This window comes from Larkinella harenae (genome assembly GCF_054780515.1).
On record NZ_BAAGWE010000005.1, the window covers coordinates 1 to 96,488 of the forward strand.

At 51.3% G+C, this 96,488-nt stretch carries 72 protein-coding genes and 2 pseudogenes; 56 read left to right on the top strand and 18 right to left on the bottom strand.

The window, feature by feature from the left end; translation table 11 throughout:
• A partial coding sequence (locus ACYVH9_RS21850) for an ISAon1 family transposase N-terminal region protein (protein WP_460638535.1) occupies positions 1-248 on the top strand: 248 nt, incomplete at its 5' end.
• Positions 249-554: 306 nt separating this feature from the next.
• On the opposite strand, the gene ACYVH9_RS21855 is transcribed toward ACYVH9_RS21850, so the two are convergent.
• The 3 genes from ACYVH9_RS21855 to ACYVH9_RS21865 are packed head-to-tail and all read right to left on the bottom strand — an operon-like array spanning position 555 to position 5,291.
• Positions 555-2,207 carry a M1 family metallopeptidase gene (locus ACYVH9_RS21855; RefSeq protein WP_460638536.1) on the bottom strand — a complete coding sequence of 551 codons (1,653 nt, stop codon included), beginning with the start codon at positions 2,205-2,207 and terminating at the stop codon, positions 555-557.
• Positions 2,208-2,244: 37 nt separating this feature from the next.
• Positions 2,245-4,422, bottom strand: a complete 2,178-nt coding sequence (locus ACYVH9_RS21860) for a S9 family peptidase (RefSeq protein WP_460638537.1) — start codon at positions 4,420-4,422, stop codon at positions 2,245-2,247.
• Positions 4,423-4,427: 5 nt separating this feature from the next.
• Positions 4,428-5,291, bottom strand: coding sequence for an AraC family transcriptional regulator (locus ACYVH9_RS21865; protein WP_460638538.1), 864 nt, complete (start codon positions 5,289-5,291; stop codon positions 4,428-4,430).
• A gap of 280 nt (positions 5,292-5,571) precedes the next feature.
• Between ACYVH9_RS21865 and ACYVH9_RS21870 the strand changes: the two genes are divergently transcribed.
• From ACYVH9_RS21870 to ACYVH9_RS21955, 18 genes are all read left to right on the top strand, one after another.
• On the top strand, positions 5,572-6,483 hold the full coding sequence (locus ACYVH9_RS21870) for a dihydrodipicolinate synthase family protein (RefSeq protein ID WP_460638539.1): 912 nt from the start codon (positions 5,572-5,574) through the stop codon (positions 6,481-6,483).
• Positions 6,484-6,525: 42 nt separating this feature from the next.
• Entirely contained in the window at positions 6,526-7,527 is a 1,002-nt protein-coding gene (locus ACYVH9_RS21875; protein WP_460638540.1) for a 4-hydroxyproline epimerase, read from the top strand.
• Positions 7,524-8,768: an NAD(P)/FAD-dependent oxidoreductase gene (locus ACYVH9_RS21880; RefSeq protein ID WP_460638541.1), complete on the top strand. Its 1,245-nt coding sequence runs from the start codon at positions 7,524-7,526 to the stop codon at positions 8,766-8,768. Before ACYVH9_RS21875 ends, ACYVH9_RS21880 begins: the two co-directional genes overlap by 4 nt.
• 200 nt (positions 8,769-8,968) lie before the next feature.
• Positions 8,969-9,286, top strand: coding sequence for a hypothetical protein (locus ACYVH9_RS21885; protein WP_460638542.1), 318 nt, complete (start codon positions 8,969-8,971; stop codon positions 9,284-9,286).
• A 389-nt stretch (positions 9,287-9,675) separates the two neighbouring features.
• Complete coding sequence (locus tag ACYVH9_RS21890) at positions 9,676-10,815, top strand: FIST signal transduction protein (protein WP_460638543.1); 1,140 nt, start codon at positions 9,676-9,678, stop codon at positions 10,813-10,815.
• 3 nt (positions 10,816-10,818) lie between these two features.
• Positions 10,819-12,342, top strand: a complete 1,524-nt coding sequence (locus ACYVH9_RS21895; protein ID WP_460638544.1) for an ATP-binding protein — start codon at positions 10,819-10,821, stop codon at positions 12,340-12,342.
• Between the two features lie 68 nt (positions 12,343-12,410).
• The gene (locus tag ACYVH9_RS21900; protein ID WP_460638545.1) at positions 12,411-12,791 is read left to right on the top strand and encodes an Hpt domain-containing protein; all 381 of its coding nucleotides are present in this window, start codon (positions 12,411-12,413) and stop codon (positions 12,789-12,791) included.
• 303 nt (positions 12,792-13,094) lie between these two features.
• Entirely contained in the window at positions 13,095-13,523 is a 429-nt protein-coding gene (locus ACYVH9_RS21905) for a response regulator transcription factor (RefSeq protein WP_460638546.1), read from the top strand.
• A 21-nt stretch (positions 13,524-13,544) separates the two neighbouring features.
• Complete coding sequence (locus tag ACYVH9_RS21910) at positions 13,545-14,714, top strand: sugar transferase (protein WP_460638547.1); 1,170 nt, start codon at positions 13,545-13,547, stop codon at positions 14,712-14,714.
• Entirely contained in the window at positions 14,693-15,649 is a 957-nt protein-coding gene (locus ACYVH9_RS21915) for a glycosyltransferase family 2 protein (RefSeq protein WP_460638548.1), read from the top strand. The genes ACYVH9_RS21910 and ACYVH9_RS21915 overlap by 22 nt, the downstream gene beginning before the upstream one ends.
• Before the next feature lie 10 nt (positions 15,650-15,659).
• Positions 15,660-16,868, top strand: coding sequence for a glycosyltransferase family 2 protein (locus ACYVH9_RS21920; RefSeq protein ID WP_460638549.1), 1,209 nt, complete (start codon positions 15,660-15,662; stop codon positions 16,866-16,868).
• A gap of 273 nt (positions 16,869-17,141) precedes the next feature.
• Positions 17,142-20,135, top strand: a complete 2,994-nt coding sequence (locus ACYVH9_RS21925) for a SusC/RagA family TonB-linked outer membrane protein (protein ID WP_460638550.1) — start codon at positions 17,142-17,144, stop codon at positions 20,133-20,135.
• 66 nt (positions 20,136-20,201) lie between these two features.
• Entirely contained in the window at positions 20,202-21,575 is a 1,374-nt protein-coding gene (locus ACYVH9_RS21930) for a RagB/SusD family nutrient uptake outer membrane protein (protein ID WP_460638551.1), read from the top strand.
• 276 nt (positions 21,576-21,851) lie between these two features.
• On the top strand, positions 21,852-24,896 hold the full coding sequence (locus tag ACYVH9_RS21935; protein ID WP_460638552.1) for a SusC/RagA family TonB-linked outer membrane protein: 3,045 nt from the start codon (positions 21,852-21,854) through the stop codon (positions 24,894-24,896).
• Positions 24,893-26,272 carry a RagB/SusD family nutrient uptake outer membrane protein gene (locus ACYVH9_RS21940; protein WP_460638553.1) on the top strand — a complete coding sequence of 460 codons (1,380 nt, stop codon included), beginning with the start codon at positions 24,893-24,895 and terminating at the stop codon, positions 26,270-26,272. The genes ACYVH9_RS21935 and ACYVH9_RS21940 overlap by 4 nt, the downstream gene beginning before the upstream one ends.
• Before the next feature lie 60 nt (positions 26,273-26,332).
• Complete coding sequence (locus ACYVH9_RS21945; protein WP_460638554.1) at positions 26,333-27,202, top strand: hypothetical protein; 870 nt, start codon at positions 26,333-26,335, stop codon at positions 27,200-27,202.
• Positions 27,202-27,720, top strand: coding sequence for a hypothetical protein (locus ACYVH9_RS21950; RefSeq protein ID WP_460638555.1), 519 nt, complete (start codon positions 27,202-27,204; stop codon positions 27,718-27,720). The genes ACYVH9_RS21945 and ACYVH9_RS21950 overlap by 1 nt, the downstream gene beginning before the upstream one ends.
• A 69-nt stretch (positions 27,721-27,789) precedes the next feature.
• Positions 27,790-30,201, top strand: coding sequence for a M43 family zinc metalloprotease (locus ACYVH9_RS21955; RefSeq protein WP_460638556.1), 2,412 nt, complete (start codon positions 27,790-27,792; stop codon positions 30,199-30,201).
• 346 nt (positions 30,202-30,547) lie between these two features.
• On the opposite strand, the gene ACYVH9_RS21960 is transcribed toward ACYVH9_RS21955, so the two are convergent.
• From ACYVH9_RS21960 to ACYVH9_RS21970, 3 genes are all read right to left on the bottom strand, one after another.
• Positions 30,548-32,707, bottom strand: coding sequence for a peptidase domain-containing ABC transporter (locus ACYVH9_RS21960; RefSeq protein ID WP_460638557.1), 2,160 nt, complete (start codon positions 32,705-32,707; stop codon positions 30,548-30,550).
• Between the two features lie 68 nt (positions 32,708-32,775).
• Positions 32,776-33,948, bottom strand: a complete 1,173-nt coding sequence (locus ACYVH9_RS21965) for an HlyD family efflux transporter periplasmic adaptor subunit (protein ID WP_460638558.1) — start codon at positions 33,946-33,948, stop codon at positions 32,776-32,778.
• 203 nt (positions 33,949-34,151) lie between these two features.
• The gene (locus ACYVH9_RS21970) at positions 34,152-34,391 is read right to left on the bottom strand and encodes a hypothetical protein (RefSeq protein WP_460638559.1); all 240 of its coding nucleotides are present in this window, start codon (positions 34,389-34,391) and stop codon (positions 34,152-34,154) included.
• Positions 34,392-35,025: 634 nt separating this feature from the next.
• Between ACYVH9_RS21970 and ACYVH9_RS21975 the strand changes: the two genes are divergently transcribed.
• On the top strand, positions 35,026-35,301 hold the full coding sequence (locus ACYVH9_RS21975; RefSeq protein WP_460638560.1) for a helix-turn-helix domain-containing protein: 276 nt from the start codon (positions 35,026-35,028) through the stop codon (positions 35,299-35,301).
• 148 nt (positions 35,302-35,449) lie between these two features.
• Here ACYVH9_RS21975 and ACYVH9_RS21980 read toward each other — a convergent pair whose 3' ends face one another.
• Together ACYVH9_RS21980 and ACYVH9_RS21985 are read right to left on the bottom strand one after the other, a co-directional pair.
• Positions 35,450-36,076: a LytR/AlgR family response regulator transcription factor gene (locus tag ACYVH9_RS21980; RefSeq protein ID WP_460638561.1), complete on the bottom strand. Its 627-nt coding sequence runs from the start codon at positions 36,074-36,076 to the stop codon at positions 35,450-35,452.
• Positions 36,073-37,104 carry a sensor histidine kinase gene (locus tag ACYVH9_RS21985; protein WP_460638562.1) on the bottom strand — a complete coding sequence of 344 codons (1,032 nt, stop codon included), beginning with the start codon at positions 37,102-37,104 and terminating at the stop codon, positions 36,073-36,075. Before ACYVH9_RS21985 ends, ACYVH9_RS21980 begins: the two co-directional genes overlap by 4 nt.
• A gap of 29 nt (positions 37,105-37,133) precedes the next feature.
• Between ACYVH9_RS21985 and ACYVH9_RS21990 the strand changes: the two genes are divergently transcribed.
• Positions 37,134-37,403 (top strand): hypothetical protein, encoded by a 270-nt coding sequence (locus ACYVH9_RS21990; RefSeq protein WP_460638563.1) that lies wholly within the window; start codon positions 37,134-37,136, stop codon positions 37,401-37,403.
• Positions 37,404-38,032: 629 nt separating this feature from the next.
• Here ACYVH9_RS21990 and ACYVH9_RS21995 read toward each other — a convergent pair.
• From ACYVH9_RS21995 to ACYVH9_RS22010, 4 genes are all read right to left on the bottom strand, one after another.
• A complete protein-coding gene (locus ACYVH9_RS21995) occupies positions 38,033-38,896 on the bottom strand; it encodes a sugar phosphate isomerase/epimerase family protein (RefSeq protein WP_460638564.1) in 864 nt (287 codons plus the stop codon).
• An 85-nt stretch (positions 38,897-38,981) separates the two neighbouring features.
• A complete protein-coding gene (locus ACYVH9_RS22000; protein ID WP_460638565.1) occupies positions 38,982-40,352 on the bottom strand; it encodes a D-arabinono-1,4-lactone oxidase in 1,371 nt (456 codons plus the stop codon).
• Positions 40,353-40,542: 190 nt separating this feature from the next.
• Entirely contained in the window at positions 40,543-41,235 is a 693-nt protein-coding gene (locus ACYVH9_RS22005) for a porin family protein (protein WP_460638566.1), read from the bottom strand.
• A 205-nt stretch (positions 41,236-41,440) separates the two neighbouring features.
• Entirely contained in the window at positions 41,441-42,370 is a 930-nt protein-coding gene (locus ACYVH9_RS22010) for a nucleoside hydrolase (protein WP_460638567.1), read from the bottom strand.
• A 195-nt stretch (positions 42,371-42,565) separates the two neighbouring features.
• Here ACYVH9_RS22010 and ACYVH9_RS22015 point away from each other — a divergent pair, with 195 nt between their 5' ends.
• The 7 genes from ACYVH9_RS22015 (at position 42,566) to ACYVH9_RS22045 (ending at position 53,232) form a co-directional block, all read left to right on the top strand.
• Positions 42,566-42,751: a hypothetical protein gene (locus tag ACYVH9_RS22015; RefSeq protein WP_460638568.1), complete on the top strand. Its 186-nt coding sequence runs from the start codon at positions 42,566-42,568 to the stop codon at positions 42,749-42,751.
• A 92-nt stretch (positions 42,752-42,843) separates the two neighbouring features.
• A complete protein-coding gene (locus ACYVH9_RS22020) occupies positions 42,844-43,848 on the top strand; it encodes an FHA domain-containing protein (protein WP_460638569.1) in 1,005 nt (334 codons plus the stop codon).
• 154 nt (positions 43,849-44,002) lie between these two features.
• A complete protein-coding gene (locus ACYVH9_RS22025; RefSeq protein ID WP_460638570.1) occupies positions 44,003-45,439 on the top strand; it encodes a PP2C family protein-serine/threonine phosphatase in 1,437 nt (478 codons plus the stop codon).
• Positions 45,439-47,031: a serine/threonine protein kinase gene (locus ACYVH9_RS22030; protein WP_460638571.1), complete on the top strand. Its 1,593-nt coding sequence runs from the start codon at positions 45,439-45,441 to the stop codon at positions 47,029-47,031. The genes ACYVH9_RS22025 and ACYVH9_RS22030 overlap by 1 nt, the downstream gene beginning before the upstream one ends.
• Positions 47,032-47,037: 6 nt before the next feature.
• On the top strand, positions 47,038-48,324 hold the full coding sequence (locus tag ACYVH9_RS22035; protein WP_460638572.1) for a serine/threonine protein kinase: 1,287 nt from the start codon (positions 47,038-47,040) through the stop codon (positions 48,322-48,324).
• A gap of 27 nt (positions 48,325-48,351) precedes the next feature.
• Positions 48,352-52,329 carry an FtsW/RodA/SpoVE family cell cycle protein gene (locus ACYVH9_RS22040; RefSeq protein WP_460638573.1) on the top strand — a complete coding sequence of 1,326 codons (3,978 nt, stop codon included), beginning with the start codon at positions 48,352-48,354 and terminating at the stop codon, positions 52,327-52,329.
• A gap of 18 nt (positions 52,330-52,347) precedes the next feature.
• Complete coding sequence (locus tag ACYVH9_RS22045) at positions 52,348-53,232, top strand: FHA domain-containing protein (protein ID WP_460638574.1); 885 nt, start codon at positions 52,348-52,350, stop codon at positions 53,230-53,232.
• A gap of 21 nt (positions 53,233-53,253) precedes the next feature.
• Here the strand turns inward: ACYVH9_RS22045 and ACYVH9_RS22050 are convergent, their stop codons facing one another.
• A complete protein-coding gene (locus ACYVH9_RS22050; RefSeq protein WP_460638575.1) occupies positions 53,254-53,571 on the bottom strand; it encodes a hypothetical protein in 318 nt (105 codons plus the stop codon).
• A gap of 6 nt (positions 53,572-53,577) precedes the next feature.
• On the bottom strand, positions 53,578-54,051 hold the full coding sequence (locus ACYVH9_RS22055; RefSeq protein WP_460638576.1) for a GNAT family N-acetyltransferase: 474 nt from the start codon (positions 54,049-54,051) through the stop codon (positions 53,578-53,580).
• A 119-nt stretch (positions 54,052-54,170) separates the two neighbouring features.
• Here ACYVH9_RS22055 and ACYVH9_RS22060 point away from each other — a divergent pair, with 119 nt between their 5' ends.
• Complete coding sequence (locus ACYVH9_RS22060; protein ID WP_460638577.1) at positions 54,171-54,941, top strand: MerR family transcriptional regulator; 771 nt, start codon at positions 54,171-54,173, stop codon at positions 54,939-54,941.
• A 75-nt stretch (positions 54,942-55,016) separates the two neighbouring features.
• Here ACYVH9_RS22060 and ACYVH9_RS22065 read toward each other — a convergent pair whose 3' ends face one another.
• Positions 55,017-55,835, bottom strand: coding sequence for an alpha/beta hydrolase (locus ACYVH9_RS22065; RefSeq protein WP_460638578.1), 819 nt, complete (start codon positions 55,833-55,835; stop codon positions 55,017-55,019).
• Between the two features lie 94 nt (positions 55,836-55,929).
• On the opposite strand from ACYVH9_RS22065, the gene ACYVH9_RS22070 reads away from it, so the two are divergent.
• Both ACYVH9_RS22070 and ACYVH9_RS22075 read left to right on the top strand, forming a co-directional pair.
• Positions 55,930-57,930 (top strand): S9 family peptidase, encoded by a 2,001-nt coding sequence (locus ACYVH9_RS22070; RefSeq protein ID WP_460638579.1) that lies wholly within the window; start codon positions 55,930-55,932, stop codon positions 57,928-57,930.
• 199 nt (positions 57,931-58,129) lie between these two features.
• Positions 58,130-58,525 (top strand): hypothetical protein, encoded by a 396-nt coding sequence (locus ACYVH9_RS22075; protein WP_460638580.1) that lies wholly within the window; start codon positions 58,130-58,132, stop codon positions 58,523-58,525.
• Here the strand turns inward: ACYVH9_RS22075 and ACYVH9_RS22080 are convergent.
• The 3 genes from ACYVH9_RS22080 to ade form a co-directional block, all read right to left on the bottom strand.
• Positions 58,522-59,793, bottom strand: a complete 1,272-nt coding sequence (locus ACYVH9_RS22080; protein WP_460638581.1) for a replication-associated recombination protein A — start codon at positions 59,791-59,793, stop codon at positions 58,522-58,524. The two genes, ACYVH9_RS22075 and ACYVH9_RS22080, sit on opposite strands and share 4 nt — an antisense overlap.
• Before the next feature lie 99 nt (positions 59,794-59,892).
• On the bottom strand, positions 59,893-60,483 hold the full coding sequence (locus ACYVH9_RS22085) for an RNA polymerase sigma factor (RefSeq protein WP_460638582.1): 591 nt from the start codon (positions 60,481-60,483) through the stop codon (positions 59,893-59,895).
• Positions 60,484-60,641: 158 nt separating this feature from the next.
• The gene (ade, locus tag ACYVH9_RS22090) at positions 60,642-62,363 is read right to left on the bottom strand and encodes an adenine deaminase (RefSeq protein WP_460638583.1); all 1,722 of its coding nucleotides are present in this window, start codon (positions 62,361-62,363) and stop codon (positions 60,642-60,644) included.
• Between the two features lie 124 nt (positions 62,364-62,487).
• Here ade and ACYVH9_RS22095 point away from each other — a divergent pair, with 124 nt between their 5' ends.
• The 25 genes and pseudogenes from ACYVH9_RS22095 to ACYVH9_RS22215 all read left to right on the top strand — a co-directional run.
• The gene (locus ACYVH9_RS22095; RefSeq protein ID WP_460638584.1) at positions 62,488-64,155 is read left to right on the top strand and encodes a UxaA family hydrolase; all 1,668 of its coding nucleotides are present in this window, start codon (positions 62,488-62,490) and stop codon (positions 64,153-64,155) included.
• A gap of 79 nt (positions 64,156-64,234) precedes the next feature.
• Positions 64,235-65,008 carry an SDR family NAD(P)-dependent oxidoreductase gene (locus ACYVH9_RS22100; RefSeq protein ID WP_460638585.1) on the top strand — a complete coding sequence of 258 codons (774 nt, stop codon included), beginning with the start codon at positions 64,235-64,237 and terminating at the stop codon, positions 65,006-65,008.
• Between the two features lie 454 nt (positions 65,009-65,462).
• Positions 65,463-68,552: a SusC/RagA family TonB-linked outer membrane protein gene (locus tag ACYVH9_RS22105; RefSeq protein ID WP_460638586.1), complete on the top strand. Its 3,090-nt coding sequence runs from the start codon at positions 65,463-65,465 to the stop codon at positions 68,550-68,552.
• Positions 68,553-68,579: 27 nt separating this feature from the next.
• Positions 68,580-70,163, top strand: a complete 1,584-nt coding sequence (locus tag ACYVH9_RS22110) for a SusD/RagB family nutrient-binding outer membrane lipoprotein (protein WP_460638587.1) — start codon at positions 68,580-68,582, stop codon at positions 70,161-70,163.
• A 78-nt stretch (positions 70,164-70,241) separates the two neighbouring features.
• Positions 70,242-73,577: a VCBS repeat-containing protein gene (locus tag ACYVH9_RS22115; protein WP_460638588.1), complete on the top strand. Its 3,336-nt coding sequence runs from the start codon at positions 70,242-70,244 to the stop codon at positions 73,575-73,577.
• 2 nt (positions 73,578-73,579) lie between these two features.
• Positions 73,580-74,896 carry a vanadium-dependent haloperoxidase gene (locus ACYVH9_RS22120; protein WP_460638589.1) on the top strand — a complete coding sequence of 439 codons (1,317 nt, stop codon included), beginning with the start codon at positions 73,580-73,582 and terminating at the stop codon, positions 74,894-74,896.
• 123 nt (positions 74,897-75,019) lie between these two features.
• Positions 75,020-76,459, top strand: coding sequence for an alpha-L-fucosidase (locus ACYVH9_RS22125; RefSeq protein ID WP_460638590.1), 1,440 nt, complete (start codon positions 75,020-75,022; stop codon positions 76,457-76,459).
• Between the two features lie 20 nt (positions 76,460-76,479).
• Positions 76,480-78,930, top strand: coding sequence for a carboxylesterase family protein (locus ACYVH9_RS22130; protein ID WP_460638591.1), 2,451 nt, complete (start codon positions 76,480-76,482; stop codon positions 78,928-78,930).
• A 115-nt stretch (positions 78,931-79,045) separates the two neighbouring features.
• Positions 79,046-79,900, top strand: a complete 855-nt coding sequence (locus ACYVH9_RS22135) for a fumarylacetoacetate hydrolase family protein (protein ID WP_460638592.1) — start codon at positions 79,046-79,048, stop codon at positions 79,898-79,900.
• 274 nt (positions 79,901-80,174) lie between these two features.
• Positions 80,175-80,999 (top strand): amidohydrolase family protein, encoded by an 825-nt coding sequence (locus ACYVH9_RS22140; protein WP_460638593.1) that lies wholly within the window; start codon positions 80,175-80,177, stop codon positions 80,997-80,999.
• Positions 81,000-81,090: 91 nt separating this feature from the next.
• A complete protein-coding gene (locus ACYVH9_RS22145; RefSeq protein WP_460638594.1) occupies positions 81,091-81,873 on the top strand; it encodes an L-fucose dehydrogenase in 783 nt (260 codons plus the stop codon).
• 49 nt (positions 81,874-81,922) lie between these two features.
• Positions 81,923-83,209, top strand: a complete 1,287-nt coding sequence (gene fucP, locus ACYVH9_RS22150; RefSeq protein ID WP_460638595.1) for an L-fucose:H+ symporter permease — start codon at positions 81,923-81,925, stop codon at positions 83,207-83,209.
• 50 nt (positions 83,210-83,259) lie between these two features.
• Positions 83,260-83,586, top strand: coding sequence for an L-rhamnose mutarotase (locus tag ACYVH9_RS22155; protein WP_460638596.1), 327 nt, complete (start codon positions 83,260-83,262; stop codon positions 83,584-83,586).
• 75 nt (positions 83,587-83,661) lie between these two features.
• The gene (locus tag ACYVH9_RS22160) at positions 83,662-84,444 is read left to right on the top strand and encodes an endonuclease/exonuclease/phosphatase family protein (RefSeq protein ID WP_460638597.1); all 783 of its coding nucleotides are present in this window, start codon (positions 83,662-83,664) and stop codon (positions 84,442-84,444) included.
• Between the two features lie 71 nt (positions 84,445-84,515).
• On the top strand, positions 84,516-85,253 hold the full coding sequence (locus tag ACYVH9_RS22165; RefSeq protein WP_460638598.1) for a (Fe-S)-binding protein: 738 nt from the start codon (positions 84,516-84,518) through the stop codon (positions 85,251-85,253).
• 80 nt (positions 85,254-85,333) lie between these two features.
• Positions 85,334-85,846 carry a hypothetical protein gene (locus tag ACYVH9_RS22170; RefSeq protein WP_460638599.1) on the top strand — a complete coding sequence of 171 codons (513 nt, stop codon included), beginning with the start codon at positions 85,334-85,336 and terminating at the stop codon, positions 85,844-85,846.
• Positions 85,843-86,043, top strand: coding sequence for a helix-turn-helix transcriptional regulator (locus tag ACYVH9_RS22175; protein WP_460638600.1), 201 nt, complete (start codon positions 85,843-85,845; stop codon positions 86,041-86,043). The genes ACYVH9_RS22170 and ACYVH9_RS22175 overlap by 4 nt, the downstream gene beginning before the upstream one ends.
• 126 nt (positions 86,044-86,169) lie before the next feature.
• Positions 86,170-87,531, top strand: a complete 1,362-nt coding sequence (locus tag ACYVH9_RS22180) for a lactate utilization protein B (protein ID WP_460638601.1) — start codon at positions 86,170-86,172, stop codon at positions 87,529-87,531.
• A gap of 3 nt (positions 87,532-87,534) precedes the next feature.
• The gene (locus tag ACYVH9_RS22185; RefSeq protein WP_460638602.1) at positions 87,535-88,125 is read left to right on the top strand and encodes a LutC/YkgG family protein; all 591 of its coding nucleotides are present in this window, start codon (positions 87,535-87,537) and stop codon (positions 88,123-88,125) included.
• Positions 88,126-88,132: 7 nt separating this feature from the next.
• A complete protein-coding gene (locus ACYVH9_RS22190; RefSeq protein ID WP_460638603.1) occupies positions 88,133-88,747 on the top strand; it encodes a GNAT family N-acetyltransferase in 615 nt (204 codons plus the stop codon).
• A 30-nt stretch (positions 88,748-88,777) separates the two neighbouring features.
• Positions 88,778-89,494 (top strand): (d)CMP kinase, encoded by a 717-nt coding sequence (gene cmk / locus ACYVH9_RS22195; RefSeq protein ID WP_460638604.1) that lies wholly within the window; start codon positions 88,778-88,780, stop codon positions 89,492-89,494.
• A complete protein-coding gene (locus ACYVH9_RS22200; RefSeq protein ID WP_460638605.1) occupies positions 89,491-90,567 on the top strand; it encodes an NAD(P)/FAD-dependent oxidoreductase in 1,077 nt (358 codons plus the stop codon). The genes cmk and ACYVH9_RS22200 overlap by 4 nt, the downstream gene beginning before the upstream one ends.
• An 80-nt stretch (positions 90,568-90,647) precedes the next feature.
• Entirely contained in the window at positions 90,648-93,863 is a 3,216-nt protein-coding gene (locus ACYVH9_RS22205) for a hypothetical protein (RefSeq protein ID WP_460638606.1), read from the top strand.
• Between the two features lie 649 nt (positions 93,864-94,512).
• A pseudogene (locus ACYVH9_RS22210) lies at positions 94,513-94,878 on the top strand (DUF11 domain-containing protein); the annotation flags it as partial.
• Between the two features lie 1,191 nt (positions 94,879-96,069).
• Positions 96,070-96,488 (top strand): annotated as a pseudogene (locus tag ACYVH9_RS22215) (hypothetical protein); the annotation flags it as partial.

The window sequence follows — 96,488 nt, forward strand, 5'->3', positions numbered from 1 at the left end:
AGGTCGCTCGAACCCGTACCGGTCTGCACATTTATCGGGTTGAAAAGAACGAGCCTCCCATTGACTGTAAAGATCAAAAAATGGAGTCTAAAGGCTTTTTGCCAGAGATCGCCATTCAGGACTTTCCGATTCGCAACCAGCATGTTACCCTCTTTATCAAGCGTCGTCGGTGGGAAGTTAAAGAGACCGGCAGGGGAGTCAGAGATATTCCCTTCTTCCTATTCCGATTGACCAAACTGTATGCCTAACTGCCCACAACTTTTCAGCTTGATCCGGTCTTATTCGAACTGCATTGGTTTGGAGTGGACCAGGACTCGTTTCAGATATTTTTCAAACTCTGTAGCATATGCGGGGTGCAATCGTAATCGCTCTTTGCGGAAATTTCTGACAAGCATCGAAGAAGGTCACCGAAATTATACTGGATATGGTAAGCAATATGCCCTAATCGTGAAAAAACTTCCCGCATGACGAATATTCGCCGTGAATTCTATTCAAGCTTCAATCAAAAACCCATAATGCCTTCGTATTATGGGTTTTTGATTGAAGCTGTGCGATCACTTAACTTGCTTACTGGATCGAACAAAAACGTAATAGTTGGGATCACTGGTTAAGGTGGTAACGCCTGATGTGGTTAGTGTTTGCCAGTGCGTTGTGGGTTTTAGAAGTTGATTTGGCCCGGATTGATTGAGACAAACTTGCAGTGGCATATCAAAACCGTAGATGCAGTTTGTCCAGCGGTACTGTAGCTTATTATTGAGCATTCGGTATTCCAGCGTTGGAATCCGGGTATCACGCAGGTATTGATCAAAAACCTTTTGAAAGTTGATGCCTGATTGCTGGCTGATGTATTCCTCAATTTGTTTGCCTTCAACGGTCTGGTGGTAGAACGTTTTGTTCATTCCCCGCAGGATAGCGCGCCATTTTTCATCATCGCCAATAAGCTGGCGAATCATATGCAACATATTACCGCCCTTGTAATACATATCACCAGAACCGGCATGATTGACGTTATAAACTCCCACAATCGGTCGGTCATTACGAATTTGAGCCCGGCAGCCTATCACATAAGCTGCTCCGGCGTCTTTTCCGTAGTAGAACTCTGTATACAGGTTTTCGGAGTAGTTGGTAAAGCTTTCGTGGACCCACATGTCGGCAACATCCTTATAGGTAATGTTGTTGGCAAACCATTCGTGGCCGGATTCGTGAATAATGATGAAATCCCAGAGCAACCCAAAGCCAGTGCCGGACAAGTCGCGTCCTAAATAACCGTTCCGAAATTGATTACCGTAGGTCACCGAACTTTGGTGTTCCATACCTAGATAGGGCGTCTCGACCAGCTTGTAACTGTCTTCGTAAAAAGGGTAAGGACCAAACCAGTGTTCGAAAGCTCTGAGCATCGGTTTTACCTGCTGAAACTGACGACGTGCCGAGTCCTCGTGCTCGCGTAAGGCATAAAAAGTTAAATCCAGCTTGCCTTTCTCCCCCTGTAGCGTATCCGACCAGTGAATGTAATCCCCTACGTTGAGATTGACGCCGTAATTATTAATTGGATTACTGACAAACCAGTCGAATGTATGCGTACCATCGTTGTGCTCTGTAACGCTCCGTAGTCGTCCGTTTGATACATCCGTAAGGTCTTTCGGAACGGTTACGCTGATTAGCATGCTGTCGGGCTCGTCGTACATATGATCTTTACAGGGCCACCATGAGCTGGCTCCCAAACCCTGACAGGCTGTGGCAATAAACCATTTCCCGGCTTTGTCACGCTTCCAGACAAAACCGCCATCCCAGGGAGCCTTTTTAGCTTTTCTGGGTTGTCCGGCATAATGAACTTCAACCGACTCCGTTTTTCCAACAATTTGTTGCTTCTGAAGCGTCACGAAATAGGCGTTCCCATCTTGTCGGAAGGGGAGTTCTTTGCCGTCCTGAATCACTTTCCTGATTTTTAGCGGACGTTGCAAATCAACCTGCATGATTTGATTGGGCTGCAAAACTCGGTATTGGATGGTGGTGCTACCACTGATCGAACTGTCAGCAGTATTCAGTTTTACCTGTAAATGATAGTAAGATAGATCCCACCAAATTCGTTCCGGCGTGATGGATCCACGCAGCGTGTCGTCGTGCGTGAAAACGTACTTTTGGGCCGAAACCGTTACGGATATAAACAGACTCGCCAGCAGGCCGACGGTTTTACAGAATGTATTCATCGTGAGAGTTTTAAGACGAAGCCAGATTTGGATGCGATCACCGTGGACCGGGTGGGCAGTGTTCCAGTAAAAATTTCGTATAAAGTGTACGAAGGTGACGGTTTGTACCTTCGCCTTCGGAAATACTGTGCGTACGGTTTGGATACGGCATCACCTGGAATTGTTTGTTGTGCTTCACCAGTTCATCGATCAGTACCTCGGCGTTGGAATAGTGAACGTTATCATCGCCCGTTCCGTGGATGTAGAGCAGATTGCCCCGCAAATTTTTGGCGTACGTAATCGGGGAACCGGCAACAAAGTCTTCTCGGTTTTCCTGCGGTAAGCCCATATACCGCTCCTGGTAAATATTGTCGTAAAAGAGCTGATTACCAACAGCCGCGATGGAAATCCCGGTTTTGTAGATTTCCGGATATTGAAACAGCAGGTGAAGTGTGGTAGAGCCGCCCCCGCTCCAACCCCAGACGGCTACCCGGCTCGTATCCAGATAAGCGTGTTGTTCGAATAGCTTTTTAGCCCCCATCGCTTGATCGCGCACGTTGATCCGGCCAATTTGCCGATAAATGGCTTTGCGCCAGGCCGTCCCCTTGAGCGTGGGCGTTCCGCGATTGTCCAGGGCAACGTAGCAGTATCCGGCTTTGGCTATATCGCCATCGAAGAGGTTGTTGTTCCCCGCTGAAAACACATCATTGGTGGTGGTACTGGCAGGTTCGCCGTACACATGGAAAACCACCGGGTATTTCTTAGTGCTGTCAAAATTGGCGGGTTTCCGCATCCAGCCGTCCAGCGTAACACCGTCGGCGGTGGTAACCGTGAAAAATTCCACCTTCCGTGGCGTTTGGGCATTCGGGGCCGGGCGGGAAGTAGAAGCCCGCAGAACCTGATGATCCGACAACCGAATCCAATTACTTGCCATAGGCGTTTGATGGCTGTTAAACGAGTGCATGGCAAACTGTCCGCCGGGTGCAATATCGTAGGAGTGCGTGCCCACCTGATTGGCTGGCGAAATACGTTCCAACTTGCCTTTGCCATCCATTTTGGTGCGAAACAAATACCGTTGAGTTGGATTAGTGGGCGAAGCGATGAAGTAAATATACCGGTTGCGTTCGTCGATGGAACTGATGCTGGCAATGTCGTAAGCACCGGGTGTAAGCAACACGTCTTTTTTTCCGTCGCGACTCAATTGATAAAGATGCCGCCAGCCGTCTTTTTCGGATACCCAGATAAACGACTTTCCGCTTTCCAGCCACGGCCAGGTGCCCGGCGAAACAGCTTTGGAGTCAATCCAGGTATCACTGGTTTCGCGGTGGATGGTATTGATGACACCGGTAGACGGTTGGGCTACAAACAAAATACTTTGATTCTGCTTCCGGTTCAACTGCTCAATAATCAGGTCATTGCCCGTAGGAAACCATTCCATCCGGACCAGGTAATGTTGCTGCGGATCGCCGGGCACAACCAGCCAGCGGGTTGCTCCGCCGGTAGCCTGCACCACGCCGACGCGGGCCGGTGACGGCGATTCGCCCACTTTCGGGTATTCAACAGGAATAACGCGGGAGTAAACCGAATCAGTGGTGTTGAGCATGAGGTAATCGCGGATGGCGCTGGCGTCGATCTGCCAATAGGCAATCTGTTTGCTGTCCGGGCTCCAGCGAAAACCGTCGCGGCAACCGAATTCTTCTTCGTAGGCCCAGTCGAAAGTGCCGTTGATGCGTTTACGGGTACCGTCGGTGGTCAGTGGTGTAGTCTGGCCGCTCATCACATCCTCCACAAACAGGTTGTTCTTACTCACATAAGCCACTTTCTTACCATCGGGCGACAGTTTGGCGTAGAGGAGCGATTGGCTCGGCAGATTTTTGCCGATCTGCCGTAATTGGTTCGTGTTCCGGTTGAGCAGGTAATAGTCTCCCCGACTGTTGTACCGCCAGACGCGGGCGGTGTTGGTGAAGATCAAAACCGTTGATGAATCCGGACTGAAGGCAAAACTGGCGATGTTCAACGGTTTTCCGGACCCGGGCGGGGTCAGTTGTTCTTTGGTAACTAGCGGAGTTTCGCGTCCGGATACCACATCAGTCCGCAGAATGGATTCGCGGTTGGACGACAGGTACGCCTTTCCATCGGGTGTCCAGCGAACGCTCTGGAACTGGGCCGTCGAGGTTTGGCTAAAAGCGGTGAAAAGAATGCCGATGAAGAGTAGGGTTCTTAAGTTTAGCATCATAATTTTTAGAAGAGGGCTTTGATATACTGCCCCGGCGTCAGGTTGGTAATGAGTTTAAATTGTCGATTAAAGTTGGATAAATTGGTGTAACCGCACGAAAAAGCAATCTGGCTGATGGGTAATTTGGATTCCTGCAACAACCGGCAGGCGTGTTCAATCCGTACTTCATTGAGCAGTTGCGAAAACGTTTTCCGGGTATGAAGCCGAAAAAAACGACAAAAGGCACTGGGCGTCAGGTGAGCCTGCGCGGCCACTTCATCCAGGGTAATGGATGAAGCGTAATGATTTAATATATAGGTGAATACGTTGTCTATCCGCTGGTGATCGTCGGGGCGCCGGGCCTGCTCGTAAGCCGTAATCGACAGGGTTTCGCGCCGGGGGTCGGAGGCCATGCTGTCCAGAACCGTCAGCAGCGTCATCAATTGCTCGAAGGGACGGAGCTGATGCAATTGTTCCATCCGGGTCGTCAGGACAGAGGTTTCGGCAAGCCGAATGCGGACACCGTGCCGGGCTTCGTGAAAAAGCTGGTCGAGGTGTTCCAGCTCAGGCATACCGAAAACCGTTTGTTTCAGGTGATCGGGGTGTAGATAAACCGAGTACGATAAAGCCCGGTGGGGAGCATCCGGCGTGAAATAGTCGGGATCGTTCCGAAAAACGTGCGGCAGATTAGCCCCCAGCAGCAAAAGATCGTAAGGTCGAAACCGGTCGATGCGGTCGCCAACCACCTGCGTGCCCACACTTTCGCGAATTAGAGTCAGTTGCAGCTCCGGGTGAAAATGAAGCCGGTCGTAAAAATGCGGGCCGTCGTCGACCTGCACCCGAAACGAGCGATCATCTACCGTAGGAACCCGAAACAGCAGCGGTTTCATCCGATCAGCCGAAAGCAGGAAACAGTACAGAAAACTGGCGTGGAGCGTAGCATCATAAGGGGATCGGTCGTTGGGGTGATGAAGTTAAACAAAGTAACAAAAGAATCGGGAATTGATACTGGATTAGTCGATTTTTTGTGGCGGATTATCTATACTGGCAAAAAAAATACTAGAACTGATCAATCTTTGTGAAGTCGGGCCCTCATTAATTCCCCAACTTTGTTCTGACCTAAATAGCTAACTTCTTCTATTTCGTTAAACGGACTTATCCTCAAATCTTATGGCAACTTCTGTACAGTGGCAAGGGGTTTACCCTGCGCTCCTCACGCCGTTTACGGCTTCCGATGAACTCGATCTGCCGCTGTTTGTCAAAAATCTTCACGCTCAACTGGATGCAGGTGTTCACGGATTGATCATCGCCGGGTCGCTGGGAGAAGTCAGCACGTTGACAGGTTCGGAAAAACTGTCGCTGCTGGAGTCGGCGCGGGAAACTGTCAATGGCCGGGTGCCGGTGATCATGAACATTGCCGAAACCACCACCCGCGAAGCCGTGCGGGGGGCGCGGGAAGCCGAGGAAAAGGGCGCCGATGGTCTGATGCTGTTGCCGCCCATGCGGTATTTTGCCGACGCTCGCGAAACCGTTGAATTTTTCAAGGCCATTGCGCAGGAAACTTCGCTGCCGATCATGATCTACAACAATCCGATTGATTACAAGATTATGACCACGGTAGCCATGTTTGAAGAACTGGCTAAACTGCCCAACATTCAGGCCGTTAAGGAATCAACCCGCGACCTGACCAACATCGCCCGGATGCGCAATGCGTTTGGCGATCGTTACCGGCTCCTCGGTGGGGTCGATACGCTCGCGCTGGAGTCGCTGTCGGCCGGTGCCGATGGCTGGGTGGCTGGTCTGGTCGATGCGTTTCCGCTGGAAACCGTTACCCTGTACGACCTGGTGAAAGCGGGGCGTATGGACGAAGCCCGGAATCTGTACTTCTGGTTCATGCCATTGCTGGAGCTGGACATTCAGCCCAAGCTTGTGCAATACATCAAACTGGCCGCAGCCGCAGTAGGTATCGGTTCGGAATACGTCCGGGCACCACGTCTGACACTGGTGGGCGAAGAACGCGAACGGGTTCTAGGAATTATTAACGCTGCCCTGGCCGTTCGTCCGAGCCTGCAAACGGCGTAAGTTTTTTTGGCTCATTCCGAAAAACGGTTTTCAACCAGTTTTATGAATTATAATTTTTTCTGCATTGACGCGCACACCTGTGGCAATCCGGTGCGGGTTGTAACCGGGGGCAGCATTCCGCACCTGACGGGAGCAACCATGAGCGAAAAGCGGCAACATTTCCTCCGCGAGTACGACTGGATTCGGAAGAGTCTGATGTTTGAACCGCGCGGGCACGATATGATGTCGGGCAGCATTTTGTATCCGCCAACCGACCCAGCCAACGATGTGGGCGTGCTGTTCATCGAAACCTCGGGTTGCCTGCCCATGTGTGGCCACGGTACCATTGGTACGGTTACGGTAGCAATCGAGCAGGGGTTGGTTGTGCCTAAAACGCCGGGAGTGCTGAACCTGGAAGTACCCGCCGGGCTGGTTCGCGCCGAATACCTTCAGGAAGGCCGGAAAGTAAAGTCCGTGAAGATTACGAACGTCAAGTCGTATCTGGCGGCTGAGAGCCTGACGGTGGAGTGTCCGGATTTGGGAACGCTGACGGTGGATGTCGCCTATGGAGGCAACTTCTATGCCATCGTTGATCCGCAGGCCAATTTTCCCGGTTTACAGCACTTCAAGGCCGAACAGCTCATCGGTTGGGCACGCGTGATGCGGCAACGGCTCAACGAACAGCATACGTTTGTGCATCCCGAAAATCCGACGATCAACGGCCTGAGCCACATTTTGTGGACGGGCGAACCGCTGGCGGCTACTTCGACGGCCCGCAACGCGGTTTTCTACGGTGACAAGGCCATTGACCGTTCGCCCTGCGGAACCGGAACCTCGGCCAGGCTGGCGCAGTGGTACGCCAAAGGGTGGCTAAAACCTGGGCAGGATTTTGTGCACGAAAGCATCATTGGGTCCATCTTCACGGGTCGGATCGAACAGGAAACCGAACTGGCGGGCCAATCGGCCATTGTGCCGAGCATCGAAGGCTGGGCAATCATTCACGGTTATAACCACCTTATTCTGGACGAGGACGATCCGTACGTACACGGTTTTCAGGTCATATGAAGCACATCGGTATCATTGGGGGCGGAGTTATCGGTTTATGTTCAGCCTATTACCTGAACAAAGCCGGTTATCGGGTTACGGTTTTTGATAAAAATTCCATCACCGACGGTTGTTCGTTTGGGAACGCCGGAATGATTGTGCCGAGTCACATCATTCCGCTGGCCCAGCCGGGCATGATTGCCAAAGGAATGCGGATGCTGATGCGGTCGACCAGCCCCTTTTATATCAAACCGCGTCTGAACGCCGATCTGCTCCGCTGGGGCTGGCTGTTTTACAAACATTCAACTCCGGCACACGTCGAGCGGTCGATTCCGGCTCTGCGTGACATCAGCCTGCTGAGCAAACAGCTCTACCAGGAACTGGCTCAAACCGAGGGCCTGTCGTTTGGCTGGGAAGAAGTTGGCCTGCTGATGCTGTACAAAACCGCGTCGGCCGAACACGAAATGGCGGAAGAAGCCGAGGTGGCCAATCGGGCGGGTATCGAAGCCCGGCAATTGTCCGGCGCGCAGGTGCAGGAACTCGAACCAAACGTTCGCGTGAACGTGCGGGGCGCTGTTTACTTCCCCGGCGATGCGCACCTGAACCCGAGCCAGTTGATCCGGTCGCTGGTGACGTACCTCAAAAAGCAGGGCGTTACCGTACTGGAAGGCCAGGCAGTCACTGGTTTTGGCCGTTCTGGTTCGCGCATTACGTCGGTACGAACAACCACCGAGCATTCCGTTGATGAACTGGTGATTGCTGCCGGAGCCTGGTCGCCTGAGCTGACGCGGTTATTGGGCGTGTCGCTGCCGTTACAGGGTGGTAAGGGGTACAGTTTCATGCTGCAAAACCAGCAGCCGAACATTCGGGTTCCGGCCATCATGCTCGAAGCGCGGGCCACGGCTACACCCATGGGACCGGATTTGCGGTTTGCCGGAACGCTCGAAGTGGCCGGAACGGATCTGTCGGTAAACATGAACCGGGTGCGGGGTATTGTCAATGCCATCCAGAATTATTACCCCGATCTGCCTGCGGATTTGCCAGAGATTTCAAAGGTCTGGAGCGGTTTGCGGCCTTGCTCGCCTGACGGATTGCCGTACATCGGCCGGATGCCGGGTTTTGAGAACCTGACGCTGGCGACCGGTCATGGAATGATGGGCGTTAGCCTGGGCCCTGGAACGGGAAAGCTGGTGGCCGACGTGCTGACCAACCAGACAACCGCTATGGATATAAGCGTTTTCAGCCCGGTGCGATTTAGTTAATGAACCATTAGAGTAGGTTACTAAAAGCGAGAAAAAGTGCCCTCAGGATAAAAAAAAGGCCCTATTGGGGTCTTTTTCATTTTGAAAACTGTAAACTAACCTGTAATTAGCAGCCGAATTATTTAGCGCTTTTCCCGGTAGTACTTATTCCAGATTCGCTCTACTTTTTGTGTAGGTATCGATCTAAGCTTTTCCATGCCATGAAAGTCAGCCCTCCACAAGTCGGCCGATATTATTACGTCGGAAATGAGCCGACTCTTTTTACTGAAAAGTTGCTGCAGGAGATTCTGCCGCATCACCGCCCTCAGCCCATTCGCTTGACCAAGCAGTGGTTAATTTCATTTGGCTTTCAGCAAGACCCTGCGCGTTTATTCTGGTTTTTTCAGGATTTAAAACTGGTGCCTGGCCTGAGCTGTTGGTTGTGTGTCAGCAGTCGGAGATACCTATATTACGTCCACGAACTTCAGGAATGTTTCGCCGATATTTACCAGCAAGAGTTGCCGCTGGAGGTTCAATAACGGGGATTTTTTCGTATAAAAAACTTCTGGCTGTTCCGAAATGATCTAGCACGATATTTGCGTATCGGCTTGTCCGACAATTTGCTTCATTTTTTATTCCTTTTTGCTTATTTTGTGTCCGTTAATCCGGACTTTGCAGGCGGTTTTCAGATTATTGACAAGAGCAGGAAAGTGGTTTACAGACTCCAATTCTGAAGACAGGCCTCTGATCGTGTGGCTAATCTATTTTAAATCGGGGCCGAAACAGGAAACTACCAAAGAAATTTTCGCACATTTTGCAAATATGTTACCATTTGGTGTCCTTTAGTATGCTTTTTGCAGGAGAAATACTCAGCGTTTTTCTGCACTAAGTTCCTGGTACCCACCTAACTTTTCTGGTCACACAACGAATGAAACTGAATCAATCTGTCTACAACGGCCAAGCATGGACGTTCCTTTCTGAAACGGTGGGTTTTTCGGCCGACAAATCCCAATTGGTGTTAGCCTTTGGAGAGCGGTTTTTGTTGGAGAAATTGAATCTCTACGATGATCTAAAGGCCCGGTTTCCAGCGGCAGACATCGTGATTAATTCCACATCGGGAGAAATATACCTAGATAGCGTTCATGACAATTCGGTGATTGTTACGGCTATTGAGTTTGAAAAGACCCGCATTCAGGCCGTTCAGATTGACATCACAAAGCACTCGGAAAGTTACTGGGCCGGAGAGCAGATTGCGCAGGCACTGGACCAACCGGATCTGGCGGCCCTTTTCTTAATCTCCGACGGCAGTTGGGTCAATGGCAGTGACCTGACCAAAGCGCTCAACCTGCACCTGAAACGCCACATCCCGATTTCCGGTGGTTTGGCGGGTGATGCCGCCCGGTTTGAACGCACACTGGTGGGGCTGAATCAGAACCCGGCTGCGGGAAAGATTGTGGGCATCGGTTTTTACGGAAATCAGCTTAAAATTGGGCATGGTTCGGTGGGAGGTTGGGATGTGTTTGGGCCAGAGCGCGAAGTGACAAAAGCAACGTACAACGTTTTGTACCAGATCGATGGCAAGCAGGCGCTGGATTTGTACAAGGAATATTTAGGGAAATACGCGGAAAACCTACCGGGTGCGGCCCTGCTTTTCCCCTTGTCGATGCGGGCCACTGCCGACGCTGAACCGTTGGTTCGGACAATTCTGGCCATTGATGAAGAGGCTAAAAGCATGACTTTCGCGGGCGACATGCCCGAAAAATCGTTGATTCGGTTTATGACGGCTAACTTTGACCGACTCGTCGATGCGTCGGCCAGTGCGGCTCATACGTCCCTGCAACAACTGAATTTTGCGCCGGAACTGGCGATACTGATTAGTTGCGTGGGCCGGAAGCTGGTGTTGGGGCAGCGAACGGAAGAAGAGGTAGAGGCCGCGCGGGAAGTGTTTGGAGCCGATGCGGTAATGACGGGTTTTTATTCGTACGGCGAAATTTCGCCATTCCAGTCCAACGCCCGCTGCGAACTGCACAACCAAACGATGACGGTAACGGTTTTTTCTGAAAATTAACGCATGGAAACAACGAGTCTTCATAAACTGCTGCTTCGGCAAATCAACAAGTATTTGACCGAAGATTGCTTGAAGCACGAGCGGTTTCAACAGTTTGTCAAAGCCGTCAACGACTCCTACTATAATTTTGATCGGGATAAAGAGCTGTTTGAGCATTCTTCCTTCCTGAACGAGCGAGAGTACGCTACCATCAATCAGAAACTCAAAGAGGAAATCAGTCAACGGCGGCAGTCGGAGGAAAAATTGATTGAAGCCATAAAATCGATGGAAACGCCGGGTGGTGATAAGATGCCGGAGTTGGCACCCGAAAACCTGGTGTTACTGGTCGAATTCTTGCAAACGCAGATTGAGCAGCGCAAACAGATCGAGCAGGAGCTTCGGACCGCCAAAGAAACCGCCGAAAAGGCTACTCTGGCGAAATCGGATTTTTTGTCGATGATGAGCCACGAGATCCGTACACCGCTGAACGGTATTGTTGGAATGACCTACCTGATGAGCCAGGAGGACGTGCCTCCGTCGTTGGCCGAGCACCTTAAAACCCTGCAATTTTCGATTGAGCATTTACATGCTCTGATCAACGATATTCTGGATTTTAGCAAGATCGAAGCCGGAAAAGTAGAGCTGGAAGAGAACAATTTTGACTTTAAACACCTGGTTTCCAATATAAAACGAGCGCATCAGTTCAAGGCGGAGGAGAGCGGAACGCGGATCAAGTTGATGGTGGACGACGACATTCCTGATGTTTTGATGGGAGATTCGCTCCGAATTGGTCAGGTACTGTCCAACCTGGTTTCCAACGCCATCAAGTTTACGAAACAGGGAACGGTGACCATCGAATTGTCGCTGTTGAAGAAAGACGATGAAATCGCTTCAATTTATGTGTCGGTGCAGGATACGGGAATTGGCATTGCTGCGGAAAAGCAGCAGGCCATTTTCGAGATGTTTACCCAGGCCAATTCGGCTACAACCCGGCAATTTGGCGGAACCGGGCTGGGCCTGGTAATCTCCAAACGATTGCTGGAACTCTACGGCAGCAAAATAGAGGTGGAAAGTCAGGAGGGAAAGGGAGCCCGGTTCTACTTTACACTTGATTTGCGGCTTGGGTCCATTATCAAGCAGACCTACACTATGACCGATACGATCAATGATCAGACGCTGAAAGGAGTGAAAATATTACTGGTGGAAGACTATCCGGTCAATGTGAAGGTGGCCCTGAAGATTCTACATCGCTGGGGTGTTCTGGTGGATGTGGCTGAAAATGGGCAAATCGGTCTGGATAAATTCCGATCGGGGAGTTACGACTTGGTGCTGATGGATCTGCAAATGCCCGTCATGGATGGGTACACATCCACGCAGCAGATCCGGGAAACCGATACCAAAACGCCGGTCATTGCGCTAACCGCTTCGGCAACTTACAGCAACCGCGATCGGGCTATTGACGCCGGAATTAATGATTATGTTACCAAACCGTTCAATCCCAGTGATTTATTCCAGAAAATTGCTAAGTACTGCCAACGGCCTAATTAGTGCTTGACCAGTTTACTTTTTAAGTAAGTTGATTGAGTGCTGGTTATTAGACATTAAACCCGATAAATGTGGAAGAAATTACCCCCTCTGACCGTCACCTAACCGATGGACTGGATCGTGAACGGCTGCAGGAGTTGTACGGTGATGACACCGAAATGCTGGTATCAGCCATGAGCATGTTTCTGGATGAGGTAATGCCGAATTTTCTGGAACTGGAAAAACGGATTGGCGAAGAAAACTGGACGGAAGTGGCTCAATTGACTCACCAGCTGAGGCCCTGGCTGGGAATGGTCGGTTTGACCAATCTGGAAAAGCAGTTGTACGAAATTGAAGAGTTGGCCAGACAGAATCCGGAGCGTGCCGTAGTTATGTTTATCTTCAATGACTTTAGGAGCCATCTTGCGCTTATTCCCGCCCTATTAAAAATTGAACTGCACAGAATTAGCTAAATTCTAAATCGGCTTAGAATTGTTCACTAAGTACAGCCCGGCTTTGCCAATAACCGGATAAGGTTATTGTTAAAATTAAATTAATTATGCCTTTAATGGTTAACTGGATGACGGTTGTGCGTTATTTTGAGTATATTTATCAGACAATAATTAATAGATCTTGAATTATAGTACGGTTTTTGTTGTTGAGGAGGGTATAGTGCGGTAATTGCATCCGATGCTCAATGAATGTCTTCTCTGTTTTATAGTACTTTAATAATATAGAAAGATAAAAGCCTGTTTTGAGTGTCATTATATACATCTATGGAAAACCAATACCACGTTCTTGTCGTAGAGGATGATACCTATATTCGAAAAGTATTACGGCATACGTTAAAGTCTGATTTTGAAATAACAACGCTCAACAACGGGATCGAAGCCATGGACTGGCTGGAGGCTGGTAATCCGGTTGATATCATTATTACCGACCTGCAGATGCCCTACCTAAGTGGCCAGGATTTGATTCGGACCATTCGGGCTAGTTCGTTGCTGAAACAAGTGCCTATCATTGTCCTGTCGACTTTTACGGATAGCGCGACCAAAATCGCTTGTCTGGAGCAGGGGGCTGACGATTATATGATTAAACCGTTCAACCCGTTGGAAGTGAGGGCGAAAATAAACGCCATTCTGCGTCGGTCAGGGGATAAAAACAGCCCGACATTTCCGGCCAGTGGCAATCGGACCGCTTTTTGATTCAACTAGCTTTCGATCCTTATGCAGACGGTCTTAGCGAATGGTACCACGTACCGGGTTCTGTACGTCGAGGACGATCCTCAGATGGCGGCCGCTTTTAATCGCGCCTTTGGTGAAACCGCTTCCATCACGACGGTCAGCAGTCTGAATGAAGCGCTTTTTTGCCTGGAGGCCGATCCCAACATTGATCTGATTGTGTTCAACGATCGGTTAAATAGTAAATCGTTTCTCAACGCACTCCGTTCTCTGCCGCATTCCGACAAACTGTCAACCATACTCCTGACTGGCGAACCCGCCATTGACCTGAGCACCGAACCGTTCCGGGGGCGGGTTGTTGATGTGTTTCACTACGGTTATTCCGAAGAGGCTTTTCAGACGCGGCTGTCGTATCTAATTCGAAAAAAGCAGTACGCCGAGTCGAGGCATCACGAACAAAAAGCCATTTCGGTCAGGATGCCTATTGGAAAGCGAATCTTCGATATTGTCGTTTCCTTCCTGCTGCTGCTGCTGATTTCGCCCATTTTGCTGATCGTTGCCATTCTGGTGAAGCTAGATTCGAAAGGGCCGATTTTCTACGGTTCCAAACGCGTCGGCATGGGGTACAAGGTATTCAATATGTACAAGTTCCGGACCATGCGAACCGATGCCGACCAGATGCTGGCGAGCATGGCTTCCAAGAACATGTACAATACGAAAAAGGTGGAAGAGTCGGTTGACCAGCTCTGTGAGGCTTGTCAGCTGGCCGGAACCGAGTGTCAGCGTCCACTTTTTCTGGATGACAAACAGGTTTGTGAAAAAACGCACTTCCGCAATGAGAAAGCCAAAGCGATGTTCTCGAAATTCAAGGAAGATCCCCGCGTAACACGCCTGGGAAAAATCCTGCGTAACACCAGCATTGACGAGCTACCCCAGTTTTACAATATCTTGCGGGGAGACATGTCGTTTGTCGGAAACCGTCCGCTGCCGCCTTACGAGGCCGAAAAACTGACCGCTGCGGGGTATGCCCGCCGATTTGCCGCTCCAGCGGGTTTGACCGGGCTCTGGCAGGTAACCAAGCGGGGTGGATCAGCCGTTTCGGATCAGGAGCGCATCCAGCTTGATGTTCTGTATGCCAAGAAGTTTTCGTTCAAAACGGATTTGATGATTATCATTCGAACGCTCAAAGCGGTATGGCAGAAGGAGAACGTGTAGATCAAACGGTACCGTTGATTTCCCTCATCACCATCAACTACAATCAGGCTGCCGTTACCTGTCAGTTGCTGGAGTCGACCCGCCATTTGGCGTACCCCCGCTTTGAAACCATTGTGGTGGATAATGCGTCCGTGGAAGATCCTACCGACCGGATTCGTCAGGGAAATTATCCGAACGTGAAAGTGGTCGTGAGCGCCGAAAATCTTGGCTTTTCGGGTGGCAATAACCTCGGTATGAAACACGCCAGGGGGGATTACTTCTTTTTTCTGAACAATGATACGGAGGTGACCCCGGATTTGCTGGATCAGTTGCTGGCTCCGTTTCAAGCCAATCCGGGCATTGGTATAACCTGCCCTAAAATCCGTTTTTTTGACCAGCCCACGGTTATTCAGTACGCAGGCTATCATCCATTAAACCGCTATACGGGCCGAACCTGGTCGATTGGACTGGGTGAAACGGATCACGGACAGTATGATCAGTCGGGCCCGACTGCTTTTGCCCACGGAGCCGCCATGATGGTCAGTCGCCGGGCGGTGGAGCAGGGTGGGGCGATGGATGAATCGTTCTTTCTGTACTACGAAGAACTGGACTGGTCGATGCAGATCCAGCGGGCGGGGTTTCAGATCTATTATCAGGCGTCGGCCCTGATTTATCACAAGGAGTCCATGAGTGTCGGAAAGATGAACGCGATGAAAGTGTATTACCATACGCGCAACCGACTTTTGTTCATGCGGAGAAACGTCAGCGGTTTTCCGTTGGTTTTCTTTATCCTGTATTATTTCTGCTTCGCGCTTACCAAAGCGGCCCTCCTTTACGTGATCCGGTGGCAGACGGATTACCTTCGCGCCCTGAAAAATGCCGTAGTATGGCATTTCAAGCATAAAATTCGTCGACCGGAAAAAGCGGGTCGTTCGTCCGTGGTTGCGGTCACTTAATGGTATGGTTATGGAAATTCTGCTGATTGTCTGCGTTGGACTCGTATTGTATACGTATATAGGGTACGGTATACTAGTGTGGCTGCTGGTCAGGATTCGCGGTCGCCGACCCGCGCTGGAAACCACCGATGCATTTGCACCGGATGTGACGCTGATTGTGCCCGCTTATAATGAGCGTATGTGCCTGGCCGACAAAGTAGCGAACTCGCTGGCGCAGCACTATCCTGCGGATCGGATTCACTTTCTGTTTGTTACCGAAGGTTCGACGGACGGTTCGTCGGAGTTTCTGCGTGCGACGTATGGCACTAAAATTGACCTCATAGAAGGGACTGAGCGCCGGGGTAAGGTAGCCGCCATGAACCGTGCCATGCAGCAGGTAACCACACCTCTGGCCATTTTTACCGATGCCAATACCATCTTGAACCCCCAGGCCGTCCGGCGTCTGGTCGATCATTTTCGCGATCCAAAGGTTGGGGCCGTTGCGGGTGAAAAGCGGATTCTGACCAACGATAGCGAGTCGGCGGCTGGTTCGGGCGAAGGACTTTACTGGAAATACGAGTCTTTTTTGAAGCAACTAGATTCCGATCTGCATACCATCGTAGGGGCCGCTGGAGAGCTGTTTGCGGTACGGACCGAGTTGTATGAACCGGTTGAGACGGACACCATTCTGGATGATTTCATCATTTCCTTACGCATTGCGGGGCGCGGATACCGGGTAGCGTATGAACCCGAAGCGTACGCGATGGAACGGCCCTCGTTCTCGATCATTGATGAACAGAAACGTAAAATCCGGATTTCGGCGGGTGGTTTCCAATCCATTGCGCGGCTAAAATACCTGCTGAACATTTTCCGGTACGGCTGGCTCACCTTCGAGTATGTTTCACACCGGGTGATGCGGTGGGCTGTAGCTCCGTTTTGTTTGCCGTTGATTTTTCTGTCCAATGCGTGGCTGGCTGTTCGGGAATGGGCAACTGCTTCGTCGGGCGTTTACGGCTGGACGGTTTTATTTGCCTTACAATGTCTATTTTACGCGGCAGCCTGGGTAGGCTATCGGCTGGAAAAAAAGAATCTGCGCTGGAAAATACTGTTCGTGCCGTTCTACTTTACTTTTATGAATGTTTGCGCACTGGCCGGTTTTATCCGTTACCTGAAAGGAAATCAGTCGGGTACCTGGGAGAAAGTCCGCCGGGCGGGTGAAGTCGAGTTAAAGACCCGCTGACAACCTGTCAACCTTCTGAACCTCGGTATTCGGGGCTTTATTTTAGATAATAATAGGCCGAAACGCACTCGGATAAAGCATGTTGTGCCACCGTTGCATTCGTTTTTTCATCCTACTTATACCGTTCCGTAAAAGAGTATGCTAGCATACTCTTTTTATTGATTATAGGGGCTTTCATATCAGAATGTTTGCATTAAATTGCAAATAAGGAGCTGGTCCGCCGTTGACCGGAAACGAGTTGGGTATACGTATTTCATTAACAAACCTATTTGTATGAGAAAATCATTACTACTTGGCTGGTTGCTTGCCAGCCTGGTGTGGGCGTCGGCTATGGCGCAAGATCGGCAAGTGGCGGGAAAAGTTACCGCTGCCGAGGATGGATCAATATTACCGGGGGTTTCTATTCAGCTAAAAGGAACGTCGCGCGGTACACAAACGGATGCCAGTGGCAACTATACCTTAAGCGTGCCATCAGATGGAGGAACCCTGGTTTTTAGTTTTGTTGGTACCACAACGCAAGAAATTGCCATTGGAAACCGCAGCACTGTCGATGTACAACTGACCAGCGACACCCGTGCGTTGAGTGAAGTGGTGGTGGTGGGCTATGGAACCCAGCAACGCCGGGACCTGACGGGATCGCAGGTAACAGTCAAAGGAGATGACATTGCCCGGCTGCCCGTACAAACCTTCGAAACGGCACTACAGGGGCGCACCCCGGGGGTTCAGATTACGCAGGGCAGTGGCCGGTTAGGGTCGGCATTACAGATTCGGGTACGGGGAGCCGCTTCCATTTCGGCGGGCAATGAACCCCTGTATGTATTAGACGGTATTCCGATTACATCCCAGGACGTTAATACCACCGATAACGAGTTGTTTAGCCCACTGGCCGACATTGATCCCAACGATATTGAATCCATCGAAATCCTGAAGGACGCTTCCGCTTCCGCGATTTACGGCTCGCGGGCCAGTAATGGGGTGGTGCTCATCACTACCAAACGCGGGAAAGTGGGTCGGACAAATGTGACGATAGGCTATTACACCGGCGTGAGCAAACCGACGCGTCTGCGGAAATTTTTGAATGCGGCTCAGTACAAAGAACTGTTTTCGGAAGCGGCTACCAACGTGGGGTATGATCCCGCCGAAGAATTTGAAGGCAACGGATTGGATTTCAACTCGACTGTTGACGAGAATTGGTCCGAAAAATCGTTTCAGACGGGTTCTGTCAATCAGGTCAATTTTGGGATAAACGGTGGGAACGAGAAAACCCGCTTCAGCCTGTCGGGGGCGCTAAACAACCAGGTCGGAATTGTGGTTGCGAACGAATTCAAGCGAAACAATATTCGGCTAAATCTCGATCACTCGATCAGTAAAAAGTTTACGGTTGGAACCAGTCTGGCCCTTTCGCGAACCATTAACAAGAAAACACCGGGTGATAATGCCTTCGCAAATCCGGTGCAGCTGAACGCCCTGCCTCCCATCCAGCCAGCTTATGATCCGGCCAATCCAACGCAGTATAACCGGCGAACACTTTACTACAATAACCTGATTGAAATCGATTTTGCCTCGAACTACGCCAATACGTACCGGATGTTTGGAAACCTGTTCGGATCGTACCAGATTGTGCCGGGGCTAACGTTCCGGAGTGAATACGGGTTTGATTTCCTGAATTTGCAGGAAGAAATCTACCGGGGCCGGCAGACGGAAGACGGTTCGCCCACGGGCTACGGTTACCAGGCGCAGTCGCGTTCCATCAACTGGACAACCAACAATACGCTGTCTTATTTACGGACGTTTGGGAATCACAACATCGACCTGCTGGGCGGAATCACCTATCAGGAGCAGAATCTGCAATCCTTGTCGTCTGAAGGGCGGGGATTTCCGAACGATCAATTTAAGAAAATTGCTAGTGCTGCCCGAATCCTGAGTGGGAGTTCAACCGAAACGGGGTACAGCATTCTGTCGTACGTAGCCCGGGCCAACTACAAATTCAAGGACCGTTACCTGATTGGCGTGTCGGGCCGGGTCGATGGATCGTCGCGGTTTGGTGCCAATAACCGCTACGGTTTCTTCCCGTCGGTATCGGCGGGCTGGATTTTGAACGAGGAACCCTTCATCAAGGATGCTATTCCGGCCCTGAGTTTGCTGAAACTTCGCGTGAGCTACGGCGTAACGGGGAACTCGGAGATCGGTAACTTTGATTCGCGCGGGCTCTATACGGCGATTCCGTATGCCGATCAGGCTGGGATTCGGCCTTCTCAAATTGCCAATCCGGATTTGCGGTGGGAAAAGTCAACGCAGTTTGATGTCGGGCTGGAATTCGGAATTCTCAACAACCGCCTGAATGGGCAGATTGACCTTTACGATAAAACAACGAATGATCTGTTGTTGAATGTGCCCCAGCCGGGGGTCAACGGTTTTTCGACAATTGCCCGGAATGTGGGTAGCCTCCGAAACCGGGGGATTGAATTCAGCCTTACTTCGCAAAACTTCGTGGGCGCGTTTCGCTGGTCGACAAATTTCAACATTGCTTTCAACCGCAACAAGGTACTTCGGCTCGATGTCTCACCCATCCGGCCCAACTCGCGGTTCCTGAGTTACGTCACCGAAGGCCAGCCCCTGGGAATCTTCTACGGGAAAAAGTTTTTGGGTGCTGATCCCGCCAATGGCGATGCAATCTATGAAGGGCCAGACGGCCAGCCGACCAACGATTTTTCGGCTGCTCCCGACCTGTACGTGGGCGATCCAAACCCGGATTTTACGGGTGGTCTGACCAACAATCTGTCGTACAAGGGCTTCGACTTGAACTTTTTGTTGCAGTTTGTGTACGGTAATGATCTCTACAACGTAGCCGGTTTGTTCCAGTCGGTCAATGGAGATTATTTCGACAATCAGACGGTTGATCAGATGAAACGCTGGCAGAAACCGGGCGATGTGACCGATGTGCCGCAGGCGCGTTTGTACGAAGGGAACGGAACCGGGATTTCGTCGCGCTGGATGCAGGACGGCTCTTTTCTGCGGGTAAAAACCGTATCGCTGGGCTACAATATCCCCGGCCGTTTGCTGCGCAAGGTATTTGCCCAGTCGGCGCGGGTGTATGTGTCTGCCCTGAACCTGTTTACGTTTACGAAGTATACCGGGTATGATCCGGAGGTAAGTACGCAGTACGCCAACTCAACGACGCAAACGGCCAACGTAGCCTTGGGGCATGATTTTTATACACCTCCTCAAAGTCGCACACTTACATTAGGTATCAATCTGGGATTCTAATTTTAGCCGGATCGTCGTTGAATGATCCATACGGACCGAAGACGATCGAAAGAAACGATAATCACTATGAAGAACATAATCATCAAGGCGGTTTTTTCGCTGGCGCTAGGGTTGACAGCCTGCGACAATCGCCTGGACCTGCAGCCCACGCAATCCATTGACGCGGCTACGGCCTTGTCGACCGAAGAGGATGTTGAAAGTGCCATTATTGGCGCTTATGGCCATCTTGGCAACGGTGCCTTGTACGGTACCAACCTGAATCTGTTGGCGGAATTACAGGGCGGAGAAAACTACATTACCTGGCGGGGCACCTTTGTCAGTTTCCGGGAAGTTTACTTTAAAACGACGCAGGCCATCAATACCGATGTGGAGCGGACCTGGCTGCGGGCGTATGCTGCCATTAATACCGTCAACAACGTGCTCGAAGCACTGGATAAAGTGCAGACGGCGGAAACGAAAGCCCGACTGGAAGGCGAAGCGCGTTTTATTCGCGGTATTATGTATTTCGAGCTGGTTCGTTTTTACGCGCTGCCCTGGGGTGCAACAGCCGACAATAGCCAACCGGGTGTGCCGTTGATTTTGAAGGCCACGCTGACGCAGGAGCAGGCGGCTCAGACCGCCCCCCGCAATACTGTCGCACAGGTATACGCACAGGCCATCGATGATCTGACCAAAGCAATCTCATTGCTACCGGAGGACAACGGTACACGGGCTGATAAACACGCTGCACAGGCGTTTCTGGCGCGTGTATACCTTCAGCAGAGTGATTATGCCAAGGCACTGACAGCGGCAAACACCGTTATCGAGTCAGGAATGTACCGGCTGAATCCGTCTGTGACGGCGGCTTTTCGCAACCGAAACACATCGGAAAGTATTTTCGAAATTCAGCAGAACGATCAGAACAATGCCGGAACCTCAAACGACGGCCTGACAACCTTGTATGCCAGTTTGCCGGTAAATGGGGTAAACATTGGCCGGGGCGACGTACAGGTAAATACGCCTTTTGTCAATTCCTATGATTCGACGGATGCGCGCCGGACCGAGTTGTTTTATATCGGATACAAAGGAGTCAATCGGTATTATACAGGAAAGTTCACTGATTTTGGGGCTAATATTCCGGTGATCCGGTTGGCAGAGATGCTGTTGGTAAGGGCTGAATGTAACCTGCGGCTAAACTCGGCTGTGGGCGCAACGCCGGCTGCGGACCTGAACGCCGTTCGTCAGCGGGCTGGGGTGGCTCCCATTGCGGCTCCAACCATTCAAAATGTGTTGCAGGAACGGGTATACGAGTTGGCATTTGAAGGACTACGGATTCACGATATTAAGCGAACCCGTAGCAAAACCGGTGATTTCAATTGGAATGATCCCAAACTTGTTTTGCCTATTCCAAAGAGGGAAGTGGATGCGAACAGCCAACTGGTACAAAATCCGGGATATTGATTTCTTAACCGGAAAACACGGACAGAACAACGAATCGAAACCATGCATTTGAAAAATGCCGAACCATCAGCAGTTCGGCATTTTTTTTATGTAAATACCACAACGATCAGGAGAAAAATAGCGTCTTAGTAGATGTTACATAAATTTTTATTCTGTACACATCGAATACACGTACTTAAACGTTTATTATTTTGGAAATTAAGTATATTGAACGTCGCAAAAACGTTTAATGATGCTTTTTTTGCAGCCAGCCAGTTAAACTTCCAGTAACCGTAGATGAGAAAACGTTATACTTTTTTAAGTTGTTGGTTCCTACTCATTGTCCTGACGGGAAGTCTGGCATTTGGGCAGACTCGCCGGGTAACGGGGCGGGTAACCGCAGCACAGGACGGCACTACGCTTCCCGGTGTGAACGTTGTCGTGAAGGGAACCACTGTAGGCGTCAGCACCGATACCGACGGAAACTACAGCATTAATGTTCCTGACGACAAAACCGTTCTGACTTTTTCGTCCATTGCCCTGGTCGCTCAGGATGTTTCCATTAATAACCGTTCAATCATCAACGTCCAGATGGTTGAGGCCGTTAACGAACTGGCACAGGTGGTGGTAACGGGCTACAATTCCGTACAGAAAAAAGACATTACCGGCTCGCAGGTGTCGGTTACCAGCGAAAAATTCAAGGAAATTCCGGTTACTAGTTTCGATCAGGCCTTGCAGGGGCAGGCTGCGGGGGTGCTGGTAACGCAGTCGTCGGGTACGCCGGGGGGCGGGGTGACGGTTCGGGTACGGGGGAGCACATCCATTACAGCCAGCAACCGTCCGTTGTTTATCGTCGACGGTGTGCCGGTGGAAGATGGGTTGCTGTCGTCGCGGGATTTTGGGGGGCAAACTGATAACGCCTTCTCGCTGCTTAACCCCAACGACATTGAGTCGATCCAGGTACTGAAAGATGCCTCCGCCAAAGCTATTTACGGCTCGCGGGCGGCTAATGGCGTGGTGCTGGTCACTACCAAAAAAGGAAAAACCAATCAGAAAACGACCTTCGTGGCGGAAGTACAGCGGGGCATCACCGAGATTGTTCGGCGCCCTGACTTGCTGAATTCATCGGAGTTGCTCGACTTGCAGCGCGAAGCAGTCATCAACGCCGGGCAAAACCCCGACAAGCTGGGGCTGATCAAAGGCGTCACCGATGGGGTCAATACCGACTGGGTGGATGCCGTACTGCGGAAAGGATTGTACCAGCAATACCAGCTTTCGGCCAGTGGAGGAAGCGAAAGAACGCACTTTTACCTGAGTGGCAGCTACCGCGACGAAGAAGGAATTCAGTTAAACAACCGCTTTACCCGGATGTCGGGCAAGCTGAGCTTCGACCATAAAGCCAATTCGGCCTTATCGTTTGGTACGGATATTACGCTGTCGCGGGTTTTGAACAAACGCGTTAAGGGCGATAACTTTCTGGATGGAGTCTATTCGGGCGCGGTCAAATCGCTTCCGTTCTACGCACCGTACAACGAACAAGGGAAGCTATACGGGCCAAATGATCCCAATTATGCCGGTTTTCCAAACTTCAACCCGGTAGCCCAGGCGCTTTTACCCCGCTTTGATAGCTACACCGTGAAAATTCTGGGGGGAATATGGGCGGAATACGAACTGCTTCAAAACCTGCGGTTTCGATCGAAAGTCAGTATTGACTACAACCAGGTTACGGAAGACCAGTTTGAATCCTCGGCCACTGCCATCGGTGGGTATCTGGAGGGCGTTGGGGGCCGGGGATACGGGGTGTTTAGCTCAGGAACTCTTTCAACTTTTATTAATACCAATACTCTGAATTACAGTTTGTTGGTAAGTGAGAAGCACCGGATTAATGCGCTGTTGGGTCTGGAGGTTCTGCAACGCCAGGAACGGTCTTCCAGCGTAACGGGGCGGTTGTTTCCCAGCGATGATTTTACGTACATCACCTCGGCGGGGATTGTCGACAACGGAAGCTCTAATCTTCTACAGAGCGGTTTGCTTTCCACTTTCGGCGAATTTCGGTACGACTACGACGACCGTTACCTGGCTACCGTAACGGCGCGGTACGACGGTTCTTCCCGGTTTGGCCAGCAGCGCCAGTTTGGCTTATTTCCCTCCATTTCGTTGGGGTGGCGGATTTCTCAGGAGAAATTTATGGAACCCTTCCGGTTTCTGAACGACCTGAAACTCCGGGCCAGCTACGGTTTTACGGGTAATGAGCGAATTGGCGATTACCAGTTCCTGGGAACCTGGTCATCGGTTACCTACAGCGGTGCCACGGGCTTAGGGCCAGAAGCGCTGGCGAATCCGACGTTGCAGTGGGAGCGAACCCGCGAAGCGAACATTGGGCTGGATGCGAACCTGTTCAATGGCCGCCTGAATTTTTCGCTGGATGTATACGACAACCTGACCGACCGGCTGCTGTTTGCTCAGCCCATTCCGTCGACAACCGGTTTTGAAACCTTGCAGGGGAACATCGGAAAAATCTCCAACCGGGGCATTGAGCTGATGATTTCGACCGTGAATTTCGACCGGGGCGGTTTCCGCTGGAATACCGATCTGAATTTATCCCGGAACATCAATAAGGTGGTAGAACTGGCCAACGATGGTCCGGTATTTCGTGGTTATACGGCCGACGGGGTCGGTAATACCAACGTGGTGTTGCAGGGTGAGCCACTGGGGTCGTTCTGGGGGCTGAAATTCCTGGGTGTTGATCCGGCCACGGGCGATGCTATTTACGACGACAAAAACGGTGACGGTCGGATTTCCACCGAAGATGGTCAGGTAATCGGTAATGCTCAGCCGAAGCTGTTTGGCGGTTTGACCAACCGGTTTTCTTACAAAGGCTTTGACCTGAATGTTTTCTTTCAGACTTCCTACGGCAACAAAATTCTGAACCTGACAAGCGTAACCTCCATCAATACGGGTGCCGATTTGCAAAGTAATCAATCGCGAAAGGCCTTGCAGCGCTGGCAAAAACCGGGCGATATCACCAGCGTACCACGGTATGTCTACCAGAACAGCTACAACAACTACCACAGTAGCCGCTTTCTGGAGGATGGCTCCTACCTGCGTCTGAAAAACATTGTCCTGGGGTACAATATTCCCAAAAAGTACATGGAGCGATTCCGGATCGTTTCGGGAGCTCGCATTTATGCCTCGGCAACAAACCTCTGGACCTGGACGCGCTATAGCGGCCCGGATCCGGAAGTGAGCACGCTCGACGGCTCGACAACAGCCCAGGGCATCGACTTTTTTACCATTCCGCAGTACAAAACCATGATGGTCGGAATCTCCTTAAATCTATGAAACGATTCGTTTACTATATCGCCATAGTGGCAACGGTCTGGCTGGCTTCCTGTACCACCGTACTGGAGCCCAAACCGGTTGATTTGCTGGTTGACAACCTGGTCCTGAATGAACCATCCGATGTGGAGCCGGTCCGGATCGGTGCCTATTCCGCCCTGCGTGGCATGGCGGCAACCAACATGATAGCTGGCGATTTTACGGCCGACTACATCCGTAACAACGGGACCTTTACGGATTATCGGGAGCTGGGAACCAAGCAGATTACGGCTTCCAATGGTGCGGTAGCTTCGCTGTGGAGCAACATGTACCGGACAATTTATGTGGCCAATTTTGTACTAGAACGCCTGCCGACGATCAGCGGGGTTTCGGAGGCTGTCCGCCGGCAGGTGACCGCCGAAATGCGGTTTTTGCGCGGTTACGCCAATTTCATCGGGGCCAATACTTTCGGGGATATTCCGAAAGTAACCACGACCGATCAGGGAACGAACCGGAACATTCCGAAAACGGCCAAAGCCGAAATTCTGGCGTCGGTGCTGGAAGACTGGCAGGCGGCAGAGGCCGATCTGGCAACGATTGAAGCGGGGTCTACGGCCCAAGTTATCAACGGTACCTACGCCAACAAAATCAGCGCGCGGGCCATGCTGGCGCGGTATCATCTTTATCAGAAAAATTGGGCGCAGGCCGAGCAGTTTGCTACGCAGGTCATCAACGCAAACGTCTATACGCTGGAACCCAATTTTACGGATGTAGTCAATAAAGACTTTACGAAGGAGTCGATTCTGGAAGTGGGTTATGGTTTATCCGATGACCCCGGAACCAGCAGCTTTGGCCTGACCAACCTTTACCTGGGCCGACGGGAAGTCATTCCGTCCGATCAGGTCATTTTGTTGCTGGTGTCGCCGGAATCTGGCACCCGTCAAACCACGGTTGCCTTCAATCCGCAGAACCAGTCCGGCAATGACAACGGCTGGACCGTGCAGAAATACGGAACGGCCGACAATGACAATAACAACATTGTGTTGATGCGGCTGGCCGAAATGTACCTGATTCGGGCCGAAGCTCGGGCGCAGCAGAACAAATTGAGTGGTGCCAACGGTGCTACTGCCGATTTGAACGTTCTGCGGGCTCGTGCCAAAGCGCCGAATGTAACGGTAACGAGCCAGGCGGATATTCTGACGGCTATTGAACGGGAGCGGGTGTACGAACTGGCTTTCGAAGGACATCGCTGGTACGACCTCGTCCGCACGGGGCGGGCGCAGGCCGTGATGTCGGCGTTTAGCCCCAACTGGAACAGCCGATACGAACGCTGGCCCATTCCACAGGGTGAAATCCAGCGGAATCCGGCGTTGAGAGATGCGCAGAATCCGGGCTATTAATTGCAGTACAGCGTACATGAAATTCGACAACTCGTCGGCACGGTTTGAAATTGGATGAAAATGAAAAATTATCGATACTTACTGACCGGTTTAATCGCGCTGCTCATCGGTTGGATAGCGGTTTCCTGTGAGGAGCAGGATATGGATCGTACTTTGCAGGATCCTTATTTTGTGCGGTTTACGGATTCTTCACTGACGTACAAGGAGAGTTACAACCAGCTTGTTTCGGTGCGCGTTCACAACGCTGGGCCACAATTGAAGGAGCCTATCACGGTGCGTTACACCATTTCGGGAACCGCGCGCGAAGGTAAGGATTTTGCCGTGGAAGGAACCCGGGGAACCGTGACGATTCCGGCCAATGAGAGTTTTGGCGAGATCAAAGTCCGGCTGATCAACAACGCCAACAACATCCTCGAATCCCAGTCAATCGTCTTTACGCTGACCGATGTAGAACCCGCGTCGTTGCGGGTTGGTTTTGGCCCGCAGGGATTGCTCGGAAAAAGCATCACGTTTACCATTCAGGATGATTGTCTGTTCAGCGGGACTTACCGGGGTGCCCGGCAACGTGGCGACTATGCGAATCTGTTGAATTTGACCAATGCCACTGCCAGCGTACCGAACATCGACATCAGCAGTACGGATTGCATCACATACACCGTTGCCAACTGGAACATCGGATTGGCCGAGGTCTTTGAGTTCAATGCGGTGAAACTGCCGTTTACGTTTGTTGATAATGGCGATAATACCCTGACGATTCCGGTTCAATCCAGGTCCGAGCTGGGCGGTGATACGTTGAGCGGCACGGGCTCCTGGAATCCGCAAAACCGTCAGATCACGCTCAACCTGCGCTGGAAGGCAACCTTTACCACCCAGGCAAACAAAGACACAATCATTCTTCTTTCCTTCCCATTAACCTACACTCCGCAATGATGAGTACGCTAAAACGACTCAGCCGATCGCTGGTTCTGTTGCTGGTTGCCACGGCGCTGTTTTCGGGCTGTTCCGAAAAACTGGAACCCAAGCCGTTAACCTATAGTCAATTGCTGACCGGAACGGAGAAGAAAGTCTGGCGTCTGGTGTCATTTGAAGTAATTGATGAGGATCAGAAATCCGGTGTGATTCCGATTCAGAATGCGGGCTTAAGTGCGTGTCGGCTCGACGACGAATACGTATTTTACGCCGGATCGGAACATAAATTTGAATACAACAACGGCTCTTCAAAATGCAGTGCGAATGAGGCTGCCGTGCTTTTTGAAGACACTTGGTCATTCGTCAATGGAAATGCCACCCTGGAATTTGTGATTCCGATTTTTGCGGGATCGGTTTTACCGTACACCGTTCGTAACCTGACGGAAACTTCCATGACGGTTGAAATATATTTTGACAAAATATATGTTGATCCACTTAACGCCAGTTACCGGTTTACTTTCAATTCCAACACGAAGTAAAGCTGCAACAACGGTTTTTTTGCCGAACTGCCAACCCATCGGTCACAGGTTGTAAACTGTACTGCTTCTATGTTCAAACGTATACTTTTTTCTCTCGGTCTTTTCACCTGCACGTTCGGTTCGTTACGGGCTCAGCAAATACCGGCCTGGCAACACCTGGCGGCTCAACCCGCGCGGGAGCAGTGCGCAACCATGCAGATGGATAGTGCCCTGCGGGCCAAATTCCCCGAAATGGGCAGTCGGGCGGCTTTTGAAAAAACTCTTCAGGAGCGCATTGAGCAAATTCAGAAACTCGAACGGACGGGCCGACTGGCCGACGCCATTCTGACCATTCCGGTGGTGGTTCACGTCGTTCACGCCGGCGAAGGCGTCGGAACGGGCCGAAACATCAGCGAAGCGCAGGTGAAGGCGCAATTGGAAACCCTCAACGAAGATTTTCGCCGGAAAGTCGGTACCCGTGGGTTCAACGAAGACGCCCGGGGCGCCGATATTGAAATTGAATTTTGCCTGGCGGCCATCAACCCAACCGGTGGTACCATCGCCGAGCGGGGGATCGACCGGGTGAACGGCGCTGCGAATTTTGGCAAAAGCACCTGGAGCAAAGCCGATATCGACGGTGTTTTGAAACCCAATACGTACTGGGACCCCGAGAAATACTTTAACATCTGGGTGGTGGATTTTGCGCCGAGCGACGACCGATTGCTGGGATACGCCCAGTTTCCGAGCCAGTCGACACTGCCGGGCCTGTCGTCCAACATGGGAGCGGGGAGCACCGACGGGGTGGTCATTCGGTACCAATCGTTCGGAAATGCCGAAAAGGGAAATTTCCCCGTCATGCAGGCCCCCTACAACCTGGGCCGTACGCTGACGCACGAAGTAGGCCACTGGTTGGGGCTGTTTCACATTTGGGGCGACGCCAATTGCGGGAATGATTTTGTGGACGACACGCCGACGCAGGCATCCGAAAGCCGGGGCTGTCAGAAAGGGCGCGTTAGCTGCGGAGGAACCAACATGGTCGAAAACTACATGGACTATTCCGATGATGGCTGTTTTAACATCTTTACACGCGGACAGAAAACCCGGATGCGGGCAGTGATGCAGTTTGCGGTTCGGCGGGCCAACCTGACCAACTCCAACGTTTGCGGTTCTTCGGTCGTGACGCGTCCAACCTCAAACTTCCGGGCCGAAAACCTGAAAATTCTGCTGGGCGGCCAAGTGCGTTTCACCGACCTTTCCACCAATTTCCCGACGAGCTGGCAATGGACGTTTGAAGGGGGAAATCCTGCAACGTCAACGGAACAGAATCCGGTGGTGACGTATTCGCAGCCCGGCAAGTTCAGAGTGACGCTGGTAACGGCGAACGCGGCTGGAACTTCAACACCGCTTGTTCGGGAACAATACATCGAGGTACTGAACGTGGGGCTTTGTGCCGATCAAACCAATTTCAGCGGAACCCGTACGGTTTTGCGGCAACCCGGCGGAACGGGCTACGTGGCCGGGCAGAACAGCCGCAGAACCAGAGCGGTGTCGGAGTTCTTTGACAATTCACTGAGTTATAATAATATGCATAGCGCGTCGCTCCGCTTTGGGGTGGCCAAAGCGGCCAAAGGTGCTGAAACCGAATCGGTTGTTACCGTCACGGTCTGGAACGCCCGGGGCTTCCAGAATGGTCCGGGGGCGGTATTGGAAACAAAAGAAGTACCCCTGCGCACCATTCTGGACGATGTTGCCAACAACCGGGCCACCAGGGTGGTTTTTGAGCGTAACGTGCCCCTGAGCGGTTTACCCTTCCACATCGGTATTGAATTGACTTACGCAGCCGGTGATACGGTGGCATTGTACACGACGCGGGATGGCGAGTCGCTGAATAACACATCGTGGGAGCAAAATGCGAATGGCGAATGGGAACGCTACCGGATTCGGCAGGGGCTTAATGTGGCCCACGATATTACGGCCACCGTTGGAATGAAGCCGTCTGTACAGTTAACGGTTTCGGAGCAGTTTGTACTGCCCGGCGAAGCAGTAACCCTCAATGCCCGGGGAGCCAGCATCTTTAACTGGACAGGGCAGAACCTCAGCACTACCTTGGGCGCTCAGGTTATTGCCCGACCGACGCAAACCACCTCGTACACGGTGACGGGCTCTGGTCTGGATTTGTGCAACACGACGGCCACCGCCCGGATTTTTGTTCGACCCGGCACCATTACAGAAGTACCGACGAACCTGCCGGACGAATCCCTGACCATTACCCCCAATCCCAGTGACGGCTTGGCTAAACTTACGTTCCGAAATCGTGCACGGGGTCTCCTGACGGTGTCGATCCGCAACGTAGCCGGCGTGGAAATCCAGAAACAGCAATTTCAAAAATCCGACGACGGTTTTGAACGAACCCTCGACCTGCGGACCGCGCCGAGTGGCATGTATCTGATCGAGGTCCGAATCGGCGATCAGGTGGTTCGGAAGAAGATTGTGAAGCAATAAAAAGGAAATCGCCCTGCCGCTTTCAAGTGACAGGGCGATTTCCTTTTCGATAAAGTTTCGTTCAGGAAATGTGGCGACCGAAATCAAAATCGGCCGAAGGTTCGCTGACGGAACGGCAATTTCTCCTCTAATTTTAGCAACAATGATGCTGGCATCACGGCCTGCTGATAAAAGGCTAAATCGATGTTGATCCGGTCATTGGCGCGCTTTTCAAATCGATTTACGAAGCCAAAGAAGCGCACCAGGATAGGAGGTTGGATTGTGAATAATTGTGCAGCCTCGTCGGGGTTTATCACCTGAAGGCACGGTCTGAACGGGCAGACAGACTCATTGATCGACAATGCCTCTACACCACTTCGGTTTGTTGCTGCCAGAATTGCGAGTACGCCTTGCCATTCTGAAGCAGATCTTTGTGACTGCCTTCCTCAATGAGCTTTCCTTGTTCCAGTACTACTATTTTGTCGGCTTTTTTGACCGTGCTCAATCGGTGGGCAATGATGATAATGGTCTTGCCTGCTTTTCGAAGATGCTGCACGGTTTGCTGCACAAATTGCTCCGACGTTGAATCAAGAGCCGAGGTGGCCTCATCCAGAATAAGAATTTCGGGATCGCGGTACAGGGCGCGGGCAATGGCGACACGTTGCCGTTGACCACCTGACAATGAAGCGCCGTTTTCGCCAAGATGGGTTTTAAATCCGTTCGGCATCCGTTCAATAAAATCGGTAATACCCAGTCGGTTGCAAATGGACAGGACGCGCTGCATATCGGGCTGTTCTTCGCCTACGGCAATATTTTCGATCACATTACCGGAAAACAGATCGATTTTCTGGGGCACTACGCTGACAACTTCCCGCAAGCTATGGGGGAGCAGGTGTTTGGTGTCGTATTCGCCGATGTGGATGGTACCGCTTTGCAGCGGGTAAAGGCCCTGAAGGAGCGAGAGCAGCGTTGACTTTCCAGAACCGCTTTCGCCCACTACCGCCGTAATTTTCCCTTTGGGCATGGTGAGGGTTAAACCGTCAAAAACCGGGGCTCGGGTACCGTAGCGGAAGGTAACATTTTCAAACCGGATATTGCCCACCATATCCGGCTTGAGCGGTACTTTGTTCTCGTCGGATTCGCGTTCCAGATCCATGATTTCGAACAGGCGGTCAGCGGCAATCAGGGCTTCCTGAATGCTTTTGTTCGCCCCGATCAGGCTGGCGGCCGGGCCGGTAAAATACCCGATAATGGCGTAGAAGGAGAGAAGCTCCCCGGGTGTCAGTTCGTTGTCGAGTACGTAACCAGCCCCAACCCACAGCAAAACAATGGTGAATAACCGGGTGATAAATTCCGATGCATTGCCAGCGTAGATACCGGCGGTTCCTGTCTGAAAGATTGTTTTCAGCATCTTCACAAACCGGGCTTCAGTTTTCTGGCTGGCGTGCTGCTCCAGACCAAACCGTTTAATGGTGGGCATGGCGTTCAGGGATTCCACCAGCTGCGCCTGGAGATCCGCCGAGTTTTCCATTAATTTCCGCTGATACCGCTGGTTGAACTGATTAAAGACCCAATACACGGCAGCGTATAACGGAACCACCAGCAAAATGATCAGTGCCAGTTTCCAGTAATACGTAAACATTAAACCGAACGAGAATAGTACGATCAGCACATTGACCAGCAGGGCCAGCGCCGTATCGTTAATGAACGCCCGTATCTTAACGGCATCGCTGATGCGGGAGGTGATTTCTCCCACGCGCATGGTGTCGAAAAACGACTGCGGCAGGCGCATCAGGTGTTTGTAGTAGCCCAAAATCAGGGCCGCATCCATTCGCTGACCGGTTTTGAGATTGAAAAAACTTTTGGTGATGTTGATGAAAATCTGAATAAACAACAGCACAATCATAACCACGCTTAGCAGATTAAGCAGGTTGCGATTGCCATTAACCAGCACATTGTCCACGATTTTTTGCACGTAAATTGCGGACGAAAGCCCCAGAATCGTATAAATCAAGGCACCGAACAGCGTCTGGATCAGGATACCGCGGTAAGGCTGCATCAATTGACCAAACCGTTGCAGGACTGACGTTTTTTCGTTTCCGATTTTAAAGGTTTCGTCGGGAATGAGCAGAACCAGCAAACCCGTCCAGTCCTTTTTGAAGTCGTCGACGGTTTTGCGGTAAATCTGCCCGTCGGCAGGGTCCATTACCGTGATTTCCTGCGCGGTAACTTTGTAAACGACCACATAATGGTGAAGGGCGCCGTCGTTCAATTGCACGTGGGCAATGGCCGGTAGAGGCACTTTTGATAGACTTTCGAAGCTGGCTTTAACGCCTTTTGCCTGAAAACCCAGCTTTTCGGCGGCTTCGACCATCCCCAGAACGTTGGTTCCTTTTTGATCGGTAGCGGCCAGTTGCCGGATTCGGGCGACGGGCATCAACAGCCGGTAATGAGCGGCCACGGAAGCCAGGCAAGCCGCTCCGCAATCCGTAATATCGCGTTGTTTAACTTTGGTGCGGGAAGTCATAGTGGTTGGAAGACGGAGATGTGGATAAAACCGTTGGGCGACTGATACGAAACGGGCAACCGAAACGATTAGTGAGGATTGCTGGATGCTAACTGTTCATTACCAGCGGCATTGGTTGGGTTAAGCCAGTCGTCGGTTTTGTCGTACAGAAGCTGGTACAAAGACCGGCGTGTCACTTTAAACCGGGTCAAAACCGTCATGCCCTTTTTCAGTTGGCCTTTGTAGCCGTTAGGAAGGGTAAGGTGGTTCTGATCCAATTGACACCGCACTTTGAAAACCGGCTGGTTGTTTGCCATTGTGAAGTCATTGGCAATGTCGATGACTTTACCCGTCAGCAAGCCCCATTGGTTATAATCGAAGGCGTCAACCTGCAAGCGGATGGGTTGTCCGGGCCTGACCAGACCAATGTCTTTGGAGGAAACGTACGATTCGACGATTAGCGTCGAATCGGGTGAAACGACGGCCAGCACGTCACCCGGCTGCACGTAACTGCCCGCGTAACGTCCGGCTAGCTGGCTGGCGGTTCCGGCTACCGGGGCTTTCAAAACATAAAGCGCCTGTTGTTCGCGAAGTTGTTCGGCTTCGGCTTCCAGCCCGGTCAGGTCGCGAAGGTGCTGGGTCAGGTCGGTTTGCCAGTCGCTGCGCTGCTGTTCAACAAGCGAATTATAGCGAGCCATCGATGCTTTGTGGGCGTACAACGCATCCTCGTATTCCAGTCGGGCAATCACTTTCTGGTTGAATAACGACTGACTGGTGAGGTATTCGCGTTTCAGTTTTTCCTGCGCATGCCAGCTTTCTTCCACAATGGCGCGAAACTGAGCAAATTGTTGGCGGTACAAAGGGGCTGATAGCCCACTAACTACCTTCCAGGATTTGTTGGTGAGTTGTTGTAAATCCCGGATAAACGCATTTTTTTCCCGACGCTGCTGATCCAGAAGCCGCTGTTTGGTATTGAGTGCTTCAGATTGAAGCTGAAAAAGCGGCTGGCCCTGCCGAACGGATTCCCATTCTTTCACCAATACTTTTTCTACAATGGCACCGGTGGTGGCTTTTACTTCACTGCGCTCCGAAATGGGACGCACCAGACCCGTGGCCTGCACTGAAACGTCGACGTAAACAAAGGGCAAAGCCAGCAACGTAATCAGGATAACCCCTAAAACCGTCATGTAAATGAGCTGACTACGGACACTGACTCGGGGCAAATACGTGATAAGGCTCGAGGAAAAGTCGTTATCGTTCATAACGTAAAAAGGACAGATGAAATACCGGACTTAATGCCGAATTCATACAGAACCGCTCGGTTGAGCATTTGTTTCTGGAATCTAGAAATCGGAATGAAAGCGATCAAAAGGCAATCAGCAGAAAAGCAGCCCGTTGAGTGAATGTATTCCTTCCTCAAGTTGACTTCTTTTCTGCTGATTAGGCTATGCTTATCGTCCGCTTGTTAGCACGACCACGAACTGCGGTTCCGGCTCGACTCGAAGCTGAGATCCAGGTCGAGGTTGATACTTAATCCCAACCCTAAAAAAGAACTTCGTTCGCTGCTGCTGGAACTGGATGGGCCACACCAGGAATGACAGGAATCGGGCGCAGGGGCGGGGGTGTTGGTTCCTCCCAGCGTTTGAACTAATTCCTGCTCAGTCATTTCGGTAACATCGAATTCTACAAGATTGAACGTTTTCATGATCGTACGTGTGTGAATAGTGCCTACTCTATCAGCTTTTCGGCTTTCGCTCATCGTGCGGCTTTTCTTCTGCCGTTTGACTGATACAAAGTTTGTTGAATATCTGTTTCTGTCTGATAACTCGCTTTTATAGCTTTATAACGATCGGTTATATTTTAATAACTAACCTGGCTGTGGGCCGCTATGCCGGTATGAAAGATAGGGAGCCATTGGGCTCCCTGAGACAACTCTTCTACTCTAAATTGGGCAAGAATCATCGTTTTCGTACCATTACCATTCACTGAGTGCCTACTTGGCTACAGCTTTTTGGCTTCCGCTGAGCTCTAGGCACAATCGCTATTTGCCTGGTACAAAGGTGGGGTATTCGCGAACACCAACCGATAACTAACATTTATAGCTTCATAGCGAGCGGTTAAAAATCGATAATCGGGCTTAAATTTCGGTTTTTTGGCAGGAACGGCGGGCCGTTTGATAAGTGAAGAGGGGGCGGGCAATCTAAAACATACGGTTATTTCGTAGGTTTTGTTGAAAAGCATCATGAATTGCGGAGTTATAACGAAGGGAATACTATGCAGAGAAGTATTTACTTAATACCAGTGTAGTACGTTTAAGTAAACTTTAACCCCAATTAGATATGCCTGTCCTATCTGAAAAGCTTCGGCGACTGCGCCAATTTTTTGGTTATTCGCAGGAGTACATCGCGTTCAACATCGGTATGACCCAACCCGCTTATTGCAAATGGGAAAGTGGTCAAACCCGTCCGTCGATTGACAAACTGGAAGACCTGGCCAATATTTACCAGCTAAGTGTCGGCGATCTGCTGAGTGGAAATGATGTAGAAATCATAAAAAAGCTGATCGCTGATGAGCATTTTGCTGAAAAAGTGCTGGGCAAAGGCCCCGTCAGTTAGTAAAGGGATGGTTAACATACCAAAGAAAAGGCTCCACAAAACCAGGATTGTGGAGCCTTTTTTATGCCTTAAACCGTTTGAAAAAAAAATTGGCTTCGTAGCTCGCTCCAATAGGTATTTCCTCGTCACCTACCATAATGATACGGTTTCAAACCTGTTCAACCCGATTGAAAGGCACGATGTAAGACCGGTGCACCCGAATAAAGCGATCGGTTTCCGGATCGGCTTCCTGAATCTTTTGCAACACGGTTTTCATAGTCATTCGGGCCACGATCGGGCGGTTGCTATGCTGAATATGAATCTTTAGGTAATCGTCCAGACCTTCAATAAACCGGATCGAGGAGAGGGCAATTTTATGCAGCGTATAATCCGCCCGGACATACAGATAAGCTTCTTTTCCAGGCTCGGGCCGGTTTCGCAACCGGTGGTAGTCGCTGGCTTTATGAACGGCTTGCTGAAACCGTTCAAATGTAAAAGGCTTCAATAAATAATCAACCGCATTCAGGGTAAAACCCTCGACAGCATACTCGGCGTAAGCCGTCGTAAAAATGACCATCAGGTGCTGCGGTATGGCTTTGTGAAACTCGATGCCGGAAACCGAAGGCATGTTGATATCGAGAAACAGCAAGTCGGTAGGCGATTCGTGCAAGTGTTGCAGGGCTTCGTCGGGGCGTAAAAAAGTCTTCTGCAGGTCTATCAAGGGAAGCAGGCTGCAAAAATGCGTCAATACCCGCAGTGCGGGCGGTTCGTCGTCGAGGGCAATGGCTCGGATCATACCAAGTTGATGGTTAGGTCAACCGAAAAACTATTCGCCGTTTCGTTGATGGCCAGGGTATGACGGTCGGGATAAACCAGCTGAAGCCGGGTTCGTGTGTTGTCGATCCCGATGCCCCCCGCAGTTTCGGCATTGCGAAAAAAGCGGACCTTCCGATTGAAGGCGACGAGCCGCAAAGTAGTGTCCTGCAGGGTAATGGCAATCTGAATAATCGATTTATCTTCCGGATTGACCCCGTATTTAAAGGCATTCTCAATGAATGAAATCAGGATGAGCGGGGCAATCTGGACGCCTTTGGGCTGTCCGTTGATCGAAAAATCAATCTGTACGGTTTCATCCAGGCGTAGTTTCTGCAAGGTAATGTAATCGCTGATGTATTCCAGTTCTTTTGCAAGTGGAACCTGGTGGCTGCCTGCGTCTCGAATAACGTACCGCATCAACGACGAGAGTTTCACAATGGCGTCGGCCGTGCGGTCGGATTTTTCGATGGCCAGCGAATAGATTGTATTGAGGGTATTAAACAAAAAATGCGGATTGATCTGGGCTTTCAGGTAAGAGAGTTCCGTGGCCAGCTTTTCCTGCTCGGTTTGCCGCCACCGGTTGTTGCTCTGTAAAAAAAGAGAAACGAAAATGCCAACCAGGAACAGAAACAAGGCGTGACTTAATTCGAAACCGACGGGCGGTTTTTGATTCATCTGACCGGGGCCGGGAAGGGGCGGTTGCCGGGAAAAAAGATCGTGCCGATCCAGCAGTAAAACGGTGACAAAAATAAGCAGAAAACACCCGGCAACAACAGCAACGTAGGTCAGGTAGTGACGTTTAAAGTACAGCTTCGGGATTAGGGAATAGTAGTTGACGAAGAAAAAGACCAGCATGAACAGGTACGACAAAAAGTTCGTCCTTTCGTGGGGATTGTGAGTTAGCCTCGCCCACCCGGGAAAACCACCCGGAGCAAAGATGTAGGGAAGTGCTAAAAATGCCAGCCCAATCAGAATAGGAATCAGGAGTGGCGGAACCGTTCGTTTCATGGCAGTCTGTTACCGCGGTAAACTACGAAATGATTGAAGCGCGCGAAAACGATTGCGGTAGAAAAGCGAAATGTATAGGTGAAGGTTGGTCTGAGCTAAGTCCGGCGGTGGGCCAGAGTTTGACTATTGTCGCCGAAGGAATGAAACCGGCTAGTTACCGATTAGTAAAAAATGGTTCAATTACTCCGACCGAGCGTTTTATGGTTAGTAAAAGGGGAGACCAGGCACGAGGTTGTGGTGCAAAAAGTTGCCCGCAAAATCCGCGCCAGAAACTGTTGACTATTCAAACCAGGGACTAAACAGCGAGGAGAATACCTTTACCCACATAAAGGCGAAGCCGAGAGCCACCGACAATATCAACACCCACAGGGCAGTTTTGTATGGATTCATTTTGTAAGGGCTCCGTTTACCGTGTTTTGCCATTTTATGAGTACTGGTTATGGCCTTAACGTTCTCAATCTTTGCTGGATTGAATAATTCGACGAAAAGAGTTTTAGTAGTCATAAAAAAATTTTGCTAGCAGATTCGACAGTTTTGTTGGAAAGAATCAATCAAATCTGCCCAAACTCTGTGCCAGTTTGTTCGGTGGCTTTATGAATCTACTGTTTTCACTCCAAATGATATTGGTAACAATGGCGTACGGTGAATGGATACGATGAAATCTGAGCTGTCCGCCGTAACACTAAATCAAGTTAAATGGTCGGCAGGCCTTGTTAGTTGTGCGGTGTTCTCCTACTAAACACGGATAATGGATTCGGTGTTTTGGACATCGCATCGGAATTAGACGTATGTGGCTGAAGCTACTGGTTAGCAATAGGTTAATGAATTGCAGTAGGCCGGATTACATGGTTTTCAAGCAACAAAAAACCGTGTCTCCGTTCCGAATGGTTGGGCTGGAACAGAGACACGGTTTGGAAGCGAACGGTTTTTACTCCGTCAGGTTTTTCAAATAGGCAATGCTTTTCGGAACCTGATAACTCCATTGGGGGCTTTCATCTTCAATAAAGTAGTGTTTGACTCCGACTTTCTTAGCGGTTTTCAACACGGCTGGTAAATCAATCTGGCCCGTTCCCAGAATGACGTCGTTTTCCAGGGGCGTGCTGCCGGTTAAATCTCCTTTAACACCTTTCTTAAGGTCTTTCAGGTGCATCAGTTTCCACCGGCTACCATATTTGTTGAGCAGCTTGACCGGATCGGCTCCGCCGTGCGTGACCCATAAAATATCCATTTCGAACGAAACATATTTAGGGTCCGTATTTTTTACCATGTAATCGAAAAGCGTTCCGTCTTCGTACGGCTGAAATTCAAAACCGTGGTTGTGATAACAAAACGTCAAGCCATTTTCGTGCAGGATTTTACCCACCCGGTTGAAATCCTCGACGGCTTTTTTCGCATTTTCCAGCGTAAAATTGCCCTTTTGGTGCGGAATCGAGGCACACATAACATATTTTGAGCCCAGTTCTTTGGCCTTCTGAACCACATCCATCGGGTCTTTAACCAGTTGGTCGTAGCCAGCACCAGTGCCCGGAATGCTGATGTTGCGCTCTTTCAGCAACTTCTTGAACTCGGCCGTTGAGATGCCATTGGGCGTGCTGCCTTCCATCTCGGTAATGCCCAGCGACTGGATGGTGTCGAGGGTCGCGACAATGCCTTTCGGCCAGCTATGTCGGTAGGTGTACGATTGAATACCGATGGGGGCGGTGTAAATTTTCTTGCCTTTTTGGGCGTATCCGGTCCCAAACTCAAGCAGCAAGCCTGCCAGAAGGAGGAATCCAAAACGGTTTTTTGTCATCATTGGTCTAGCGGAAAATAGTGAAGGGTTAAAACTGAAAAGCCAAACGGCAAAATTATTTTTTTAACGAATTGAGTGGCATTTTCTACTTTGCCAGCAGGGACGAAGGCGTGGAGCGGCCAAATATATTCGTGTCCAGGAAAGCATTTCGAAACTTGCCTTTTGGGTCATACTGCGTCAACAGGTTCCGAAACTCCGGAAGTTTTTCGTACCGTTGCGCGAGCTGGCCGGGCGTAATGCTGAATAGCTTGCCCCAATGCGGACGCACCCGGTACGGGGCCAGCTCTTTTTCAATTAGGGGGAGTACTTTTCTGACCGCGGGCCAGTCGGGTTTCCAGGTGAAGTGAATGGCTACGGAACGCTGTTTGTAACACGGGCTCATCCAGAAATCGTCCGCTTCGATGGTTCGGATTTCCGAAATGAATAAATGCGGGCTAATGTGGTCGCGCAGGCGCTCAACGGCCAGGATGGCATCCACGGCTTTGGAGTAGGGAACAAAGTACTCCGATTGCAGTTCTTTGCCGCTGCTGGGAGTGAAGCCCATGCGGAAGTGGGGCAGCCGCTCGTACCAGGGGCCGGGTACTCCCATTTGCTCGGTGCAATTCACGGCCGAAAGCTCGGCAATAGGGTGGAGGTTCTTCGTTGCCAGTTTAGCGCCGAAAAATTCCGGTTTGGCCGGGGCCAGCTTTTCAGTGCCGATGCGTTCTTTCAACCAGACTTCGTTGATGCGTTTTTTTTGCCAGTCGGTAAACAGACTGACGCTATATGCACTTGATTCAATGGCCTCAAAATGGGTCCTAAGTTGCTCCAGCGGCAGATCCAAGTAAACGAACTGGCGCATCTTGAAACTGGGAACAAGGTCGAGGGTGACCGCTGTGACGACTCCCAAACCCCCCAGGTGAACCACCGCCGAGCGGAACAATTCGCCGTCTTTTCGGGAAATAGTCCGGACCTCGCCGTTGGCCAGCACAATCTCCATGGCGGCAACCGCCGTTGATAAGTTGCCATTTTTGATTCCGGAACCGTGCGTGGCCGTCGCGCAGGCCCCCGCAACGGAAATGTGGGGAAGTGACGCCAGATTATGCAGGGCAAACCCTTTCTGATCCAGGTAGGTGGCCAGGTCACCGTATTTCATGTTGGCATCAACCGTAACGGTTTTCTGTTTGGGGTCGATGGCCCGTACTTTCTTCATTTCCACCAGGGAAAGAAACTCCTGCGTACTGTCTGCAATACCGTTGAAGCAGTGGCGCGTTCCCAAGACTTTAAATTTGCCGTGCTTTTTGATGAATTCCTGAGTCTCCTGAAGCGAGTGGGCCTGGTGCAAACGGTTGGTGCTGTACAGGTAATTGCCCGCCCAGTTTTTGAGCTTGTCGTCAGCGATCCAGTTTGTCAGCGGAGAAATCATTGGAGTAGCCAGCAAGGTTGAAGATAGTTTCAAGAAGGCTCGTTTTTTCATAGCGGTCGGGCTTTCAATAGAATCAGCGGGGAAAATGTACGGATTTAGTTCTAAAAAATACCTTTTAAAGATAAAATTTAGTTTAATACCGATTAATTCCCCTTGAAATGTAAGGAAGCCTTTGTTGCCAGACGACGCCTTTTACCTTGCTGGAACGGTGGTGTAGCACGGCACCCCAATAAGGGGCGGTTTAGAAGCCAAACCCAACTGTCAGCTGCCACAGGTTGGAGCGCGAAGACGTAACATCGGTGAGTTCATGCACATCCTGAATGATGCGTTTACTCAAGCCACCTTCGTGCCGAAGATCAAGCTGCATACCGGCCAGTGATAAACCGATCCCAGCCTGATAGCCCAACTGCGCTTTTTTCGCGGTCTGGTTGAAAGGCTGGGTCGTGTATTCCTTGAAGGATGCTTTCAGATTTCCACCGAGTACGGGAAGCGATGCCATTGGGCCGGCGTTGATGCGAAGCGGCCCCAATCGGAAACCAACCAATACCGGAAGGTCTATAGTGCCAACTTTTACCGGTACCGAGAGCGTTTCGAGTCCCTGGCGAATGATGTCGAATTTGCCGCCTTTTACCGAAAACAGCACCTCCGGCTGGATAAAAAACCGATTGCCAAATCGGGCGTACAAACCGCCGGTAAGCCCCGTCGTGCGGGCATCATTCTGTTGAAAAAAATCATAGACAATCTGACCACCATTTAAAACCGGCAAACCGCTCATGTCGAGCCGGGGTGTTTGGTACGAGAGGTCGTTCAGCCTGGAAAAATTGGCCCCAACTTTCAGACCCAGAGAAAAGCGTTTGGACGATGATTGCGCTTGGGCCATTGACGCGCCGAGCAGGCAGCAGACCGCAAAAAAGAAGAGGTTCCGGATGTTCATGGTATTGTTGTTCGTAGCGATTCGTTCCCTAAAATTGCGGGCTGAGCCTGGTTGTAGAAAGGAAAATCCGGATGGGCCGGACGAACAACCGTACAAATTGTAACAAAAAAGGATTGAATCGGTATTCGGGGGAATGGCAGAACCAGGTGGAGGCCGGTGCCGCAACTTTTGACGTTACTACACCAGTCGTATTTGAAAGCGCCCCTCATTTGCCCAGCATCAGGGACTCTATTCGTTGCTGTATCTGATCAACCGGGGCTTTAATTGTCAGGTAAGTGTGTTTTTTTGCCGACGTTCTTGCCGGTTTCCATTCGTTATGGCCATCCGGTGTGACGGTACAATGGCCGTTTGACTCAACTCCAAAATACGGCTTGGTCCCTTCCACCGCTTCCAGAACGGCGACCTGGTCCCAGCTGGCCCGTCCTTTGAAAGCATTGTACTGCTGATACGCCTGATAAACCGGACTGGATGGCGAGCAACGCGCTTTAAACGATTCGCCCCCGGTGACTAGCATATTGCCAACTTCCCAGCCTGCAAAGGTGACGGGCAAAGTCCAGTGAGTCAGACAGAAAACCGTTGATGCGGGATCGGGACGGTAAAAGTTCGCTTCTTTTCCCTGCGGAAACTGGCCGCCCATGCACGACCAGCGGCTGACTTTTCTCGCAACCAGCTGTTGCCCCGTCAGCGGACTGATGGCGTCGGCGGGTGAGTTGAGCAACCGGCTCAGACTCGTCAGGTGCCCAATGGTAATAATCACAACGCTATGGTCGGGCTGGCTGGCGAGCAGACGCCGATAAACCACCGTCGATTCCTCCGCCGTGCGGTTGGTGACGCGGTGCGGAAAATGTTGCGCGATTTGTTTCGTATAGCGGGAAAAAGCCTTCAGCGAATCGCGCTGGCTGACGCCAATGGGAATGTCTTTCCGCCCAAACCAGGTATTGATGGCATCGGTACAAGCCGCACTGTATTCTTCGTCGCTGGTGACAATAACGCCCAGAATCCGGGCTTTTCGGGTTTGTTCGTAAGTATGTAACATCGCCAGCGCCCCCACATCGTCCACATCCGAATCCATGTCCGTGTCCAGAATAACCGGTACGGTTTTTTCAACGGGCGGAGCCGGCACGATGGTGCTCATGCTGAAGAGGCAAAGAATTCCCAATATCCCGAATAGATCATTCATGCGTGCTAAAAAAGCTATTCTGTGTCCAAATGAAGCCCTTTTGCTGGAAAAGAGACGCACGGAACGATTCTAATGAATTGGATTTTGAAAACCGGATTTGCCAGACTAACTTTCCCCTCGTCAAAATCGGTAGATCAGCTTACTCAACTTATGAAAATTACGTTTGAAACGACGCCCAAAGAGGTGGAGATTGTCCAGGCGGTTCTTACCCGGCTGGTAAATGAGTTAAAAGGCCGCCCCGACGCGCTGGCCAAATGGGAGATCAATCAGGTGGATCTGGGGCGGATCGAACGGTTTCGGGATGCGCTACAGGTAACACCCCTAACGGAGGAATAGCCCGTTCATTGGTAACATATTTTGCGAAGCCAAAAAGAAAAGTTTTCTATTTCTCGTTTAGGAGAAAGGAAACATCCCAATGGCATTCACACATGGCAGATCAACCCAGCGGCTGGCTGAGCAAATTAAGCAACTTGTTAGTACCACCCAGTCGACCCCAGAATCCTCCGAACAACAGGGCGACCAACACCCAGATTCTGGGCGAATTGGTGGCCTCCTTCGAAGACTCCATCGAGCGGGAGTCGGTTGGTTCCAGCATGCTATTCAATGCGCATTTTCTCATTATTCTGCACCCGGATGTTTATGAAGAGCGAGAAAACGCCTTTCCAGTAATCGTCAACGAAGCGGTCGGTGCGTTTCATGCGGTTATTAAAGCGCAGCGAGAACGGTTTTCGAACGTGGCTCCCGTCGCTTCCAGCTGGTTCTTCAAGTTTGGCGGAGGGCGGGAGTTTGGGGGCGAACCGGTGGAACCGTCGGATGTGAAGGTGGTTGGGGCGCTGACCGGGATTCTGCCGGGCAATGCACCCGTAGCCGCATCGGATAGCGTGCGGGTCACGCGCCGGGTGCAACAAACGAACCGCTACGAAAAAGTAGACATCGATCAGCACATGTTTCAGCACATCGATTTCCGCGAACCGGGTGCGTTTGTGGTCAAGTTTGCGTTTGAACCAGCGGCCCCAGCTACCAAACGTTCGGTCGTCGCCGAAACCGTTGCCCGCAACGCACCGGCTTTGCCCCGAACCCATGCTTCCGGCCTTGCCCAGATCAACTACTACGTCGCTGAACTGAACAAGGAAGCCACGTACGCGATGCGCGACCGGGAGGTGGTGGTGGCACGGAAAGATACCGACAACCAGCATTTCCCCAATTACCTGCTGGTCGAATCGGCTTATGTATCCAATCCGCACGCCCGGATTCGCTTCAACGACGAACTGCAGGCTTTTCAGATTGCCTCGTTTAGCCGTAACGAAACCCGGGTCAACGAACAACTGATTCCCCGCAGCGAACCCGCCAATCCGCAGTGGCATACCTTACCGGACAAAGCGCAGATTCTACTCAATAGCATGGTTACGCTCAACTTTCAACGCCTTGTCTAGCCATGATGGATACGCTGCTTGTCATCCTTTTGCTGCTGTTTGTGGGGTTTCTGGTCCTCCGGCATTTTCAGGATTTACCCCGGTAACGGAAACAACCTCCTTTTTTGAGGGTTGCTTTGGTAAAGGTTTCATTCATTAGTTCCCTGTTTTTGGAATGAGTTCGTTACAAATCGCCGGACAGACAGACGTTGGCCAACGCCGACAGGATAATCAGGATACCTTCATCAGCTCGACCATCTGGTCCGATACGACGGCCCTACTGGCAGTTATTGATGGGGTTGGGGGCTACGCCGGGGGCGACCGCGCTGCGGCCATTGCCCGGGAGTCGATCGAAAAATACATGACCACACCCAACGGCGATCCGTTGTCCATGCTGCGCGAAGCGGTCGTATTTGCCAACAACCAGATTCATCAGCAACGACAGGAGAATCCGCAGCTGGCCCAGATGGCGTGTGTATTGACGGCGGTTGTGGCCGACAGTCGGTTGCAGAAACTCTACTTTGTGCACGTGGGCGATACACGCCTGTACCGGTTCCGGGGCGGAGTGCTCGAAAAATTGACCCACGATCATTCGCTGGTTGGTATTCGGGAAGATGCCAATGAACTGACCGAAGCCGAAGCCATGCGGCACCCGCGCCGGAACGAGATTCTGCGCGATGTGGGTTCGCTGGTGCACCGCGTCGACGATTCGGATTTCCTGGAATCAGGCGAAACGGATTTCGAACCGGATGATGTGCTGCTGTTATGCAGCGATGGCCTGACCGACATGATTACCCAGGCCCACATCACAACGGTTTTTAACCAGAATCAATCCCTCAACGCCCAGGCTGCCGAACTGATCCGGTTGGCCAACGAACAGGGCGGAAACGATAACATCACGGTGGTACTGGCGAAAAACACAACGCCCGTTCAGGGGCGTTCGGCGGGAGCGGCAAAAACCGGTCACGGCGTTTCGCCAAAACCTTCAAAAGAACCAGGCGCGGAGAAAACCGCAACTGAGCCGTCCAAACCGGGCAAGTCCCGTTCGACGGGGGTCTGGATTTTGCTATTTTTACTGCTGGCTGGCGGCATTGCCGGGATTGTGTGGTATCAATACCAGCCATCCAGCCTGCATCATGAAGCTCAGATGGACCGGTCAAATACCATTGCAGACCCCGCGGAGGCTGCCGCCCAGCAGCAGAATGCCCGGCTGGATTCGCTGATGCAGCAGGCGCACCGGAGCAGTGATCACCAGCTGACACTGCCGGCGGATACGTTTCGAATTGAGCAACCGCTGGTGCTAACCGATTCGTTGCTACGGATCGTGGGCAATAGGCCGCTAACGGTCATCCTGCCCGCAGACACGGCTCAGGCACGGGTGGCCCTGCGGGTGACGCGGTCGGGGCCCGTACTCGTCGAAAATATCCTGATCAGCGATTTTAAAACCGGAATTGAAACCTCGCGGGAAACGAAGATACAACTCTCCAATGTGTACTTTCGCGGTGTAGAGGTTCCCGTTAGTGTGGCTGTTCGGCAAGATACGTTTCGGAATGTGCTATTCGGGGTGTCCGTACAAAATTTACCAGAATCTACCCAACCCCCTCGTCGTTGATGTCCACGATCCGATTTGATACCCGTTTTCCCGGTTACGAAGTGCTGAGCGAATTAGGTCGGAGTAACGCCCGTGTACTGAAAGCACGCCATTTGGCATCGGGTGATCTGGTGGCCATCAAGCACTTTGCGCTCAACACCGATGCCGAAACGCTCCGGCGGTTTCAGCGTGAATCGGCCATCATGACCAGCATTGCCCATCCCAACGTGGTCAAGATCCGGGAGGTACAGCTGGAGGCTGAGCTGCCGTATATCGTGATGGAACTGATCGAAGGGGGGAGCTTGAAAAACCTCATTACCGGTGAAAACCGCATCAGCATTCCGACCATCATCCGGGTGGGGTTGCAGATGGCCGAAGCCTTCAAAGCCATTCATCCACAGGGAATTATCCACCGAGATGTCAAGCCCGAGAATATTCTGTACCGGCCGTTGCCCAGCGGGGAGCTGCATTTCCTGCTGACGGACTTTGGCGTGGCCCGGTTGCATGAACAATCGAGCACGCTGACGGGGCAGTCGCTCATGACGTACGAATACGCGTCGCCCGAACAGTTCAACGACCCAAAGGGAGTCAATACCGCCACGGATTATTATTCCCTGGGCATTGTGCTGTACGAATGCCTGCACGGAAGCGTTCCGTTTGCGTTAGCCGATCATTCGGGCATTGTGACATTCATGAACAAAGTGCTCAATGATTCGCCACCTGCGCTGACAGTAACCAATCAGGACCCGACGCTGGTGCCGTTTACGGAGCTGCTACAGGGTTTGTTGCAAAAAAACGCGGCTGATCGGTTGAGTGATCCGGACGAATTGACCTGGCAGCTGAAGCAGGCTGAGCTGAATTATTTACAGGCCAGCCGGACGGGATTTGCGCCCCGTAAAACCGTACCGTCTCCGAACGTTCCGGTCGTGGATGTAGACCCGCCCCAAGTGAACAGAACCGCTTCTGTGCTCGTCGAACCGGTCGAAGCAGGACACCTTTCCGAATCCGCTTCACCCCCCCAATCGTCGGGAAGCGGACTGAAGTGGACGGTTCTGGTGCTGATCATTTTGCTGGGTGGTGCCGGGTTGTATTACATGTTGACCGAGTTGCGCTCCAAACCGTTGGGCGATGGCAGCACGCAAACACCGGCTGATTCCGTCAGCGGTTTGGTGGGGGAGACCAGCACGGCGATACCGGGAACATTGGCCAAAACCGTCGAAGATACCCTACAACAGTGGCAGGCCAAAGAAGCCCAACGGCGTGAACAACTCCGGTTGCAGGCCATTGCAGCCGCCAAGGCACTCAACGTAGAAATCATCGACTACAACGTCGGCTTGCTGGGCGGCATCAAAAACGTGCGGCTTCAGCTTAATAATCCGAGCGATATACAGTTTCCGTCCATTGCGGTTCAGATTAGCTATTACAAGGACAAGGGGGGACTTTATAAAACCGAAAAAATCTTTTTCAACAACGTTAAGCCCAATTCGTCACCCGTTCAGTCGGCGCCAAACAGCGACCGTGGAACCCGGGTCAGCTGCAAAATTCTGAAGTATGATTTGCCCCGGGAGCTGGATTCGGCGATGAATATGGTGCCTATTGACTCCTTAAATTAAGTGGCGATGCCAACTGTAAGTGTTAACACACATTTTCCGGGATACGAAATCATCGGTGAAATTGGCCGCTCCAACGCCCGGGTGCTGAAGGCCCGGCATGTGGCGTCGGGCGATCTGGTGGCTATTAAGCATTTTGCGCTCAATACCGATGCCGAAACGCTCCGGCGGTTTCGGCTGGAATCAGAGCTGATGACCAATATTCGGCATCCAAACGTGGTCAGTGTTCGGGAAGTAGCGCTGGAGCTAGCTATGCCTTTTATCGTGATGGAATGGATCGAAGGCGGCAGTTTACGGACGTTGCTGACTGACAAAAAGCACCTGGATGTGCCGGCAACCATCCGGCTGGGGCTACAGATGGCCGAAGCATTCAAGGCCATTCACCCGCAAGGCATCATCCACCGCGACATCAAACCCGAAAATATTCTATACCGCATTCTGCCGAGTGGCGAATACCACTTTCTACTGACGGATTTTGGGGTAGCCCGGTTGCGTGAGCAATCGCAGACCATGACGGGCCAGTCGCTGATGACCTACGAGTATGCGTCGCCGGAGCAGTTTGACAACCCCCGCGGTGTGGATGTGGCTACCGATTATTATTCGCTGGGCGTCGTTCTGTACGAATGCCTGGCGGGGCGGGTTCCATTTTCCATGACCGAAAATGCGGGGATGGCATCCTTTATGAACCAGGTGCTAAAAACCGTTCCGCCCGCGCTGGTTACCGCAGAAACCTTCGTTCCGCCCAGCCTGGAAGCCCTCATTACCACCATGCTGGTGAAAGATCCGGCCCGGCGGCTAAGCGACGGCAATGAACTGCGCCTGTTGCTGGGACAGGCCAATGTAGAGCAGTTGCAGGCCAGCCATTCCGGCGTTCGTCCGGCGACTGTACCAAACCGAACGATGGCCGCTCCAACGCCCGTTGTCACCCCAATCGAGTCCGAACCCGTTTTTTACGAAGAGGAACCAGCGGGTGGCATCAACTGGGCGTGGGTAACCGTGGGCACGCTGGTCGTGGCTGCACTGGTCGGATTATTCTTTTTTTACCGGAGCCAGCAGACTACAACGGGTTCGGAAACCGTTCAGGATTCAACGGGCGTCGTGCTTGACTCGACAAATGCGGAGGTGATGCCCGCCGATACCAACCTGAATGAGACGGAGGGGATTCCGTTGGAAGAACCCGCTACGGATTCCGTCGAAGTAGCTCCGGTAGCACCGGCTGATACAACAAACCGCACACCGTCGTCGACGCCCGATTCTGTCACTACAACCCCGGATTCGACCCGAACCGCTAACTAAAAGGGTTGCTAACTTAGTTCGTAACGAATGAAATCAGCTCCTGTTTCACCCGGCCGCGCGTATCTGGTCGGAGCAACGATTATGTTGCTTCTGCTGTTTATCCGGCTGTATATCAATTTGCTCCCCGGATTAAATCAAGCCGAAGCGTCGCTGAAAAACGGGCGTGCCCTGGCGCTAACATCGGGTGTCAAATCGGCCGCCATTCAGCGCCTTTTGACCACGGGTAACTATTACACGGACGAAAAAGACCGGTCGCTGGTGGCTGACTCGCTGGCGGCCAAACTAGCGCAGGGCGGTTCCCTGGAAAACCTGGGTGCTATCAACAAACGACAATTTTCGGTGCGGGCTCCACTGCCGTGGCGTAGTTCGGTGGGTGGGGCGGATTTTCAAAGTCGGCTGCAATTGTCCCGTCAGCAGATGGGGTTTGACTCGGTACTTTACGTCCGGGAGCGCACAAATCCGAAAGCCTATGCGCCCACGCTGGCAGTTGGTGGCGGAAACCGTTCCATCGCGGGGCGGGTCACGCGGGAAGAACAACCGATGTCGGGAGTTCTGGTGCAACTGAAACGCCACATCACCACTGCTCAGCCGGATACATTACAGGATCGGTTTTTTTACACCCGCACCGACGCCGATGGCCGGTTTTCCTTTACCGGGCTGAAAGCCGACTCGGCCTACAGCGTGGTGGCGCTCAAACCTGGGTTTGAGTTTGGGACGCGTCGCGGAACGAGTCAGCTAACGAGTGATCAATCGTACCAATTCGCGGCCCGCCCGCACCAGATTCGGCTCATTGGCTCCGTTGTGTACGGTCAATTAAAAGCCGATCAGGCGCTGGTCGTTCGATCGCCTACGACTTTTACGTGGCAGTTTTGGGGCATTGTTGCCCTGTTTGTGCTGGCTTTCTGGGCCGTGCAGGGCTTTTGGTCACTTCGGGGATTTCAGTCCGATTCCATGCTGCTTTCTGTGTTGATGTTGCTAACCGGCATTTCGGTGCTGACTTTGCTGGCTATTCAGGATCCGTTGCAGGATACGCTCTATGCCTGGCAAACGCTACAGGGCGTGGGCATTGGACTGGTTGGGATGACGGTTTTATCGCAACTGAACATTGGTCGTTTTTACGCCGACTGGCGGTTTGATGCGTTGTTTGCTTTTGTAAACCGCTCCTCCGTCCGGCTATCCGGCTGGACCTGGCTGGTGTTGGCGATTGGACTGGCGGTTTTGACGTTACTTCTGGGAACGGGACCGGAAGGCAGTGGGGTTCGCGTCAATCTGTCGCTGTTTGGGCTGACATTTCAGCCCAGCGAAATCACCAAATACTTGTTGCTGCTGTTTTTTGCCGGTTTTTTTGCTGCCAACGAACAGCAACTTCGGGAGCTGCCCGATTTACGCTGGCGGTTTACGGTCAGTTTTGGGGCGCTGGCGGGCGCGGGCCTGCTCATGTTGCTGTATTTGCTATTGGGCGATATGGGTCCGGCCCTTGTGGTCTGTTTTACCTTCTTACTTTTTTACAGCATCGCTAGGGGCAATCTGGCCGTTACGCTGGCTACGGGCGTGGGCTACGGTTTGGCCCTCTGGCTGCTGCCCGGCTGGCTGGCATTGCTGCTGAGTTTCGGTGTATTGGTCGGCTACCTGTTTTGGCGGGGCGATGCCCGTTCAACGACGGGCCTGGGTTGGGCGGCTCTGCTGACGGAAGCGCCGGTGCTTTTGCTGTTGATCATGGCGATGTTTTCTTTCGGTGATCTGCTGCCTTACGTGGGCGACCGGCTGGCCGATCGGAAAGCCATGTGGCTGAGCCCCTGGAACAACGACGTGTACGGCGGTGATCACCTGGCGCACGGTTTCTGGACGTTGGCGTCTGGGGGCTGGACCGGGCAGGGACTGGGCAAAGGATTTGCGGCTGCCATGCCTGCTGCGCACACCGACATGATTCTGCCGAGCGTTGGCGAAGAACTGGGTGGGTTAGGTCTTATTGCCGTCTTTCTGTTGTTTGGTATTCTGCTGCACCGGGTTTTCCTGCAAGCTCGTAGAGCGGGACAGCCGTTCAGCTTTTTCCTGGTGGCCGGTATTGCCATCGCAACAGGCGTGCAGTTTTTGATCATTGCCGGTGGGTCCATTGGCTTGCTTCCTTTGACGGGAATCAGCGTGCCGTTTCTGAGTTACGGTAAAATATCGCTTATTTTTAATCTGACCGCAATGGGGGCGGTTTTCAGTGTCGCACACCGACCCGGTCAGCTGGCGCAACGTCAATACCTGGAAAAACATTACGATGCGGTATTGATGGCCGGTATTTCGGGTTTTCTGATCGGGGTCGTGATTCTGATTGGACGGCTGATGCCGGTTGTTGGCTGGCGAGGGGAGGAGTACATCGTGCGGCCTGTTCGGGTGGTAACGCGTTTCGGCGATCCGGTTTTTAGTTACAACCCCCGCATCGAGCGCCTGACCCGTAAACTGGCTTCGGGTACCATTTACGACCGCAACGGGTTGGTGCTAGCAACGAGCTCGCCGGAAGTAGTGGCTCAGCAGTCCGGGCGCCTGCAACAAAGCGGCCTCCAGTCGGACAACGTCAATACGCTTGTGCAGAAACGGCTGCGACGGTATTACCCGTTTGGTGAGCACCTGTTTTTCTGGGTGGGCGATCTGAACACGCAATTGTTCTGGGGACAAAGCAACGGGTATTATGCGGAGGCTGCACACTTCAGCGAATTACGCGGTTTCAACAGCCGCCCGCGCAAAACCGATCTGGTTACGACCGAATACCGGGCCGACCGTTTCAGCCGACCCGTGCAGCAAACCCGGACATTGACGGTTTACGACTACCGAGAGCTGGCCCCGGCGCTGCGAGCTGGCATCGACAGCCGTGAGGTGGAAGAGCGCAAGGCGCAAAACCGTGATTTGCAGCTCAGCGTCAATGCCGAACTGCAGGTGGCGCTGCAAAAGGGGCTGGCCACGTCGGAGTACCGCGACCATCGGCTTTCGGTGGTGGTGCTGGATGCGACTTCGGGCGATGTGATGGCGTCGGCGATGCACCCGTTGCCCAACCTGAAGACGCCCGAGCCGATGCTTCTGGGTGATCGGGATCGGTTGAAACTGCCTTACCTGGTTACGGAGCGGGATTTGGGGATGACCTATCCGTCGGCCCCGGGCTCCACGGCTAAGATTCTAACAGCGATGGCCGCGTTTAACAAACTGGGGGCTTCGGCATCCGGCGTTAGTTACCCAATTACCTGTCAGGAGATTATCCGGCGGGGTGCCCGTGAGTCGGAGCCCTGCGGAGAATTCGTGGATATGAAACGGGCTATCGTCCGTTCGAGCAATGTGTATTTTATCCGGCTGGCGAACGAAAATAAACTGGATGACCAGCTCGCTGATCTTTACCTAAAAACCGGGATGAACGTCGATCTGGTCGGCGGTTATTCGTACACGGATACGCATACCGATCCGGAGCGCAAGCTAATTCGCCAGCACTGGCGTGACTCGTCTTTCGTGGTCCGGCGGCAGCTTTACCAGAGCGATCGCTATCCCCGGCGTTACCGGGGTGAGTTTTCGGGATTGGCCTGGGGGCAGGGCAAACTTACGGCTACGCCTGCGTCGATGGCCCGGATGGCCGGAGCGATTGCTAATCGGGGCGTGTTGCAGCCTTCGCGGTATGTGCTGAATCAGGCCGGAAAACCGCAACCCGTTGCCGAAGGACAGCCCGTTGGCCGGTCGAATTATGCGGATCAGTTGGAAGAGTTTATGATCGAACAGTCGAATCCGGGTGGTGGTCGCAGCAAGATCAGCGGGGCAAAGGTCGCCGGGAAAACGGGAACGCCCGAACGGATTGTATTGGGGGAGAAGCGAAACGACGGATGGTATGTATTCTTCACGCCCACGCCCGACCGGCGGTCGCATACGGTGGTATGCGTCCGGATCGAGCTGGGGAATTCGTCGGCTGATGCGGTTCAGCTGGCCAATACCGTTGTGGCACCGATCCTGCAAAAACGAGGTTATTTAGGAAGTTTTTAATCAAAACCGTGAAAGGTTATGGGCATTCTTGAAACCGTTAAAAATCTGTTTGGCTTTGCATCGACTTCCACGGCTTCGACCAACATGCCGGTTGAACGCGAAATTGCGTCCGAAACGCCAAAACCGAAGCCGTCGGGACCTCCGCCCGCGGCCCAGCGACGCAATCAGATCATGCGGTTTGTGATCGAAAAGCTGCGGGCGTACCAGAATGAACCCGAAAACGCACCGATTGGGCTGCGGCTGTTTGTGTTGTGCGAAACCGCTGAAGAAGAAGAGGTCAATCGCGTTGCCTTGTGGACCAATCAGCCCGGAAAATTCCAGCAGGAACTCAACCGGCAACTGGCCGACAATTACATCAGTTTGCCTAAAAACTGGCAATTTACGGTGGCGTTTTTTCGGGATGTGTTACCGGAACATACCTACCGGGAGGGCAATCTGGCACTTACGGTGCTGGATCCGAAAAAAGCCGATGGACCGGTTCAGTTAGCCGTGATTAAAACGCTGGTTGGGCAGACGGAGCAGCCCGAATACGAACTGGATCCCACCCAGAAAACCATGTTTTACATGGGGCGGGGGAATTCTACCCAGACGGCATCCGGCCGGGTACGAATCAATGATATTGTCATTCTGCACGACGATGACCCCGGTTTTGATCCCCAGAAAGGTGCTGGAAACCGCGCCGTGAGCCGCGCCCATGCCACGATTCAGTACAACCCCAATCAGCGGAGATACGCGCTGCTGGTCGATCCGGGCGGCTTACCGGCCAGCGGTAACAAAACCAAACTCATGCATCCAGACAATACCATTGAGCGGGCGGATATTGCGGGCATGACGTATCCGCTTCAACACGGCGACCAGATCGAATTGGGTGGAGGAGTGACGCTGTTGTTTGAGCTTCGGTAAATGAAGCCCGGGCCAAACGGGTTATTCGTTCTCGAACAATTCCACGTTGGTAACGGCCCATTCGCCCGCAATCATCGGCAGGCCGCGCAAAACACCCCGGTTGTTGGTGCAGATCAAATACAGATCGCCGGACTGGAAGATGGCCACAATCGTTTCCCCGGACGTGTCGGACGGTTTACCAACGGTTTCGGTCAGGCTAAATCCGTTGTCGTCGAACGTGATGGAGTAGATGCGCTGGTCGGTGGTTTCGTAACGGTGTTTCTGCATTGATTTCCGCAGAATGCCGTACACTTTTTCGGCTTCATCCGGATTTTTGGTAGCGGGAACAAAGAATTTCATGGCTATTCAATTGGGTTTAAACCACATTAGCGTGCTACGGTCCTGATCAACAAAGCCCAGGGATTCGTACAACTGCTTGGCGCGGGTATTGTATTTTTCGGTTTGCAATAGCAGGGTTGATATACCCAATTCATTCACTACTTGCTGAAGACGAAGCAACACCTGGCGTCCCCGCCCCGCACCCCGGTGCGATTCCGTAATAAATAATTCGTCTACCAGGGCGGTTTTACCTCCGAATTCGAACGCAAAACCGTACGTCAGCACCGCGTATCCTACGGGTTGGGCTTCTGCTTCAACCAGCCATAACGACCCCAGCTGTGGGTTGGCCAGTACATCGTGGATGAGTTGCTGGCGGAGCGGCCGGTCAAATGGATAGTTGAAGTGATGGCAAAAAGTCTCCATCATGGACAGAAACGCATCGGCATCGGCAGGCGTGTTGACCGGGCGGATCAGGTCGGCAAAGGGTAGATTTGGTTCCAACGTTACAGGCTAATGAGGTTAAAAATAAAGCAAAGTTTGAAAAAACTTTATTTTTTTCTTGACTCTCCCCTTACGTCATAGCCTACATTTACAGCGTCGCTATCAGTAAGCAAGTGAGTATGAGAACCTATTCAGTAAAAAAGCTGGCCAGTCTGGCGGGGGTGAGTGTGCGCACGCTTCACCATTATGATCGCCTGGGCCTGCTGAAACCTTCTATTCGCACGGAAGCCCGGTACCGGCTGTACGGCGAAAAAGAGCTCATCCGATTGCAGCAGATTCTTTTTTACAAAGAACTGGATTTTTCGCTGCACGAAATCCGTCGGGTGCTGGAGGATCCTGATTTCGATCTGGTAGACGCGCTGAAAAGCCATAAAGCTGCGCTGCGCGAGCGCCGGGATCGACTCACAACCTTGCTGGGAACTATTGACAAAACCATTTCAAAACTAAAAGGAGAAACCGATATGTTAACGGACGAAGAATTATACGCCGGCTTTTCGAAAGAACAAGCCGAATCTTATCGCCAGGAAGCGGTTGCCAAATACGGAAAAAAAACCGTTGAAGAATCGGAAAACCAGCTGCGTCAACTAAGCAAAGCCGATTTTGCAGCCGTAAAAGCCGAGGGCGAGGAAGTGGCCAAAACGCTGGCTGGCTTGATGCACAAAGCCCCGGCAGATCCAGCCGTTCAACAGCAAGTGGCGCGTCATTTTGCTTTCATCAAAAAAATGTGGGGGCCATCGGTTTGCAATGGGGATACGCTGACGGCTTATCGGGGTCTGGCGCAGTTATACGTTGATGATCCTCGCTACACCAGCCAGAATGGCGAACCGAATCCGGCCTACGCCCAGTTTCTGAGCAATGCCATGATTTACTTCGTAGATTCGCAAGCATAGGTTCCGGTTTCCGGTGGCTAACGCAGTCGCTAGGCGCGTCAGCCACCGGAAACTAAAACCGTATACCGAGACCGGTCACTTATCAAAATACTGCCGCATGAACAGCAGTTGGTAGTTGACGGCATTGTTCCAGTACGGCCAGTTGTGGGCGCCGGGGCGGGTGATGTAATCGTGCGCGACGTTCATGTCCAGCATTTTCTGGTGCAGGTTGTTGTTGACCCGAAAGAAGAAATCCTCCGTTCCGCAGTCGATGATAAGCGCTAGTGACCCTGGCGTGAGCAGATGCAGCAGGTTGATAACCGTATTCTGCTCCCAACGCTCGGGATACTGGGCGTACGTTCCGAGCCGTTTGGCCATATCCCAGTTGTTGGGGAAGGGCCGGATGTCGACACCGCCACTCATGCTGCCAGCGGCTCCAAAAATGTCCTGGTGCTTAAACGCCAGGTACAACGCGCCGTGCCCACCCATGCTCAAGCCCGTAATTGCCCGGCCTTTGCGGTTTTTGATGGTTTTGTAATGGCTATCGACCCAGGATACCAGTTCGGTCGAAACGTAGGTTTCGTATTTGGATGCGGGCTCGGCGGGGCTGTCAAAATACCAGCTTGAATAATTGCCGTCTGGGCAAACAATAATCGTTTGATACGTATCAGCGGCTTGATGAACGGCGGGGGCTTTTTTGACCCAGTCGGCATAATTGCCGCTGTAGCCGTGCAGCAGATACACCACCGGGAATTCTTTGCCGTTGGTGTACGAATCCGGAGTCAAAACCACCGCCTTGATGGTTTTTTTCATAGATGCGCTGTACGTTTCGACGGTATCCACTTTGGACGCCCACACCGAAGAGTGGACCAAAACGAAAAGAGTGAGGAGGAGGCTAAGACGGTTTACGGACATTCGGTAGTTGAAGTTGGTTACAGATGGGGGCATTGCCGAGCCGCAAATTAAAACTTTTTGTATCTTCAGGCTCCATTCCTCTTCAAAAACAAACATGAGAGTTATTTTCTTTCTGTGCCTGTTTGCCGGCACGGCGCTGGCTCAATTGCCGACCAGACGCCCAATTCAGCCCTCGGATATTCTTAGGTTGCAAAATATTACCGATCCGCAGGTATCACCAGACGGTGCGTGGGTTGCGTATACGTTGTCGTCGGTGGATAAGGAAAAGGATAAGCGGAACAACGACCTTTGGATGATTAGCTGGGATGGCAAGCAATCGGTTCAATTGACGAGTAGCGCAGAGAGTGAATCAACACCCCGCTGGAGTCCGGACGGACGCTATTTGTCGTTTGTGGCAACTCGTAATGGTGACAAGGACAGTCAGTTATGGCTGCTTGACCGGCGCGGGGGCGAAGGCAAAAAACTAACCGAACTCAAAGGAGAACTGGAAGAATACGAATGGGCTCCGGATGGCAAGCGGATTGCGCTTGTGGTTCGGGACAAGGATTATTCGGACTCGGCAAAAACCAAGATTCGGAAACCGTACGTGATCGATCGGTACCATTTTAAGGAGGATTCCAAAGGCTATCTTGATCGTCGGGCGGCTCACCTGTATTTGTTGGATGTAGAAACCCGGAAACTGGATACGCTGACCAGCGGTATTTACGATGAATCGTCGCCGGTTTGGTCACCCGACAGCAAACTGATTGCCTACGTGAGTAACCGGACCACCGATCCGGATAAAAACGAAAATGCCGATCTCTTCGTCATTGAGGCCAGGGCAAAGGCCATCGCGAAGCAGCTGACCACCTGGGCTGGTTACGACCGGAGCCCGGTCTGGAGTCCTGACGGGACGCAGATTGCTTACCTGCGTTCGACGGCGGCTACGAATTTTATCATGTACGATCAGCCGGTGCTGGCCCTTATTTTGGCAGCGGGTGGCGAACCGAAACTGCTATCGACCTCCCTGGATCGCCCGGTTCGGAATCCGCGCTGGTCGCCCGACGGGAAATCCATCGCTGTTTTGGTCGACGATGACCGCCGGACGTACGTAGGAGCTTTTGAGCTGGCATCCGGAAAATTAAACCGGCTGGCTGGTGGCGACTGCGCTTTTGCCGACCTGGAGCAGAATCCGAAAGGTGGTTGGGCCACGCTCATGAGCAAACCGCAATTACCAGCCGAGATTTATGTCGTTGAAAACGGCGAAACCCGTCGACTGACCACTATTCAGGATGCTTTCGTCGCTCCCCTGCTGTTGGCCAATGTAGAAGGATTTATCTCTCGCAGCAAAGACGGAACGCAGGTTTCAAATATGCTGTTTCGGCCCGCTAATGTGCCAGCAGGGCAGAAACTGCCCACCATTCTTTTTATCCACGGTGGGCCCGTTGGGCAGGATAATTTCGGTTTTGATCTGGCGCGGCAACTGCTCGCAGGGGGAGGTTATGCGGTGGCTGGGGTAAATTACCGGGGTAGCAGTGGGCGTGGATTGGCCTACTGTAAGGCCATCTACGGCGATTGGGGTAATAAGGAAGTTGTTGATATACTGGGCGCTACAGACTATCTCGTTGCCAATGGCATAGCTGACCCGAACAAACTTGGTATCGGTGGCTGGAGCTACGGCGGTATTCTCACCAATTACACCATCACAACCGACCAACGGTTTAAGGCTGCCGCCAGCGGGGCCGGTAGTTCCTTGCAATTCACCATGTACGGTTCGGATCAGTACGTTAATCAGTATGAAAATGAGCTGGGAACTCCCTGGAAAAATACTGACAAATGGCTGAAAGTATCATTTCCTTTCCTAAAAGCCGACCGCATCAAGACGCCGACTCTTTTCATGGGCGGAGAGAAAGACTTCAATGTGCCCATTGCAGGAAGCGAGCAAATGTATCAAGCCCTACGTTCGCTGGGCGTTCCGACCCAGCTGATTGTTTATCCGAATCAATTTCACGGCTTGTCTGTACCCAGTTACCAAACGGACCGCTTCGACCGCTATCTAAAATGGTTTGATCAATACCTTAAAATGTCGGTTGCGTCGCTGGACAAGAACAGATAGACACGGTTTTACTTTCATGCCAATAACAAACGACCCACTTGCAAGTGGGTCGTTTGTTATTGGCATAAGTGCAAGGAGCGTTCGGTATAAATATGTAACTATTTGGTTCCATTCCCTAATTAGTTCTATTCCGTCTGGAATAAATTCGCATACTTACGTATGCAATGGGGACATATTACCTATGTTACCCATTGAGCCAATGAATAGCAAACGTGTTTGGGGCATATTTCTTCGTAAGCCGACAGTAGCGGAATGGATGATTATGGGCATGAGTGCCCTGCTCGCTTCGTTCGCGTTAATGACTCATTTGCCACTAAAAGTACATCAGGTATCGGGGATTATTCTTTGCGTGGGCTTTTTTTTGCTTTTTTTTCGGGAGGCTCAGAGCGATTATCCGCGTTATTTCTACAAATGGCTATGGGCACTGTTTGGTATTGTTAAACTCAATGCCAAACTGGTCAACGAATTGCTATCCGCTCAAACCGTGCAGTTGTTTGATGTTGTTTTGATTATTGTTCTACTGCGTTCTATTCACACTTACAATGCCGAAAACAGTCGGCAACCCTTGTTTTTTCGTCGGCCGGTACCCTATTAGTACTCATACCAATCGCCCCACCAGCGTTGCAATTGTTTCCGGATTTCGTTTTCGCGGGCATTCTGTCCGGGTTCGTACAATTTGGTACCTTTTAATTCATCGGGCAAAAAATTCTGGGGGGTAAAATTGCCGTCGAAGTCGTGTGCGTACTGGTAGTTTTGACCATACCCGATTTGTTTCATCAATTTTGTGGGGGCGTTTCGTAAATGAAGCGGTACGGGTTGATCGGCTGTTCGTTCGGCCAGCGCAATCGCTTCGTTGATAGCGACATAACTAGCATTGCTTTTGGGTGAAGTGGCCAGGTAAACCGCAACCTGCGATAGCACAATCCGGCATTCGGGATAACCAATGGCTTTAACGGCCTGCATGGCGTTTGTTGCCATGATGATGGCCGTAGGATTGGCGTTTCCAATGTCCTCCGAAGCCAGAATCAACATCCGGCGGGCAATAAAAACCGGGTCTTCGCCGGCCACGAGCATCCGGGCCATCCAATATAAAGCCGCGTTAGGATCACTGCCCCGCAGGGATTTGATAAACGCCGAAATAATATCATAGTGTTGCTCACCGGATTTGTCGTAGCGAGCGATTTGTTGCTGGGCAACGGTGGTCACCAGCTCATCGTCGATGGTCATTTCCTGGTTGTCCGGTCGTGACGTTACCACCAGCTCCAGCAAGTTCAGCAACTTGCGGCCATCACCACCTGAGAGCCGCATAAGAGCATCGTACGAGGCAACGGTAATTCTTTTTTCTTTGAGATAGCTATCTTTTTGGAGGGCATTGTCGATTAGTTGTTTCAGTTCATCGACACCCAACGATTCCAGAATATAAACCTGGCAGCGGGAGAGGAGCGCCGAATTGACTTCAAACGACGGATTTTCGGTGGTCGCACCAATCAGGGTAATCGTGCCTTTTTCTACCGCTCCAAGCAGGGCATCCTGCTGACTTTTGTTGAATCGGTGGATTTCATCAATGAAAACTACGGGCGGAAACAAGCCTGACGGACGACTTAATACGTCGCGAATTTCTTTGACGCCCGAATTGATAGCACTCAAACTGAAAAATGGACGCTTAGTAGCTTCGGCAATTAGCTGGGCCAGCGTCGTTTTTCCGACACCCGGCGGCCCCCACAAAATCATCGACGGAATCCGATTGGACTCGACGGCGCGACGCAGAGCCCGACCGGGCCCAATCAGTTTTTGCTGGCCAATGACATCATCCAGGGTGCGGGGGCGCATCCGTTCGGGAAGGGGCGTAGTAATGGGGTTCATGCAGAATTTGCTGTTTGAAATTTATCGATTCAGGGTACAAAGGTAGGCAACCTGAATCGGTAAACGTCAAAGGGCATGCAAGAGTTAAATCCCCCTGTATTACAAAACCACTTTATCCGGCGAGATGTATTTTTTCAGATTCGTCAACGCCCCGAAAATCAGGTTGTAAACCGACTGAATGTTAATTTGCATCAACGACGAAATTTCTTCGTTGCTTAAATTCTGGTAATACCGCAGGTAAACGGCTTCGCGCTGACGGCGGGGAAGCTTTTCGATAGCCTTTGTTACGCAGGAATTGACGTGGTCATCTTCTTCAAACGAGATCAGCGTCGATTCGTGGGAGGGGGCGCAGCCGGGCAACCATTCGCGGTCGTTTTCAACATCGTCCTGACTGCTGAATTTCAGCTCGGCGTTGAGGTGACGAACCAGCTTGCGCTTAATCGACGCCATCAGGTAAAACCGGACGGAAGTAGTTTGGCCGATGGTTTGCCGGTGTTTCCACAACTCGACAAACAAATCGTGAATGCAATCCTTGATTAAAGCGCGGTCGGGAGTAAAGTGAGCGCAGTAGTGGTAGAGCACTTGCACATATTCTTTATAAAGCCGGGCGAAAGCCACTTCGTCGCCACTCCGGAACTGGTCCCAGAGTTGCTCTTCGTCAATACCGGACGGGGTGCGGTAGCGAGGCATAATAATGGTTTAGGATGGGTCAATACAAAGCACTCATGTATAGAATGTAAACTTATTAACAAAACTTGGTAATAAAAATAGTCGAAAGCTTTTTTTACAAAAACTTGTAATAATTGGATTATTTTTATGGTAGTATGCAAGCATACCTGCCGCAAAGATCAAACGGCGAGTGGAGCGGTAAACCGGAAATGTTGCCCGTCAAACAAGCCTTTGTCACTAAGTTTAAGGTGCGGAATGACCAGCAGCGCCATGAATGACAAGGTCATGAAAGGGGAGGTGAGGGTACTACCCAGCACATCTTTGACAAACCGGTCAATGGCGGTGTAGTCCTGTGCGATGGCAAACCCGTCGGCATCGGTCATCAGACCGGCAATGGGGAGGGGAAGGACTTGCTGGTGGGTGGCGTCGGCGACTGCACTCAAACCGCCCCGGGCTTCAATGACCAGGTTGACGGCCTGGCAAAGGCTTTCATCGTCGCAACCTACGGCAATGATGTTGTGCGAGTCGTGGCCAACCGACGATGCAATGGCCCCTTTTTGCAGCCCGAAGTTTTGGATGAATGCCAGCGCGGGCACCGTGTTTTGGTAGCGGTTGACAACAGTGATCTTTAAAATGTCGCGCGAGACATCGGAGACAACACGGTTTTCAACAACCGTCGGAGAATGGAGTAATTGATTTGTGATCAGTTGCCCATCCAAGGCCTCAATAACGCGGAGTTGCAGTGGTTGCGGAGTCGGGGTGGTAATTAGACTCGTGGCGGGTAGTTTCGACTGCAGATCAGTCGTAGCAACCCGTTGGTTCGCAGCAGAACTGTTAGCGATCAATTCGAAATCCGACGGTTTTTTGATCTCACAATGGAACTGATTCACGTGTTCACTCCGTAAATCCGGCAGGTGCGAAATGCCGTTCTCTGCCACGATTGAGCCGTTGATCCAGGTTTGAATAACGGCGAAATCCGTCAGATTCCGGACCATGATAAAATCCGCCGGGTCGCCTTCACGCAGCAGCCCTACCGGCAACCGATAGTGCAGAACCGGGTTCAGGCAGGCTGCCCGCAGTACGTTAAACAAGTCGTGACCTTTGGCCAACGCCCGCTTCACCAATTGGTCGATATGGCCTTCAACCAGGCTGTCGGGGTGTTTGTCGTCGGAGCAGAACATGATTTTTTCGGAAAAGTTTTCCAGTAACGGAATCAGCGCTTCGAAGTTTTTGGCCGCACTGCCTTCCCGAATCAGAATATTCATTCCCCGTTGCACCTTGTCCAGCCCTTCTTCGTAGGTGAAGCATTCGTGGTCGGTACTCATGCCAGCGTCAATGTAGCGCTGGGCGTCGTCGCCCCGCAAGCCGGGCGCGTGACCGTCAATTGGTTTGTTGTACGCATTGGCTAGGGCGATTTTTGCCATAACCTCCGAATCCTGATTCAGAACGCCCGGAAAATTCATCATTTCGGCCAGGTAGCCAATCTCTTTCATCCCCAACAACCGTCGGACATCCCGGACGCTGATGGTTGCTCCGGCGGTTTCGAAGGTGGTGGCCGGAACGCAGGAAGGAGCCCCAAAGCAAAACTTGAAGGGCGTGCGTTTGCCATCGGCAATCATGTATTCGACACCCGCAACGCCCAGCACGTTGCCAATTTCGTGCGGATCGGACACCGTGGCTATAGTTCCGTGTATAACCGCCAGCCGGGCAAACTGGGCGGGTGTGAGCAGCGAACTTTCGATGTGGACGTGAGCATCCACAAAACCGGGGAGCAAATACGGTGCGCCGGTGCGTTCGGGGCCCAGTTCGTCGATTTGGTGAATCCGGCCCTGCTCGATGGTCAATTGGCTGAAACGGATCGTTCGGTCGAAAAGATTGAGGAGATTGCCAGAAACTTGCATGAATGGGTAAAGAATCTTGCGGTTTTTCTTTCAATATTAGTGATAATTCACAGACTTTTGTGCCTTGAATTACAACGGGATGCAGATTGCTCAAAATCCCGTATTATTCCTACTCTTTATAACTATGCAGCATAAAGTTCTGAAAGTACACCCCGCCGATAATGTTATTGTCGCCCTCCAAAATTTTCAACCCGGTGATCAAATTGATTTTGAAGGAGAAGTTTACACGTTGCCGGTTGGCGTGGGGATCAAACACAAGTTTGTAACTGAAGATTTGCAAATCGGTGATTCGGTGATCATGTATGGGGTGCTGGTCGGTAAAGCCACCCAGCCCATCAAACGGGGCGAACCCATCACGACGTTTAATCTCAAGCACGATGCCGATCAATACGGTATCGACAAAAAACAACCGTATAGCTGGCAGGCACCCGATGTATCGGCCTGGCGCAGCCGGACGTTTATGGGCTACCACCGCGCCGATGGCATGGTGGGTACGGCCAATTACTGGCTCGTGGTGCCGTTGGTTTTTTGCGAAAACCGCAATATTCTGATTTTGAAGGATGCCTTCGAGCGTGAACTCGGGTACGGCCAGTCGGAGATTTACCGCGAGCAGGTGCACGAACTGCTGCAACTTTACAAAGCCGGAGAAGTCAACAAGGTGCATAAAATGGAGCCTTTTGCTGATCCGTCAATCATGCGAACCCTGGATGAACCGACGGCCAAACGACCATTCAAAAACATTGATGGAATCAAGTTCCTGACGCACGAAATGGGCTGTGGAGGCACCCGGCAGGACTCGGAAGCGCTCTGTGGGTTATTTGCCGGTTTTATCAACAACCCAAACGTGGTTGGGGTGACGGTATTAAGTCTGGGGTGCCAGCATACGCAGACCTCGATGCTGGAAGATGAGGTTCGGAAGCGCAATCCGAAATTCAACAAACCTATGTTGATTTTTGAACAGCAGGACGGCACTGAATACGCCATGCTGACCAACGCCATCCGCGAAACCTTCCTCGGGTTGATTGAAGCCAACAAAATTGAGCGCCAGCCAGCGCCCCTGAGTAAGTTGGCGGTCGGTTTGAAATGCGGTGGCTCCGACGGTTTTTCGGGCTTATCAGCCAACCCCGCCATCGGGCATCTCTCGGATATCCTGGTCACACTCGGGGCAACCACTGTACTGGCCGAATTTCCGGAGTTAAACGGTGTGGAGCAGGAACTGGTTAATCGCTCGGTGTCGGACGAAAAAGCCCTAAAATTCATTCATCTGATGCAGGATTACTCGGCCAAAGCCGAAGCAGTTGGTTCTGGTTTCGATATGAACCCGTCGCCCGGCAATATTCGTGACGGATTGATTACGGACGCTATCAAGTCGGCGGGGGCAGCCAAAAAAGGCGGAACGTCGCCCGTAACCGATGTGCTGAATTACACCGAACCGGCCACAACGCCCGGTCTGAACCTGCTCTGTACACCCGGGAATGATGTTGAAGCAACCACCGGGATGGCCGGTTCTGGCACGAACATCATTCTGTTTACGACAGGATTAGGAACGCCCACCGGAAACCCGATTTGTCCGGTTGCCAAAATCTCGACCAATACCGCGTTGGCCAAACGGATGCCCGACGTGATCGATTTCGATTGCGGCCCCATTATCGAAGGCGAAGAAACCATCGAGCACAATGCCGAGCGCATGCTGGAGTACGTAATCCAGCTCGCCAGTGGGGAAGTAAAAACCAAAGCTCAGCAACTCGGCCAGGATGATTTCATTCCCTGGAAAAGGGGCGTTTCTTTATAATTTTGACTGAGTGAATGAATAAAAACCAAAACACCGTCGGGTTATTGGCTCATTCACTCAGTCGCTCATTTTAAAAAATATGTTCAGTTTAAAAGATAAAGTAGCCATCATTACGGGTGGGGCCAGCGGGATTGGGCTGGCCATGTCCCAGACGTTTGCGCAGGCGGGGGCGCTGGTGCATATTCTGGAATTGAACGCTGATCTGGCCCGTCAGGTGGCCGAAGACATCAACGCCAGCGGTGGCCGGGCGCGTGCCCACGCCGTTGATGTGTCGAATCAGGCGCAGGTAGTGGAGGTGATTGGGCAAATAGCCGTGGAGGGGCCGATCAATATTCTGGTCAATAACGCCGGAGTGTCTCACATTGGAACCGTTGAAACCACCACCGAAGCCGACTTTGACCGCGTCTTCACGGTTAATGTAAAAGGCGCTTACAACTGTTTGTATGCAACGATTCCGTACTTGAAAGCCAATGGCGGGGGCGTGGTATTGAACATGGCGTCGATTGCGGCAACGGTGGGTATTCCGGACCGGTTTGCCTACTCGATGACAAAGGGAGCTGTGGTGTCGATGACCTTATCGATTGCCAAGGATTACCTTAAGCATAACATTCGCTGTAATTGCATTTCACCCGCCCGGGTTCATACGCCGTTCGTAGACGGTTTTCTGGCGAAAAACTACCCGGGTAAAGAAGCCGAGATGTTTGCAAAACTGGCTTCCACTCAACCTATCGGTCGGATGGCCAAGCCTGCCGAGATCGCTGGGTTAGCGTTGTATCTATGTTCAGATGAAGCAGGTTTTATTACCGGTTGCGATTACCCCATCGACGGCGGTTTTGTTCGGTTGAACAATTAAAAAAGCGTTAATAATTAAATGTGGGCCCGAAAATGTGCTTTTTGCATTTTCGGGCTTTATTTATTTTACGTAAATTTAAAACACATTGTAAATAAGCGATTTTACTCAATTCAATACAGGAATGATACTAGTTTGCAGGGGGGTGATATCAGTTGTTGTATGTTAAAATAGTGCAAATAGTGGTTAAGAGAAAGTGCATCTATTAGATAAACACAAATTTGTATAAGAACCATTTTAATATAACATTAATTTAAAATTGCTTGATGTATTATTAAATTTTTTAAAAAAAGAAATATATTTGTCGTCAGTATTCTCTTAGCAAAATTTTATTGCTGTTTCCTGCAAAATAGGCGACTAATATGGGTGCACTATTCCCGAGCACAGTCATAGCTGTATGCCATCGAGCAGTATACAGGTAGTAATTATTTATCACCAACCACCTAATTGACAACCAATGAAGCTATGTAAAAAAAGGTTTACATTCCTTTTTACCTTACTGATGCTGAGTTGTAGCCTGGCCTGGGCTCAACAGCTGAATGTGCAGGGAAAAGTGACAGACGTAAACAAGAGCGCCATTCCTGGGGCTAATGTTTTAGTCAAAGGAACGAACAGAGGTACCATCACGGACGCTGAAGGACGGTATTCGATCAGCGTTACTAAAGGGAGCGTACTGGTTATTCAATCACTCGGTTTTGTCGCCCAGAATATTACTGTTGGCGATCAGACTACCATTGATGTATCGCTGGCGGAAGATGACAAAACGCTGGACGAAGTTGTTGTAACGGCTTTGGGTATTGCGAAAGATAAAAAAGCGCTCGGTTACGCCGTAACTGAAGTGAAAGGCTCGGATTTCACGCAGGCTCGTGAAATCAACCTGGGAAATGCCCTTTCCGGTAAAGTAGCCGGGGTGAATGCCACGGCCACGGCAACGGGGCCGGGTGGTTCGAGCCGGGTTATTATCCGGGGTAACGGTTCTTTGAGCGGTAACAACCAACCCCTGTATGTGGTAAACGGTGTTCCCATCGATAATACCAACGTCAACTCGGCGGGTATGTGGGGTGGAACTGATACAGGTGACGGGTTGAACAGTATTAACCCGGATGATATCGAAACTATTTCGGTATTGAAAGGGGGAACGGCTGCGGCTCTGTATGGTTCCCGGGCATCGAACGGGGTTATTCTGATTACTACGAAAACCGGTAAAGGCCAGAAAGGTATTGGTGTTGAATACAACGGTACTTATACGATGGATCGCCCTTTCAACCTGACCGACTGGCAGTATGAGTACGGACAAGGAATTCGTCAGGCAAAACCCGCTACACAGCAGGAAGCGATCAACACGGGTGCACAATCATGGGGTGCCCGGATTGATGGTCAGCCTTATACGCAATTTGACGGCGTATCACGGCCTTATTCGGCGCAGAAAGATAACGTCAAAAACTTCTACAATGCCGGTAGCACGTTTACCAATACCGTGGCAGTAGCGGGTGGCAACGATGCAGCCAGCTTCCGTTTCTCGGCTTCAAACCTTGACTCAAAAAGCAGCATTCCGAATTCTGGTTTCAACCGGAAGTCGTTCAACCTGAGTGCTAACGCCAACTTGTCGAAAAAAGTAGTATTCGAAGGAGTTGCTCAATACAATGTTGAAACCGGAACGAACCGGACCTTCCTGTCGGATACACCGAAAAACCCAAACTTTGGGGTGCAGATGATCGCCAACACGGTCGATATCCGTTCCCTGGATCCAGGTTACGATGCGCGCGGTTATGAAGCCCTGTGGAACAGCAGCGTTTACGCGCAGAACCCGTATTTTGTTGTAAACAAAGTGAAAAATGAAGATATCCGGAACCGTTTCCTGGGATCGTTCAGCACCCGCTACAACATTACCGACTTCCTGTACATCCGGGGGCGGGTAGGTACGGACAACAACATGATGAAGTACCTGAGTATCGAACCAACCGGTCTGGCTTACGCCACCCTGGGTGCCATGAACCGTCGTCAGGTTCAGATTCAGGAAACCAACGCAGAATTACTGGCGGGCTTCGACAAGGAATTTGGGGCATTCTCCGTTAATGCTATTGCTGGTGCAAACCGGATGCGTCGCTCAACGGAAGAGATGAGCTTCAACGGAAGCCAGTTCAACGTGCCGTTCAACTACTTCCTGGATAACACCATCAACAAAACGCCTGGTTACGGCTTCAACAGCTACGGAATTAACTCGCTGTTTGCTTCGGCCGATGTGAGCTACCAGAACGTGCTGTTCCTGACCTTAACTGGTCGTCAGGACTGGTTCTCGACGCTGGCAAAAGCCAACAACAGCCTGTTCTATCCATCAGCGGGTCTGAGCTTTGTTTTCTCAGACGTTATCAAGAACAAAGGAAACTGGCTGAGCTACGGTAAGGTTCGGGCTTCGTTGGCCCAGGTGGGTGGTGGTTATCCGAACCCGTACGCCCTGAACCTGACTTATGCGCTGGAAGGTAACTCGTATGTGGGTGGTATTCCGCTGATGCGGGTGAACGGTGGAACAATCCCCAACGCCCTGTTGCAACCAAATACGTCAACGACGCTGGAATTAGGTGTCGAGTCCAAATTGTTTAACAACGCGCTGGGTGTTGACCTGACCTATTACAACCGGGTAACGAAAAATGACCCAGTAACGGCTTCAACCTCTTCGGCGTCTGGTTACGGCAACGTACTGCTGAACGTGGGTGAAGTAGTTAACAAAGGAGTTGAGATCCTGCTGACTGGAACGCCGATCAAACGCGCCAGCGGTTTTACGTGGAATGTGGCCTACAACATGGCTTATAACGACAACAAAGTGGTGCGGATTGCGGAAGGGTTGACCCGTCTGGAACTGGATCAGTCTCGTACGCAGAGCGCTTATATTTACCACTTCCAGGGGCAACCGTACGGTATGATCGCCGGTTACAAAGCCCTGACGGATGCGAATGGAAACACCGTATATAACACCGCTACGGGGGTGCCAATGCGCAGCGAATTCATGATGCTGGGCCGGGGTGTTCCGCCGTTGACGATGGGTCTGACCAACACGTTTAACTACAAAAACTTCTCACTGAGCTTCCTGATTGACGCGAAATTCGGTGCTAAACTGTACAGTGCCACCAACTACTTTGCGTATTCCCGCGGTTTAGCGAAAGAAACGCTGGTAGGTCGCGAAAGTGGTTTGACGGTGACGGGTGTAACGCCAACCGGCGATGCGTATTCCAAAACCTTTGCTGGAAAAGACGTTCAGGATTATTACAGTGGTTTGACCACGCTGACCGAACCATTCCTGTACAGCTCAGATTTTGCAAAACTGCGTCAGTTGACCTTCGGATATTCATTGCCGAAGTCGCTGCTGGGCAAAGCGCCGGTTCAGTCGGTTAGCCTGTCTCTGGTTGCTCGTAACCTGCTGCTGCTTTACAGCAAAGTGCCAAACGTTGATCCAGAATCGACCTACAACAGCGGTAACGCGCAGGGCCTCGAAATGTTCGGTGTTCCGCCCGCTCGCAGCTACGGTCTGAACCTGATGGTACGTTTCTAAAAAATACAGATTTAACACGATTACACTATGTTAAAAGCGATAAAAAGAAGACGGCTGCCGATCCTGACCGGTATTCTGGGTGCCAGCCTTCTGATCTCCTCTTGCGATAACGGTTTTGAGGAATTGAATACCAACCCCAACGCCCTGACGACGCCGGTTATTCCGAACCTGCTCTCGTTCAGCATTGTTAAAACGGCGGGTACGGGGTACGAAAACCACCGGGGGAACCTGATCTATGCAGGTGCCATCATTCAGCACTTTGCAGCTCTGAACACCTACTGGTCGGGAGATAAATACCTGTACAACGCCCCGTATTCGGACGCTTTCTTCGAAACAGCCTACGGATCGCACGTCAAAGAACTGGAGCAAATCGTTTCCTTAACGAAAGATGACCCGGCTCAGTCAAACCTGTACAACGTTGCACGGATTTTCCGGGTATTTGGTTACCACCGGATTACGGACCTGTACGGCGACATCCCGTACTCTGAAGCGGCCAAGGGCTATCTGACCAATACATATTCGCCGAAATACGATAAGCAGTCCGATATTTACGCGGATATGCTGAACGAGCTGGATCAGGCCACTCAGGCCCTCGACCCAGCCAAAACCGGGTACGGTACCAGCGACATCATCTATGGTGGTGACCTGACCAAATGGAAGAAGTTCGGCTATTCACTGATGCTTCGGTTGGGGATGCGGTTGACAAAAGTTGACCCGGCAAAAGCGGAGCAGTATGTGAAGAAAGCAATTGCCGGTGGCGTGATGCAAAGCAATGATGACATTGCGAAAGTGAACCACGTTGAGGGTGATGACAACAAGCGGAACCTGGACAGCAACACGCTCAGAACGCAGGAATACGATGCGGCTAACCTGAAAGGAAATGCCAATAGCAAACTGAGTCAGACGTTTGTTAACTTCCTGAAAAACAACAATGATCCTCGTTTGCCATTCATTGCTACTCTCTGGGAAGGAAACGCCGATCCGACGAAAGAAGCATCTGCCACGGACCCGGCCAAGCAAAAAGGCCTGCCGAATGGATATGATGTAACGACCATCAAAACCTTGATTCCAACCTGGAATGATAACTCGATGGCCACGTATTCGGAGGCTAACCTGAACAAAATCGCTAACAACGCAGCTCCGACGATTTTCCAAACCTACGCGGAAGTGGAATTCCTGCTGGCAGAAGCCGCTGTTCGTGGCTGGGGCGACGGTCAGGCAGCGTCTCACTACAACAAAGGCGTGACGGCGGCCATGAGCATGATGTCACTGTACGGCGGCACAATCCCGGCGTCGGCCATCACCGCTTATCTGACGGCCCATCCGTATCTGGCAAGCGGCACGACGGCGCAACAGATGGAGCAGATTGGAACGCAGTATTGGGCAGTTAACTTCCTGAACTCCTACGAAGCCTACGCCAACTGGCGTCGGACGGGATATCCGGTATTGACGCCGACCAATTACCCCGGCAACGAAACGGGCGGCACGATCATGCGCCGGTTGCGGTATCCTTCATCCGAAGCCAGCCGGAATGCCGCTCAGTACAATGCGGCCATTGCCGTCCAAGGTCCTGATCTGTTTACGACCCGCGTTTGGTGGGATAAACAGTAATTAACTTGTTTGATAATTTGTAACTTACGGGTTAATAGGCCAATCCCACAACGGCTTATTAACCCGTAAGTCTTTTACATGATCCATCTCATCCATTCAACATCTACTACCGGGCGCATCCTCTCCTCATTCTTCGCGCTCCTTGGGCTGCTGATCCAGGATTCCGCACAGGCCCAGTTCACGCTGCTCACTCCCCAACAAACCGGTGTTCGGTTCGTCAATAAACTAGTTGAAACTGAACAGAACAATGTGTTGGCCTACGAATATTTTTACAACGGTGGAGGGGTAGCCGTGGGTGACCTGAACAACGACGGTTTGCCCGATCTGTACTTTACCGGCAATATGGTGTCTGACCGTCTATACCTGAACCAGGGCGGGCTAAAGTTCAAGGACATTTCCTCCTCGGCGGGCGTCAGCAAGGGGATGGGTTGGAAAACCGGCGTGACCCTGGTTGATATCAACGGCGACGGCTGGCTTGATATTTATGTCTGCTATTCCGGGAGCGGTCGGCCTGAACAACGACGCAATCGGCTGTATATCAATAATAAAAATCTGACCTTTACAGAAAAAGCCGCGCAGTACGGTTTGGATTTAACCACGCACAGCACCCAGGCCGCTTTTTTCGATTACGACAAAGATGGCGATCTGGACTGCTTTCTGCTGAACCATAACATCAAAGACTTTAAACGGTTTGACGCAGCTGCGGTGAAAGCCATGCGCGATGAATTTGCGGGCGACCGGCTGTTCCGGAATGATAACGGGAAATTTGTCGATGTCAGCGAGGCCGCCGGAATCAAAGGCAATCCGATCGGGTTCGGGCTGGGCGTTGCCATTGCCGACATTAACCTGGATGGCTGGCCAGATATTTACGTTTCCAACGATTATATCGAGCAGGATTACCTCTACCTGAACGACGGAAAAGGTCACTTTCACGATTCGCTGGAACAGTCGGTTGGGCACTTGAGCTACTTCTCGATGGGGAACGAAGTGACAGACATTAACAACGACGGTTTGCCGGATATTTTTACGCTGGATATGCTGCCCGAAGACAACCGGCGCCAGAAACTGCTCTTTGGACCGGAAAACTACGAAACTTACCAGAACATGCTCCGCAACGGTTTTTACCACCAGTTGATGCGGAATATGCTGCAATTAAACGCTGGCGTGAAAAAGCAGAACGGTTTTCTGGTTCCCAAATTCAGCGAAATCGGCCAGCTGGCGGGGATTTCCAATACCGACTGGAGCTGGTGCCCGCTGTTTGCGGATTTTGACAACGACGGCTGGAAGGATTTGTACGTGACCAATGGCTATCTGCGCGATTATACCAACATGGATTTCATGAAGTTCTACGCCGATCAGCAGCTGAAGATTGCGCGCGGAGACTCGACAGCCATGATGGACATTCTCAAGCAGATGCCTTCCACGGCCACACAGCACTATATTTTTCGGAATACCGGACAACTTACCTTCGAGAATAAAGTGAAAGCCTGGGGGCTGGATCAGCGGGCGCTTTCGAACGGGGCGGTTTATGCTGATCTGGACAACGACGGCGATCTGGAAATCATTACGAACAACATCAACACGCCACCATCAATTTACCGCAACGATAGCCCGGTGGCGGAGCAGCGCTACCTGCAGATACAGATAGGGCAAAATTCCGCTACGCTCGCTACTGGTGCGAAAGTGTGGGTGTATGCGCAGGGCACTACGCAGTATCAGGAATTTAATCCGTCGCGCGGCTTTCAGTCCTGTATGTACACGCCCCTGCATTTCGGCGTAGGCTCGGCCAAAACCGTCGATAGCCTGCGCATTGTCTGGCCCGACGACCGGACGCAGGTGCTTCGCCAGGTCAATTCCAATCAGAGACTGGTCCTGAAACCGGAAGAGGCTGCTGGAAAATACAATTGGAGCACGCATACCGACGAAAAACCGCTGTTTGCGGAAGTGCCGGGCGATACCCTGCCGTATGACCATATTGAGGATGCCTACAATGACTTCAAACGTCAATTGCTGATTCCGAATATGTTGTCGTTTCAGGGCCCGCACCTGGCGAAAGCCGACGTCAATGGCGACGGTTTGCTGGATTTGTATGCTGCCGGCGCAAAAGGCCAGCCCGGAACCCTGTTGATTCAGGAGAAAACGGGTGGTTGGAAAACCGTGCCGCAACCCGCTTTTGACGCCGACAAAATGTATGAAGACACCGATGCGCTTTTCTTCGATGCCGACGGCGATGGGGATCAGGATTTGTACGTTGCCAGTGGGGGTTTTGCGTATTTATCGGAAGATTTGCTGTTGCAGGATCGACTCTACCTGAACGACGGAAAAGGAAATTTTACACGCCAGGGCAACGCGCTTCCCGACGAAACCGTGAGTGATGCCTGTGTGGTGGCCCTTGATATCGATAAAGACGGCGATCTGGATTTGTTTGTTGGCGGGCGGGTTGTGCCGGGGCGTTATCCCGAACCCGCTAGTAGTCGGATTCTGATCAACAATGGAAAAGGCGTTTTCTCCGACCAAACTGCCCAATTGGCTCCTTTTCTGACCAAGATCGGTCTGGTTACTGATGCCGTTGCTTTTGATGTGGACAAGGATGGCTGGCAGGACCTGGTTATCGCCGGGGAATGGATGCCAGTCACGGTGTTGAAAAATGGCCAGGGCGAAAACGCTTCTTCACGTGTTCTCACCCGTATGCCCATTGCTCCGGCTGGCTGGTGGAATCGTATCGAGGTGGCGGATCTGGACAACGACGGGGATCTGGATTTGGTGGTCGGGAATTTTGGCCGCAATTGCCAGATGAAACCTACGGCCAAGGAACCCGTTACAATGATTTACGGCGATTTCGATCAAAATGAGGCCGTTGATCCATTCCTGTGTTACTACGTGCAGGGCCAATCGTACCCGTTGGTGAGCCGTGATGAAGCCCTGAATCAACTTTTTCCGCTTCGCCGGAAATTCCCGACCTATCAATCCTACGCTGACGCAACCCTGAAGGAAATTCTGACGCCAGCGCAATTGGCAATGGCCGATACACTTCAGGCTACCGCTTTTAGCTCGGTGATGCTGGAAAACAAGGGCGATGGTACCTTTACGAAGCATGATTTGCCCGTTGAAGCCCAGTTTGCTCCCATTTACGCCATTTCACTGTTCGACTACGATGGCGACGGATTGAAGGATCTGCTGGTAGGCGGCAATCAGTCGTACACGCGCATCAAAATCGGGAAGATGGATGCAAACTACGGAACCCTATTTAAAAACGAAGGCAAGATGCGCTTCTCGTACGTACCACAGTCGCGGGCCGGTTTTTGGGTAGAAGGCGATGTGCGGGACATTGTCGTGCTGGAAGAAAAAACCGGCACGAAAATTCTATTTGGCCGTAACAACGATACCGTTCGGGTTTATCAGAAAGCCCGTTGATTATGAAAAAAACGTATTTAGTCCTCCTCTTTGTTAGCATTGCACGATTTAGTCAGGCCCTAACGCCCCCGAGCGTCGAAACGGAAACAGCAGCTTACGCCCGGACGTTGAAGAAACTGACGGATGTGATGGTGAACGACGTCACGGGTCCCTGTGCGTCGGCTCGTTACTACGCCTACGCCAATCTGGCGGCTTACGAACTGTTGTATCAGCAGCAACGCCCGGCCAACTACCCGGCTTTCCACGGTTTATTGCGCAGTTATCCTACCTTCCTGGCACCCAAAAAAGATCAGGTCAACGCGCGTTTGGGGAGTTTATATGCCTTGCTGCGGATGGGAGAAGAGTTGCTGCCATCGGGTTACACGCTGGAAAAAGACCGCGAAGAATTGCTTAAAGAAGCCAAAACCCGCTACAAACTGAATGAGGCACAAATTCAGGCGACGCGGGCTTATGCCGATACCGTCGTGAAGAAGCTGGTCCGGTATGCCGCTCAGGATGGTTATATCAAAACGAGCGGTTATTTACGGTATACGCCGACCAGTGAGCCCGGCTACTGGCAGCCGACGCCACCGGCTTATTCGGAAGCCTATGAACCCCACTGGGCCAAACTCCGGCCTTTTTTACTTGACAGTGCCGCCCAGTTTCGGCCCCATCCGATGGTGGTCTACAGTGAGCAAAAAGGCTCGCCCTTTTACCTGCTGGCCCAGGAGGTTTACGACACAACCCGTGCTTTGACCAGTCAGCAAAAACACATTGCGGCCTTCTGGGATTGTAACCCGTTTTTCCTCAATCAAAAAGGGCACGTTAGTTTCGGTACCAAGAAAATTACGCCTGGTGGCCACTGGATGGGCATTACGAGCATCGTGTGTACGCAACAGAAAATGCCGCTGGCCGAAACCGTGCGCTGGCACACGTTGGTGGGGCTAGTGATGGCCGATGCCTTTATTTCCTGTTGGGAAGAAAAGTATCACAGCAATCGCATCAGGCCCGAAACCGTTATCAATCAGCAAATTGACCGCGACTGGCGCCCCATGCTCCAAACACCGCCGTTTCCGGAGTATACCAGTGGACACAGCGTGATGTCGGCGGCCATTGCGACGGTTTTGAACAAACTGGCGGGGCGACCCATTCCGTACACCGATACGGTCGAGGTTGAATTTGGCATTCCGGCGCGCTCCTTTCGTTCGTTCGAACAAGCCGCCAATGAAGCCGCCATTTCGCGTTTATACGGCGGAATTCATTTCCGGGATTCGATCGACAACGGCGTAGAGCAAGGCCGAAACGTGGGACGGTATTTTATTCAGAAAATGGCGCTGTAAGAGGATTTTTATCCAATCAGAGTCTAAGTTCAGGATAGGTAGGATTCCCGATTAACGTCGCGGGTAGCGTCCGACTGAGATCACATTGCACAGAATTAACCCAACAATTTCCACAATTAACCTATGAAAAAAACGATCCTCAGCTTGGGATTGGCGGTTTTGCTTTCGGTTTCGGCAAGAGCACAGCAGCATTCCGAACAAAACCATTCAAAGTACGTCTGGCCAAAAGACGATCAGGTAAAGAATAAACTGGCGCAGTGGCAGGATGTTAAATTTGGGTTGCTGATGCACTGGGGGACCTACAGCCAGTGGGGCGTGGTCGAATCGTGGTCGCTGTGCCCGGAAGACGAGGGCTGGTGTGAGCGTCGGGGGCCGTACGCCAACGACTGGTACGGCTACAAAAAAGCGTACGAAAACCTGCAGACAACGTTCAACCCAACGCGCTTCAACCCCGAACGTTGGGCTGATGCGGCCAAAGCGGCCGGGATGAAGTACATGATCTTCACCACCAAGCACCACGACGGTTTTTGCATGTTCGATTCGAAGCAGACGGATTATAAAATTACCAGCAGCAAATCGCCGTTTGCGTCAAATCCGCGCAGCAACGTTACGAAGGAAATCCTGGGCGCGTTTCGAAATCAGGGCTTCATGGTGGGAACCTATTTTTCAAAACCCGATTGGAACGTTGATTCGTACTGGTGGCCGTATTTTCCGCCGAAAGACCGCAATGTGACGTACGATCCCAAAAAATACCCCGATCTCTGGAAGAAGTTCAGCAACTTTACCTACAATCAGATTGAGGAGTTGATGACCGATTACGGTCAGGTTGACATTCTGTGGCTGGACGGCGGCTGGGTGCGCCCAGCCAGTACGATTGACTCGACGGTGAGCTGGCAGCGCACCATTCCGTATAGCCAGGATATCGATATGGCCCGAATTGCCGGGATGGGTCGGCAAAAACAGCCGGGTTTGCTCGTTGTGGATCGCACGGTTTCGGGTGAATTCGAGAATTACGTAACGCCCGAGCAGCAAATTCCGGATCAGTACATGCCGATTCCGTGGGAAAGCTGTCTGACGATGGGCGATAGCTGGTCGTACATTCCGAAGGAAAACTTTAAACCCGCTCGTAAACTGATTCAGATGCTGGTGGATATTGTGGCCAAGAACGGCAACATGCTGCTGAACATCGCACCCGGTCCCGACGGCGAATGGCATGAAGAAGCCTACGCCCGGTTGAAAGAAATTGGTGCCTGGATGCAGGTGAATGGCGAATCGATTTATGGAACCAAACCGCTTGCACCGTATCGTCAAAACCAATGGGCTTTCACATCCAACGGTAACGCTTCCTACGCATCCTATCTGCCAACGGAAAAAGAAACTTTATTGCCTGCAACGGTTACACTGCCCATTGCTCCATCCAAAGCAAAGGCTTCACTAACAATTTTGGGGGCAAAACAAGTCTTAAAATGGAAAAAAGCAGGTAATGGCATAGAAATCAGTATTCCGGAAAAAGTGCGGCAACAACTGGCTGGAAAGCCCGTCTGGGTCTTTAAAATGGCTTGATCTCTTTTTCTCAGCTTGTTATGAAAAACCGTTTTCTACTTGGTATTCTTTTCGTTTTCGGCACCTGCCTGACTGGTCAGGCCCAGCGCGTTTACCAATTTACGCAGGGACTGGCCATTGGACCCTGTCATCAGTATGGGCGTGAGGCCTTGTATACCGATCAACTGGCCTATCATTTATACCGGGGTGATTTGAAAAAACCGGTAGCAGGGCAGGGGTTCACGGTTTCCAGCACGGACTCTCTACGCTGGCAGGCCATCACCCTTGATCAACAAGGCAAGTTTCGGGGTCGTTCGTTCAACAACGGGTATCTGTATCTGACCTATCAGGCCGACCGGGCGCAGGTAGGGCTTTTGCAGGCAACGGGTCATAACATGGTGTACGTCAATGGAGAACCTCACGCGGGAGATCCGTATGCGCTGGGTTGGTTGCAAATTCCGGTGGCACTCAAAAAAGGACTGAACGAAATTTACGTTCGTACCTCGCAATTTTCACGGTTTCAAGGAGTGACCGCTCAACTGATGTTTCCCGAAAAACCGGTAACGCTGGCGATCGGCGATCCGACACTACCGAGTGTGGTTTTGGGAAAACAAACGGAACCGTTGTGGGGAGCAGTCGTTTTGGTGAACACCACAAAGAAACCGTTAACGGGTTTGAAGATAAAAAGCCGCATGGCCGGGAAAGAACTGGTGACCGATCTGCCAGCGGTTCCGGCGATGACCACCCGAAAAGTAGGATTTCGGATGGATGCGTCGGGCGTTGCCAAGAAAGAAGACGGAACCGTTGCTCTGACACTGCTGCAAGCTACAAAACCGATCGACGAAAAAACGGTGACGTTGAACGTTGCCGGACTGGGCGAACACTACAGCCAGACATTTATTAGCAATATAGACGGAAGTGTGCAGTATTTTGGGGTGGCTCCGCAAAGCCAATCGGATGGCCAAGCGCCCGCGTTGTTTTTGTCGGTACACGGTGCCGGGGTCGAAGCCATCGGACAGGCGCGGGCCTACCAGCCGAAAGACTGGGGTGTGCTGGTGACACCGACCAACCGCCGTCCGCGCGGTTTTAACTGGGAAGACTGGGGGCGGCTGGATGCGCTGGAAGTATTCAATCTGGCGAAGCAGCAATTCAAACCCGATCCGCAACGGATTTATCTGACGGGGCACTCGATGGGTGGGCACGGTACCTGGTATCTGGGGGCTACATTTCCGGGAAACTGGGCCGCCATTGCGCCTTGTGCGGGTTATCCCACGCTGGCCGGTTACGGGTCGCACGACGGAAAAATTCCGGAAGAAGGAGGAACGGCAATGGAAAAAATGTTGCTGCGGTCCAGCAATCCCAGTAATGTGATCAGGCTGGCTTCCAATTACAAACCGCTGGGTGTTTATATTCTGCACGGCGACGCCGACCGTACGGTTTCGGTGGAATACGCCCGGCAGATGCGCAAGCTGCTCGGTACGTTTCACCCGGATTTTACCCATTATGAATATCCTGGTGGGTCACATTGGTACGGCAACGAAAGCGTGGATTGGACCCCCATTTTTGATTACTTCAAATGGCACCGGATCAAGGCTGACAGCGCCGTTACGACCATTGATTTCACGACGGCTAACCCCGGTATTTCGTCCACCATGCGATGGGTATCCGTTGAGCAGCAGCAACACCCGCTGGAATACAGCCGCGTTCAGCTAAAGCGGGATAAGAAAACGATTGCGGGTAAAACCGAGAATGTGGCGTTGCTTTCGTTGAGCCTGGCTGATTTTACACCGGGCGAAACCGTCACCATCGCCCTGGATAGTCTGAATGCTGTTCATCATACCGTTAAAAGTGCCGACGAGCGGTTATATCTTGCTAAAAAAGATCAGTGGCAACTTGGAGCCAAGCCAGCCGTCAAGCAGAAAGGGGCGCACCGGAATGGGACGTTTAAAGAGCCCTTCAACCATCGGATGGTATTTGTATACGGAACCGCTGGTACCGCAGCCGAAAACGACTGGGCGTACAACAAAGCCCGCTACGATGCCGAAACGTGGTATTATCGGGGCAATGGCGCCGTTGATCTGGTAGCGGACAAAGACTTTGATCCGGCCCAATACGCTGACCGGGGTGTGGTTCTTTTCGGCAACGCCACCACAAACCGGGCCTGGAACGGACTGCTGGCAAACTGCCCGATTCAGGTTCAGCGGGGACAGGTTACGATTGGGTCAGAACGGTTTACGGGCGAAGACATCAGCGCCTATTTTGCGTGGCCGCGTTCGGACAGTCCGGTGGCTTCGGTCGCGGTGGTAGCCGGAACCGGTTTGCCGGGCTTGAAAGCTGCTGACGCGAATCAATATTTTGCTGCCGGAAGCGGTTTTCCGGATTACATGATTTTTGGCCTCGAAATGGTAAAAGACGGAATCAAAGGCGTTCGTAAAGCCGGTTTTTTTAATAACAACTGGCAACTGGAAAGCCAGGAAGCGGTAGGGCAGTAGGAATCCAATAAGATTCGGGCGCAACCGTTGCGATCTGACTTTGGTGGTTTACCTTTGCGGCCAAGGTTATAAATAGCCTGGTTTTCGCTTTATTCTAACACATAAACCCTCCACAATGAAACTATTTCGCTTTGGCGCGCCGGGTGATGAGCGCCCCGGTGTTATGCTGCCCTCGGGTGCTAGTCTGGATGTATCTGCTTTTGGACAGGATTTTGACGAGGATTTTTTTGCTAACAACGGTCTGGAAAAACTCGCCCAATGGTTGGATGGCAACGCGTCTGGCTGCCCGACCGTATCGGGTAATGTCCGCCGGGCTTCGTGCATCAAACGGCCCTCCAAAATTGTCTGTGTTGGTCTGAACTACGCCAAACATGCCGCCGAAACCAATGCTCCCGTTCCAGCCGAGCCCATTCTGTTTTTCAAATCTACCACGGCGCTGGTAGGGCCCGATGACGATGTGGTGATCCCGAAAAAGTCGGAAAAAACGGATTGGGAGGTAGAATTGGCCATCATCATCGGAAAAAAAGCGACGTACGTTTCCAAGGAAGAAGCGTTTGATTATATCGCTGGTTACGCCGTTCACAACGATTACAGCGAACGGGCGTTTCAGCTCGAGCGCGGTGGGCAGTGGGTGAAAGGCAAAAGCGCCGATACTTTTGCCCCCCTGGGACCCTTCCTGGTCACCAAAGACGAGGTGCCTAACCCGAATAAACTGGGTCTTTGGCTGCGTCTCAACGGCGAAACCTTGCAGGATTCCAACACCGACGACATGATTTTTGACGTTCCGACGCTGGTCAGCTACATCAGCCAGTTCATGACGCTCTTACCCGGCGATGTAATTTCAACGGGAACGCCAGCCGGTGTGGGCATGGGCCTAAAGCCACAACGTTTCCTTAAACCGGGCGATGTGGTCGAACTGGGTATCGAAGGCCTGGGCACGCAGAAGCAAACGGCGGTTTCGTATAGTTAATTAAAAATTAAAAGTTCAAAATTAAAAGTAAAGGCTAGAGCGCATGGCCGACTCGAAAGAGCGTGTTGTTCAAATAAAGGTGTTTACTTTTCGCATCGCAAATCTGTATAAATGGTTCATTAAATAAAAAGTGCCGATTAAGATTGCGGATCAATTATTAAAAAGTGGTACTTCAATTGGAGCCAATCTCGAAGAGGCTACAGGCGGTTATTCAAGATGAGAATTTGCTGCATGCTACCAGCTTTTACCTTTTAATTTTCAACTTTTCATTCCAATGACAATCGACGCACATCAGCATTTCTGGATGTACAATCCGGAACGGGATAGCTGGATTACGGAAGATATGCAACGGATTCGGCGGGATTTTTTACCCGCCGATCTGGAGCCGGTTCTGCAACAAAACGGCATCGATGGCTGCGTGGCAGTACAGGCCGATCAGTCGGAAAGTGAAACGGCCTTTTTATTGCACCTGACCGAAGCCTACGGTTTTATCAAAGGGGTGGTCGGCTGGGTCGATCTGCGGGCGGATAATCTTTACGACAAGCTGGAATATTTCTCGCAGTACGAAGAACTGAAAGGATTCCGGCACGTGGTGCAGGCTGAACCGGAAGATTTTATGATGCGTCCGGAATTTATCCGGGGAGTTCGGCAACTAGCGGCTTTCGACTTTACGTACGACATTCTGATTTACCCCAACCAGTTAAAAGCGGCTTTGCACCTGGTTCGAGCGGTGCCGGAGGTTTCGTTCATTATCGATCACCTGGCTAAACCCTACATCCGGGACCAAAAAGTCAATACCTGGTCGAATTACATGACCGAAATTGCCAAACACCCGAATGTGTATTGTAAGGTGTCGGGCATGGTGACCGAAGCCGATTGGCGAAGCTGGAAACCGGAGCATTTTCGCCCCTACCTTGATATCGTTTTTGAACAATTCGGGCCCGACCGGCTGGTTTTTGGCTCCGACTGGCCCGTGTGCCTGGTTGCGGCTGAATACGATCAGATGAAAAGCATCGTGGAGGACTACGTCAGACCGTGGGGAGAGGAAGTCCGGCAGAAGTTTTTTGGCGCAAATGCCATTCAATTTTACAAGTTGTAGCGGGCGGAGATAGCTTCTCTTTTGTCTGAAAAACCATCGCAAAATAAATTGTTAATCACAAACGCGCGGGCTTTGGTCTGCGAAACCGTTTATGAACCTGAACCTAACAGAAAAAGTAATTATTGTAACGGGTGGAGCCAAAGGAATCGGCGAAGGAATCTCGTCCGTATTGGCCGCCGAAGGAGCTATTCCGGTCATTATTGGACGGAATGAAGCCGATAACTTACGGGCCGTCGAGGCTCTGACGGCAATTGGCGCGCAAGCTTTTCAGATTGCAGCTGAACTGACGAAACCCGAAGAATGTAAAAAAGCCGTTGAACAGACACTGGCAAAATTTGGCCGCATTGATGGATTGATCAATAACGCCGGGGTAAATGACGGTGTAGGGCTGGAGAAGGGTGATTACGAGCGGTTTATGCAGTCGCTGCACAAGAATATGGTCCACTACTACCTGATGGCCCATCATGCCTTACCCGCCTTAAAACAGTCCAAAGGAGCGATTGTTAATATTACCTCCAAAACTGCCGAAACCGGTCAGGGCAATACCTCGGCCTATGCCGCAGCCAACGGAGGACGAAACGCCCTGACGCGCGAATGGGCAGTAGAATTACTGCCGTACAGCATTCGGGTTAATGCCGTTGTGGTTTCCGAATCGTGGACGCCTTTGTACGAAAACTGGATCAAAACGTTCGATGATCCAAAAGCCAAACTGGATAGCATTGTCTCAAAAATACCGCTGGAAAAACGGATGACTACCCCGGAGGAAATCGCCAATATGGTGGTGTTCTTGTTGTCTGATAAGTCGAGCCACACCACGGGGCAGCTGATTTATGTTGATGGCGGGTACGTCCATCTGGATCGGTCTCTCACGTAGCCTTTTCGGCCTTTATCCGCTAGTTTTCAACTTTACTTCCTACCCCTTCATGGCATCCGTTCCTTCTTCAACCACCACCCACACGACCGGCTCAACACGCAGCTATACAATGGCGTTTGCGCTGGTGACCAGTTTGTTTTTTCTGTGGGCTTTTGTCCATAACCTGGAACCGATTCTGATTCCTCACCTCAAAAAAGCGTGCCAGCTGACCGACTTGCAATCGGCGCTGATCGACTCGGCGGTTTACCTGGGGTATTTCCTGATGGCGCTGCCGGCGGGGTACGTTATGAAGAAGTACGGATACCAGCGTGGGATCATTGCGGGGTTGGTGATGTACGCTGCGGGGGCATTTCTGTTTGTACCGGCTGCTGATACGCGGATGTACGGTTTTTTTCTGGGAGCGTTGTTCATTATTGCTTCCGGTTGTGCGTTTCTGGAAACAGCCGCCAATCCGTACGTAACCATTCTGGGCGACCCGGCAACGGCAACAACCCGGCTCAATTTTAGTCAGTCGTTCAACGGTTTGGGCGCTTTTCTGGCACCGGTTGTGGGTGGGCGTGTTATTCTGAGCGGAATCGAACACTCGGATGAAGAGCTAGCGGCCATGTCGGCGGAGCAGCTTAACAATTACCTGCAGTACGAAGCCGATCAGGTGAAGATGCCGTACGTTGTCATCGGAATCGTAGTCATTGCCGTGGCGGCACTGTTTATGTTTACGAAGCTGCCGGATATTGGCGAAAGCGAGAAAAAAGCGCCGTCGACCCTGGGATCGGTTTGGCGGCACCGACATTTACGCTGGGGTGTCATTGCGCAGTTTTTCTACGTAGGGGCGCAGGTATGTGTGACGAGCTTCTTCATCCGGTTTGCCAAATTTTCCAGCGACGTGCCCGAAAAAACAGCCGCCGAATGGCTGGGTTGGGCCATGTTGGGGTTCCTGATTGGTCGGTTCATTGGTACCTATCTTTCCCGGTTTATTGCCGCCAATCGCTTGCTTACGATGTATTCGCTGATCAGCGCCGGATTGCTGGCGGTGGCCATGACGATGCAATCCCAGGTGGCGGTCTGGGCCATTTTTGCCGTGCCTTTTTTCGAGTCGATCATGTTCGCTACCATTTTCTCGCTCGGCATCAACCGACTGGAAGAAGACACCGAACTGGGTTCGTCCCTGCTGGTGATGGCCATTGCGGGAGGAGCCTTATTTCCGGTACTGATGGGCTACCTTTCCGACCAGAGCAACATCAAAATTGCCTACATTGTCCCGCTTCTTTGTTTTCTGGTCGTTGCCTATTATGGCTGGAAAGGCTACAAACCCGAATCAGTTAAGAGTTATGAGTGAAGAATTATAAGTTCTGTCCATTCATTTTAACGCTTAATTTTTACCTCCTCATGCGTTACTGTTTTGCCCTTGATCTGGTAGACGATCCAGTGAAGATCGCCGAGTACGAGAAGTACCACGAAAAACTACGGCCGGAAATTGAGGAAAGCATTCGGTCGTCCGGGATCACCGAGATGGAGATTTACCGCATCGGCAACCGCTTATTTATGATTATGGAAACCGACGATTCGTTTTCCTTTGAGCGAAAAACCGAAATGGATGCGACCAATCCCAAAGTGCAGGAATGGGAAAATCTGATGTGGACCTACCAGCAAGCTTTACCGATGGCCAAACCGGGAGAAAAATGGCTGTTGCTTACTAACATTTTCCGGCTTTGATGGACTAGAGGAAATCAAAGCGGGGCTGGAATTGGATTTGTGCGTATTTTTGGCATAAACCAACCACACAGACTAATGCGAATCAGGCTACTTTTCGTTGTATTACTAAGTGGATTATTTTTAAAAACGACGGCTCAGTCGACAATTACGGTTTTAACCTACAACATCCATCACGGTGCCAACGCAAGAGAGCACAATACAATCGTGCAGATTGGGCGACTGATTCGGGAATACAGCCCTGATCTGGTTGCGTTGCAGGAAGTGGACAGTGCCACAACCCGGAGCCGTGGTTTTGATCACCTGAGTCAATTGGCCCGGCTGACATCCATGTATCCGCTTTACGGAAAAGCGATCGATTTCCAAGGAGGTAAGTACGGGATAGCTATCTTATCGAAGTATCCTATCATTGCCAGCCAGAAGATGATGTTGCCTAACCCGGACAAAACCGAGCAGCGGGTTTTGTTGAGCGCGTACGTGGAACTGCCGAACGAGAAAACGATCCGATTCTGCAATTCACACCTCGATCACCAATCGCCCCTGAACCGGAATTTGCAGCTGGCGTTCATCGACAAAACACTGGAGAACAGCATTCAACCGGTCATTTGGTGCGGTGATTTGAATACGGACCCCGATGACCCGGAAATAGAGAGGCTGGCGAATCATTGGGTCGATGCCGGAAAAGATTCCCGAACTCCGACACTGGTTGGCTCCGGGGCACGGATTGATTACATCCTGAGCCTGCGGCAGAGCGAACTGGAGTTGGTCCGGTACCGGGTGCTGAATGTGCCGAAATTGTCGGATCACTTACCGGTGTTGGCAACGTATCGTTTCCGAAAACCCAAAAAAGCAGGGCGGTAAAAGAGGACGCCGTGGGCGGTACAACCGTTGCGACTCACTGGAACCTCCCTGATGTAAACTGCTCACTAAGAATGAAAGTCGCACTTTTTTTGCCGTGCTACGTAGACCAGTTTTACCCCAATGTTGGCATTGCTACGCTGCAATTATTGGAAAAACTGGGTTGTACGGTTACTTATCCACTCAATCAGACCTGTTGCGGGCAGCCAATGGCCAACTCGGGTTTTGAAAGCCTGGCGCACGATTGCAACGAATTGTTTGTCCGGAATTTTGGCGATAATTATGACGCCATTGTTTGCCCGTCCGGTAGTTGTGCGTTGCACATCAAACATCACCTGCATTCAGATGCTCGCGAAGCCGATGCCCAGCACATCCGGAGCCATATTTATGAATTAACCGAGTTTCTGACTGATATTCTGAAGATAAAACAACTGCCGGCCCGGTTTCCGCACAAAGTGGGCCTACACCAGAGTTGCCACGGACAGCGTGGTTTGCATTTATCGCAGATGTCGGAACTGGTGGCGTCTCCGTTCTCCAAACCCGAGCAACTCCTGCACATGGTCGATGAACTGGAGCTGATCAACCTGGACCGACGGGATGAATGCTGTGGGTTTGGGGGGACATTTTGCGTTTTTGAGGAAGCCGTTTCAGCCCGGATGGGCGTCGATCGCGTCGAAGACCACGTTCGGAATGGGGCCGAGGTGCTGACCGGGGGGGATATGTCGTGTCTGATGCACCTGGAGGGAATTGTCAGAAGGCAAAAACTGCCGGTAAAGGTGATGCACATTGCCGAAATACTGAATCAGGAATAACCGCTACAAAATAGTTGTATAGTTTGATTGACTAAATGTAAAGTATATTTTACATTTAGTCAATCAAATCAGATATAGCTATGGTATCACGTTGGTTATTTCCGCATTCGTATCGGCTGGCAGGCTGGTTTTTATTTATTCCGTCGCTGGTTCTGGGGCTGGCCGTGCGGTATGCCGAATTCCGGCTGGTATTTCTGGATGTTACATTTAGAAAACCGAAGGAAGATTCCGGGTTTCTCGATAAACTGATATGGGGACTAACCGATGGTGGATTTTTTCCATTCAATGGTGAATATAGTTCAATCAATTTGACCGATGAAGTGGCTGCGCTTGGGATGATAGGCGGTTTGCTGCTGATTGCTTTCTCGAAAGAAAAAGTGGAAGATGAAATGATTAGCCAGCTACGTCTGGAATCTTTGCAATGGGCCGTTTACGCTAATTATCTGGTGCTCGCCGTCTTACTCATTCTGTTGCACGGCGGATTGTTTCTGGACGTGATGATATACAATATGTTTACGGTTTTGCTCGTGTTTATTATTCGTTTTCGTCTGTCCATCCGTCGGAATGAACGAACGGTTTTGATGGCGGTATGAAAAACCGCATCAAGGTGGCCAGAGCCGAACGGGATCTGTCGCAGGCAGATCTGGCCGGACAAATTGGGGTGAGCCGTCAAACGATTAATTCCATTGAAGCGGGCCGCTATGTACCTTCCACCGTATTGGCCTTGAAACTGGCCCGGGTGTTCGAAAAAACCGTTGAGGAGCTTTTTCAACTGGAAGAAACAGATTGAAAGAATAGCGTCATTCCGAAGTTACGGCTCGAAGGAATGAATTAGGTCGTTCTGAACGTTAGGAAAGGAACAGCAAAAACTTTTGTAATAAACCCTTCGGGAAAAGCCCGAAACCTCAATATGATGATGAATCACTCACAAGCCGCTGAAAAATTCACGCACGATGTGGATCGTACTACCTGGCACGATAAAACATTGTGGTTTGTTCGCGAAAAGCGCGATAAGGCGGTTTTTCAAATACCGGAATGGGAGGCCCTGCGCGAAACCGCTTCCCGTATCAAACACAATGCCTTGTCCAATCTGGACGAATACCTTCTGGAGTTTGAGCAAAATGCGATCAGGAACGGCGTACAGGTTCACTGGGCGGCTGATGGCAAAGAACACAACGAAATTGTGCTCCAGATTTTGAAGGAAACCGGGGCCAGTCAGATGGTCAAAAGCAAGTCGATGCTAACGGAGGAGTGTCATCTGAACGAGTTTCTGGTGGAGCAGGGCATTGATGTAGTAGACACGGATTTGGGCGAGCGGGTGGTTCAACTGGCGAAAGAGCCGCCAAGCCACATTGTAATGCCCTGTATCCATAAAAAAAAGGAAGAAATTGGCGAGCTTTTTCACGAACACCTGGGGACGGAAAAAGGGGCTTCCGACCCGAAATACCTGGCCGAAGCGGCTCGTCAGCACCTGCGGGAAAAATTCATGACGCGCCGGGCAGCTCTGACGGGCGTTAACTTTGCGGTGGCCGAAACGGGTGGTTTTGTGGTCTGCACGAATGAAGGCAACGCCGATATGGGCGCCCACCTGGCCGATGTGCACATTGCCAGCATGGGAATCGAAAAAATCATCCCGAAAGCCCGGCACCTGGGCGTTTTTCTGCGGCTGCTGGCTCGTAGTGCAACCGGACAACCCATTACGACTTACTCCAGTCATTTTCACCGCCCACGCCCGGGCCAGACGATGCACATCGTCATTGTGGACAATGGCCGGACAACGCAGCTAGGGCGTCCGGATTTCCGGAATTCACTCAAATGCATTCGATGTGGTGCCTGCATGAACACCTGTCCGGTTTACCGCCGGAGCGGGGGGCACAGTTACCACAATGCCGTGGCTGGTCCCATTGGTTCGATTCTGGCGCCCAACCTTGATATGCGGAAAAATGCCGATTTGCCCTTTGCCTCAACCCTTTGCGGATCCTGCTCGAATGTTTGTCCGGTCAAAATTGATATTCACGATCAGCTTTATAAATGGCGACAAGTGCTGGCCGCCGAAGGCTACGTGGACAGCAGTAAAAAACAGGGTATGAAACTGATGGCCAGTGTGTTTGCCAATCCGAAACTCTTCCGTTTTTCCGGGAAGGCCGGGCGAGCGGTCATGCGTTTGGCCCCATTTGCCGTTTCCAATCCGCTGAATCCTTGGTACAAACAACGCGAAATGCCCGAACCACCGAAAGAAAGTTTTCGGGAATGGTATGTAAAGCGTGGAAAAAACTAATCAATGAATAGTCGCGAACGAATTCTTGCTGCTGTCCGTCAGAATAAACCGGAATTTCAACCCTTGCCAGAAACCGCAACCTTTCAATCGGATTACCCGGATCTGGTTGCCAAGTTCACGGAGATTCTACAATTTATAGGTGGTACGCCCACTTTAGTAGCTAATTTTGACGAAGCCGAAGCGTACATCCGCCAGACGTATGGGGATTTAATGCATGTAATAAGTAAGGTTCCGGCCTTGCAACACCTGACAACCGTTTCGTCGGACGTCGTTGATCCGCACCAACTGGAAACTGTTGATCTGGCTATTATTCAGGGGGCGTTTGGGGTGGCTGAAAATTCCGCTATTTGGGTTCCGGAAGAGCGGGGTGGACACCGGGTTTTGCCGTTTATCTGCCAGCATCTGGTGTTGATCATTAATACCGCAGATCTGGTTGCCAATATGCACGATGCGTACGACCGACTAAAAGTGGGCGAATCAGGATTCGGCGTTTTTATTGCCGGGCCTTCCAAAACCGCTGACATTGAGCAGTCATTGGTCATTGGGGCGCACGGTGCGCGGAGCCTCTCAGTACTTTTAGTGCAAAATTCGTAACCCCAAAATGAAAAGCCATATTGTAAAAAGCGTATATTGGCCCAAAACGCGCAGCAACGTGGCAACGATTTATTTAGATACCTGCACTTTGCGGTCTTGGCGGGATGGTGACGAATTCTCGTTGTCGGAGCATGCCAATAACCGGAAAATATGGGACCGGGTCCGCGATTTTTTTCCACATCCTTATACCGTCCGCGATGCCAGCTCCTGGATTCGGATGAACCGGTCGTATCAGCAACCGGTGAATCTGGCGATTGACATTGATGGAAGGGCTGTTGGAAATGTCGGCTTCACCATTAAAGAAGATATTTACCGGCATAATGCCGAGATTGGTTACTGGCTGGGGGAATCGCACTGGGGACAGGGTATTATGCGGGAAGCCTTACCGGCCATGGTTAGTTATATCTTCACCCACTTTCAGGTAAACCGCGTCTTTGGCTGTGTGTTGGAGGGAAACATTGTTTCCATGCGCGTGCTGGAACAGGCGGGTTTTCGCGCTGAGGCCGTTTTGCGAAAAGCGGCTTTTAAGAACAACCAGTACCTCGACGAGCACATTTTTGCCATCCTACGCGCCGAATTCGTTGCCCGTCAGGAGAGCATTTCTTTAGCCAGGAAGCAATAGAGTTATCCGGAAAGTTGTTCCTTTGCATTCATGTCAAAAATTATTATTGCCATCGACGGCTATTCCAGCTGTGGGAAAAGCACGACGGCCAAGCAGGTTGCTGCCCGGATGGAATACGCCTATATTGATACGGGCGCTATGTACCGGGCCGTTAGTTTGTATTTTATTCAGAATCATATTGCCCTGACCAGTTCTAAATCCGTTCAGGACGCGCTGCCTCTCATTCACATTACCTTCAGTTTTAACCCCAGGACGGGGCGAAACGAAACGTGCCTGAATGGCTTGAATGTGGAGGAAGAAATTCGGAAAATGTACATCTCCAATATTGTGAGTGAGGTGAGTGCCATTCCGGAAGTACGGTACGCCATGGTCGCTCAACAACAGAAGATGGGCCGCAAACGCGGGGTGGTGATGGACGGGCGTGATATCGGAACCAAGGTTTTTCCGGACGCCGAACTGAAGATTTTCATGACTGCCGATCCGGTGATCCGGGCGCAGCGCCGGCAGATTGAGTTGCTTGAAAAAGGAGAAATGGTGGGCTTGGATACCATTCTTGAAAACCTGAAAAAACGGGATTTTATTGACAGTAACCGCACCGAAGGGCCACTTCGTAAAGCTGAAGACGCTATTTTGCTGGATACTTCTTACATCACCCTCGATGAACAAACCGAATGGGTGGTTCAACTGGCAGACGAGAAAATTGCGCAACTCCACCGGGAGGGCCATTTTAGACCCCAGCGAACATGACGGCCGATTATTTAATTGTCGGACAAGGAATTGCGGGCTCGGTATTGGCCTGGACGTTACACCAGCGTGGAAAAAAAATTGTTCTGGTAAATTCACCTCAGCACCCATCGGCCTCTCTGGCAGCCGCCGGGATTTTTAATCCACTGACGGGTAAAAAACTGGTTCGGACCTGGAAGGCCGATCTTTTATTCCCTTTTCTTCGAATTTTTTACGGAAAAGCCGAGCAAACGCTGAATACGCATTTTTTGAACTTTTCCACTATTTACCGACCTTACCGTTCAATCGAAGAGCAAAACTCCTATCTCGCCCAAACCGCTGATCAATCCATTGGTCAGTACGTGGCGGATTCGGTTGATGACCAAGCGTACCAGCCTTATATTCATAACCCGTTTGGTGGATTGGAAGTGACGCAGGCGGGTTGGCTGGATGTTCCGGTTTTTCTCAGTGAAATTCGGGCGTATTTTGAACAGAGAGGCCAGTATATCGAAGCCCATTTCAATTCAGAAGACGTTGTTATTGAAGAAAGCAACGTTGTGTGGCAAGAGCAGACCTTCGGCAAGTTGATCTACTGCGAAGGCCCGCATGCGTACCGAAACCCGTGGTTTGACTGGTTGCCTTATAATCCGGTGAAAGGGCAGACGATTGATATCACCATGAACAATTATTCCATCCGCACGATCGTTAATCAAGGGGTCTTTATAATGCCCGTTGAATCAAATAATTATCGGGTGGGTGCTACCTACACCTGGCACGACATCGACTGGCAAACAACTGAGGACGGAAAAGTGTTTCTTGAACAGAAATTACAAGCGTTGTTGAAGGTGCCGTATCAGGTGGTGGGGCAGCGGGTAGGTATTCGGCCGGCAACGAAGGATCGGCGTCCGTTTATCGGATTGCATCCCGTTCATTCGGCCATCGGAATTTTTAACGGACTGGGCACCAAAGGCGTATCCCTGGCTCCTTATTTTGCCGACCAGTTTGCCGACTTTCTGGAGGGGCGGAAAGAATTAGATCCGGAGGTGAATATTGAGCGTGCCTTTTCGTTATATTACAGTGGAAAAAAAGTTACATAAAGTTTGGCGTTGGCAATCGGTCGTGGCCTGATTGTACGCTCGTGTCGCCAGGCTGAAACAAGCATAAAAGTAGCTTCAATATGAGTAAGCAATTTATACTGTGTATTGCCGGAATGTTGCTGGTGGCGGGTGGAGCAATGGCTCAGAATTATCCCTCTCAGGAACAGTTTGGTCGAAATCGTATTCAGTACCGGAAGTTCGACTGGAAGGTGATCAAAACTTCCAACTTTGAAATTTACTTCTACCAGGATGGCAATCAGATTGCCAACCTGGCCGCGCAATATGCGGAAACGGACTTTGATCGGATTACCGAGGTTTTGGGATATACGCCCTACAACCGCGTTAAGGTGTTTATCTACAATTCACCGCAGGAATTAGCGCAGAGCAATATCGGCCTAAGTGCACCCAGCGGAACCAATTATAAAGAACTTAGTCTGTCAAAATCACGGCTGGAACTGGCGTTTACAGGGGATCAGATCAGCTTCCGCAAACAACTTATTAAGGAGGTATCCCTGCTTTTTGTTTACGATATGTTGTACGGAGGCAGCCTGAAAGACGCTTTGCAGAGCTCCCTTTTGCTTTCGCTACCGGAATGGTATATGCCGGGAATCGCATCGTATATTTCCGAAGGTTGGAGTGTGGGCCTGGATGATTACATGCGGGATGTGGCGCTGACGCGGCCGGTCCGAAAACCATCTACACTTGTTGGCGACGAGGCTACACTGGTTGGTCACTCCATCTGGAATTACATTGCAGAACGGTACGGCAAGGACAATATCTCGAATATTCTGAATCTTACCCGCATCATCCGGAATGAGCAGAACAGTATTGCCAGCACCCTGGGTGTTCCTTATTCACGGTTTTTGCGTGAATGGCGGGAGTTTTATTCTTCGATGGCAAAACCCGTGGCCGACGCCTATCGATCCGGTGATGATACATTTCAGGTTACGGCTTCGACCCTCAAAGAGCCAGCGCTCTTGACCAGCTTGAAGTTGAGCCCCAATCAGAACTATTATGCTTACGGAACTACCTGGCGGGGCAAATTTGAGGTGACGCTGGTCAATACGCAAACCCAGAAGAAACACGTTATTCGTAAAGGTGGCTACAAACAGGACGAATCGCCCGTTAAACCGTCTACGCCGTTGGTGACCTTCCAACGGGATAATTTGCTTGTATTGACCGAAGAAAGAGGGCAGACGTTTTTATATATTTATACGGAACTCGATAAAAAGCCCAAGCTGAAGCAGCGGATGGTGGTACGGGGTGTCAATCAGGTCATCGACATGGATGCTTCGGATGATGGAGCCAGTGTCGTATTCAGTGCAGATCGCCGGGGGCAGAATGACCTGTTTCTGTTTAGTATGGGCCGCGGTACCGTGCAACAGTTGACCAATGACTTGTATGACGACCTGTATCCGCAATTCGTCGGCCGTTCGCGGCAGATAGTTTTTTCGTCAAACCGTCGCAGCGACTCATTAGGCGTCGATAAAGGAACGTACAAAACCATTCAAAATCAGTTAAGCCTGTTCCTGCACGATGGAACGCCCCGGGCCGAAGCCGTTACCCGACTCACGGATTCGCTGAGTACGGCTATGCGTCCGGTAGCGGGCAACGAAAACACCATTTATTTCCTGGACGATGCGTCCGGGGTTCGCAACCTGGCCCGGCTGGATGTAGAAGCCAAATCCAAAGAGTTTGTCACCAGTTTGGGGCAGGGCATCCGCTCCTTTGATCTGAATCCTACATCGGGTGCCATGGTCTATAGCCGGTTACAAGGCGGAAACGAAGTGATCGGATTCCGCTCGCGAACCAATCTGAGTCAAACCGTCCAATTGCCTTTAACACGTCGGGCAACGGTTTTAGAAGTTCCTAAAGCAGAATCGGCCAGCAAGCAGGCTACACCCGCTGCAAGTACCACACCCGCCGTTAAAACGGCTGATTCAACTGTGGCTTCTTCCCTGCAACTGGAGCCGGGAGAGGTGGATGTCAACAATTATCAGTTTGACAGCGAGGTTGCTAAATCCATTGAATATCGTCAACGGCGTAGCCAGAGCACCACCGCATCAGTGTCGATCCCGCGCACCCGTCGCCGGGAAAATGTAACAATCCGGGGGCCTTACAAATACCAGGGTTTGTTTGTGGCCAGTGATGCCAGCTCCGACTGGCGTATCGACCCCATCCGTGGTTTCGGTTACTTTCAATCATTAACGATGAATGACCTGCTGGAAAACCACATCATTCGGGCGGGTTTGTTCATTACCACCAACTTACGGAACAGCGATCTGTTTGCTGAATATCATAAACTGGTCAATCGGGTTGATTACAGCGCTCGTTTTGATCGGAAGACTATTTTTTCCGATGCCGGACAGTATCAGAAATACCGGTTTAATAAAGTAACGGTGGCGGCTTCGTACCCGATCTCGGTCAACAGCCGGTTTACGGTGGCTCCCTTCTATGTAGTCACGCGTTATCTGGATTTACTACAGACTGGTGGCAGCTCCTCCGATTATACCGGTGCACGCTTCGAATACGTCTTTGATAATACAACCCTCAGCGGTACAAACATGATCGACGGAACCCGGTTTAAGCTGAAGTATGAAAACTACGTTGGACTAACCGAACGAGTTGAGAGTGGTGTTCGGCGGGGGGCCGGTAGTTTTGATCGGATATCGCTTGATCTTCGGCATTACCAGCGGCTGCACCGCGATTTTGTGTTGGCACTTCGGGTGTCAGGTAGTCATTCCGCTGGCCGGGCTCCTAAAAAGAGTACACTGGGTGGGATGGAGAATTGGATTGGAATCTCGGAAGGTATTAAGGACAATAAACCGAACAATCCGCTTACTATGCCCGCCAATCGGGACAACCGCGACGTGTTTTTCTTGGATTTGGCCGCTCCGTTGCGTGGTTTCCGTCTAGGTAAATTGACCGGTAATAGCTACATGCTGGCCAATGCCGAGTTCCGTCTACCGGTAATTCGTTACCTGCACCGCGGTCCGGTAACCTCCAACTTCCTTCGTAATTTCCAGTTGGTGGCTTTTAGTGATATTGGAACGGCATGGTCCGGAAAAGGACCGTTCAGCCGTCAGAACAGTTTGAACACGGAGATTGTTGGAGGAGCCGGCGATCCGTTTCAGGCAACGGTTACCAATTTTAAAAATCCCTTCCTGATTGGATACGGTGCCGGAGCCCGGACGATGCTTTTTGGTTATTACGTTAAATTCGATTACGCCTGGGGTATTGAAGATAATATAGTTGGAAAACCCGTTGCTTACCTAACTTTGGGCTACGACTTCTAATTATAAGATTTATTCTAAACGCAAGAAACCGGTTTGTAGCCGGTTTCTTGCGTTTGTAGCCATTCGATATAATTTCTCCGTTCAGCAATGGCATAGTTTTAGCTATTGAATATTGTGTGTACAAGATATGTAACTTGCTTTCCGTGCATCAATCGAGATGATTAGCCATAAGAAGTAGAAAACCGTAGGCATCGGAAAACTAGGCTGGAGCACGCAAATTATTGTTTTGGTCAAACCGGCTGGAAGGAGTGACCATTAGCGGGTTCGGCAGTCTGAATTAGAGGTATGCTCCGTTTACAGAGAAGCTTGTTTGAAACTGAAAAAGCCGATGAAAAAAACATCTACACAGGATACAGACGTTTTTCAACCTTCGGGCATTTATTCGTATGATACTTCTTCGGGGGAAGTACAACCGCTTTCGCCCGAGAAAGGACCATTATCTCCTTTATTGAATGCCACTCGGCATTTCAACCCACACCACACCATGAATGCATCGAAGAACTGGCCGAATTCTGTGACACCGGAGAATGCGGTTTCGAAGAAATCAGATTTAGTTTTTTCAATATATTGCTTGTCAAAACAATTTAATATTGTAATGTCTTCGCTGATAAAGAAGGGAATTTGTCGGTGGTGGCAGATTGCCCTTTTGATGCTGGTATGTATTGGGGGAACTGCAGCGCAAACGACGAATCTATATGTTACGAGTAAGGTCAACAACGCCAGACCAGCATTAAATGATGTTGTCTCATATACTATTATAGTAGGAAATGATGGTAATGCCGGGGCAGCGGGCGTTGTTGTCAAGAACGGGCTGCCGGGAGGTGCCGAGTATACTACTCACACGGTTTTGCGGGGCACCAACTCCTTTGTACCGACCACGGGCAACTGGAATATCGGTTCAATCGCCATGGGCGATTCGGTGATACTGGAATTGAAAGCTCGGGTTAAGGAAAGGGGAGTGTGGTTCAATACCGCCGAAGTAATAGCTAGTCAGGGAACGGATTCAAACTCAGTTCCGAATAATCAGGATTTTTCCGAAGATGATATAGCATTAACCTGCTTTTCGGTACCTCTTGAATGGTACGAAGGTGATGAATATACCGTGAGCCTTCCTATTCCATTAGCAACTGTTGTATGGACCCGAAACGGACAGAGTCAGTTTCCTGCCAGCCAGGCGGTTATATCCGGTAATGGACTAATTATCCGATCACCGGGTATTTACTCATTTACTGGTATGCTGGGAAATTGTTCAGTCAATGGATGTTGCGCCATTGAAGTAATTCCCGGTCCTGCGTGTCAGATTGTTCCTACCGCTCTTGCGCAACCGACTTGCGAAGCTAGTCCGTTGGTATTGAATGTAACGGTTCAAGGAGGTACTGAACCGTACAAATATAGTTGGACGGGCCCCAATGGTTTCAGCAGCACCGGACAGAGCCAGACCATTCCAGTAGCAACCTTGGCCAACGCGGGCATTTATACAGTTAAAATAACGGATGCAACGGGTTGTACAGCTTTAGCAAGTACCACGGCATTGGTTGGAACATTGCCCACAGCAGTCTGTAATACACCGGTTTGCGAAGGTGGAACCATTTATTTGTCAGCTACTGAAGGCGGAACAGGCTACTATTGGACGGGCCCCAACGGTTTCACAAGTACACTGCAAAGTCCAACAATTCCGAATGCAAGTCCAGCTAATTCAGGCGTTTATACGGTTGTCATAACGGGTACTTCTGTCTGCTCCGGAACGGCGATTACCACTCTCACCGTCCTTCCCAAACCCACTATTCATGCTTTTGTTAGCAGTAGCGTCTGTATAGGAAGTAGTTTTAGCTTGTCGGCCACCGCCAGTGGTGGTGTTGGAGATTATCAATATATATGGACGGGACCGAATGGTTTTTATGAAACTGGACAGGTTGTTACGGTTAACAATGCACAGCCTAGTTATGCAGGAAGCTACACGCTTACTGTATACAGCCGCAATGGCTGCGGAAATCAATATGTCACATCTCCTATTGTAATAAACTCCTGTACGTGTGATCCTTTGGCCGGCGGGGGGGCTTCTTATGTGTGTTTAGGTGGAACGGTAAGTTTAACGGCCACAAGCGGTTTTACAAGTTACCGTTGGAACGGTCCTGGTGGATATAGCTCAAATCTACAGAATCCAGTCATAACCAATGCGCAGTTATCGAATAGCGGCAGTTACACTTTGACTGTAACAGGGGCAAATTGCACTGGATCTGCTATTGTTGATGTGGTGGTTAACCCGCTGCCGGTGGTGGAGGTTTCCTCGACGACGGCCTGTGTGGGTGGGGTGGGTCAGCTCACGCTGAATGCCAGCGGGGGCGTGGGGTACGTATGGCGGGGTCCCAACGGCTTCAGCAGTACCCAGGCCAGCGTGCTCATCAGCCCGGCCACGAGTGGAGTCAGTGGGACTTATACGGTGGAGGTGAGTGGCTCCGGTGGATGCCGTGCCGTGGGCAGTGTGAGTGTGGTGGCTCCGGTGTGTCCGGCTCCCCCGTGTCCGTTGACGGTGCAGGTGGATCCTGTCTCGCCCCTGTGTGCGGGCAGCAGTGTGACCCTGCAGGCGCGTGTGAGTGGCTCGGTGGGCAGTGTGAGCTACGTGTG

Coding starts and splice junctions, on each gene's coding strand:
- ACYVH9_RS21855 (WP_460638536.1), bottom strand. CDS start 2,207: ATGAATACATTCTGTAAAACCGTCGGCCTGCTGGCGAGTCTGTTTATA.
- ACYVH9_RS21860 (WP_460638537.1), bottom strand. CDS start 4,422: ATGATGCTAAACTTAAGAACCCTACTCTTCATCGGCATTCTTTTCACC.
- ACYVH9_RS21865 (WP_460638538.1), bottom strand. CDS start 5,291: ATGAAACCGCTGCTGTTTCGGGTTCCTACGGTAGATGATCGCTCGTTT.
- ACYVH9_RS21870 (WP_460638539.1), top strand. CDS start 5,572: ATGGCAACTTCTGTACAGTGGCAAGGGGTTTACCCTGCGCTCCTCACG.
- ACYVH9_RS21875 (WP_460638540.1), top strand. CDS start 6,526: ATGAATTATAATTTTTTCTGCATTGACGCGCACACCTGTGGCAATCCG.
- ACYVH9_RS21880 (WP_460638541.1), top strand. CDS start 7,524: ATGAAGCACATCGGTATCATTGGGGGCGGAGTTATCGGTTTATGTTCA.
- ACYVH9_RS21885 (WP_460638542.1), top strand. CDS start 8,969: ATGAAAGTCAGCCCTCCACAAGTCGGCCGATATTATTACGTCGGAAAT.
- ACYVH9_RS21890 (WP_460638543.1), top strand. CDS start 9,676: ATGAAACTGAATCAATCTGTCTACAACGGCCAAGCATGGACGTTCCTT.
- ACYVH9_RS21895 (WP_460638544.1), top strand. CDS start 10,819: ATGGAAACAACGAGTCTTCATAAACTGCTGCTTCGGCAAATCAACAAG.
- ACYVH9_RS21905 (WP_460638546.1), top strand. CDS start 13,095: ATGGAAAACCAATACCACGTTCTTGTCGTAGAGGATGATACCTATATT.
- ACYVH9_RS21910 (WP_460638547.1), top strand. CDS start 13,545: ATGCAGACGGTCTTAGCGAATGGTACCACGTACCGGGTTCTGTACGTC.
- ACYVH9_RS21915 (WP_460638548.1), top strand. CDS start 14,693: ATGGCAGAAGGAGAACGTGTAGATCAAACGGTACCGTTGATTTCCCTC.
- ACYVH9_RS21920 (WP_460638549.1), top strand. CDS start 15,660: ATGGAAATTCTGCTGATTGTCTGCGTTGGACTCGTATTGTATACGTAT.
- ACYVH9_RS21925 (WP_460638550.1), top strand. CDS start 17,142: ATGAGAAAATCATTACTACTTGGCTGGTTGCTTGCCAGCCTGGTGTGG.
- ACYVH9_RS21930 (WP_460638551.1), top strand. CDS start 20,202: ATGAAGAACATAATCATCAAGGCGGTTTTTTCGCTGGCGCTAGGGTTG.
- ACYVH9_RS21935 (WP_460638552.1), top strand. CDS start 21,852: ATGAGAAAACGTTATACTTTTTTAAGTTGTTGGTTCCTACTCATTGTC.
- ACYVH9_RS21940 (WP_460638553.1), top strand. CDS start 24,893: ATGAAACGATTCGTTTACTATATCGCCATAGTGGCAACGGTCTGGCTG.
- ACYVH9_RS21945 (WP_460638554.1), top strand. CDS start 26,333: ATGAAAAATTATCGATACTTACTGACCGGTTTAATCGCGCTGCTCATC.
- ACYVH9_RS21950 (WP_460638555.1), top strand. CDS start 27,202: ATGAGTACGCTAAAACGACTCAGCCGATCGCTGGTTCTGTTGCTGGTT.
- ACYVH9_RS21955 (WP_460638556.1), top strand. CDS start 27,790: ATGTTCAAACGTATACTTTTTTCTCTCGGTCTTTTCACCTGCACGTTC.
- ACYVH9_RS21960 (WP_460638557.1), bottom strand. CDS start 32,707: ATGACTTCCCGCACCAAAGTTAAACAACGCGATATTACGGATTGCGGA.
- ACYVH9_RS21965 (WP_460638558.1), bottom strand. CDS start 33,948: ATGAACGATAACGACTTTTCCTCGAGCCTTATCACGTATTTGCCCCGA.
- ACYVH9_RS21970 (WP_460638559.1), bottom strand. CDS start 34,391: ATGAAAACGTTCAATCTTGTAGAATTCGATGTTACCGAAATGACTGAG.
- ACYVH9_RS21975 (WP_460638560.1), top strand. CDS start 35,026: ATGCCTGTCCTATCTGAAAAGCTTCGGCGACTGCGCCAATTTTTTGGT.
- ACYVH9_RS21980 (WP_460638561.1), bottom strand. CDS start 36,076: ATGATCCGAGCCATTGCCCTCGACGACGAACCGCCCGCACTGCGGGTA.
- ACYVH9_RS21985 (WP_460638562.1), bottom strand. CDS start 37,104: ATGAAACGAACGGTTCCGCCACTCCTGATTCCTATTCTGATTGGGCTG.
- ACYVH9_RS21990 (WP_460638563.1), top strand. CDS start 37,134: ATGATTGAAGCGCGCGAAAACGATTGCGGTAGAAAAGCGAAATGTATA.
- ACYVH9_RS21995 (WP_460638564.1), bottom strand. CDS start 38,896: ATGACAAAAAACCGTTTTGGATTCCTCCTTCTGGCAGGCTTGCTGCTT.
- ACYVH9_RS22000 (WP_460638565.1), bottom strand. CDS start 40,352: ATGAAAAAACGAGCCTTCTTGAAACTATCTTCAACCTTGCTGGCTACT.
- ACYVH9_RS22005 (WP_460638566.1), bottom strand. CDS start 41,235: ATGAACATCCGGAACCTCTTCTTTTTTGCGGTCTGCTGCCTGCTCGGC.
- ACYVH9_RS22010 (WP_460638567.1), bottom strand. CDS start 42,370: ATGAGCACCATCGTGCCGGCTCCGCCCGTTGAAAAAACCGTACCGGTT.
- ACYVH9_RS22015 (WP_460638568.1), top strand. CDS start 42,566: ATGAAAATTACGTTTGAAACGACGCCCAAAGAGGTGGAGATTGTCCAG.
- ACYVH9_RS22020 (WP_460638569.1), top strand. CDS start 42,844: ATGGCAGATCAACCCAGCGGCTGGCTGAGCAAATTAAGCAACTTGTTA.
- ACYVH9_RS22025 (WP_460638570.1), top strand. CDS start 44,003: ATGAGTTCGTTACAAATCGCCGGACAGACAGACGTTGGCCAACGCCGA.
- ACYVH9_RS22030 (WP_460638571.1), top strand. CDS start 45,439: ATGTCCACGATCCGATTTGATACCCGTTTTCCCGGTTACGAAGTGCTG.
- ACYVH9_RS22035 (WP_460638572.1), top strand. CDS start 47,038: ATGCCAACTGTAAGTGTTAACACACATTTTCCGGGATACGAAATCATC.
- ACYVH9_RS22040 (WP_460638573.1), top strand. CDS start 48,352: ATGAAATCAGCTCCTGTTTCACCCGGCCGCGCGTATCTGGTCGGAGCA.
- ACYVH9_RS22045 (WP_460638574.1), top strand. CDS start 52,348: ATGGGCATTCTTGAAACCGTTAAAAATCTGTTTGGCTTTGCATCGACT.
- ACYVH9_RS22050 (WP_460638575.1), bottom strand. CDS start 53,571: ATGAAATTCTTTGTTCCCGCTACCAAAAATCCGGATGAAGCCGAAAAA.
- ACYVH9_RS22060 (WP_460638577.1), top strand. CDS start 54,171: ATGAGAACCTATTCAGTAAAAAAGCTGGCCAGTCTGGCGGGGGTGAGT.
- ACYVH9_RS22065 (WP_460638578.1), bottom strand. CDS start 55,835: ATGTCCGTAAACCGTCTTAGCCTCCTCCTCACTCTTTTCGTTTTGGTC.
- ACYVH9_RS22070 (WP_460638579.1), top strand. CDS start 55,930: ATGAGAGTTATTTTCTTTCTGTGCCTGTTTGCCGGCACGGCGCTGGCT.
- ACYVH9_RS22075 (WP_460638580.1), top strand. CDS start 58,130: ATGAATAGCAAACGTGTTTGGGGCATATTTCTTCGTAAGCCGACAGTA.
- ACYVH9_RS22080 (WP_460638581.1), bottom strand. CDS start 59,793: ATGAACCCCATTACTACGCCCCTTCCCGAACGGATGCGCCCCCGCACC.
- ACYVH9_RS22085 (WP_460638582.1), bottom strand. CDS start 60,483: ATGCCTCGCTACCGCACCCCGTCCGGTATTGACGAAGAGCAACTCTGG.
- ade (WP_460638583.1), bottom strand. CDS start 62,363: ATGCAAGTTTCTGGCAATCTCCTCAATCTTTTCGACCGAACGATCCGT.
- ACYVH9_RS22095 (WP_460638584.1), top strand. CDS start 62,488: ATGCAGCATAAAGTTCTGAAAGTACACCCCGCCGATAATGTTATTGTC.
- ACYVH9_RS22100 (WP_460638585.1), top strand. CDS start 64,235: ATGTTCAGTTTAAAAGATAAAGTAGCCATCATTACGGGTGGGGCCAGC.
- ACYVH9_RS22105 (WP_460638586.1), top strand. CDS start 65,463: ATGAAGCTATGTAAAAAAAGGTTTACATTCCTTTTTACCTTACTGATG.
- ACYVH9_RS22110 (WP_460638587.1), top strand. CDS start 68,580: ATGTTAAAAGCGATAAAAAGAAGACGGCTGCCGATCCTGACCGGTATT.
- ACYVH9_RS22115 (WP_460638588.1), top strand. CDS start 70,242: ATGATCCATCTCATCCATTCAACATCTACTACCGGGCGCATCCTCTCC.
- ACYVH9_RS22120 (WP_460638589.1), top strand. CDS start 73,580: ATGAAAAAAACGTATTTAGTCCTCCTCTTTGTTAGCATTGCACGATTT.
- ACYVH9_RS22125 (WP_460638590.1), top strand. CDS start 75,020: ATGAAAAAAACGATCCTCAGCTTGGGATTGGCGGTTTTGCTTTCGGTT.
- ACYVH9_RS22130 (WP_460638591.1), top strand. CDS start 76,480: ATGAAAAACCGTTTTCTACTTGGTATTCTTTTCGTTTTCGGCACCTGC.
- ACYVH9_RS22135 (WP_460638592.1), top strand. CDS start 79,046: ATGAAACTATTTCGCTTTGGCGCGCCGGGTGATGAGCGCCCCGGTGTT.
- ACYVH9_RS22140 (WP_460638593.1), top strand. CDS start 80,175: ATGACAATCGACGCACATCAGCATTTCTGGATGTACAATCCGGAACGG.
- ACYVH9_RS22145 (WP_460638594.1), top strand. CDS start 81,091: ATGAACCTGAACCTAACAGAAAAAGTAATTATTGTAACGGGTGGAGCC.
- fucP (WP_460638595.1), top strand. CDS start 81,923: ATGGCATCCGTTCCTTCTTCAACCACCACCCACACGACCGGCTCAACA.
- ACYVH9_RS22155 (WP_460638596.1), top strand. CDS start 83,260: ATGCGTTACTGTTTTGCCCTTGATCTGGTAGACGATCCAGTGAAGATC.
- ACYVH9_RS22160 (WP_460638597.1), top strand. CDS start 83,662: ATGCGAATCAGGCTACTTTTCGTTGTATTACTAAGTGGATTATTTTTA.
- ACYVH9_RS22165 (WP_460638598.1), top strand. CDS start 84,516: ATGAAAGTCGCACTTTTTTTGCCGTGCTACGTAGACCAGTTTTACCCC.
- ACYVH9_RS22170 (WP_460638599.1), top strand. CDS start 85,334: ATGGTATCACGTTGGTTATTTCCGCATTCGTATCGGCTGGCAGGCTGG.
- ACYVH9_RS22175 (WP_460638600.1), top strand. CDS start 85,843: ATGAAAAACCGCATCAAGGTGGCCAGAGCCGAACGGGATCTGTCGCAG.
- ACYVH9_RS22180 (WP_460638601.1), top strand. CDS start 86,170: ATGAATCACTCACAAGCCGCTGAAAAATTCACGCACGATGTGGATCGT.
- ACYVH9_RS22185 (WP_460638602.1), top strand. CDS start 87,535: ATGAATAGTCGCGAACGAATTCTTGCTGCTGTCCGTCAGAATAAACCG.
- ACYVH9_RS22190 (WP_460638603.1), top strand. CDS start 88,133: ATGAAAAGCCATATTGTAAAAAGCGTATATTGGCCCAAAACGCGCAGC.
- cmk (WP_460638604.1), top strand. CDS start 88,778: ATGTCAAAAATTATTATTGCCATCGACGGCTATTCCAGCTGTGGGAAA.
- ACYVH9_RS22200 (WP_460638605.1), top strand. CDS start 89,491: ATGACGGCCGATTATTTAATTGTCGGACAAGGAATTGCGGGCTCGGTA.
- ACYVH9_RS22205 (WP_460638606.1), top strand. CDS start 90,648: ATGAGTAAGCAATTTATACTGTGTATTGCCGGAATGTTGCTGGTGGCG.